Source organism: Mycolicibacterium hippocampi (assembly GCF_010723735.1).
Classification (GTDB): domain Bacteria; phylum Actinomycetota; class Actinomycetes; order Mycobacteriales; family Mycobacteriaceae; genus Mycobacterium; species Mycobacterium hippocampi.
This window is the reverse complement of record NZ_BLLB01000001.1, coordinates 57,672-171,042: the sequence shown is the minus strand read 5'-3', so window position 1 is coordinate 171,042 and position 113,371 is coordinate 57,672. Positions and strand designations below refer to the sequence as shown.

Annotated in this window: 103 protein-coding genes and 9 pseudogenes (2 of these 112 only partly in view); 62 read left to right on the top strand and 50 right to left on the bottom strand. The window is 65.1% G+C overall.

The features are described 5' to 3' along the window. The 3 genes from nrdH to G6N53_RS00755 all read right to left on the bottom strand — a co-directional run. Nucleotides 1-17: the 5' end (the start) of a glutaredoxin-like protein NrdH gene (gene nrdH / locus G6N53_RS00765; RefSeq protein WP_006247568.1), read on the bottom strand. The gene continues 229 nt to the left of window position 1, outside the view; the window shows 17 of its 246 coding nt (coding positions 1-17); the start codon lies at nt 15-17; the stop codon falls past the left edge of the window. Between the two features lie 597 nt (nt 18-614). Beyond that, nucleotides 615-2,069, bottom strand: a complete 1,455-nt coding sequence (locus G6N53_RS00760; protein WP_308206985.1) for a ParB/RepB/Spo0J family partition protein — start codon at nt 2,067-2,069, stop codon at nt 615-617. Between the two features lie 631 nt (nt 2,070-2,700). Next, nucleotides 2,701-3,735, bottom strand: a complete 1,035-nt coding sequence (locus G6N53_RS00755) for a DUF932 domain-containing protein (protein ID WP_163886455.1) — start codon at nt 3,733-3,735, stop codon at nt 2,701-2,703. A gap of 338 nt (nt 3,736-4,073) precedes the next feature. On the opposite strand from G6N53_RS00755, the gene G6N53_RS29755 reads away from it, so the two are divergent. Beyond that, nucleotides 4,074-4,241: a hypothetical protein gene (locus G6N53_RS29755; RefSeq protein ID WP_006247571.1), complete on the top strand. Its 168-nt coding sequence runs from the start codon at nt 4,074-4,076 to the stop codon at nt 4,239-4,241. 22 nt (nt 4,242-4,263) lie between these two features. On the opposite strand, the gene G6N53_RS00750 is transcribed toward G6N53_RS29755, so the two are convergent. Beyond that, nucleotides 4,264-5,475 (bottom strand): hypothetical protein, encoded by a 1,212-nt coding sequence (locus G6N53_RS00750; protein ID WP_163886454.1) that lies wholly within the window; start codon nt 5,473-5,475, stop codon nt 4,264-4,266. Nucleotides 5,476-5,833: 358 nt separating this feature from the next. Here G6N53_RS00750 and G6N53_RS00745 point away from each other — a divergent pair, with 358 nt between their 5' ends. The 6 genes from G6N53_RS00745 to G6N53_RS00720 all read left to right on the top strand — a co-directional run bounded on the left by G6N53_RS00745 (nt 5,834) and on the right by G6N53_RS00720 (nt 12,003). Then, entirely contained in the window at nt 5,834-6,289 is a 456-nt protein-coding gene (locus G6N53_RS00745) for a hypothetical protein (protein WP_163886453.1), read from the top strand. Between the two features lie 171 nt (nt 6,290-6,460). After that, the gene (locus tag G6N53_RS00740; protein WP_308206986.1) at nt 6,461-7,261 is read left to right on the top strand and encodes a hypothetical protein; all 801 of its coding nucleotides are present in this window, start codon (nt 6,461-6,463) and stop codon (nt 7,259-7,261) included. A 195-nt stretch (nt 7,262-7,456) separates the two neighbouring features. Next, entirely contained in the window at nt 7,457-9,406 is a 1,950-nt protein-coding gene (locus G6N53_RS00735) for a hypothetical protein (protein ID WP_163886451.1), read from the top strand. Nucleotides 9,407-9,577: 171 nt separating this feature from the next. Then, complete coding sequence (locus G6N53_RS00730) at nt 9,578-10,186, top strand: ATP-dependent DNA ligase (protein WP_237166296.1); 609 nt, start codon at nt 9,578-9,580, stop codon at nt 10,184-10,186. 95 nt (nt 10,187-10,281) lie between these two features. Next, nucleotides 10,282-11,517, top strand: a complete 1,236-nt coding sequence (locus G6N53_RS00725) for an IS256 family transposase (protein WP_163886450.1) — start codon at nt 10,282-10,284, stop codon at nt 11,515-11,517. 111 nt (nt 11,518-11,628) lie between these two features. Beyond that, nucleotides 11,629-12,003, top strand: a complete 375-nt coding sequence (locus G6N53_RS00720; RefSeq protein WP_237166294.1) for an ATP dependent DNA ligase — start codon at nt 11,629-11,631, stop codon at nt 12,001-12,003. On the opposite strand, the gene G6N53_RS00715 is transcribed toward G6N53_RS00720, so the two are convergent. From G6N53_RS00715 to vapB, 3 genes are read right to left on the bottom strand one after another with little or no spacing between them, the layout of a single operon-like run. Then, the gene (locus tag G6N53_RS00715; protein WP_011767767.1) at nt 12,004-13,560 is read right to left on the bottom strand and encodes a serine/threonine-protein kinase; all 1,557 of its coding nucleotides are present in this window, start codon (nt 13,558-13,560) and stop codon (nt 12,004-12,006) included. A 46-nt stretch (nt 13,561-13,606) separates the two neighbouring features. Further along, nucleotides 13,607-14,017: a PIN domain-containing protein gene (locus G6N53_RS00710; protein WP_011767768.1), complete on the bottom strand. Its 411-nt coding sequence runs from the start codon at nt 14,015-14,017 to the stop codon at nt 13,607-13,609. After that, entirely contained in the window at nt 14,008-14,235 is a 228-nt protein-coding gene (gene vapB, locus G6N53_RS00705; RefSeq protein WP_048471216.1) for a type II toxin-antitoxin system VapB family antitoxin, read from the bottom strand. The genes G6N53_RS00710 and vapB overlap by 10 nt, the downstream gene beginning before the upstream one ends. Before the next feature lie 144 nt (nt 14,236-14,379). Here vapB and G6N53_RS00700 point away from each other — a divergent pair, with 144 nt between their 5' ends. Continuing rightward, on the top strand, nt 14,380-15,336 hold the full coding sequence (locus G6N53_RS00700) for a DUF4226 domain-containing protein (RefSeq protein ID WP_041321962.1): 957 nt from the start codon (nt 14,380-14,382) through the stop codon (nt 15,334-15,336). A 31-nt stretch (nt 15,337-15,367) separates the two neighbouring features. On the opposite strand, the gene G6N53_RS00695 is transcribed toward G6N53_RS00700, so the two are convergent. After that, on the bottom strand, nt 15,368-15,793 hold the full coding sequence (locus G6N53_RS00695) for a hypothetical protein (protein WP_163886449.1): 426 nt from the start codon (nt 15,791-15,793) through the stop codon (nt 15,368-15,370). On the opposite strand from G6N53_RS00695, the gene G6N53_RS00690 reads away from it, so the two are divergent. Next, nucleotides 15,792-16,094, top strand: a complete 303-nt coding sequence (locus G6N53_RS00690) for a hypothetical protein (RefSeq protein ID WP_237166292.1) — start codon at nt 15,792-15,794, stop codon at nt 16,092-16,094. The two genes, G6N53_RS00695 and G6N53_RS00690, sit on opposite strands and share 2 nt — an antisense overlap. 78 nt (nt 16,095-16,172) lie before the next feature. Here G6N53_RS00690 and G6N53_RS00685 read toward each other — a convergent pair whose 3' ends face one another. After that, nucleotides 16,173-16,880 (bottom strand): hypothetical protein, encoded by a 708-nt coding sequence (locus G6N53_RS00685; protein WP_163886447.1) that lies wholly within the window; start codon nt 16,878-16,880, stop codon nt 16,173-16,175. Between the two features lie 455 nt (nt 16,881-17,335). Here G6N53_RS00685 and G6N53_RS00680 point away from each other — a divergent pair, with 455 nt between their 5' ends. From G6N53_RS00680 to G6N53_RS00670, 4 genes are all read left to right on the top strand, one after another. After that, complete coding sequence (locus G6N53_RS00680) at nt 17,336-18,535, top strand: helix-turn-helix domain-containing protein (protein ID WP_163681017.1); 1,200 nt, start codon at nt 17,336-17,338, stop codon at nt 18,533-18,535. Between the two features lie 5 nt (nt 18,536-18,540). Further along, nucleotides 18,541-19,191, top strand: coding sequence for a hypothetical protein (locus tag G6N53_RS00675; protein WP_235682711.1), 651 nt, complete (start codon nt 18,541-18,543; stop codon nt 19,189-19,191). Next, on the top strand, nt 19,179-19,457 hold the full coding sequence (locus G6N53_RS30015) for an Imm63 family immunity protein (RefSeq protein WP_235682712.1): 279 nt from the start codon (nt 19,179-19,181) through the stop codon (nt 19,455-19,457). The genes G6N53_RS00675 and G6N53_RS30015 overlap by 13 nt, the downstream gene beginning before the upstream one ends. Before the next feature lie 111 nt (nt 19,458-19,568). Further along, nucleotides 19,569-19,871 (top strand): hypothetical protein, encoded by a 303-nt coding sequence (locus G6N53_RS00670; protein WP_235682720.1) that lies wholly within the window; start codon nt 19,569-19,571, stop codon nt 19,869-19,871. A gap of 625 nt (nt 19,872-20,496) precedes the next feature. Here G6N53_RS00670 and G6N53_RS00665 read toward each other — a convergent pair. From G6N53_RS00665 to G6N53_RS00655, 3 genes are all read right to left on the bottom strand, one after another. Continuing rightward, complete coding sequence (locus G6N53_RS00665) at nt 20,497-21,702, bottom strand: MFS transporter (RefSeq protein WP_163681022.1); 1,206 nt, start codon at nt 21,700-21,702, stop codon at nt 20,497-20,499. 37 nt (nt 21,703-21,739) lie between these two features. Further along, nucleotides 21,740-22,285 (bottom strand): Chromate resistance protein ChrB, encoded by a 546-nt coding sequence (locus tag G6N53_RS00660; RefSeq protein WP_237166290.1) that lies wholly within the window; start codon nt 22,283-22,285, stop codon nt 21,740-21,742. Between the two features lie 163 nt (nt 22,286-22,448). Then, entirely contained in the window at nt 22,449-22,859 is a 411-nt protein-coding gene (locus G6N53_RS00655; RefSeq protein WP_163681025.1) for a heavy metal-responsive transcriptional regulator, read from the bottom strand. A gap of 114 nt (nt 22,860-22,973) precedes the next feature. Between G6N53_RS00655 and G6N53_RS00650 the strand changes: the two genes are divergently transcribed. From G6N53_RS00650 to G6N53_RS30010, 3 genes and pseudogenes are all read left to right on the top strand, one after another. Next, nucleotides 22,974-24,326, top strand: coding sequence for a dihydrolipoyl dehydrogenase family protein (locus G6N53_RS00650; RefSeq protein ID WP_163681028.1), 1,353 nt, complete (start codon nt 22,974-22,976; stop codon nt 24,324-24,326). Nucleotides 24,327-24,546: 220 nt separating this feature from the next. Continuing rightward, nucleotides 24,547-24,864, top strand: a pseudogene (locus G6N53_RS00645) (recombinase family protein); the annotation flags it as partial. A gap of 17 nt (nt 24,865-24,881) precedes the next feature. Then, nucleotides 24,882-25,103, top strand: coding sequence for an abortive infection family protein (locus tag G6N53_RS30010; RefSeq protein ID WP_237166288.1), 222 nt, complete (start codon nt 24,882-24,884; stop codon nt 25,101-25,103). Between the two features lie 518 nt (nt 25,104-25,621). Here G6N53_RS30010 and G6N53_RS30565 read toward each other — a convergent pair. Next, complete coding sequence (locus tag G6N53_RS30565) at nt 25,622-25,759, bottom strand: hypothetical protein (protein WP_371870779.1); 138 nt, start codon at nt 25,757-25,759, stop codon at nt 25,622-25,624. On the opposite strand from G6N53_RS30565, the pseudogene G6N53_RS00635 reads away from it, so the two are divergent. From G6N53_RS00635 to G6N53_RS00625, 3 genes and pseudogenes are all read left to right on the top strand, one after another. Continuing rightward, nucleotides 25,695-26,533, top strand: a pseudogene (locus G6N53_RS00635) (tyrosine-type recombinase/integrase). The gene G6N53_RS30565 and the pseudogene G6N53_RS00635 sit on opposite strands and share 65 nt — an antisense overlap. Before the next feature lie 308 nt (nt 26,534-26,841). Continuing rightward, a complete protein-coding gene (locus G6N53_RS00630) occupies nt 26,842-28,662 on the top strand; it encodes a hypothetical protein (protein ID WP_237166287.1) in 1,821 nt (606 codons plus the stop codon). Between the two features lie 290 nt (nt 28,663-28,952). Then, nucleotides 28,953-30,005: a DUF2637 domain-containing protein gene (locus tag G6N53_RS00625; protein ID WP_011767785.1), complete on the top strand. Its 1,053-nt coding sequence runs from the start codon at nt 28,953-28,955 to the stop codon at nt 30,003-30,005. Nucleotides 30,006-30,359: 354 nt separating this feature from the next. Here the strand turns inward: G6N53_RS00625 and G6N53_RS00620 are convergent, their stop codons facing one another. Beyond that, nucleotides 30,360-30,548, bottom strand: a complete 189-nt coding sequence (locus tag G6N53_RS00620) for a hypothetical protein (RefSeq protein ID WP_153266298.1) — start codon at nt 30,546-30,548, stop codon at nt 30,360-30,362. A gap of 194 nt (nt 30,549-30,742) precedes the next feature. Here G6N53_RS00620 and G6N53_RS00615 point away from each other — a divergent pair, with 194 nt between their 5' ends. After that, complete coding sequence (locus G6N53_RS00615; protein WP_041321969.1) at nt 30,743-31,186, top strand: hypothetical protein; 444 nt, start codon at nt 30,743-30,745, stop codon at nt 31,184-31,186. Between the two features lie 3 nt (nt 31,187-31,189). Here the strand turns inward: G6N53_RS00615 and G6N53_RS00610 are convergent, their stop codons facing one another. After that, on the bottom strand, nt 31,190-32,026 hold the full coding sequence (locus G6N53_RS00610) for a ParB/RepB/Spo0J family partition protein (RefSeq protein WP_163886444.1): 837 nt from the start codon (nt 32,024-32,026) through the stop codon (nt 31,190-31,192). Then, entirely contained in the window at nt 32,026-32,739 is a 714-nt protein-coding gene (locus G6N53_RS00605) for a nucleotide-binding protein (RefSeq protein WP_011767788.1), read from the bottom strand. Before G6N53_RS00605 ends, G6N53_RS00610 begins: the two co-directional genes overlap by 1 nt. Nucleotides 32,740-33,491: 752 nt before the next feature. Here G6N53_RS00605 and G6N53_RS00600 point away from each other — a divergent pair. The 3 genes from G6N53_RS00600 (at nt 33,492) to G6N53_RS00590 (ending at nt 36,890) form a co-directional block, all read left to right on the top strand. Further along, nucleotides 33,492-34,244: a hypothetical protein gene (locus tag G6N53_RS00600; RefSeq protein WP_163681035.1), complete on the top strand. Its 753-nt coding sequence runs from the start codon at nt 33,492-33,494 to the stop codon at nt 34,242-34,244. Nucleotides 34,245-35,271: 1,027 nt separating this feature from the next. Beyond that, nucleotides 35,272-36,201, top strand: a complete 930-nt coding sequence (locus G6N53_RS00595; RefSeq protein WP_115329205.1) for a ParA family protein — start codon at nt 35,272-35,274, stop codon at nt 36,199-36,201. Beyond that, on the top strand, nt 36,198-36,890 hold the full coding sequence (locus G6N53_RS00590; RefSeq protein WP_163681037.1) for a hypothetical protein: 693 nt from the start codon (nt 36,198-36,200) through the stop codon (nt 36,888-36,890). Before G6N53_RS00595 ends, G6N53_RS00590 begins: the two co-directional genes overlap by 4 nt. Nucleotides 36,891-36,923: 33 nt before the next feature. On the opposite strand, the gene G6N53_RS00585 is transcribed toward G6N53_RS00590, so the two are convergent. From G6N53_RS00585 to G6N53_RS00575, 3 genes are all read right to left on the bottom strand, one after another. Further along, nucleotides 36,924-37,628 carry a WhiB family transcriptional regulator gene (locus G6N53_RS00585; protein WP_163681042.1) on the bottom strand — a complete coding sequence of 235 codons (705 nt, stop codon included), beginning with the start codon at nt 37,626-37,628 and terminating at the stop codon, nt 36,924-36,926. Further along, on the bottom strand, nt 37,625-38,821 hold the full coding sequence (locus tag G6N53_RS00580; RefSeq protein ID WP_163681045.1) for a helix-turn-helix domain-containing protein: 1,197 nt from the start codon (nt 38,819-38,821) through the stop codon (nt 37,625-37,627). The genes G6N53_RS00585 and G6N53_RS00580 overlap by 4 nt, the downstream gene beginning before the upstream one ends. Before the next feature lie 702 nt (nt 38,822-39,523). Next, a complete protein-coding gene (locus tag G6N53_RS00575) occupies nt 39,524-39,814 on the bottom strand; it encodes a WhiB family transcriptional regulator (protein ID WP_083775475.1) in 291 nt (96 codons plus the stop codon). A 211-nt stretch (nt 39,815-40,025) separates the two neighbouring features. On the opposite strand from G6N53_RS00575, the gene G6N53_RS00570 reads away from it, so the two are divergent. Together G6N53_RS00570 and G6N53_RS00560 are read left to right on the top strand one after the other, a co-directional pair. After that, the gene (locus G6N53_RS00570) at nt 40,026-40,739 is read left to right on the top strand and encodes a transcriptional regulator (RefSeq protein ID WP_170311246.1); all 714 of its coding nucleotides are present in this window, start codon (nt 40,026-40,028) and stop codon (nt 40,737-40,739) included. A 619-nt stretch (nt 40,740-41,358) separates the two neighbouring features. Then, nucleotides 41,359-42,489 carry a lysozyme family protein gene (locus tag G6N53_RS00560; RefSeq protein WP_163681051.1) on the top strand — a complete coding sequence of 377 codons (1,131 nt, stop codon included), beginning with the start codon at nt 41,359-41,361 and terminating at the stop codon, nt 42,487-42,489. Between the two features lie 384 nt (nt 42,490-42,873). Here the strand turns inward: G6N53_RS00560 and G6N53_RS00555 are convergent, their stop codons facing one another. Further along, nucleotides 42,874-43,434: an RES domain-containing protein gene (locus G6N53_RS00555; protein ID WP_163681054.1), complete on the bottom strand. Its 561-nt coding sequence runs from the start codon at nt 43,432-43,434 to the stop codon at nt 42,874-42,876. After that, on the bottom strand, nt 43,431-43,772 hold the full coding sequence (locus tag G6N53_RS00550; RefSeq protein WP_163681057.1) for an antitoxin Xre/MbcA/ParS toxin-binding domain-containing protein: 342 nt from the start codon (nt 43,770-43,772) through the stop codon (nt 43,431-43,433). The genes G6N53_RS00555 and G6N53_RS00550 overlap by 4 nt, the downstream gene beginning before the upstream one ends. Before the next feature lie 86 nt (nt 43,773-43,858). On the opposite strand from G6N53_RS00550, the gene G6N53_RS00540 reads away from it, so the two are divergent. Both G6N53_RS00540 and G6N53_RS00535 read left to right on the top strand, forming a co-directional pair. After that, complete coding sequence (locus G6N53_RS00540) at nt 43,859-45,010, top strand: hypothetical protein (protein ID WP_237166283.1); 1,152 nt, start codon at nt 43,859-43,861, stop codon at nt 45,008-45,010. A 114-nt stretch (nt 45,011-45,124) separates the two neighbouring features. After that, nucleotides 45,125-45,358: a DUF2188 domain-containing protein gene (locus tag G6N53_RS00535; protein WP_163681064.1), complete on the top strand. Its 234-nt coding sequence runs from the start codon at nt 45,125-45,127 to the stop codon at nt 45,356-45,358. A gap of 86 nt (nt 45,359-45,444) precedes the next feature. On the opposite strand, the gene G6N53_RS00530 is transcribed toward G6N53_RS00535, so the two are convergent. Continuing rightward, on the bottom strand, nt 45,445-45,852 hold the full coding sequence (locus G6N53_RS00530; protein WP_163681067.1) for a hypothetical protein: 408 nt from the start codon (nt 45,850-45,852) through the stop codon (nt 45,445-45,447). Nucleotides 45,853-46,137: 285 nt separating this feature from the next. On the opposite strand from G6N53_RS00530, the gene G6N53_RS00525 reads away from it, so the two are divergent. From G6N53_RS00525 to G6N53_RS00515, 3 genes are all read left to right on the top strand, one after another. Beyond that, nucleotides 46,138-46,446 carry a hypothetical protein gene (locus G6N53_RS00525; protein WP_163681069.1) on the top strand — a complete coding sequence of 103 codons (309 nt, stop codon included), beginning with the start codon at nt 46,138-46,140 and terminating at the stop codon, nt 46,444-46,446. Between the two features lie 196 nt (nt 46,447-46,642). Next, on the top strand, nt 46,643-47,914 hold the full coding sequence (locus tag G6N53_RS00520; RefSeq protein WP_235682715.1) for a L,D-transpeptidase: 1,272 nt from the start codon (nt 46,643-46,645) through the stop codon (nt 47,912-47,914). A gap of 560 nt (nt 47,915-48,474) precedes the next feature. Then, nucleotides 48,475-49,140 (top strand): DsbA family protein, encoded by a 666-nt coding sequence (locus G6N53_RS00515; protein ID WP_163681073.1) that lies wholly within the window; start codon nt 48,475-48,477, stop codon nt 49,138-49,140. A gap of 164 nt (nt 49,141-49,304) precedes the next feature. On the opposite strand, the gene G6N53_RS00510 is transcribed toward G6N53_RS00515, so the two are convergent. Next, the gene (locus G6N53_RS00510; protein ID WP_235682716.1) at nt 49,305-49,901 is read right to left on the bottom strand and encodes a copper resistance CopC family protein; all 597 of its coding nucleotides are present in this window, start codon (nt 49,899-49,901) and stop codon (nt 49,305-49,307) included. Nucleotides 49,902-50,143: 242 nt separating this feature from the next. Further along, nucleotides 50,144-51,235, bottom strand: coding sequence for a peptidoglycan hydrolase RipC (ripC, locus tag G6N53_RS00505; RefSeq protein WP_220098470.1), 1,092 nt, complete (start codon nt 51,233-51,235; stop codon nt 50,144-50,146). Between the two features lie 295 nt (nt 51,236-51,530). Here ripC and ctaE point away from each other — a divergent pair, with 295 nt between their 5' ends. The 4 genes from ctaE to G6N53_RS00485 all read left to right on the top strand — a co-directional run bounded on the left by ctaE (nt 51,531) and on the right by G6N53_RS00485 (nt 54,579). Continuing rightward, nucleotides 51,531-52,124: an aa3-type cytochrome oxidase subunit III gene (ctaE, locus tag G6N53_RS00500; RefSeq protein ID WP_163681076.1), complete on the top strand. Its 594-nt coding sequence runs from the start codon at nt 51,531-51,533 to the stop codon at nt 52,122-52,124. Next, nucleotides 52,121-52,474 carry a hypothetical protein gene (locus tag G6N53_RS00495; RefSeq protein WP_163681080.1) on the top strand — a complete coding sequence of 118 codons (354 nt, stop codon included), beginning with the start codon at nt 52,121-52,123 and terminating at the stop codon, nt 52,472-52,474. The genes ctaE and G6N53_RS00495 overlap by 4 nt, the downstream gene beginning before the upstream one ends. Before the next feature lie 418 nt (nt 52,475-52,892). Next, the gene (locus G6N53_RS00490; protein ID WP_163681082.1) at nt 52,893-53,513 is read left to right on the top strand and encodes a TlpA disulfide reductase family protein; all 621 of its coding nucleotides are present in this window, start codon (nt 52,893-52,895) and stop codon (nt 53,511-53,513) included. 70 nt (nt 53,514-53,583) lie between these two features. Continuing rightward, entirely contained in the window at nt 53,584-54,579 is a 996-nt protein-coding gene (locus G6N53_RS00485; protein ID WP_163681085.1) for a cytochrome c oxidase assembly protein, read from the top strand. A gap of 774 nt (nt 54,580-55,353) precedes the next feature. Here the strand turns inward: G6N53_RS00485 and G6N53_RS00480 are convergent. The 3 genes from G6N53_RS00480 to G6N53_RS00470 form a co-directional block, all read right to left on the bottom strand. Beyond that, nucleotides 55,354-56,298 carry a M56 family metallopeptidase gene (locus tag G6N53_RS00480; protein WP_163681088.1) on the bottom strand — a complete coding sequence of 315 codons (945 nt, stop codon included), beginning with the start codon at nt 56,296-56,298 and terminating at the stop codon, nt 55,354-55,356. Then, nucleotides 56,295-56,681, bottom strand: a complete 387-nt coding sequence (locus G6N53_RS00475; RefSeq protein ID WP_163681092.1) for a BlaI/MecI/CopY family transcriptional regulator — start codon at nt 56,679-56,681, stop codon at nt 56,295-56,297. The genes G6N53_RS00480 and G6N53_RS00475 overlap by 4 nt, the downstream gene beginning before the upstream one ends. A gap of 288 nt (nt 56,682-56,969) precedes the next feature. Then, nucleotides 56,970-57,995 carry a M23 family metallopeptidase gene (locus G6N53_RS00470; protein WP_163681272.1) on the bottom strand — a complete coding sequence of 342 codons (1,026 nt, stop codon included), beginning with the start codon at nt 57,993-57,995 and terminating at the stop codon, nt 56,970-56,972. A gap of 510 nt (nt 57,996-58,505) precedes the next feature. Here G6N53_RS00470 and ctaD point away from each other — a divergent pair. The 6 genes and pseudogenes from ctaD (at nt 58,506) to G6N53_RS30560 (ending at nt 67,227) form a co-directional block, all read left to right on the top strand. Further along, the gene (ctaD, locus tag G6N53_RS00465) at nt 58,506-60,251 is read left to right on the top strand and encodes an aa3-type cytochrome oxidase subunit I (RefSeq protein ID WP_163886442.1); all 1,746 of its coding nucleotides are present in this window, start codon (nt 58,506-58,508) and stop codon (nt 60,249-60,251) included. A gap of 162 nt (nt 60,252-60,413) precedes the next feature. Further along, complete coding sequence (locus G6N53_RS00460) at nt 60,414-60,896, top strand: hypothetical protein (protein ID WP_163681098.1); 483 nt, start codon at nt 60,414-60,416, stop codon at nt 60,894-60,896. A gap of 177 nt (nt 60,897-61,073) precedes the next feature. Then, nucleotides 61,074-62,055: pseudogene (gene ccsB, locus G6N53_RS00455) on the top strand (c-type cytochrome biogenesis protein CcsB). Between the two features lie 573 nt (nt 62,056-62,628). After that, nucleotides 62,629-63,459 (top strand): L,D-transpeptidase, encoded by an 831-nt coding sequence (locus G6N53_RS00450; RefSeq protein ID WP_163681274.1) that lies wholly within the window; start codon nt 62,629-62,631, stop codon nt 63,457-63,459. 409 nt (nt 63,460-63,868) lie between these two features. Next, on the top strand, nt 63,869-66,409 hold the full coding sequence (locus tag G6N53_RS00445; RefSeq protein ID WP_237166281.1) for a heavy metal translocating P-type ATPase: 2,541 nt from the start codon (nt 63,869-63,871) through the stop codon (nt 66,407-66,409). Continuing rightward, nucleotides 66,406-67,227, top strand: coding sequence for an adenylate/guanylate cyclase domain-containing protein (locus G6N53_RS30560; protein ID WP_163681104.1), 822 nt, complete (start codon nt 66,406-66,408; stop codon nt 67,225-67,227). Before G6N53_RS00445 ends, G6N53_RS30560 begins: the two co-directional genes overlap by 4 nt. Nucleotides 67,228-67,248: 21 nt before the next feature. Here the strand turns inward: G6N53_RS30560 and G6N53_RS00435 are convergent, their stop codons facing one another. From G6N53_RS00435 to G6N53_RS00425, 3 genes are all read right to left on the bottom strand, one after another. Then, nucleotides 67,249-67,818 carry a hypothetical protein gene (locus G6N53_RS00435; RefSeq protein WP_163681107.1) on the bottom strand — a complete coding sequence of 190 codons (570 nt, stop codon included), beginning with the start codon at nt 67,816-67,818 and terminating at the stop codon, nt 67,249-67,251. 162 nt (nt 67,819-67,980) lie between these two features. Then, nucleotides 67,981-68,334: a hypothetical protein gene (locus G6N53_RS30510; RefSeq protein ID WP_163681110.1), complete on the bottom strand. Its 354-nt coding sequence runs from the start codon at nt 68,332-68,334 to the stop codon at nt 67,981-67,983. Between the two features lie 773 nt (nt 68,335-69,107). Beyond that, complete coding sequence (locus tag G6N53_RS00425) at nt 69,108-70,064, bottom strand: L,D-transpeptidase (protein WP_163681112.1); 957 nt, start codon at nt 70,062-70,064, stop codon at nt 69,108-69,110. 139 nt (nt 70,065-70,203) lie between these two features. Between G6N53_RS00425 and G6N53_RS00420 the strand changes: the two genes are divergently transcribed. The 3 genes from G6N53_RS00420 (at nt 70,204) to G6N53_RS00410 (ending at nt 74,105) form a co-directional block, all read left to right on the top strand. After that, nucleotides 70,204-70,974, top strand: a complete 771-nt coding sequence (locus G6N53_RS00420) for a cytochrome c biogenesis CcdA family protein (RefSeq protein WP_163681115.1) — start codon at nt 70,204-70,206, stop codon at nt 70,972-70,974. A gap of 108 nt (nt 70,975-71,082) precedes the next feature. Continuing rightward, nucleotides 71,083-73,008 carry a bifunctional copper resistance protein CopD/cytochrome c oxidase assembly protein gene (locus G6N53_RS00415; protein ID WP_163681119.1) on the top strand — a complete coding sequence of 642 codons (1,926 nt, stop codon included), beginning with the start codon at nt 71,083-71,085 and terminating at the stop codon, nt 73,006-73,008. A 335-nt stretch (nt 73,009-73,343) separates the two neighbouring features. Next, nucleotides 73,344-74,105 carry a serine hydrolase gene (locus G6N53_RS00410; protein ID WP_163681276.1) on the top strand — a complete coding sequence of 254 codons (762 nt, stop codon included), beginning with the start codon at nt 73,344-73,346 and terminating at the stop codon, nt 74,103-74,105. A gap of 386 nt (nt 74,106-74,491) precedes the next feature. On the opposite strand, the gene G6N53_RS00405 is transcribed toward G6N53_RS00410, so the two are convergent. The 3 genes from G6N53_RS00405 to G6N53_RS00395 form a co-directional block, all read right to left on the bottom strand. Beyond that, a complete protein-coding gene (locus G6N53_RS00405; RefSeq protein ID WP_163681122.1) occupies nt 74,492-75,673 on the bottom strand; it encodes a flavin-containing monooxygenase in 1,182 nt (393 codons plus the stop codon). Between the two features lie 129 nt (nt 75,674-75,802). Continuing rightward, complete coding sequence (locus G6N53_RS00400) at nt 75,803-76,534, bottom strand: ZIP family metal transporter (RefSeq protein ID WP_163681125.1); 732 nt, start codon at nt 76,532-76,534, stop codon at nt 75,803-75,805. 44 nt (nt 76,535-76,578) lie between these two features. Next, the gene (locus G6N53_RS00395) at nt 76,579-77,010 is read right to left on the bottom strand and encodes a methyltransferase family protein (protein ID WP_255729376.1); all 432 of its coding nucleotides are present in this window, start codon (nt 77,008-77,010) and stop codon (nt 76,579-76,581) included. Between the two features lie 374 nt (nt 77,011-77,384). Between G6N53_RS00395 and G6N53_RS00390 the strand changes: the two genes are divergently transcribed. The 9 genes from G6N53_RS00390 (at nt 77,385) to G6N53_RS00350 (ending at nt 87,557) form a co-directional block, all read left to right on the top strand. Then, nucleotides 77,385-78,170, top strand: coding sequence for an adenylate/guanylate cyclase domain-containing protein (locus G6N53_RS00390; protein WP_163681132.1), 786 nt, complete (start codon nt 77,385-77,387; stop codon nt 78,168-78,170). Between the two features lie 44 nt (nt 78,171-78,214). Further along, on the top strand, nt 78,215-78,838 hold the full coding sequence (locus G6N53_RS00385; RefSeq protein WP_163681135.1) for a methyltransferase family protein: 624 nt from the start codon (nt 78,215-78,217) through the stop codon (nt 78,836-78,838). 163 nt (nt 78,839-79,001) lie between these two features. Beyond that, nucleotides 79,002-79,781, top strand: a complete 780-nt coding sequence (locus G6N53_RS00380; protein ID WP_163681138.1) for a helix-turn-helix domain-containing protein — start codon at nt 79,002-79,004, stop codon at nt 79,779-79,781. A gap of 47 nt (nt 79,782-79,828) precedes the next feature. After that, nucleotides 79,829-80,797, top strand: coding sequence for a sterol desaturase family protein (locus tag G6N53_RS00375; protein WP_163681141.1), 969 nt, complete (start codon nt 79,829-79,831; stop codon nt 80,795-80,797). A 126-nt stretch (nt 80,798-80,923) separates the two neighbouring features. Continuing rightward, a complete protein-coding gene (locus G6N53_RS00370) occupies nt 80,924-81,310 on the top strand; it encodes an ArsR/SmtB family transcription factor (protein ID WP_163681143.1) in 387 nt (128 codons plus the stop codon). After that, nucleotides 81,303-83,429 carry a heavy metal translocating P-type ATPase gene (locus G6N53_RS00365; protein WP_163681146.1) on the top strand — a complete coding sequence of 709 codons (2,127 nt, stop codon included), beginning with the start codon at nt 81,303-81,305 and terminating at the stop codon, nt 83,427-83,429. The genes G6N53_RS00370 and G6N53_RS00365 overlap by 8 nt, the downstream gene beginning before the upstream one ends. Nucleotides 83,430-83,464: 35 nt before the next feature. Then, nucleotides 83,465-83,806: a DUF3703 domain-containing protein gene (locus G6N53_RS00360; protein WP_163681149.1), complete on the top strand. Its 342-nt coding sequence runs from the start codon at nt 83,465-83,467 to the stop codon at nt 83,804-83,806. A 119-nt stretch (nt 83,807-83,925) separates the two neighbouring features. Beyond that, entirely contained in the window at nt 83,926-84,384 is a 459-nt protein-coding gene (locus G6N53_RS00355) for a hypothetical protein (RefSeq protein WP_163681152.1), read from the top strand. A gap of 782 nt (nt 84,385-85,166) precedes the next feature. Beyond that, on the top strand, nt 85,167-87,557 hold the full coding sequence (locus G6N53_RS00350) for a heavy metal translocating P-type ATPase (RefSeq protein WP_163886441.1): 2,391 nt from the start codon (nt 85,167-85,169) through the stop codon (nt 87,555-87,557). 36 nt (nt 87,558-87,593) lie between these two features. Here the strand turns inward: G6N53_RS00350 and G6N53_RS00345 are convergent, their stop codons facing one another. Continuing rightward, nucleotides 87,594-88,007 (bottom strand): DUF302 domain-containing protein, encoded by a 414-nt coding sequence (locus G6N53_RS00345; protein WP_011780861.1) that lies wholly within the window; start codon nt 88,005-88,007, stop codon nt 87,594-87,596. 220 nt (nt 88,008-88,227) lie between these two features. Between G6N53_RS00345 and G6N53_RS00340 the strand changes: the two genes are divergently transcribed. After that, complete coding sequence (locus G6N53_RS00340; RefSeq protein ID WP_163681158.1) at nt 88,228-88,941, top strand: DUF305 domain-containing protein; 714 nt, start codon at nt 88,228-88,230, stop codon at nt 88,939-88,941. Between the two features lie 61 nt (nt 88,942-89,002). Here the strand turns inward: G6N53_RS00340 and G6N53_RS00335 are convergent, their stop codons facing one another. Continuing rightward, a complete protein-coding gene (locus G6N53_RS00335; protein WP_163681161.1) occupies nt 89,003-90,148 on the bottom strand; it encodes a sensor histidine kinase in 1,146 nt (381 codons plus the stop codon). After that, a complete protein-coding gene (locus G6N53_RS00330) occupies nt 90,145-90,885 on the bottom strand; it encodes a response regulator (RefSeq protein WP_137149486.1) in 741 nt (246 codons plus the stop codon). Before G6N53_RS00330 ends, G6N53_RS00335 begins: the two co-directional genes overlap by 4 nt. A gap of 53 nt (nt 90,886-90,938) precedes the next feature. Here G6N53_RS00330 and G6N53_RS00325 point away from each other — a divergent pair, with 53 nt between their 5' ends. The 3 genes from G6N53_RS00325 (at nt 90,939) to G6N53_RS00315 (ending at nt 93,172) form a co-directional block, all read left to right on the top strand. Then, entirely contained in the window at nt 90,939-91,241 is a 303-nt protein-coding gene (locus G6N53_RS00325; RefSeq protein ID WP_235682689.1) for a hypothetical protein, read from the top strand. Further along, complete coding sequence (locus G6N53_RS00320; RefSeq protein ID WP_163681280.1) at nt 91,238-92,776, top strand: multicopper oxidase family protein; 1,539 nt, start codon at nt 91,238-91,240, stop codon at nt 92,774-92,776. The genes G6N53_RS00325 and G6N53_RS00320 overlap by 4 nt, the downstream gene beginning before the upstream one ends. Nucleotides 92,777-92,917: 141 nt before the next feature. Next, nucleotides 92,918-93,172, top strand: a complete 255-nt coding sequence (locus G6N53_RS00315) for an SHOCT domain-containing protein (RefSeq protein WP_011767898.1) — start codon at nt 92,918-92,920, stop codon at nt 93,170-93,172. An 81-nt stretch (nt 93,173-93,253) separates the two neighbouring features. Here G6N53_RS00315 and G6N53_RS00310 read toward each other — a convergent pair whose 3' ends face one another. The 4 genes and pseudogenes from G6N53_RS00310 to G6N53_RS30555 all read right to left on the bottom strand — a co-directional run. Then, nucleotides 93,254-95,602: a heavy metal translocating P-type ATPase gene (locus G6N53_RS00310; protein WP_163681164.1), complete on the bottom strand. Its 2,349-nt coding sequence runs from the start codon at nt 95,600-95,602 to the stop codon at nt 93,254-93,256. A 38-nt stretch (nt 95,603-95,640) separates the two neighbouring features. Beyond that, on the bottom strand, nt 95,641-95,883 hold the full coding sequence (locus G6N53_RS00305; protein WP_163681167.1) for a heavy-metal-associated domain-containing protein: 243 nt from the start codon (nt 95,881-95,883) through the stop codon (nt 95,641-95,643). A gap of 153 nt (nt 95,884-96,036) precedes the next feature. Next, nucleotides 96,037-96,330, bottom strand: coding sequence for a metal-sensitive transcriptional regulator (locus G6N53_RS00300; protein ID WP_163681171.1), 294 nt, complete (start codon nt 96,328-96,330; stop codon nt 96,037-96,039). 1,118 nt (nt 96,331-97,448) lie between these two features. Next, a pseudogene (locus tag G6N53_RS30555) lies at nt 97,449-97,590 on the bottom strand (DNA-binding response regulator); the annotation flags it as partial. Nucleotides 97,591-97,727: 137 nt separating this feature from the next. On the opposite strand from G6N53_RS30555, the gene G6N53_RS00295 reads away from it, so the two are divergent. Next, a complete protein-coding gene (locus G6N53_RS00295; protein WP_163681174.1) occupies nt 97,728-97,928 on the top strand; it encodes a hypothetical protein in 201 nt (66 codons plus the stop codon). A gap of 41 nt (nt 97,929-97,969) precedes the next feature. Here the strand turns inward: G6N53_RS00295 and ripA are convergent, their stop codons facing one another. Continuing rightward, nucleotides 97,970-99,379 (bottom strand): NlpC/P60 family peptidoglycan endopeptidase RipA, encoded by a 1,410-nt coding sequence (gene ripA / locus G6N53_RS00290; protein WP_163681177.1) that lies wholly within the window; start codon nt 99,377-99,379, stop codon nt 97,970-97,972. A 379-nt stretch (nt 99,380-99,758) separates the two neighbouring features. On the opposite strand from ripA, the gene G6N53_RS00285 reads away from it, so the two are divergent. The 4 genes from G6N53_RS00285 (at nt 99,759) to G6N53_RS00275 (ending at nt 102,160) form a co-directional block, all read left to right on the top strand. Beyond that, nucleotides 99,759-100,124, top strand: coding sequence for a BlaI/MecI/CopY family transcriptional regulator (locus G6N53_RS00285; RefSeq protein WP_163681180.1), 366 nt, complete (start codon nt 99,759-99,761; stop codon nt 100,122-100,124). Further along, nucleotides 100,121-100,423, top strand: coding sequence for a hypothetical protein (locus G6N53_RS29995; RefSeq protein WP_237166280.1), 303 nt, complete (start codon nt 100,121-100,123; stop codon nt 100,421-100,423). The genes G6N53_RS00285 and G6N53_RS29995 overlap by 4 nt, the downstream gene beginning before the upstream one ends. Before the next feature lie 11 nt (nt 100,424-100,434). Continuing rightward, nucleotides 100,435-101,040 carry a M56 family metallopeptidase gene (locus G6N53_RS00280; RefSeq protein ID WP_237166278.1) on the top strand — a complete coding sequence of 202 codons (606 nt, stop codon included), beginning with the start codon at nt 100,435-100,437 and terminating at the stop codon, nt 101,038-101,040. A gap of 523 nt (nt 101,041-101,563) precedes the next feature. Continuing rightward, a complete protein-coding gene (locus tag G6N53_RS00275; RefSeq protein ID WP_235682690.1) occupies nt 101,564-102,160 on the top strand; it encodes a winged helix-turn-helix transcriptional regulator in 597 nt (198 codons plus the stop codon). 63 nt (nt 102,161-102,223) lie between these two features. Here the strand turns inward: G6N53_RS00275 and ripB are convergent, their stop codons facing one another. Both ripB and G6N53_RS00265 read right to left on the bottom strand, forming a co-directional pair. Further along, complete coding sequence (gene ripB, locus G6N53_RS00270) at nt 102,224-102,994, bottom strand: NlpC/P60 family peptidoglycan endopeptidase RipB (protein ID WP_163681183.1); 771 nt, start codon at nt 102,992-102,994, stop codon at nt 102,224-102,226. Between the two features lie 518 nt (nt 102,995-103,512). After that, nucleotides 103,513-104,735, bottom strand: a pseudogene (locus G6N53_RS00265) (L,D-transpeptidase). Nucleotides 104,736-105,147: 412 nt separating this feature from the next. On the opposite strand from G6N53_RS00265, the pseudogene G6N53_RS00260 reads away from it, so the two are divergent. Then, a pseudogene (locus G6N53_RS00260) lies at nt 105,148-106,226 on the top strand (IS110 family RNA-guided transposase). A gap of 306 nt (nt 106,227-106,532) precedes the next feature. Here G6N53_RS00260 and G6N53_RS00255 read toward each other — a convergent pair. From G6N53_RS00255 to G6N53_RS00225, 7 genes and pseudogenes are all read right to left on the bottom strand, one after another. Beyond that, a complete protein-coding gene (locus G6N53_RS00255) occupies nt 106,533-107,516 on the bottom strand; it encodes an IS481 family transposase (RefSeq protein ID WP_163681185.1) in 984 nt (327 codons plus the stop codon). A gap of 418 nt (nt 107,517-107,934) precedes the next feature. Further along, nucleotides 107,935-109,015 (bottom strand): annotated as a pseudogene (locus G6N53_RS00250) (IS110 family RNA-guided transposase). 162 nt (nt 109,016-109,177) lie between these two features. Further along, nucleotides 109,178-110,139, bottom strand: a pseudogene (locus tag G6N53_RS00245) (sterol desaturase family protein). Between the two features lie 156 nt (nt 110,140-110,295). Then, on the bottom strand, nt 110,296-111,153 hold the full coding sequence (locus G6N53_RS00240; RefSeq protein WP_163681191.1) for an ICP22 family protein: 858 nt from the start codon (nt 111,151-111,153) through the stop codon (nt 110,296-110,298). Nucleotides 111,154-111,577: 424 nt separating this feature from the next. After that, nucleotides 111,578-112,813 (bottom strand): IS256 family transposase, encoded by a 1,236-nt coding sequence (locus tag G6N53_RS00235; RefSeq protein WP_159233604.1) that lies wholly within the window; start codon nt 112,811-112,813, stop codon nt 111,578-111,580. A 130-nt stretch (nt 112,814-112,943) separates the two neighbouring features. After that, nucleotides 112,944-113,084 (bottom strand): annotated as a pseudogene (locus tag G6N53_RS29990) (nitroreductase family deazaflavin-dependent oxidoreductase); the annotation flags it as partial. Nucleotides 113,085-113,333: 249 nt separating this feature from the next. Further along, on the bottom strand, nt 113,334-113,371 hold the 3' portion of the coding sequence (locus G6N53_RS00225; protein WP_235682691.1) for a hypothetical protein. It continues 208 nt past the right edge of the window; 38 of the gene's 246 nt are visible here — the last part of the coding sequence; its start codon lies off the right edge, out of view — the gene reads right to left on this strand; it ends in the stop codon at nt 113,334-113,336.

Genomic DNA, 113,371 nt, shown 5'->3' with positions numbered 1-113,371 from the left:
ACGGTGATGGCGGTCATTTCTCACTCCTTAAGGGTTGTCACGAATTGCTGTTATCTATTTCGATTATATCGGCATTTCGGCGTGTCAGGCAACATTTATCTGGCTATTTGTGGGTAAGCTGTGACCTTTTTTGACCGGGCGAAAACCAGCGCGTAATTACGCTGAAGGCAACCCGTTCCGCCGGTATGGCTCTGGCCGGTATCGGACCCTCGAATCGGTCGTAACATGCTTTCGCACACTCCTGTTCGGCTTTGGTGCTGCCTGTTCTTTGGCGTTTTCTCGCATCAATGTCATGGCCGGCGTAGGGCCCAGCGCAGTGCACAGGTCCGGACGGAAAGTTTTCCCCGTGAGCGTCTTTTGCGAGCGGATTCGTGGAAAAGTTTCCGGGCCGTTAGGCCGTATCCGTGGCCTTGCGCGGAGCGGGCCGCCGGCCACAATTGATAAAAGAGAAAGCGGTCAGAAAAATAATTCAGTAGCGCCGTCAGGCGCTTCCGCTGCACTGGTCGCGGCGATGTCGATTCCGTGGATGAAATGCGCGACCATGGTCCTGCTGATGGCGGTCCCGAGCGAGAGGTGGGACCGGCGCTGACCGGCCCCACCTCCCGACGCGGGGGCTAGTCGTCCTCGGCGGGCTCGGACTGCTCGGTCAGCGAGTCATAGAGTGCATCGACGGTTTGCTCGCCGAGGATGACGCGCTCAATGTCGGCCAGCGGGTAGCCGTTGTCGGCCAGGAAGCGCAGCAGCTCGGCGGCTCCGACGTAGTGGCCCCAGCCGCTGCCCCGCCAGGCGTCCTTGCCGGTACGGGCTTCCAGTGCACCGAGCACCAGCGCCAGGGTGATCACCTGGGCGCGTCCGTCGCCGGTGGCGGGCAGCTCGGCCACCATCTTCGTCACTGCTGTCGAGTCGCTGGCCCCGAGCATCTCGGCGCTGATCTGCCCGCCGTGGTGTTCCTCGATCAGGCGCACGTCGCGGGTGAGGCAGCTCGCCACGAACATCGCCGCACCCTTGGGGGCGGTCTTGCGGGCGAGGATCTTGTCGGTGATGAACTGGCGACGCACCTGCTGGGCGGCTTCGCCGAGCTTGTTGAGCGCGATGACCTTGCGCCGCTCGCGGCGCGCCGCTTCGGCTGCTGCGGCCTCCCGCGTTTCGGCGTCCTGGTCGCTGGAGTCATCGGCGTGGTGGTCGCTGTCCTCGCGGGCGAGGGCTTCCACGCGCTTAGCCAGCGTTTCGCACAAGACCAGTCCGGCGGCGGCGTAGTCGGTGCACAACCAATCTGCCTCCCACACAACCACTTCGGTGACCGAGCTGGGGTCGCGCTTGCCCTCGGCAACCGTGGCACTGAATCGAGCGTGCCAGTCGATGTCGTGGGCGTCGACGGGTTCGCCGGTCTCGGTGTCGACGTAGCCTTCGACTTCGGTCAGGCAGACCGCCCAGTGTGCAGGGTCGGTGACATGCTCGTCGGTGGCAGCCTCGCCCTCGGGGGTGCGCAGGTAGCGCAGTTCCACACACGTCGTGTCCCCGTAGGCGGGGAAGTCCTCGACCACGGTGTATCCCTGCTCGGTGTAGCTGGCGGCAGCTTCCTGGTAGGCCTGTTGGGCGGCGCGGTCCTGGCGGATTTCGGCGACCCGATGCTCGAATCGGTTGGTTCCGGCCACTTCGAGCAGACGCATGATGGCGTCGGGGTCGTCATCGAACTCGCTGAGCACTGCAGCCTCTGACAGCGACAGTTGCCCCGCGTCGAGTGCCTCCATCGCCGCCTGTGATCCGGCGGCGGTTGCCACGGATTTGACCGTGTCGCGCCCGATGGACAGCTTCTTGGCGACCTTGGTCACGGAGGCTCCGGCGTCGAGCATCTGCTGGATGCCGCGTGCCCGCTGGGCCTCGGTGAGTTCGCGGCGTCGGTCGTTCTCCACGATCTGCTCGGAGACCCGTTCGACCACCTGGGCCTTGTCGTCGGTCGCACCGGCTGGGCGCACGTAGACCGGGACGCTGGTCAGACCAGCCTCGCGTGCGGCCAGGGTGCGTCGCTGTCCGGCGCGCACCCGCACCACGCCGTCGTGTCCGCGCACCGCTGCGGATGGGGTTGAGCACGCCGTGCTCTTTGATGCTGGCGACGAAATCAGCGTCGAGTGCGGCGTCGTCGCGGACGTTGGCTTCCAGCTCCAACGTGTGCGGGTCGAGGTGTTCGAGGGTGCCTGCCGCCGCGACCTGTGCGTTGATGTCGTTGTCGGTGACGGTGGTGGTGTTCTCGCTCATGGTGATGGTGACCTTTCATCGATGGGGTGAGTGGGCGGTGGCCGCCCGTTCTTTTTGCCTTCTGGCACTGAAGATTTGGGCCGGCATCAGGGCCGTGGAGTGCAAAGGTCCGGGCGCAAAATTCTTCGCGCGAGCGCAGCGAGCCTCGAAAGAAATTTGCGAGCCCCTGGGCCCGGAGCGCAGCGGAGGCCGTGGCCTTGCACGCAGCGGGCCGCCGGCCATAATCGAAAGCCAGAAGGCAAATAAACTAGCGCCGGGGCCCGCAGGGACCCGGTGTTCAGCAGCGCCGCAGGCGCTTCCGCCTGGGCAGCTCCCCGACGGCATCGGTGCGGGTCGGTCAAGCCGTGGCCGTCGTGCCCGATATTCCTGCATGGCAGTGCCTTTCGGGATCGTGGGTGATGGGGTGGTCTGGCCCGCGCGGGGCGGGCCAGACCACCCGGGGAGTTAGAGGGTTTGCAGCATCCGGAAGGCGTTGGTCTTCAGGGTCTGAGCGGTGCTGCCGCCGGTGACTGCGCGCAGGGCCCGTACCGACTGCGGATCTCCTGCGGCGCGGACCTTGCTGTAGTGGTCGACGTACTCGGTGACCGCGTTGTAGGCCGCCCACCGGGTCCCGGCGATCGGGGCGACGGTGGGGCTGGACACCCACAGTTTGACGATCGCGTTGGCGGTGTCGCGGCGGTTGCGGGCCGTGGTCTTGGACTCGGCGCCGGCGACGTCGACGAGCTCGCCGGCGAAACGGCGCATCTGGTCGAGGTCCATGGGGGCGGCGTAGAGGGCGGCTGCCTCCTGCTCGAACGCTTCGACGTAGCGCCAGCTCAACTTGAGTGCTCGTCGGGCCTCCTGCAAGGCGACGGCGGCCCCGCCGGTGTGGCTGATGCCGAAGCTGGCCGCCGCGCGTGCGATGGCCGCGCTTTGGGTGTTGGCGCACACGATGCGCACCGGCGTCACCAGGAAGCGGAACTTGCTGGACCCGTCGTGAGAGTTCAGCGCGGCAAGGTAGAAGTCGGTGCGGTCCTTGGTGCCATCAATCCCGTCGAACACCATGGATTCGGGCAGCTTCATGGTGACGAACGTTTCGCGCCCGCCGCGTAGCGCCCCGGCGGTCTCGTAGACCGCGCCGCTTTCTCCGGTGAGCGCGTCGAGCAGGTCGCACGATGCTTCGTTTTGCATCGGCTCGTACTTGTTGCCGACCACGCCGAGCACGTCGAGGGCTCCGGTGATGGGGTTGGTGCGCACGGTGGCCCACTGGTCGGGCACTGCCAGCGGGGCGGGTGTGGTGACACCGGTTTCGCTGATCACCGGCTCCTGGGGGACAACCAGCGCCATTTTGCGGACGTTCCAGTTGGCCAGGTGGGCGGCGTGCAGAGCCTCGCGGGCGGTCATAGCGTGGCCGACCTGCTGGCCGAGTTGGTGCCAGGCGTCGGTACGCGAGTCGGCGAAGCTGACTTTGCCTGCGGTCTGATCGAGTTCGTGAGCCATGGTGGGTTCCTTTCGGGAGGTGAGTGGGCGGTGGCCGCCCGTTCTTTTTGCCCTCTGGCACTGGAGATTTGGGCCGGTAGAGGGCCGTGGAGTGCAAAGGTCCGGGCGGGGCAGGTCCCGGGTGAGCGCAGCGAACGTTTGTGGGGGGCTGCCCCGAGCCTGTGGGCCCGCAGCGCAGCGGAGGCCGTGGCCTTGCGCGGAGCGGATCGCCGGCCACAATCGGAGGGCCAGAAAGGCAAAATTCGGTGGGTCGGCGGGCCCGCAGGGGCCGGCGAATCAACTGCAGCGCCGCCAGGCGCTTCCATTCTGGATATGCACCGCGCCGGTAGCCTGGGTTGATGTCGTCGTGTGAGAGTGCGCTGGTCGATGCGTTGACGCGGCCGGTCCAGGGGCCGGTGTCGGCGCCGGTGCTGACCTGGGTGGTCACCGGCGTGTGGCCGCGCCCGGTGATGCCGTTCGACACCGCCTTTGCGCAGCCGGCCTGGTCGGACCCGCTGGGGCTGTAGCTGGCGTGCCCGACGGCGGGTGTCAGAACAGTGCGACATCGCCGGCCACCTCGGCGAACCAGCGCTCGAAGTGGGGTCTGGCCTTGTCCGCAACGACGGCCGGGCAGGCGACATAGAACCGCTCTGCCCATGGCGGCGTCTCACCGCGGCGCAGCGCGATGCTGCGCGCGATGCCGTCGTTGCCGGTGTGCAGCTGCCCGGGCATGCCCAGTAGTACGGCTGCCATCCCGGCGCGAGATCCACGATCGAGCAGACGCACTGACCGGGCGATGACCGGCCTGGTTCCGGTCCTGCGAACCTTGGCCACCCGGCGCACTTCGTAGATCGCGTGCTCGGTGTCGTCGAGGCGGCGGTGGAATAGGTCAAGGACACCGGTCAGACCAGCAGCGGCAACATCGTCGTAGAGGCGGCCAGTCGGGCGCAGGGTTTGCTTGTCGTTGATACAGACCGCGACGTGTTCGATGAACAGGGCCAGCGCTCCGGCTGCGGGATCAGCGGCGTAACGCTGCAGCGTCGACTGCACGCCTCGTGCCGAGCTCAGCGCGAAAGGGCAATAGCTGCAGGCACTTTTGAGCCATCTGCGTCCTGTGAGGTTGTAGACAAAGGTGTCGCAGTCAGCTCTCGTCCATCCCCATTGGATCAGGGGGTAGCGGCCGGTTCGTGCGGCTGTGTTGTAGGCGGCGTCGCGCTCGGCGCGGCCCATCTCGTCGACCTCGAAGCCGACGTAATGCTGATAGGGCTGCCCGCCGGTGAGTCGGGCGATCACCGGGTCGAGGACCGCGCCCTTGGCTCGGGCGCTGCATTTGCGGGCACCGCCGCGCTGCGGCAGGGTGCCGGCGGTGAGCATCTCCGTCGACAGCGCGTAGGCCCCCTCGACGAAGAGTCGGTCCGGTTCGGTGGTGTCGCTGAAGGTGGTGATGCCCTCGCCGGCGGCGGTGGTGAGCAGCTGGTGGCGGCCGACCTGGACGAACCGGACCCGGTGGCGACGTAGCTCGGGGAGCACGTAGCGCTCGACGTCGGCCCCGGTGGCACTGAATTCGTCTCCGGTCATGGCGGTGATGACCACCAGGTCGGATAGGTCGAAGTCACGGCTGGACGGGTCGGTGAGCCAGCGCAGTAGGACCGCCGTGCTGTCCAATCCGAGGCCATACGACAGCACATGCCGGGGGTGGCGGCGTGTGCTGGTGTCGTCGCTGAAGAGGCTGGCCTGCTCATGGTGTGCCTGGGTGCTCATCGTGGGGTCTCCCGCCCGTTCTTTTTGCCTTCTGGCACTGGAGATTTGGGCCGGTAGAGGGCCGTGGAGTGCAAAGGTCCGGGCGGGGCAGGTCCCGGGTGAGCGCAGCGAACGTTTGTGGGGGGCTGCCCCGAGCCTGTGGGCCCGCAGCGCAGCGGAGGCCGTGGCCTTGCGCGGAGCGGATCGCCGGCCACAATCGGAGGGCCAGAAAGGCAGAACCACAGGCAAGGCCAGGGGCGTGTGTCGGGTACGTGCCGCGTCGGGCACGGCAGTGCCATCTCCCCGACTGGAGTACAGCTGGTGTGAGTGGGGGAATCTTTGCAGATCAGCGGTGCGCCGCGCCCTTAGGATCGCTGGTATGCCCGACTTCGATGTGCAAGTTGATATCAATTACCTGGCCAAGGTGGTCACCGAGGTTCGCGACCTCGCCGAGACCGTCCGCACGTACGGCCGAGCCGGGGCATCCACCATCGCCGCCGCCACACCGACGGCACTGCACGTGATAGCCGCCTACCTCGAATCGGAGATGCGCAGCTGGGCTCACGCCGATGGCACTCATGCGCGGCTGTTCAACGAGCAGCTCGGCGGGGAGGCCATCCGGTTTCCCGAATTGCGGGCGGTGTTGACCTATGTGACGCCGTCTCCGGTGAGCCGCGAGGTGCAACAGGCCGAACTACGGGCCGCCGGCGCCCGCCTCAGGGCGGTGGCGCAGGAGTTGCCCTCACGCATGACGACGCAGTCGATCCCGAAGTTCGTCTCTCTCATTGAGGAGCAGGCGGCAACCGTCATGGAGTTCGCCGATGGTCTCGGCTAGAACGGCGGGCCGGCGATGAGCCGCCGCAAAGCGACTCCGTGGGCGGCACCGGGCCTGCCCGACATTCGCCGGCAGTGGTGCAACGCTTTGGACAGCCTTGTCGACCACCAATCCAGCGCCCTTGCAGAACCGTCCGAGGCCCTGGGAGCTGCGGGGGAGAGCCTTCGAAGGTTGAAGCGGCTGCAGGCGAAACTGGCCGAGACGTTGAGTCAGATGAGCGGCGAAGCCGACATCATCAAACATGCTGAGCTGTACTGGGTTTCACGCGACATGGTTGACGTCGCGCTCGATGCCGCCGACTCCCTTCCGGAGTGGACGCCCGCTGTCGCCGCACCGGCTCCGACTGGGCTGTTGTGTTGGGCAAAGCCGGCCGGAAGTGTGCCATGGAATGCTTTGAGCCCCAACGATCCTACCGAGGTTTCGTGGGATGGGGTGTGGTGGTGGTCTCGCCCCGACGGGGTGCTGCAAATTCAGCCGTTGTCACGCCTGGCTAAGAACCCCGAGCTGCTCGCCCCCTACGGGGTGTCCTCGCCACTGTGGGTGACCAACCCGACGCTGCTGCTACAGCCGTTAGTGCCGCGCACCGCTGAGGTGGCCCGATCGGCTGAGGCGTCGCCGTTGGTGAGTGTCGTCGGAGCGGCCTGGCTCCTAATGGGCCAACCCACCGTCGCCTCCACCCGCGTCCTCGGCAGTGCACCGTCGACGCAGACCGAGGAATCCTCTCGTGCGGCCGCGGACCCGGACCGGGTGAGCATCATCGAGTTGCGACGACCCATGAACCCGCCCCCGGAACGCGATGGTTCATCGGGTGACCGTCAGTACCGACACCGATGGTGGGTGGGCGGTCATTGGCGTCAGCAGGCGTGTGGGCCCAACCATGCCGATCGGCGCCCGAAGTGGATCGCCCCGTACGTCAAGGGCCCAGATGGCGCTCCGCTCAAGACCGACCGTGTTCACGTGTGGCGCCGCTGATGACCCCCAGAGGCGAATGAATGTTCGAAATCTGTCGGAAACGGCCTTAATATCGAACCAGTGTGCTCCCGCGACGAGTTTAGCGACGAGTTGCGGAGGCTGGCCGCGCTACGGCGGTCGATACGCGAACAGGGCAGGCGACCCGTCGAGCCGTTAGATGCGACGGGCTGCTCGATAAGAGAGGTCTGAATTCCGGTGGGTAAAGGGGCGCGAATCCGACGCGAGCGTGCCGCGAAAAGCGAGCAGAAGAGCCAGCAGAACGGCGCCGGCAACGCCGGACCCATGCCAAAGGCCGGCACCAACGGCTCGTTGCCGCCGTGGATGCCTCTACCTGCTGCGGGTTTCGGTAGTGGCGGGGGCGGCGGTGACCCCATTTCGCAGCTGATGGGTTTCCTTGGCACACAGGGGCAGTTGATGGTCTGCGGGCATTTCGGCCTCACGCCACTTTCTGGCGAGCAACGGCGCGACCTGCTCGCCGACGTCAACCTCTACGACGCGCTCGAAACTGTCGCACGCCTACAGGGACAGTGGGACGTGGCCTACACCACCACGCAGGACGTCCAACTCGTCGAAGGCGATTTCCTCGCCGCCGGGGGCAGCGGCGGCGTGTGCGAGAAAGCCGTGAACCGCATGATCACTTACAACGATCACCTTGTGTCTCCACGGGCCACCGCTCAGCTGCAGCGCGAGATTATTGAGTACGCATCGCCGGATGAGGCGGCACCACCGATTGAGCGAAATACGCTGGTGTACCTACTGTTGTCGATTACATCCGAACAGAATTCGGACGAAGAATTCGCGGGCGACGTGCCCACCGACGCCGAAAAGGCCAAGCTCTGGGAAAAACTGCCGAAGATGAACCTTGAGGAAACCCACGAGTACGCCAAGCCTCATATCCAAAATGAAATTGCGTCGTCACTATTCAATCAGCCGCTGAAATACGAGATCGCGCTTTCGAACACCTACGACCTGTGGTTCACACAGTGGGCACCGAAATCGAACACCAAAGGGTTGGGCGCCACGCCCGCCGAGTCGTTCAAGATTGCGTCAGGTGTCGAACTGCTCGACGTGATGCGCCTCGGCGCCCGAATCATCAAGCGCAGCAGAAATACCCATCAGATCCGATTCACCCGCCAGGAGCTGCTCGCCGACGGCGCCGCCGAGAGCGCCATCGACTTGTTGTTCGCCAACATGGCAAGGCCGTTGGACCAGTACAGGATCGAGCTGGAAGGCGATCGCAAAAAGGGAGCAATCGGCAATCAGCGCTACACGCTGACGCGATTTCCCTTCCTGACGGTCGACGACAACACCGTGGTGATGCTGCGTCATCAATGGGCGATCGATCGGCTGTGCGGCTCGCAACTCTATTTCGAGGCGTGGGCTAGCTTGAGCACCAGAAGCCTCCAAAATCGGTTCAAGACCGCCATGTGCGACGCGTTCGAGATCTTCGTCGGCGGGATTTTGCACCGCATCGTCGGCAAGTGCCCGCACCTAACCACAATCGTCGGTGAAAGCGATATGCAGTCCGCGTGGACGAGAAAGGAGACGCCTTCGCTGTGCGACTGGATGATTTTCGGTAAAGAACACTGCATCGTGATCGACGCGACCAACCACGCGCTGAAAGACAAAGCGGCACAGGGGCTGGCGACATGGGACGAGTACAGCGCCGAGGTCGAGCAGATCTTCGCCGACGCCAGTAAGGGCAAGTTCAGGCAGCTGCTTTCGACAATCGACCTCGTCAAAGAACACGGAGGCTGGAAGAACGAGAAGGTCGACACGAAGACGATGTACACCCCGCTCGTCATCGTGCCCGACGCCGGCGTGGTCAACGGGCTGCTCACCCAGTTCGACATCACTCTGCGTGGCTATAAGGCCTTCAAGCATCTTTCGCCCCAGGTGTACGCCCCCGGCATCGTCCCGATATCCGACCTCCAGCTGCTTGAAGGGATGGCCGATATGGGGGCGACGTGGGGCAGCAATCCCAACATGATCGAGCTGATCGCGAACTGGCGCGCGAAGGCATCGAAGTACGGGATGGCGTCATTGCAGCTGTACTTGCTTAGCTCAGGGTTTCCCTTCCTGCCGCCTAGCCATCACATCGTGAAGACCAGTAGCAAGGTGATCAAGCTGCTCGACGGGAGCTAAATCGCGGCTGGGGCTGATACCCACGATTCGCCACGTAAATGAGACCAGACTGTTCGCCGCAACATTTGAGACACCTGCAAATCCTCTGGCCAGACGATCGAGATTTGCGACATGGTTTTACATCTGACGCGGTGACAATGACCCGCTGCCACCGGTGGGTACCTTCGAAGCGTGACCCGCGCATCGTTGTCCCCCGACCGCCTCGTGGCCCCTGCGCCCATGTTGGCGACGCTGGGACCGGCCCCGCGCGGCGGTCAGTTTGCTGTAGAGGTGAAGTTTGATGGCCAGCGGGGAATATTGACTGTTGATCGCCGCGTGCGGGTGACGTCTCGCAATGGGGCGGACATCACTGAAACCTTCCCCGAGTTGTCCGCCGTCGCGGCTGCGGTCGGTGGCCGTCGGATGGTCCTTGACGGTGAGATCGTCGCCGTCGACGAGCACGGCCGCCCGTCGTTTAGACGGCTTCAGCGGCGGTGGCCTCAGCAGCGGCGGCCCGGCGCGCAGCTCGTGCGTGAGGTTCCCACGCGTTTTCTAGCCTTCGATGTGATGAACATCGAGGGCGAAGACATCACGCACTGGCCTTACCGGGAGCGCCGCGAGCTGTTGGACACGCTGATGGTGATGGAGAGTTCGCCAGCACTGACGGTGCCTAGGCATTGGACCGATGTCGCGCCTGCCGACATGCTCGCTATATGCGCTGATCAGCACCACGAGGGCATCGTGTGTAAACGGCTGGATGGTTGCGTCCAGCAGAGTGGTGTACGAGTCGGACCTGATTAGTAGCGCCGGCGTGTCGTAGCCGAATGATTGAAGGTCATCGCGTGATTCTTCGAGAGACCCGTCAAAGTCACTCGAGCAAAGAAAGAACACACGCGATGACCGCTGCCCACAATATCGACCTGCCCGCCGTGCTGGCCGAACGACTCACCACCACCCATCCCGACGTGCTGCGCGAACTGCTCGCCACGTTCATCCACACCCTGATGGGAGCTGAGGCCGACGCCCTGTGCGGAGCGGGCTACGGCGAGCGCAGCACCGAGCGCACCAACTCCCGCAACGGCTACCGTCACCGCCAGTTCGACACCCGCGCAGGGTCTTTGGATCTCGCGATTCCCAAGTTGCGGCAGGGCTCCTACTTCCCGGACTGGCTGCTGGAACGCCGCAAACGCGCCGAGCGGGCCCTGACCACGGTGGTCGCCACCTGCTACCTACTCGGAGTCTCGACGCGGCGGATGGACAAGCTCGTCGAGACGTTGGGCATCACGTCGCTGTCGAAGTCTCAAGTCAGCGTGATGGCCAAGGAGCTCGACATCGCCGTGGAGGCGTTCCGGACCCGACCGCTGGACGCCGGCCCGTACACGTTCGTGGCCGCCGACGCCCTGGTGCTCAAGGTGCGTGAGGGCGGGCGGGTGGTCAATGTGCACGCCCTGATCGCCACGGGTGTCAACGCCGAGGGCTACCGGGAGATCCTCGGCATCGACGTCACCACGGCTGAGGACGGGGCCGGCTGGTTGACGTTCTGGCGGTCGTTGACCGCCCGCGGCCTGTCCGGGGTCAAACTGGTCACCAGCGACGCCCATGCCGGACTCGTCGCCGCGATCGGCGCGACACTACCCGGCGCGGCCTGGCAGCGTTGCCGCACGCACTACACGACGAATCTGATAGCCGTCACTCCGAAGGCGTCGTGGCCGTGGGTGCGGACCCTGTTGCACTCGGTGTTCGACCAACCCGACACTGAATCGGTTGCTGCCCAATACGATCGGATCATCGATGCGCTCGCCGACAAGCTCCCCAAGACCGCCGAGCACTTGGAAGCTGCCCGGCCGGATCTGCTCGCGTTCACCGCGTTTCCCAAGCAGATCTGGCGCCAAATCTGGTCGAACAACCCCCAAGAGCGACTGAACAAGGAGATCCGGCGGCGCACCGACGTCGTCGGCATCTTCCCCGACCGGGGCGCTCTGATCCGCCTCGTCGGTGCCGTGCTGGCCGAACAGCACGACGAATGGGCCGAGTCCCGGCGCTACCTCGGACTCGACGTGCTGAGCAAATCCCGCGCCGTCAACGACACCCCGTCAGAACAGGAGGACACCCCCGCGGCACTGACCGCCTGAACCATCACCACGAAGAATCACACGACGACGTCGTACACCACGTCCATGGACTTGACCCGGCTGGATTCGCCATACCGGTCGGGCCGGTCCCGGGACTGGATTAAGTGCCCAGTGCGCGCGACAACCGAGGCGGTGATCGTGGGGGCGTTCGCCGGCCATCGCGGCGAGGTTGGGACCCTGGTCTTGGCCGCCCACGACGAGGCGGGACAACTCGTGCTGTTGGGTCAGGTGGGCACGGGTTTTAGTGGTGCCGAGCGTCGCCGTCTGGCCACACTGTTGGCCGGGACTGAGGTCTCCGCGCCGCCGGTTGCGGTGGGGGCGTCGATGTCGGGGGTCCAGTGGTTCAAGCCGCGGTATGTCGGTGAGGTTGCCTACCGCGAGTATCACGCGGGCAAAGGTTTGCGCCATGCGTCGTGGAAGGGGCTGCGTTCCGAGCCCGCGTCGGGGGTGTGTTTGCCGCGCGATGCCGGCGCGGCGCCCGGCTAATTACGAGTGCGTGCCCCACCAGGCGTAGAGCTGGTCCAGCCGAGGGTCGTTGGGGCCATCGGATTGCACGTCGGCGATGAGCCGTTGCGCGTCGTTGGTCCACACCACGCGCGGCCGGCCATTGCTCAGCCCGCACAGCACGGTTCCGCGGGTGACGGCGGGGGTGTCGTTGCGGCGCCACGGGCCGGGGGACTGGATGTTTCCGGGGCAGACCACCACTGTCGTGGTTTCGACGAGCTGGTCGAATGTGGTGCGCAGCGCCTCGGGTCCGGCGGCCAGGGTGTAGGTGGCGCTGCGGGGTCCACCAGGGTCGGTGTTTGGTCCGCAGGTGATCACCGTCGCGCTATCGGGGGATGGTGCTGGGGTGCATGCGTCGGCGGGATAGCCGGACGGGAGCAGCCGCCGGAGGTCCTCAAGCGCTGCGGGCGGGGCCGTGCTGGTCGTCTGTGGCGCCGCCGTGGGTGCGGTGTCGGGCGGGTCGGAGCCGCGGCCGATAAGCCACACCGAGAGGGCGACGATGAGCACGCCGGCGACTGCGATCGCTGCGAGCAGCTGGCGCCGCTGCGAGACGGCACGGGTGTGGGGGAGCAGGCTGATGAAATCCGCTGCTGCGCCGTGGGACTCGGCCCCGCCTAGCTCGGTGCGGGGTGGCGGCTCGTCGCGATCGTCGCGCGGCGCTACTGGCGCCAAGGGCAGGGGGAGGGTGGGTGCTGCGTTAGCCGCGGCCGCGAAGTCGCCGGCGGTGGGGTAGCGGTCAGCGGGATTCTTGGCCAGCGCCTTGGCGATCACGCTGTCCAGTTGTGGTGAGGCCCAGCTGAGCCGGTCGGACACCCGGGGCGGGGTGGTGTCCAGATGAGCTTTCACTGTGGCGCCGACCCCGGCGTCTGTCGGGTAAGGGTGTTCTCCAGTCAGCAGTCGAAAGAGCGTGCACGCGAGCGAGTACACGTCTGCGCGTCCGTCCAAAGCTGCTGTCCCGGTGATGACTTCGGGCGCGCTGTAGGCGAGGGTGGCGCTCATTGGCCCGTCGCCAGCTCCGCGGCTGTGGGGGGACAGGGCGGCACCGAAGTCGGTGAGCACGACGCGGTCGAGACCGCCCGGCAGTTTCTGGGCGGCGATCAGGAAGTTCGAGGGTTTGATGTCTTGGTGCACGACCCCGTGGGAGTGCGCGTAGTCCAGGGCGCGGGCGACCTCGGTGATGATGTGGACTGCCCGCTCGGGTGTCATCTGTCCGTCGCGCAGCGCAGTCTCGGCGTTGGTTCCCTCGACGTACTCCATGGCGATCCACAGTTGGCCGGTGTCGGTCTCGCCGCGGCTGAACACGCGCACGATGTTGGGATGTTCGAGCCCGGCGGTGATGTCGGCTTCGTGGAGGAACTGGGCGCGAACGTGGTCGCCGTTGGCGTGCTCGGGTTGAAGCACCTTGAGCACTTCCCGGCGCGGCAGGGTGGGACTGTGCACCAGGTAGACGGTCGCCATCGCCGTGACGGCCAGGACCCGCTCGACGCGGTATCCGGCGATGTGGGTGGGCGGCGGGGGCTGGCCCTCCGGTGCGGTCATGTCGAAGCCTTCCCTGCCGCACGGTGACGGCTGCGCACGTGTGTGCTCATAGGCGGAGCCGTTCGACGGCTTGTCCGGTGACTTGCGCGATCAGGTCAAAGTCCGTGTCGAGGGCAAGCACGGTGAGGCCGGCCATCTCAGCGACCGCGGCAACCAGCAGATCCGGGATCGCCGGGGCACGGTGCAGCCCACGGTCGGCCAGCTGGAGCTGCACGCCCACGGCGCGGTCCTCGGCGGCTGGGGTCAGGTACTCGAGCGGCATCAATGCCAGCGGCGGTGCGCCTGATTCGCTGCGGGCCTGCGGCCCGTTGCGGAACGAGTAGCCGATCTGTAGGCGGGTGACGGTGCTCATGCGCACGAGACCGCGTTCGATGCGCTCGACCCAGGCCTGGGCGTCTGGGGAGGCCACCAGTTGCGTGTAGGCCGATTTGTCGATGAGCCAGTTGGTCACCGCCACGCGGCGTCCATGATGTCGGGATCGTCGAGGTCGGTGGCCGCCGCGGCGGCGCGGCGTAGATCGTCGACGGTCATGGTCCGCGTGGGGGCGCTCACCGACCCTTCGGTCTCGAATCTGGTTCGCAGATACTCTTGGCGCGAGAGACCGCGAGCGGCGGCGTCGGCGTCGATACGCGCGATCGCCGCGTCGGAGAGACCGCGGATCAGCACATCACCCATCTGGCGTGACCTCCTGATATCATCGTTATCAGCCTACAGGGTGTCGAGCTGGGCCCCTGCCGCGACACTCATATCGACTGAGACCCGCCCGGCCGCGCTGACTCCTGCTGTCACCAGGGCTCTGCATGCCCGATAATTGGTGGCGTGACCATTCAGCTTGAGGCTGCCCAGGCGCTGGCGGTGGTCGAACGCGCCCGCTCGCTGTTCGGTACGCCCGGGCCTGTGGCGACGTCGGGAGCTCCTCTTCAGACGGCAGCGGAATCTGTCAGCGGCGCGGGTCAGCAGATGTCGGGTCTTTCCGGTCAGCTGGTGGATCGGCATGCGTCGGTGGTACAGCAGCAGAACCGGGAGCTGGTCACCGCCGGCCGTACCGACTCCACCTTGGAAGCGCGATTGGCCAACGCGGCGCAGATCACTGAGGGCGGCGCGCGCCAAATGGACACGATTGTCGCCCAAACCCGCTCGATCGCCGAGGTGGCTGGATCGGCTCGCACACCGGCGGCGGAGATGATGGTGCTCAAGGCCCTGCGGACGCAGGTCGCCCGCGCCCAGTCGGTAGTGGCCTCGACTCAGCAGCAGTCCAGCCAGGCCGCCGGAGAGGTGAGAGCGCTCAGCTACGGCTCCGGTGAGTTGCCCCAAGCTCCGGCCGACCTTCCTACCGACAAGCCGGGTGAAGACCCACCACACGGTGAAGATCCGCGGTACTGGCTCGATGTCACCAAGTTGACCTACGTGGGTGACGGCGAGCTCGCGCCACCGAACTACAAGCAGGTGGGCCCCAACCTCTGGTATCCAGACCCTGAGGGCGGCCTGGGGTATGTGCCGCCCCCGCCGCCGGCAAAGTACCCCCTCGATCTGAGCGACGTTCGGGTGATCGACCCCGACTCCGGTGCGCTCTTCCCGCCGGGCTATCAGCAGGTCGCTCCGGGAATTGGTGTCCCACACCCTGATTCCTATTACGGTGCGCAGCCGCCGTGGCCCAAGCCGCAGCAGCCCATTGATATCCGCGACGTGGTGGAGATAGCGCCAGATCAGCTTGCCCCGTGGGGTTACGTGGAGTACATGCCCGGGTGGTGGGTTCCCGATCCGTCCAGGCCCTAGCGAGGAAGCCACGGGGTTCGGGTTCGTAGCGTCAGATCAATCGCGGTTGGCCCTGGTGGTCCTCGACGATGCAACGTTCGCGGCGCAGTAGCGCGTCCAGAAGGGCGTTGATATGCGCGACGGCGCGGTCATCGAGGCGGACGGGCCCGTAGATGAAAACATGACCGGCGCCGGCGGTCAGTCCGACAGACTCCGGATCACCACCGGCACGTACATGCATCTCCCAGTGAATACGCGATCCGACATCATCGGCGCGCGCATCGAGCAAGGCAAGACTGCTCGCTGAAACCCCCACCGGAAATTCGTAAGGGCACCTCAATAGGTTGCTGAGCAACAATTTTCGCCGCGCACCTGCTACCGCGCTACGCAAGACGGTGGGTCGGGTGGTGACGCGCTCGGGCATGCTGACCAAGCGATTGACCACGGTGTCGCAAACGCGCCCTAGCATCAGCGCCATGCTTGGTTTCTGGGTTATCGCGTGGGCCGGATCGCTTCTCTTCTCGGCGTTGGCTGTTGAGACGTACGTGAAGCGCCGATGGCCATCCCGCAGCACACTGGGACTGGGCGCGGTCGTTGGGCTCAGCGCCATCCTGTTCTCGTTCGCTGGTATCGGCGCCCTCGTCGAAGGCGCCCTTCATAGTGCGGCGTGGCTGCGCGACGACGAGATGGCGCTATGGGTCGGAATCCTGTGCCTCTGGTCCATCTTCGTGTTTGGTGCCCTCCGAGCGATCCCCTGGGTGGTCGCGCAGCGTGAGTGAAGATGACACCGCACTTCTAGTTAGCGTGCTGGCCGGAAGACTCAAATGTCCAGCAGCACAGCAGAACTGAGACCTGGGTTAACCGCCAGCTCGAACAGTGAACACCTCGTCGGCGACGCCTGCTAGGGCGGCGCGCGCATCGTCGAGGTAGGTGAACATCGTCGCCCGGCCGACCAGGGCCGGATGACCGGGGATTCCCGTGAGGCCGACATCGAGCCAGTCACGGTCGAGCCGGTCGGCCGACACCAACTGACGACCAGGCCGGCCAGCGCCGTCGAGGGCAGAAGCGACCGCCATGCCTGAATTGGTCGGCAGCATTGTATGGATGACCTCGGCCACCGACCAGGCGCGTAGCCGGGAGACTGGCATGAGGTCGTCGACGATTGCGGCCACCACCGGCAGAACGGTGAATATTGGCATGCCGTCGAAGAATTCGATGTGTTCGTCGAGCGCCGCCTCAAGGTCTCCGCCGTTGAACAGCTCTCCGAAACGGGCCTCCCGAGTGCCCAATTGGGCGAGACGGTCAGCGACAGGCTGGCGGCTCTGTCCGAGGTGCACCAGCACGAAGTCCACCGCTCCAACCGTCACCGCGGGGGAGGCGGCCACCTCGGCTGCCAGATCGGTCATTCGTATCTCTGCGCGCCAATCGCGACACCAACTGACCGTGGCGGCGTCGAGGCTTTCGAAGTGCAGCACCGGCAGGCCCAGCTCCGCGGCGCCTCGGCGCGCCACGTGCAGCCCGCGTAAGTACTCGGCGAGGTCAACAACAGCAGCTGGTGCGCTCATCAGGTTGCACACTCCGTGGCAGCGGTCGGCATCCTCAATTCGTCACAGTGACGAAATAACGCGGCCGACCCGCAGCATATGTAGTGCGGTCGACGGGGGACGTGACGCGCACCCCAGTAGAGAACACCTGAAATTTCACTCGATCGCTGCCGGGCACCATTCGTGCCGGGCGGATGCACCGTCGGTGGCCGCAGGCCCATTCCGCGGCCGGCGCGCTCTTGACGCACGCCATCGACCGAGGTGATCACCGCCGTGACGCTACCGGGCCGACACCGGACACTGCTTGTCCGGCTCACACACCCCGCCGGCAACTCTGGCAGCTGCGTAAGAACGCAACATTAATACTGCTGCGCCACAACACATTTCGCCGATAATAGCGATTATGTCAACTAACAGTTGGCAGGTGTGCGAACTGACACTTGACGTATGCGGATTGTCCCAGAATACTTGGCGCTATGGCAATCCCCCGCCTCGTCGATCTGATCGACAGGTACCGGGCCGCTCACGGGGTCAGCGAATCCGAGGTGGCCCGCCGGATCGGCATGTCCCGGGAGAATCTGCGTAAATGGCGGGTCAACGGTGTGAGCCGCCTACCGGACCGCGAGAATCTTGCGGCCGTCGCGCGCGTGATCGGCAAGCCCTATCGCGAAGTCATCTCCGCGGCCCTGTTTGATACCGGATACCTCACCGACGACCAGGCTTCCACTCCCAGGCCTCACGATGAAGTACTCCACGACGCGATCAACGTGCTTACCGAAGCAACCCGACTAACCAATCAGCCTATGCGCCAGACGAGCTCAGGCCAGTGGGAAGTGGACCCCGATCCACGCGCTGCGCTGCGAATCGACTGGGCTGCCTTCGTGACCCTGGCCCTGGCGGGCGCTGCCGCCAACCTTGGAAGCATCGAGGAGGCGCTAGATGGCCGGCCGGGCTCGTGGGAGGCCGAAATGGTGAGGCGCACAATAGAAGCCACGGTTTTCGACGACAAGGACTTGTTGCGCCATCGCACCGAGCCGGTAGTGGTTGACCTCTGGGTGGAAAGCATCCTCGCCCAGGTCGACGACCGCAGCGACGACGCCTATGCCGACGCACAGGTCGAACTCGACGGCCGCGCCGACGCCGTTCCTGAGCCCACCGACGTGCCGCCAGGCCCCTTCTCCCCCGACGACCCCCGCATCGCGGCCGTGAACTGGGTGAATGTGGACGACAACGGCTACCTGGTCATCACCCACGACGACTGGACCGGCGACGCTGACGACGTCGCCCTGCTGACCGAACTCTCAGCGGAGGCCGAAGCCTATCGCGATCCGACCCCCGGGGAGATCGCCTATGAGCAGGCCATGCAGTCGATCGCGGCACTGGTCGACGCGCTCGATGACCAGCGGAGGCGCGAATACGCCGACTACGCGGCCCGACTCACCGAGGCTGTCGAAGCGAAGCTCGCGGCCCTGGAGCTGGCGGTGCCGCTCACGATCTCTATCACCCCCGCCCCTGAGACCCGGGATTCCGAGGACTTAGACAAACACGCACCTCCGGCGTACTCAAGCAGCGCCATCGAGGGCGCCATCGAAAGCGCCGTCATGGAAACCCCCACCCCTGCAGCCCTCCCCGGCAGTCCCCTCGAACGGCTCGAAGCAAGTCGAAAAGGTCAGTAGCAACAATGAGCGAGGTACTTCTTCACCACGTCGAGTGCGGCCCCGTGCAACTGCTCAACAGCGCGCCGACACCGGCCACAGTGCTGGCCAGCCTGCCCGGACCTGACGGCGCCGACCAGCTATGCATTCAGCTGGCGACACCCGTTAAGCACCGCCTCCCTGCGGGCGCGTCGGACGCCGACTACCCGCCGGGCCAACGCGGCCGAGACGCACACGGGCCATTCCTGTGGATCTACCACGCGGCTTTGCATCCCCGCGTCCCCGGGACCGACCTTGCAAAGCCTGCCCTCGATCTCCCCGTCGACGTCTCCTACATCCTCGACCCCAGCATCGGCCAGGCTGACGTCCTCGATGCCACGAAGATGGTGTGGGTCGCCACCGCGTTCCTGGACCACTCCCCCACACCGCTGCCATCATGGCCAGACCTGGAGGACCTCGAACCAGGCATCCGCACTCCCGGCGGCCCGCCGCCTTACGAGGCCCTAGAGCACCGCATTGAGCACGCCTTGGCGCAACTGACTGTGGTCGCCAGGATTTCGGCAAGGCGGACCCTCCCCGCCCGCAGTTCCAAGCATTTCCCGCAGTCGATGCCTCCGGCGCCGCCTATACCGTCGATGCGGACGGCTCTCTCCACTATCGGTGCATGGATGTCCTGACCGGCCAGCCAAGCACGCGTCAAACTGTCGACGCCGACGAGTTGCTGTACTGGATCGTCGACGACGCGGCCCGCGCGATCGCCTGGAATTTTGCCTACCGCTCCCCCGCCGCGCGCGGCGCCGACGCCGACACGCTCAAGGCGACCGTGGCCCTGCCACTGTGGGCCGCCTTCGTCAGTGCACTCGACCCGCGGTGGGGCTCGAAGACACAGGCCACGATTGACGCTCTCCTGCACAACTCTAAACCCACCCGACGCGCGAGCTAACGACCAAATGCGGAGGTGAGGGACGCGACGGCCCAAACGCTACACGGTCATTTTCTAGGGTTGATCCCCAGCACGAAAGTCGTGCATAAGGGAAGGAAACCCGACGTGACCATGAAGACTCGTACTCCGAAGATTCTCGTTTTTGATGTCGCTCCCAGCCGCTTGATGGAGATGAGCGTCGACTACTACCGCGAGTGCCAGATCGCGGGAGCCGGCAGCGTTGAGGTCGACGTCGCCGATGATGACACCACCATCGTCTCCGCGACCCGCTACCTGCCCGCCGACGCCGACGTTGCCGCGGTCGTCCACGACGGCGTTCTCCAGGTGCTCTGCACGCGCGCACACCGCGCCCCGATCGTCATGTGCGAGTTCCCTGAGTGGACGAACTACACCGTGCACCGCTCGCGCCGGTGAGCCGTGCATGCGCCCTCTCATGTGAACATCAAACGGAGACATCGACTGGCGTTAGCAATGCGCCGAACGGTGTCTCAAGAACCGCGATAAGGTGTTGACCGACCCCGACGACTTGTGGGCTGAGTATGAGTTCGGGCCTGTTCACTGTCACCGGTTCTGATGAAAGCTCTTCGAGTCCCCCTGGCCCGTACACATGCATTCGGAAGGTGGGCGCGCCGGGGCTGAGTTGGGGTAGGCCGATCGCTTGGATTCGCAGGCCTCCTGCGCCGTCGGATTGCGACGCGATGTGGGGTTCGTGGCCCTCGACCTGTACCCAAGCGGGCACTGAAATGGGGCCCGCTGTCGACTATCGAGGCTCTCCTCGCTTCCCGGTCCCACTAACGACGACACCCGCTGATCCACCGGTGGCTCGCCGACCACCCAACATCTGCCCAACTCCGGCATGCCGGCGCCGGGTGAACTCCAATCTCACGCCATGGGGCCGCCCTTCGGGGGCGGCCCCATTTTGGTGTCTCAGATCTAGAGAAACGAGGTCGATCAGTTCTTGTCTCAGGTGGAGGTGTGTAGCGGCGATCTAGGGCCGGTGGCAAGTTCGGCGGCGGGTGATGCGGATCGGTGGAGATGACTAGGTGTCATTGCTGGTTTGGGCGTGACGACCGGCGGTGGGCGCGGTGCTGAGCGCGGCGGTGGCGGCTAGGACAGTAGCAAATACCAGTAGCGCAGGGGTCAAGGTGGCCGCGGCGGCGAGGGCGCCGACGAGTAGTGGCCCACCGGCATCTCCGAGTTCGCGGCCCACTTCGGCAGAGCCCATGGTTTGGCCGAGCCGTTCAGCGGGAGTGGACGCGGCCAGAGAGGCGAACCCGATCGGGGTGACGACGCCTACGCCAATGCCGATCAGTACGGCAGCGCTGGCCAGGCCCATGATTCCTGGTATCACCACCGCCGCGCACCCCGCGGCAGCGAGCAGTAGGCCGGTTGACAACCCGGTGCGGTCCCCGATGCGCCCGTCATCGCGAGCGCGCCCAACCCCGGGCTGAACTACGGCGGTCGCCGCTGCCAACACCGAGACGACCGCTCCGGTGAGAAGTGGGCTGAGGCCGCGGCTGGCGCCGATGACAGGAAGGAAGCCAACACCGACCGATAACGCGGCGGTGGCCGCGGCTAGTGCGAGGGTCGGGCGCAGAAAGCCCGGACTGGAGAGTCGGCGGCCCAGGTCGAGTACCGTCTGGCGGACCCGCGGCAACGGTGCCACCCCCGGCACCATCAGCAGCGCCCACGCTGCGACCGCCGTTCCTAGTGTGGCGAGCGTGGCGAAGAGCAGGGTGTAGCCGCCCCAGGTGATGAGCACCCCTCCCAATACCGGTCCCAGGGTGTAACCAAGTCCTTTCCAGGCACCGTAGCGACCGAAGCCGCGGCCTTGCTGCCCCGGCGCGGTTAGCCGCGACACCAATACCCCGGCGGCAGGTGAGAATGCTGCTGCGGCGGCGCCCTGAGCGAATCGGGTCACGCCCAACCAGGCAGGATCTCCAGCGATGACGAAGGCAGCGGATGCCGCGGCGAAGGCGAGCAGTCCGCCGAGCAGAACGGGGCGGGCGCCAATGCGATCGGCCAACGATCCGAACACCGGTTTGAGGATGACTTCGGCTCCGTCGTAGATGGCCAGCAGCAGGCCCAGGGTGAGCAGCGATGTGTGTGGCCCGTCGGTATAGCCGCCCAAGGTGGCGGCGATGCTGTGAGCGCCGAATGCGGTGACGAATCCCGCCGCGTACAAAGGCAACAACTGAGTTCGGGTCCCCCCGAGGCCTGTATCGGCAGAGTTGGGCGTACTCATGCCAGTGACAGTGGGTTTGTGCTGGCGGTGGCGAGTGTCATAGCTGGTGCAACGCGGTGAAAACCCGCTCGGTGTAGCCGGCGAGGCGTTCGATGCAATGCTTGAGCTGCTGGTTGGCCTCGGTCACCTCGGGGGCGCCGAATACATCACGCGCGGTCAGCTCGCGGTGCCATCGACGCAGTCGCTCCAGGCTGTGTTCCTCTTCTTCGAGCTCAGCGATCGTGAACTTGGCGATTCGAATCTCTTTGTCGATTTCGGCGTCGAAATTGGCGCAGTCGGAGATGAACTCAGCCCACTCCTCGCTCCGTTCAGCGGTGAACAAGGCTTCCAGACGCGCGGCGTCGGATTCATTGCGTCCGGACGCGGCCAGCACCGTCACCTCGCCGTCACCGCGTTCAGCTAGCTCTTCGGTTCGGGCGATTCCATCGGCGAATACCGGGGCATCGGGCACCGCCCATACCCCCTGCCCCAACAGGGTGGCCCCAGCGCGCCGCAGCTCGCGCCACACCGCGACTCGGTGCCGCGAAGGCTCCGCAGGCATTCGTACCACCAGAACCAACCATCGGACCGATGCCTCTGCCACATCCAAAAATGTATCAGCGGTTACATTTGTGCGGCGACCACACCCCCGGGTCGCATTAACGCCAGTCTCAGTTCTAAAAGAAACGAGGCCGATCACATCCTGTCTCATCTGGAGTCCCCGTCCCTTTGACGCCGGAGCGGCCAGGCCCTGCCACCAGACTCGATCACGCCCATCGCGGAGCCTCGCTGAGGATGTGACAGATGCGGGCGTCGGTGCAGTTCAAAGGATTCAGCGTCCGGCTGCGGTGAAGGAGTCGACGCAGTTCTGTTGCTAGCGATGCCAGCTCTTGTTGGCGCTGTGTTATGTCGTCGAGCTTGCCGCTGAGTAGCGCGTGTACGTGCTCGCAGGGTGCCGTTCCGTGGTCACGAAGGTCCACGATGCTGGCGATATCGTCCAGGGTCAGTCCGGCGGCTTGTCCGGCGCGGATGAAGTGCAGTCGGGTGATCGCAGTGCGGTCGTAGCGCCGGTAGCCATTGGTGCCGCGGCGAGGTGCTGGCAGTAGTCCGCGTCGTTCGTAGAAACGGATGGTCTGCGGCGATAGATCCACGGATCGTGCCAGCTCTCCGATCAGCATCCTCGCCACACTAATCCTTGACCTTGTACTGCACTGCAATGTTTAGCGTGACCTCATGACTTGCAAACGTGTGCACCGAGGGGCCGGTTGCGGTGCGATCACCCAGGTGGGGCGATGACTGCCCGCTTCGATTTGATCGTGATCGGTGCCGGCATGGCCGGTATCGCCGCCGCCAATAAGTGCGCCGCCCAGGGCTGGCGCGTGGCGATCGTCGACGCGTTGCCCTACGGCGGTACCTGCGCGCTGCGCGGATGCGACCCGAAAAAGATCCTGCGCCGTGGCGCCGAAATCATCGACGCTTCCCAACTGATGCGCGGAAAAGGTATCGACGATGGCCAGATCCGCATCAACTGGACCGATCTGATGCGCCACAAACGGGGCTTCACCGATCCGGCACCAGCGAACATGGAAAACGACCTACGTCGCCACGGCGTCCAAACACTGCATGGTCAGGCCCAGTTCGTAGACGCCCATCAGATCAGCATCGGAAACGACTCCCACCACACAGACCGGGTCTTGATTGCTACTGGAGCGCGGCCCCGGCCGCTGCAGTTCCACGGAAACGAACACCTCATCGACAGCACCGAGTTCCTCGAATTGGAGGTTTTGCCACCGCGAATCGTGTTCGTTGGGGGCGGTTACATTTCTTTCGAGTTCGCCCACATCGCCGCCCGGGCGGGCAGCCACCCGATCATCCTCGATCACGGTCCGCGCCCACTGAAGGGGTTCGACCCCGATCTAGTCGACCTGTTGATCGCCGGCGGCGACGTTGCCGGAGTTCACGTGCGGCCGTCCACCACGGTCACCGCTGTACGTGCGACGGCGTCCGGATACCAAGTCCAGGTCGATCAGGATGGAACTCTTACCACCATCGATACAGACTTGGTGGTTCACGGCGCCGGACGCGTCCCCGAGCTGGCCGAACTCGACCTCGACCGTGCTGGCATCGCGTGGTGTGAGCGAGGAATCAGTGTGGAGCCGTACCTGCAAAGCACGACACACCCCGGCGTCTACGCCGCCGGGGATGCCGCAGACACCGCCGGGCCCCCGTTGACGCCCGTGGCCGTCATCGAAGGCAAAGTAGCCGCCTCCAACATGCTCAAAGACGCCAGCACCGTGCCCGACTACACGGGTATCCCGTCGGCTGTATTCACGATCCCCGAACTGGCGCGCGTTGGGTTGCTCGAAACAGAAGCCCGCGACCTGGGATTGAAGATCGACGTGCGCTACACCGACGCCAGCACCTGGTATTCGAGCTACCGCCTCGGCGAAGATACCGCCGCAGCCAAGATCCTCGTCAATAAGGACGACGACCGAATCGTGGGCGCACACCTGCTCGGACCGGACTACACCGAACACGCCAACATCGTGGCCCTGGCCATCAAACTAGGCCTCACCACACGCCAGCTCAAGACAACCACCGCGGCGTACCCCACCCTGGGCTCCGACCTCGGCTCGATGCTCTAAGCGGCCGCTATTGAGCCCACGCCGGACGGAAGACGAAGAGCGACGTCCCATGCTGTCTCGTCTCTAGAGAAAAGAGACACCATCGGTGCTGCATCGCTATCACCGCGTAGTCGCAGGTCGCGCTGTCTCATTTCTTGTCTCACCACGCGTATCTCAGATCCTCAATGTCGGAGCTCGATGAGACTGTGGTGGCGCGACAACGATCCTTGGGTATGCGCGGGTGAGCACCGCGGGCCAAGACCTCGATGGACAGCCGATCGCACTTGCAGTCCAGGGCGTCGAATCCGGCCAGGTTTTCACCGACAAGCTCTCAGTTGCTGTGAACACCGACAGACCGGGCCGGGCCGCCCAGCTGCACTACGCCCGCGAGGGCGACACCGTGGTCGTCACCGCCATTGATCGTCCCGGGCGTTCCGTCGCCGAAGTCACTCGCACCATCGCCGAACTCGGTGAACGTCGAACCCTGTTGCGCGCCTTACACGAAGGCATAGATACCGACACACCTACAGGCCGCGCGGTGGCCGCCATCATGGCCACCCGGCGGAGCTGCCGAAGTTGGATCCCGACCCGCACCGTGCAGTGCAGTGCAGTGCAGTGCAGTGCATATTCCTGCTGGCCACCGCGGTTAATCGACTCCGAAACGACGCCGGCACCGGCCACGGACGACCTGGACCACCACGCAAGACCAGCGAACTGAGCGCAGCAGAGGCCCGCCTCGTCGCTCACGCGACCGCACTCGTCGCAGGAGCGTTGCTCGACAAACTCGACGGCGGCTGAGGCGCTACCTGGGGTTGTGTCTAAACTGTGGTGTCCCGGGCATCGAAGTGCCGAATACCGCCAACGAGGTCGATCAGAACAACCCGGATCACGCCCCCGACGTTAGCGCGAGAGGCCCTGTGCTCTAGGCATGCACGTATTCCAGCCACAAGGCGCTTAGTGGACCTACAGACGTTCGCGACGTTCGACGGACTACGTGAGGGCTGCCGGACCGGGCCTGGTGGTGGATTCGCCGCCGTGAGGGCCACGGGGCGTAGCTGGCGTCTCGAGCCGCCCCACTACTTCCAAGTCGCACCCGAGGAGCGACTGAGCCTAGTTCCGCTCCCCTCCCCCATAGTGTCGCCACGGCTGTCCCGGCAATTCTTCGCTCTGGTAATTATCCATGAAATACTGGCGGGCATGGCCGACGCTTCCGAGCGGTGCGACGACGCTCGAGGGTTGCGTCCGGAATGGTTCGCCGCTTTCTTGGCCGACCGAGGTACGCGTAAGCCGTCGGTGCACACGATGAAGGCTTATCGTCAGGATTTCGACGCGATCGCGACTCTGATCACAGGTCGCGCCGATGAAGTGGCGCGGATGGCGTTGGGCGACATCACCACCGAGTCGATGCGTACCGCGTTCGCCCAGTACGCCCAGACCCATGAGGCCGCGTCCATTCAGCGCTGCTGGTCGAGCTGGAATGTGTTGTGCACCTTCCTGTACACAGCGGAGTTGATCGGGGCCAACCCGATGTTGCTGGTGGGGCGGCCCAAGCTCGCGAAGACTCTGCCCAAGGCGTTGCCGACGGACTCGGTGGTCGCGCTGTTGGCGGCACTGGAGGCAGATCCGCAGCCGCGGCGGCGCAGCGACTGGGTCGAACGCGACCGGGCCCTCATTGTGACCGCCCTGCTGGCGGGGTTGCGTGCCGATGAACTGTTGCGCGCCAATGTGGGGACCTTCGCCGCACTGACGCCGGCGCGGTGGTGCATGTCCGCGGAAAGGGCGGGAAGGATCGCCGGGTCCCGGTCGAATCGGTGTTGGTCGACATCCTCGAGCGTTATCTCACCAGCCGCACGCTGCGGTTCCCTGCCACGACCAAGCGCCGCTCCCCCGGCACGGGACTGGCCGCCTGGCCGGCCAACGCACCACTGTTCGTCGGTGCGTACGGTGAGCGGATCTCCCGCGGCACCTTGCAGTACCGGGTGCTGCGGGCGTTTCGCCGCGCCGGAATCGACGCCGGCCGTGCCCGCGGCGCTGCGCTGGTGCACGGGTTGCGCCATACCTTCGCCACCGAGCTCGCCAATTCAGAGGTCAGCGTCTATACGCTGATGACGCTGCTCGGCCACGAATCGATGGTGACCTCGCAGCGCTACGTCACCGCGGCAGGCGTCGAAACGCGCGCTGCCGCAGCTCAAAACAAGCTCTACGCCCTCGTGCAAGACGGACACTGACACGACTGATGGGTCACGACACCAGTGCGCCAACTCCTCGGCGTCGGACCGAGACGATCATGTGTCCCACCGACTTCGCGCCAACTAGGCCGGCAATGCGCCTGGCACACCACGGTTGGTCCGGTTCGCCCGGCCGTGGAGCCGCTGAGGAAGCCTGTGGGGACAGCCGGTGAGCAGGCGCTCTTGATGGCCGCGTCGTCGGTCACTGCGATCCTTCAGGGCGGGTGGGCGCCCGTGGAGAGTTGTGCTGTTGGCATCACCGGCGCGATTGTCGCTGGCATCGGCGACCGCCTGCTCAGGCGTGCGAGGTGAGCGCCACCGCAGCCGAATCTGCCACCTGGTGGGACGGTGTCCACGCCATGCCGCAGACCCCGATCCGCGATCTGGTGCCAGCTTTGACCGAGGTCGCTGACCAACCCGTCCCGTACGGCTGGCTGCCGGCCCGTGCCCGCACGGTGTTCGGCGAACAGCTCACGACCTGGTCGGACTTGGCCGATGAGACGATCTCGTCATTGCTCGATCGACCCAAGGCCGGGATCGGCACGGTGCGTGCTATCATACTGGCTGCCCGCGACGCTGCGATGTCTCGGTCGGCCCCGGCTGAGACCACGGCGGACGCGCCGAGCGCTATCGGCAGGCTGCTGGACCGCTTGAACCGCTACGACTACACGGTGTTGGCGGCGCGCGGCTGGGCGCTACGCCCCCTCTCGGTGAGCGCGACCGCCGAACAACTCGGGGTGGCCCCGGTCAACGTTCACCGTAACCAGCCCCGCGCGGATCGCCGGTTGCGCGATCTGCTCGCCGACCCCGCCCACGTCGCGGTTCTCGACCACGCCCAACGGCTGCGCCGCCGGCTTGGACCCCTGACCCGCGAGCACACCGCCGAGGGTGCCCTCAACGATCTCGGCCTCGATCTGGGCACCGCCGCCGGGCAGCTGCTGCTGCACGTCGCTGGCCCGTACACCTGTGTCCAGGGGTGGCTGGAAGGCGCACAGGCTGACGGGTTGGCCACGGTCACCGCGACGCTGGACGCGGCGTTCGAGCGCTGGGGCGCACCGACGGTCGACATTGTGCTTCGACAGTTCGAGCACATCGGCGTCCCGCGCGACACCGCCATCGACTTCATCGAAAGCCAGCCCGGGCTGCGCCGGGTCGACGGTCGATGGGTGCGCTGGGGTTGCAGCGTCGCCGCCCGGGCCGAAGCCGCTCTGCATCTGGCCGGCACCCCGCTCTCGGCGCCGGCCATCACCGCCGTCATCGGCGGCGACTACCTGCAACGCTATGTCCGCGACGTGTTGAACTCCGATCCGCGCTTCACCCGCGCCACGCGGCTGACGTGGGCGCTGTCCCGCTGGGGCGTCGAGCGCTACACCGGGGTGTTTTCTGAGATCGCCGCCCGCATCGACGACGCCGGCGGCGCCGTTGACATCAACGCCCTGGTCGAGGACATGGCGGCGGCGTTTCCTGATGTCGCTGAAACCTCGATACGCACCTACTTGACGACCCCTGGTTTCGTCACCAGCCGCAACATGGTCCGTCGTCGAACCCCCGCCGACGGGTGGCCGCCTGTTCCGCCACCGACGACGATCCGCGGCACGTTCCACAACGGCCGCAACGAGATCCGTGTCGCAGTGCCAGTGACCTTCGATCTGCTGCGTGGATCCGGACAGAACGTCGCGCCCGCGGTCGCCACCGCACTGGGCGTCCATCCTGGCCACCGGCGGGTCTTCACCGGCAAGCGCGCGACGGTCAGCCTGTTCTGGCCGTTGTCATCCACCAACGGCGCCAAACTCGCATCGCTGCGTGCGCTGGCCACAACCTTCAACGCCGCAGTCGGCGACACCATCGTGTTGGCCTTCAATGTGCGCGACAGCACGATCGCCGCGACCCTGCTAGCAGCTCAGGCCGCCCCCGCGCAACGACTGCGCGCGCTGCTCGGCAAGCCCGCGCGCACCCCGCTAGCCGACGTCGCGCGGGCGCTGCGCTGCCGGCCCGACGAGGTCGCCGGGCTCCTGGAATGCCGGGGGGACAACAGCCTTCGCGCCCTGCTCGAACGCAGTGCCGAGGCCATCCCTGCCGCCGCGCCCGGTGACCGACATAATCAGCCCCGCGAGGCCAGCGGGCAGTAGGGATCGTGATCGGCGGGCGCTGCACCTGAACACAGGTATGGCCCACACCGGTGTGCGCGGTGATCGGGTTTCTGTGGGAACTGTTCGCCCTACGCTGGCTTCGAGGTCCACCCGCGGTGAGGAATTCTGGCGAGGATGCGTGGCGCTGTCGTGCGCCGGGGCGGTGGGTGAAATTTGTGCACGAGCGTCGCTTGGGGCGGTCATAGGCTCGGTGTCGTGGCTTGTCTGTGGTGCGCTGTGACCGGTGGTGGTTCCGAAGCGTGTTCGTCTGGTTCGGGGGCGGGTTGAGGATGTCGGTGGGGACCACTGACGCCGCCGTTGTGCATCGCAGGGCGACCGCGTTCTTTCTGGGTTGGCTGATTCTGGCCGCGTCGATGTCTCTGGCAGGCAACGTCGGTCACGCGCTGCTGATCGCTCCTGTCGAGATGGGGTGGTTGGCTGCGGGGGCGGCGCTGGTACCTCCGATCGTGCTTCTCGCCGCGACTCATTCGGCGACGTGGCTGGTACGTGCCCGCTCGGCCGGGTGGGTGTACTGGACGTGTTTGGCACTCACGGCCGCGCTGGCTGTCGGGTCGTTCGCCTTGTCGTTCGATGCGTTGCGCTCATTTGCCGTGGTGCTGGGGATTCGTGAGTCGCTGTCGTGGATATGGCCGGCAGTCATTGATGTGGCGATCGCTCATGCCACGTTGTGCCTGCTGTCGATGGCGAGACCCGCTCGGGTGGAGAGCTTTTCGACGTCCCGAGCTGCTGCCGCTGTGGGGGCGCCGGAACTGTCGGTGCCGGTGGCGGTTTCAGCGGAGGCCTCCGGTGTTGTCCGGGACGGTGTCGATGACGCGCAATCCGCCAACCCTGTGTCGGCGCCAGGGCCGGGACCGGCGGTGAACGCGAGCTCATCTGCTGGGTCGTCTTACGCGGGTGGCTCCGCCGCAGCGACCCGGCGCGAGGCGCCCGCCGACTCAGGTGCTGTGAGAGAAGGGGTTGCACCGGCGGGTGGGTCGCATCCTGTGCACGAGAACCCTGAGCAGTGCCCGCAAAGGCTTGCCCAGCGCTCGCTCAGTGCGGTAGCGACCGTGGTGGGTTCCGGCGCGTCACCCGCGGGGTCGGTTGCCGATTCGCTGCCTGGTCAGGGCTTGTCCTCAGGAGGGGTGCAGCGGTGGCGGCCGGTCGCGGAATCGTTGGTGCATGAGGGTGTGACCGCCAAGGATGTGGAGTTGGTGGCCCGGATTCTTGCCGACGGTGCGGCGGGGACGGCGCCGAGCACGATCGGGCGCAGGCATGAAGTGCACCACACGACGGTGAGCCGAATCTTGGGCGCCGCTGCGCGACTCGGCGCGACGGGGTGAGGTCACCGCAGCGGGCGGGTCGGTCAGCTCGCCGGTTACCGGGTAGCGGGCCATCGTGGTCGAGCTGGTGCCTAGCAACCCGCCTGCTGACTGACGTCGGCGTGAGCACCGCTGCGGCGCTGGCCAGTTCGTCGCCCTCTCGCGGGCGGCGATCAAATGCCCGGTCGAACGGCGACATCGGCGCGGGCAGGCCTTCTCGGCGTCCTCGTGCCGGGTGCTGGGGTGTGGCGTCAGTGGAGGGCGGTCACTCCGGGGCCGCCCGGTCAACAGGAATTTCGGAGCTGGTGGGCGGTCACCGCCCAAGTTGCTGCGCTGGCCGTGCTGCCCGGCGGGGCGCTCCCCCGGGGGGTCGGGTCAGGAGGCGGTGCGATTGGCACCTAGGGAGCGATCGCGGAGCAGTTGCTGGACGCTGCAGTCGCGCAGGTTGGCTTCCGAGCGCAGCCGGTCGAGTTGGTCGGGGGTGAAACGGACGTACACACCGGCAGTGAGTTGGCGGGTCTCACTTTTCGGTCTGGTGTCGGTCTCACTTTTGGATCTGGCCACAGCCGTTCCTTTCCCGGACGCTAGCGGTCACACGCGTGGAGCGCTGCATTGCGTTGGCCCAAGTTTACGACATTGATGACCTTAATTAGCGACATGGCTTGCGGGTGTCGGCGCAGATGTTGCTGCAATGGGCCTATTTAGGAGCATAATGCTGTTGTCGGTGTCCGTGATCAAGGGGATTTACTGAAAGCGGGATGAACCAGCCCAAGCTGCCGCCACCGGGAGTGGAAACGGAACCACAAGGTGATGTGGTGCCGTTGAAGGAGGCTGCCTCCAGGCTGGGCAAGGATCCGCGGACGCTGATCAAAGCCATCACTGCAGGGCAGCTGCGTGGTGGGGCGATGCCACGTCCGGAGAGGCTGCGGTGGTATGTCTATGCCGACGAATTGCCCTCTCCCCCAGGTCCTCCTACCGCGAGCCGGCCGGTGTCGGATGGCGTCCTGCAGGATCTGCGGGCCCAGATCGTGTCGTTGACGGAGGCCAATAGGCTGTTGATCGCCGCGCAGCAGGACCTACTCGACGCCGGCCAGTCCGGCCAGGACGCCGCCGACAAGTACCGGGCTGTGGCGCAGCGCTATCTCGACGCGTTGGGCCAGTTCGTGACCCCGGGCCATCTCGGCGACCTCACCGATGTATAGACCCTAGTTTCCGAGGCCGCGCAGCAGCACCATCAGCCTGTCGACGCCGTCGGCGCCGAGATAGGTACGCAGCGCGTGGGCGAGTTGGTCGGGCTCGGTGTCGAAGTCGGCGAGCGCGGAGGCGATGACGCGGGACCGGCTGGGCGGACGCTGACGGTTTTCCGTCCCGCCGTCGTTGTTGCGGTCGAGGGTGGCTTGCCACCGCGCCACTTGTTCGGCCAGCGGTACCCGCGCGAGTTGTCGTGCGTCGCGGATGGCCAGTTCACCGCGCCGCAAGGCGGTTTGCAGTTCGGGTGCCAGCTTCAACAGTGCCCGCCGCTGCGAGACCCATGCTTCGGTTTTGTGCAGCCGGTTGGCGGCATCGACGGCACGGCCGCACTCGGCGATGAGCGCTTCGACTGCTCGGGCTTCCTCGATGACGTCGAAGTCTTGGCGGTCGACGTTCTCGGCGATGCACGCGGAGATCAGGGTGATGCGATCGCGTGCGACGCCGTCGTTGACGACGATGGCAAGATCACTGCGCCCGTATTTGTGGGCCGCGGCCAAGCGACGGCATCCGTTGATGACGACGTAGCGGGTGGTGATCGGATCGTCTGGATAGAGCTTGAGATAGGCGGCCTTGCTGACCACCAGGGCCGGCTGGAGCTGGATGTCGGTGATCGAGGCGAGGTCGGCGAGGTCGCCGACGTCGTCGCGGGGGTTGCGCGGGTTGGCGGTGAGGTCGGTCAGTGGCACGCTGCGGCCTGCCTCGTCGGGTTTTGGGTGGCTGGTGTCGACCGGCGACTTGTCCCCGACGGCGCCGGCGAGATCGGCGAGATTGGTGCGTTGCCCCCGGGCCATTAGCGCGCTCCCCCGACGTTGAGTTCCAGGGCGAATTTGTAGAAGTCTTCGCGGGCTTGTAGGGCCACTCGGTTGAGTGGGTATTCGGTGACGACCTGGCCTTCGGCGCTGGCTCGGGCGTGGAGCTTGTAGTGTCGAATCACGGTGTTGGCCAGCGGCCAGCCGTTGGCTTTGACGAAGTTCCTGGTCTGGTTGAGGTCGTAGGTGCCGTCGCGGGGGTCCCAGTTGTTGATGACCACGAGGTAGCGCAGCCCGCGTGGTTCGAGGACCTTGGTGATGGTTCGCGCGGTCGGGTCGAAGCTCAGAGGTTCTGTCTCGATCGGCACAATGACTTGGTCGGCCATGTCCAGCACTGCGCGCAGCACATCGGCGGCGGGCCCGCTGCCCAGCGGGTCGGCGCCGTCGCCGTTGGTGTTCAGGTCGATCCAGCCGGGAGTGTCGACGTAGACATGCTCGATTCCCGGCAGGTTCTTCAGTGCGGCCAGCCCCGCGAGGTCGTCGTGGGCTTGGGCGATGTGAAACGGCAGAGCGTTGATGCGCGACGCCCACCACACTGCCGATCCCTGGGGGTCGACCGACAGCGCGAGGACGGGTGAACTGGCCTCGGGGTCGTCGCCGCGGTTGAGGACATCGGCGGTGACGGCGGCGAGGTTGACCGCGATGGTGCTTTTACCGACGCCGCCCTTTTGATTGAGCACGACATGAATCGCCATGGAATGGCCTTCCGTATGCTTCCCCCGGCTGTGCGGAGTACTTCGGATCGGACCCGCCCACCTTACGGCCGCTGGGGTGGCGCCGCCGTCCCGACACGCGGCACCGTGGCGGCACTGACACCGAATCGGCTGGGCGACGGACTCGCAGATGCCCACTCCGGGTGGCTGGCGGTCGAGCCCGGCGTGGGGCCCCGGTCCGCGATGCGGCCGGATACGTGGAGTTAACCGCGGTTAAGCTCCCGGCTGTGCGCCCGGCGGCGTCTATCCGGGCGGATGGGTGGCGTGTCCCCGTCGGCATGTCACATCACGCGAACAGACTTAACCGCGGTTAAGTCGGCCGCGGGTGTGGCTCCGAGGGCGCCCCTCCCCCAACGCCGGGTTGCCGTTCTCGCGGTGCAGTGGCGGCGCGCTCAGCGTGTCAACGGTGGTGCTCGTTCGTCAGTGCTGATCAATCTGGGTGGCGCAGCATGGCCGCGTCGGACTTGATCGGTCGGGCGGCTCGGCCGATCCGAAGGGCGGTTCAGCCCCATCGGGCGGCACCGACCGATTTTCGTCACGTGATGGTTCACGACGCTGACGGCGAGCGTCGTTCGGCACTGCCTCGGGGATGATCGCCCACCATTCAAGCGTGCACCGCCGACCGGTACCGGGTGGCTACGGTGTCTCTGCTCGGCGGTGTCGCGCAGCGTCTGTCGGCGTGTCCCCTGGGTATGAAAGGCGCCGCGGGTATCTGTCAGTGAAATACTGACACCATGGCCGCCCGCCCCATGGTCCACCGCGTCGAGGTGGTGCGGGCGATCACCACGATCGCGAAGCGGCGAACGAAAGTCGACGATCGCCATCGTGATCGGTTGCCGGATTCCGAGGACTCCGATCCGCGTGAGGTGCTCGATTACCTGCGCAAATACAGCGCTCCGCCCATTCCGCTGTGGGTGCTACAGGCCGATGTATGTGACGCTCTGACGCTGAACAACTGGCTGTGGTGGGAAGACCGCCGCCGCGAACTGCACTTCCTCAAAGCTGGGCGTGAGCGCGGTCTGTTCCTGTCTCAGCTCGGAGCTCAGGTCGGCGTCGGCAAGCAGGGCGTGATCGACCGCATCGACCGGCTGGAAGCCCTGTTGCGTTATGACCGCCCTGACGAGAAGCTCTCCCGCGCGGCGCGCCAGGCAGCCCGGATGGCCCAGGAGCGTCGGCCGGCTCAGATCCGGTGGATCGAGGAGCATCGCTGCACGCTGATGGGGCTGGCCGCGGCGATCGTGGCGCAGGCCGAGCACTACCAGCTGCCCGACGAGGACCGGGAATGGATCGATGAGCTGGCTGTCGACGCTGGCGACGCGGCGTGGACGCCGGCGACGATGGCGGTGCTGAGCCTGGCCGCGGCTGAATGGCGCACCGCACCCGCCATCGTTGGTCTCGACAGCCGTCGACCGCACGATGTGCACGTGCTACTCCAGAGGATCGACGAGCTTCGGAGCCGCTTCGCCGCGCTGGGCAACGGCAGCTAGCCCGGACGTTTCCCCGATTTGGCGGTCCCAGCTCCTGGATTCGGCACGTCGCTGCCAGCGTGCCGGGATCCTCCGGTCTGCTCGGGTAGCGCGCGCCGGTTCCGACGTCGCTCCCCCACCTTCGCTGACCGAACCCATCGTCAGCGAGCCCGCGACCGGCCACCCCGCGCCGGCGGCCGCGGGCTCGCCGCGTCTTCGGCGGTCAAGCTGCAGAGCGGTGCGCTGACGCTCGACGCCTCCTCTCGCTGAACCCCGCCGGCTCATGCCTGAACTTGGGTCCAGGTCCGTGCGTCACAGCCGCCGTAGTGTCGGGGTCCTTAAGGTTGCCGCCGCGGTATCCACCACGGCGGCTTGTCGGTCTTTGACCACGTGAACGAACCCCCACCCGTGGCCGTGCACCCCGGTGGCCCCACAGCGGACCCGGACAACGGTGACCGGATTCGCGTCGATGGCTGCGGCGACGGCTCGCCATTCGTCACTCCCCCGTCGGAAAAAAATACGCAGTGACCTGCGATCTCCGGACAACTGACGGATGACCGCACGGCTGGCGGCACGTGCATCTGCCGGCAGTTACTCGGTCGACCTACGGATGACGGACGGGCAGTTACCGCCTGATCGAACGGGCCTGCACCCTGGTGATCGCCGTCCAGACCACGGGTCTTCCCCTGGGACAACAACCGGCTCTCGAACGCACCATCACACGTGGAACGATCCGTCAGTGGGCACCTCCGTGTGCCCGGATGATCTCCCGGGCTCGCATTCGGCTGATTCCTCGCCGGACCGAACGCAGCGCTGCTCGCACGTGAAGTCGATCCGTGCCACGTCCCGGTGTGTGCACCGGCATTGGGGCAGACGAGCGGCGGGACTGCCGGAGGTGGCCACGGCCGTGCTGCCGGGCGGTCACCGACACAGGCGCACGTACGTACGCACAGCGTCACATTCGTCCCAACAGTCACGCAGGTAACAGTTCGGACTCTTTGGCGTGTGGCGCGTCGGGGGACTGCGCGCACACCCTTACGTTGCACGTATGACGATGAGTGGGGTGGCCCGGGCGATCCTGGTGGCCAATCAAAAGGGTGGGGTGGGAAAGTCGACGACTGTCGCCGCGGTCGCCGAGATGATCGCTGCCGCAGGCAAGCGGGGCCGCCGGGTGCTGGTGGTCGACGGCGACCCGCAAGCCAATGTCACGGTCGAAGACCTCGGCATCGAGGGCGACCGCGGCCAGTCGCTGGCTCAGACGCTGCAGTTCGGTTCTGCGTTGGTGCCGGTGCGCAACGTTCGTCCGAATCTGGACGTGATCGCCGGCGGCCCCCAGTTGGCAGTGGTGGGCGCGGGCGCGCATCTGATGGCCGAGAACGGCATCGACATGGCCGTCAATCTCGAATCGGCGTTGACCGCCCTGTGTGAGGCGCAGGGATACGACCTGGTGCTGATTGATTCGGGACCGGGCGACGTTCCGCTTCTCGACACCTATCTTGCGGTGGCCAACTATCTGCTCATTCCCACCCGTGACGATCAGGCCAGCCTTGGCGGTGTCGAACGGCTGGCGCGGCGATTCGGGCGGGCGCGCAAACTAGGGGCATCCATCCAGCTGCTGGGCGTGTTGCTCTTCGACGTGAACACTCGCGCTGTCAAACGTAACGAGGAAGTGTTCGCCCAGGTCAGCGAGATGCTTGAGGGGAGCGGCACGACACCGTTTGACATCACGATCCGCTCGGCGCCGGCCGCGGCGGTCGACATGCGCACGCTGCACAGAACGGCCGGCGAGCTGGTGGCGCTGGCCAACGACGACCGCAGGGTGCGGCTGGCGAGTTTGCGGGACAAGCAGAGTCCGACGCGGGCGATGTGGACCAGTGACCCTAGCGGTCTGGCTGCCGATTACCAGGAGCTGGTCCGCCAGATCGTGGCCCGGCTTCGCCGCTACGAGTCCTCGCCGGTAGGGGAGCGAGTCGGATGAGTTCGTCGCGGCAGAAGGCCAAGCCGGTGTTTGACCCCCACGCTCTCGATCAGGATCTCGAGGAACTGTGGCCGCTGCCGCAGTCGCGCACGCCACCACCGGTCGCGGGAACCGACGCGGTGACCGAACCAGCGGCGCCCCCGCCAGCGCATTCGGCGCCGCCGATTGAGCATGCCCCCGCGCGGTCGGCGACCGCGCCGACCGCGTCGCCGATGCCGTCTACCAGCGGTGGACAGGTTGATCGTCGGCGACGCCTGGCGTCGGTGAGCGCCTCGTCGAGCCCGGCCCGGAAACGGTTCCGTCCACCTGAGGTACTGTTGTCGGCCGAGGTCTATGACGAGCTGTACCGGGTGCAGATCGCCGAGAAGAAGGTGCGTCGCGGATTGGCCAGGACCATGGGTGCCATCGTGCTTGACGCGATCGAGGCGCACGCGACCCGGTTGGCGACCACCTGGGCCGACCAGCGGTTCGCCGTGGGGGAGGGGCAGCTCTTTGAGCGCCCGTCGTCCAATGCGGTGCCGCGCCGCCGGCGGCATGCGACGGCCCCGCGCACCGTGGTGCTCTCCGGTGTCAGTGCCGCCAACGGCAAGCGGCTCGACGATTTGGTGCAGGCGTGGAATGCGGGAACGCGAAGCGCGCTTGTCGAGCAGGCGCTGCGCTACGAGTTCGCCGTGCTGCCAGAACATTGACGTGGGCACCCTGTCGTGGCCACTTAACCGCGGTTAAGTGGCCACCGCATGCGGTTCCCGATCCGGGCGCGCGGTGTCGTGGAGTGCGCCGTCAGCGCTGAGCACCATCCGATATCTCTGGCGCCAGAAAAAGGGCGTCGCCTCGGTGTCCGCGGGGTTGTCGACCCGATAGCCGAGCCGCCGGGCGATGTGGGGGTCCAGGTCCTGCAGCGTGTCGGCGCAGCGGGCGCACACCGCGAACAACGCGCAGGTCTTCTGTTCTTCGTCGCGATCCGGAATTCGCGAAGAAACAGTGCTGGCAGCCAATCGGCACCCTGTGGACATGATCTCGCAATGCCCGCTGGCACGCGCCCATACCAGCGCAGCGGGCGCTATCGGATCACTCGGCGCGCCGGGCACTCCGCGCGGAATCCCCACATTCCGTTGCCGGGCAGGCGCTGCCGGCGCAGGTCGGGCGGCGGCGTTAGGCGGGTGGGGGAGTGCGGTGTCAGCGGCGACCGCATCGAAAAAATGCTTGACTGCATCGAATCTGCCCGGGATCCAGATCCCGGCCCACATCCCCCAGCGGGGTTGATATTTCAGTGCACGCTGTGCGCACCACCGCCGGTGCGGGCAGGCGAGGCACTCGGCAAGTGCTGCGGTGCGGGCACCGGAGTCGAACCACCGGTCGGGATCGGTGTGGCAGGCCAGTGGCACCTCGACGCCGGGCGCCGCTAGCGTGCGTGCCGCTGCGCTCACGGCCGACCACCTCCGCGCTGGCGGCGCCGACGGGCGATCTCGTCGAGCACCTCTCGCGCGGCGCGCCGCCCAGGACCCTCGAGCGCCGCACGCCCGGCATCGCGTGCGCGCCGATTGACGTCACGTTCGGCAAGCTGCTCGGCGACGCGTTGGCGGGCGGCGGCCAGCTCGGCCTGTTCACGTGCTTCGTCAAGGGCCGCAGGCCGTTCGGCGGGATTGCCGTGGGCGGCCAGAATGGCCCCTAGCAGACCGACGGGTCTGTGTGGGCTCTCCGGCACCCAGTGACCGGTACCGACCCAGTCGGTGATCAGTTGATTGATGTCACGAGGTGTCCATCCGTGCTGAGCAACCTGCCCCAACACCCTGGCCCAGGGCGTGGCGGTGCGGTAGCGACGTGCCCAGGGCGGGCTTTGCTGGTCGTGCATCCAACGGTTTGCCAGGACGAGGGCTCTTTGGTCCGGGTCTGCGCGGCGCGGAGCGCCGCTGCGACCGGCGTATCGCCGGGTTGGGGTAGTAACAACTGACTTAGGTGAGGTTTTAAGTACTAAGTGAGACCCTTCGGGATGGGGTGACAGTGACTGAATCCGACTGTCGTGCAGTGCCCATACCGATGCCCAGCCGCGGCCGCGGTCTCCGACACGCCAACTCGCGAAGCGCTCGTCGCGGGTGCGTTGGCGTCCGCGCATCACCTCGGTGGCGACGCCTAACAGTCGCAGGGCCGTCGAGGCCCGCTGCACCGTGCGCACCGACAGCTTCGTCATTGTGGCCAGCGTTTCGTTGGTGGGCCGGCAGTCGCGGCCGGTCCGGTGATCGGCGAACGAGGCACGCGCCGCGGCCACCGCGACCACAGATTTGAGGCTGACCGGGTTGCCCGGCATTGCCGGGCGCACATGGGTGTCGTATCGCTGGTGGTAGGCGGTAGGGACGGTGGTCTCTATCCAGCGGGCCGCTCGCCCGCTCCAGCAGGGGATCGCGCCCCAGCTGACCTCGACGTCCAGGGCGATGCGGGGCAGGCGATCAAAGCAGTGCCCGCCCGCGCGGCGTATCCACACCGGGGCGGTGTGGGCGGTGCCGCGTCGACGGGCCCGCGGGCTGGACCCGTGGTAGGGGCGGGTCAGGACGGTGGCGGTATCACGGTGCGCCGCCTGTAGACCGTGAGGCAGGCGTGCGCTACCGTGGAATGCGTCTTTCATGACGATTCCCTTCAGCAAGGGGGAGAAGCGAGAAAGCAAGCGGGTTCGAGGTGCAACTCGACCCCGACGACCCTCGGCCCTACGGGCCGGGGGTTTCGCCGTTGGTGCTGCTTCTGAGATGGCTATGTAGTTGTGTCGCTTGCGTTTACGGCAAGCGGTGGTCGGGAGCGCTATCTCCTCTCGGTCCTCGTCACCTACCCGGTTCGCGGCCTATGGCGTCCTCCGCGGCTATCGGCCCGGCGTGTGTGAAGCGACGGATATCCGTCACCTCGGTCGTCGTCGCATAGCCTGGGCCTGCGCGACCTAGGGCGTCCGCGATGGCTACCGGATACTGCTACGCGAGGCGACGGATATCCGTCGCCGGGTTTGAGCATGCCCCATGACGCAGTTCTGCCGGGGATGACACGCCGCACCATCTTTCACAGGAGCCACCGCGGTTCGCGACCAGCATCTGTGGCCCTGTCGAGAAAGTGGGGTGGCACGTCGGGAGCCTATGGCGTCGATGGACGCGGTATCACACTTGTGATCCCGTGTTGACGAGGTCACCGCACATCTCGCGTGCGAGATGGACGTGCCACCCGGCTCACGTCGATGCAGGCACGCAGCGGTCGGTCCACTCCCTGCACGCGTGACTTCAGGTCGTTCAGCTTGCTCTTGTTCCTGCGGAGGCCGACAGTGACAGTCCGTTGTCGGCCTACTCTGTCAATCATCGGCCTCGGCGCCGACGTGGAGGCCACCATGGGCCGCTAGTGATCGCAGTTGGCGAAGAGCGAACTTTCGGCCGCGGCCTTCTTTGGGGATGTGCACCCCTGACCACATGCCTTCGGCGCCGGGGGTGTCGAGGGCATCCTTGGCGCACTGCCAGCGCCGCGGGCAACCACGGCACAGTGCCTTCAGCTCCGGATCTTGACCGCCGGCGGCCCACCGATCCGGATCGGAAATGCATGGCTGGGTGCTGTTGCGCACCACTGGTCGTTCGAGTGTCACTGTCACCGTCGCTCCTCCCAATGCGTCATCGAATGACCGCAACTTTAGCACCAAACTTTTGCGCTGCAATACTTAGCGATAAATTCCAGCGCTGAAGTTTTGCGCCGTGGTCTGTCAATCGCAGCCGGTCAGCGTTAGCGCGTTCTTCACTGGCATCGGGCCAGGATGTGCCTCGTGTTGTTCCGAAACCGTGATAACCGCTGGATACACTGGCGCGGTGGAGGACGGCGGTGTAGACGACGGGATTGCCCGTGCGGGCGCCGCTGTCGCAGCTCGCCGACGTGAATTAGGGATTTCCCAGCGTGAGCTGGCACGCCAGAAAGTCATCACAGCCCCGGCGCTGATCCACTTTGAGAAAGGCCGGTCCTGGCCCAGGGAGCGCACCAGACACACCCTGGAGGAACTTTTGCAGTGGCCGGCGGGAACCATAGCGCGCATCCGAGCCGGAGGCACGGCTGATGAAGTGGCCGCCCCGCCGCCGGATGGGTCCGAGAACGCTGCGCTGGTGGTGGATGCGCTCAAGTTGGCCTTGGCCCGCTTCGCCACTGCGATCGACGATCTGCCCCCGGCTTCGTCACCGGACTTCGCCAACCGCGCGTCGACGATCCTGGCCGACCTGCGCAAGTTAGAGGCACTTGCCGCGCGGGCGATGCGCCACAGCCAGGGCTCGCCGGCTGAGGTGGTCAAGTCGCTGGGGCTGATTCGCGGCCGCTATGACGACCTCATGCTCAAGACCGCAGCCCATCCGGACGCCTCGTCGGGCCAGCGGCTCTACGCGGCACGACGCCGAGCGAACTTGAGCGCCGGTGAGGCGGCCGCGGTGGGCGGGCTCTCAGCAGAACTGGTGGAAACTGCCGAAGCGGGCAAGCCGCTGGATCCCCCAAGCGCGGCACGGGTGGAAGCGTTGATCGCCGAACTCGTCGGCCCGTGACGCCACCCAGTCAAAATTCGTGCAGGCGGGTTTCGGCGCGGCCATGAAAATGGCTGCATGAGAACACCTTCGGTGACTGTGTCGACGATGGTCGCAGCTGTGGCGCTGCCGCCTGCCTCGGCGTGCGCTGCTCCGGTTGACGCCGCACCAGCTACGGCGACGGTGCCGCGGGTCATCGACGGTGACACCGTGGACGTCATCAACGATGTGCGAGGCCGACTGCGAATGCGTGTTTTGGCATCGACACCCCGGAGACGAAGCGCCCGGGTTACACCGAGGCGTGCCGGGGTGGCCAGGCCACCGCGTTCGCCACGACGACCCTGCTTAACCAACGGGTCGCAGTGATCGTTGATGCCAGCCAGAATGCGCACGATCGCTACGGCCGCACACAGGTACATCCAGACTGCAATGGGAAATCTCTCGGTGTTGGCCGCGGCCGCGGGTGCCGGGCGCAGCCACATCTTCGACTCATCCCACCCGCCGCAGCGAGCACGCGAGGTCGCCGCCGCGGAGGACTCAGCCCGCGGGGCCGGTCGCGGCTTGTGGGGTCCACCCTGCTTCGGGAACACCGACGCCCAGCCGCGCTAGCGAGAGCGCAGGCCACCCGCTTCCGGATTTTGTGTCTGGGGGGTGGGTCTGGGTCGCTGATACTGGTTTCGTGTCGGTTGGCGCGGTGGTGGCTCAGGTCGGTGAGGTGCTGGGCCGCGCGTATTCGCTGTTCGGTGATCCACCGGCCTCCGGGCAAGGACCCGCCGCGGGCTCGGTGATGAAGCTTTCCGGCGCCAGGGAACTGGTGCGCTCGGGGCAGGCGCAGATGGCGCCGTTGTCAGGGCAGCTGGCCACCAACTATTCCACCTTCGCCGGCGGCGCGGGCCCGGCGCTGGACACCCTGGCCGGCAACGACCGGGCACTGAGCACCCAGCTCGACGAAGCCGCCCGCACCGACCGCACCGGCCGCACCAGCTCCGGCACCGTCGTCAACGGCGCCGCCGCCGACACCAACGGACTGGCCCCGTTCACCAACACCCCCGCCGGCCAGAAAGCACTCCTGGTCGCCCTGCGCCAGCGCGTCGCCCAACAACAACAAGTCGTGCAGGCCTACAAAACCCGCGACGCGCAGATGGCGGCGATGCTGCGGTCTATAGCCTACGGCGGTGGCGGCGCTGTAGGCGGGGGCTCACCATTTGGCGCCAGCGGAGCCGGGATCGGTAGGCCGATGGGCTCCTCGCGAGGCGGTGGCTTTCCGAGCTTCAACCTCCCGCAGCTGGCCAGGGCCGCCAATCTGACCGGGCAGATTCACTCGGGGCGGCGCCCGCTCGCCGACCGCCAAGCCGGGACGCGGCTGCGCCGCAGCGACATTGCCTCGTCGCCAGTTGCGGGCGGGATTGACGCCGCGATTAGCAGAGCGCTCGACATAAAAGGCATTACCGACCCGCGGGCTCGCCGCAATTGGGCCACCGGCATGAAAGTCGTGACAACCCGGGAATCCGGAAACGACATCAACGCCGTAAACAACTGGGATTCCAACGCTGCCAAGGGAACTCCGTCCCAGGGCGCCTTCCAGTTTATCGAGCCAACCTTTCGCGCCTACCACGAGCCGGGTACCTCACCGTTTCTGCGTGACCCAGTGGCTCAGGGCGCAGCGTTCGTCAACTACGCAATGGGTCGGTACAACGTCTCGGCCGACGGGTCGGATCTCGCGCAGAAGATTCAGCAGGCCGACCCAACAAGGCCGCCGAGAGGATACTGAACCATCCCGCGGTTGACGCGCGCTGTAGATTGCCAAACTCCGTGTCGGATTGCCATATGAAATGTCGAACGATGTCGAATCCGACATCATGGATGGCAAAAAGTCTGATCATTGCTCGGTAGAGCCGAGGCCAGTCCGGCGCGGACGACCTCGTACGCATGGTTAGAGACGCCGCCAAAGCGATCCCGGGGCGGTGTCGGCGGGTGTGGCGTTTGTCAACAGTCTGTGTTGCTTGGTGGTCGTTCTTCCGCGGGTGCGTAGCGGTGGCCGCGCCGTAGCGCCGTCTCTCGACTGGGTATCGGCAGCTGGTGGTGCGTTTTGACTTCGCGTCGCCGCCGGCAGCGGGCGGCCGTAGGGCGGTGGTGGTCAGAGACCGTTTTCTGATCACGGGTGCCGTAGTTTCCGGTAGCGGGTGGGTGTCAAATCTTCGCTGTGACTGATGCGGAGCTGGCCGGGGCGGGTGCGTTGTTCGTAGGCGGTGATGACCAGGCCGACCCCGCCGGCCGCGGGCACGAGGACGCCTTGTACGTGCAGAAACCATGCGGCATGGCCCACTGCTTGGCAGGCCGACCAGTCGTCGCCGTAGATGTCGTCGTCTTCGAGCCCCACCGCTTCGCGGGCTTCGGAGGTGGTGAGATCAAGGACCGCCATATGGGTTGCGTCGATGGTGTGCAGCCGGTAGTGGGCTTCGAGCATTCCCTCGGGGGTCGTTGATGCCGCCTGGGCGGCGCGCTCCACTTCAACCATGCATGCTTGCGCGGAATCGGCCAGATAGATCGCCGAGAACAACAGGGGCGGGTTCCACCTGCCGCCGAATCTACGCGCCCCCTCCCCTGATAGAGGATCACGTTGGGCGCCGGTGTACCGGAAGCACGTTCCCGACCACTGGATGGTGCCACGCGAGTCGATGCGCTGCACCAGATCCTCGTCGAGCGCATCGCTCACACGAAGATCCCCTCGGCCATGGCGTCGATGAGGGCTAAGACGCGCTGATATTCGCCGTCGCGTACCAGGTCGGCGGGCTTGCCGTGCGCCAGTAGTCGATTCGGCGAGAACATCCAGACGTTGGCCTGGTCGCGGGGGAGCACTTCGGCCAGCGCGTCGGCGACGTAGGCCAGTTCGATGAGTCGTTGTTTGTTGAGGCGTTGCGGGACGACCTGACCTGAGGTCCAGCGCGCTACTGAGCGCGCCGAGGCATCGACGATGCCGCCGACCTCCTCGTAAGTCAATCCCAAGCGCTCGATCGCACTCGACACGGTCGAGGCGAGCGCATTAGCTCCCATATCGTCTGCCTGTCTTCCTTTTGTCAGTCCCTATGTCATGTAGTCTGTCACGAAACGACGCCTGGGGCGAGAGGACGTTCACCACGATGGGCATTCAGTTTCGGCTGGGACCTAACGACCACAAACCGGTCGAAGACTTCCTGTCCCGCGAGCACGCAGGCACCGAGGCCATCACCCTCGACACCAAGGCTGCGCGTCACCAAGGGGCTGCTGCGGCGGCGGCCGCCGACGCGGGCCTGCAGGTGTACTGGGAGCCCGCAGCGGAGCGGCTGGCCGACGAGAGTTTCGGCCTCGACAAACTCCCGCTGTGGACCGGGCAGCCCTACGATATTGACAACCTCTCCGCTGACCAGGCGGCCCGCGCCGCGCTGGTCGATCTGACCGTTGAGAAGCACCCCGTGCTGGTCACCCACGTCACCGCCCCGCACTTCTATGTGACCGACGAGCGCACCGCTCGCCTCAACGTCGACCTCGCCGAACGCACCCGGCTGGCCGTCGGCAAGGACAAGCCCACCCGGGCCGTGATCACGGTGTCGACCACCGCTCTGGGCCGCCTCGGCATCGATCTCGCCGCCGAATACGCCGGGGCAGGGATCAGCGACGTCGAAATCCGCTTCTCCCCTTTCGGTGGCGACGACGAAGGTATCCGCAAAATTCGCACCGCCTTTGGGGTCCTTGACCGGTTTCGTGAACATGACCTCACTGTCACGCTGGGGCTGTCGGGCAACATCGGCCGCGCTGCGCTGGCCATGGGTCACGCCGATGCCTACTCAGTCGGCCTGGGGATGCTCGAAAAGGTTAACCACCCCCAAACGATGGCCCGCTACCGCAAGGCCCCCGATCCGGACAAGGATCAAGGCGGCGGCGCCGCCGGCGGCATTTACCTGCCTCTACTCGGAGCCACCGTATCGGCCAAAGCGGCACGGCAGCTGCTGAGCCACACCGATATTCGCACTCGCGTCGGGTGTCGTATCGGATCGTGTCGCAACAGCGTGACAGGACCCCTCGACGACCGCCGCGCGCACTACCTGCACTCCCGGTCCAGCGAGGTGGCCGAGATGCTTCGTCGCCCCGCACCCTGGCGCGGGGCGATGGAAATCGACCGTCTCAACGTGGCGATCGGACTGCGCGAACGCGTCAACGAGCACTACCTCAGCGACGACGTACACAAACTCGGCACGCGAACCATGCGTAGCCTCATCGACGAGATCCAACACGAACAGCAGCAGGCTTCTTGAAAGGTCGAAGGCCGCCGGTTTGATGGGCTGTCGCCCTTGGCTGTGGTTCAGTGTCCGTGTCGTACGGCGGGAGTAAATTGTGAACAAGCGATCCAGTCGATAAGGAGCAGCACCGTGGCTGACTACGACGTGCAGTACGACAAAGACTCAGGTGACTGGAGCGCCAAACGCTCCGGTGCAGAAAAAGCTGCGGGACGTTACGACACCCAGGGTGAGGCGCATGACGCCGCCCGGGGCTTTGCGGAACGAAGCGGCGGCGGCGAGGTTCGAGACCACCGCAAGGACAACAACCAGATTCGGAACACCGACACAATCGGCAAGAAGGACCCCTACCCACCGAAGGGCTGACGCGGCAGCGCGGAAGAAACAATAGGGCAACTCGCGCACAGGCCGTCCCGTTCCTCGAGAACGAGCCGGTCAATCCGGCGGGGTCTTCAGGTGCCGAGTGCCTCCCTTTCAAATCGCTCGTCTTCGGCAGCGCTGAAGTCGGCTTGGGCGCCGCGGTAGTCGGCATCGCGGGCGATGCGGTGTTCGGCGGCTGCAGCACGGTGCTTTTCGGGGTCGCCGATGTTGTCGGCGGCGGCGCGCTCATGGGTTGCGGCGGCCTTTTCGTGCGCATCACCAGATCGTTCGTGGCGTTCGGCAGCGGAATGGTGCGCTTGACGAGCCCGTTCGTGGGCCTCGTGAGCGCGTTGGGCAGAAAGCTCGGCGTCGCGGCGCCGCGATCCTGCACCAGCCTTCAAGGCGGCTTGGCGAACCCTTAGCTCGGCTGCACGTGCACCAGCGCGTTCGCCTCGCTGAGCGGAATTGTGGAGGGATTTATCGGGTTGGCTTTCCGGCATGCGGCGCACCCATCACGTCTTCTCAGCGTCACATTGCTCGGCAAGCGGCACAATCGCCTTGCCCTCAGCATGCACCTCATCCGTCGAGACACTCCGGTTATGTCATTAGTCGAGCGAACGACTGTGCTCACAGCCCTGTGCCGAGCGGGGTAGTGTCACCCTCAGGAACGGCATCGCGCCGTTGCGTCGCGTCCTGTGGTTAGGACAGTCGAGAAATTAGCTCTTCGCGACTTGTTTACCGCCCCCCTTTTCGCTTCACCTAACGAGCGAAAACAGGGTCCGCGCATGGACGACCACGAATGCGCTGCGGGGCTTCGCGCCACCATGGCCGAACTCACCTCACAGTTCTTCAACCCCACCGATATTGCGACCACGCTCCACGGAGTGACCAGCGCCGCCGTCGAATTGATCGACGGCGTGGACTACGCCGACGTCCTGCTGATCTCTGGGGCCGACACGTTCCGATCGGTAGCGGCCACCGGCCAGGTCGCCATCGACCTCGATGATGTTCAGCACCGCTTCCGAGAAGGCCCGTGCCTGGATGCGGCCATCGCGGACGTGGTAACCCGGTGTAACGGTCCCACCGGCGTCTAAGCTAGAGGTTGAGCGTAATTTGCGGTAGGTCGCCGCCTACGACGTAATACACATATCGCCAACACCGGTAGTCAGTCGCTTTGAATCTGGGCGCCCGCCCTTCTGCTATGTCGCCATGCCGGAACGGCAGTTGGTCGTTCCACCAACTACTATGTGGGTACGTAATAGCAGGAGCGCGACCCGACGGATTGTTGTGATGAAAGTGTTGACTGGACGCCGACAAGTAGTAGCGCTGAGCGTGTTTTCGGCTGTCGCGGTGCTCGTGACGGCATCGCAGACGAGTGCGGTCAAGTCTCGGCTGTCGAATACGGTGACTGCGCCCGGTGCTGTGGAGGTTGAGCAGACGCCGCAGGCTGCGCCCGAGCCTCCCGCAATCGAGATTCTCCCCAGAACAGGCGCGAGCGATGTGGTCCCTGTCGGAGCAGTGAAGGTGACCGCGACTGTTGGGACCCTGACCGATGTGCGTATGCAGAACGAACAGGGCAGGGTTGTTGCCGGTCGAATGGTGGGGGGCGGACGCGCCTGGGAGCCCGCCGAGCCACTCGGATACGGACGGTCCTACAGGCTCAGCGCGACGGGCCGGGGCTCTGACGCCCGCACCGTCACGTCCATTTCGGAGTTTTCTACCGTCGCGCCGCAATCCCAGGTCGGGGTCAGGCTGGGCATGACTAACGGAGCGTCGCTGGCAGACGGCGGCGTCTACGGTGTCGGAACCGTGATCGTGGCAACCTTCGACGCCGACATCCCGGACCGAGCTGCGGCCGAATCGCGCCTCCAGGTCAAAACGTCGCCCCAAGTAGCCGGTTCCTGGATGTGGGTCAACGATCGCAAGGCGCACTGGCGGCCCCGTGAATATTTTCCTTCCGGGACCGAGGTCACGGTCAAAGCCGATCTCTACGGCACTGATCTGGGTGGTGGGTTATTCGGAGAACAGGACAAGCAAGTCGGTTTCCGGATCGGGCCATCTCGGGTGGCGATCGCCGATGACACGACCAAACAGGTCAGTGTCTACGAGAACGGCCGTTTGGTCCGCACGATGCCGACATCGATGGGCAGGGGCGGGACGCAGACTGTTGGGGGCAAGACGATTGCTTTCTGGACACAGCCTGGGGTTTACACGGTGATGGAGAAACAGAATCCGGTCTTGATGGACTCGTCGACCTACGGATTGCCCGTCGATTCTGCATCGGGATACAAGATCAGCGTCCCGCACGCAGTGCGGATCAGTCCCGACGGCATCTACCTCCATGACCGCGAAGCGACGGTGTGGGCGCAGGGAAACACCAACGTTTCGGCGGGCTGTTTAAATCTGAGCGCGGAAAACGCCGAGTGGTACTACGACTTCGCAAATCCGGGCGATGTTGTCGAGGTCCGCAATACCGGCGGCGCCCCGCTGGAACAGTGGCAGAACGGAGATTGGTCTGTGCCGTGGGACGAATGGGTGAGTGGCAGCGCGTTGCGTCCTTGACCAGTGTGTGATAAGCCGCACTACGTGCGCCAGTCCGCGCGGTTCAAGCCTGAGGATCGGTGAACGGCTTCAAGCACGGGGCGGATGACAGTTTGACGGCCTGCTGACCCGGGGAGCGGAGTGTATCTGTGCCAACGGTAGCGGCAGGCTGCGGTGAGGTAGACGGAGCGCAGCAGGTATCGGCGGGCGAAGGCATCGGACTGATGTCGACATAATTACCGCAAAGGTTTTCGAAACGCCCCCGACATCGAGCCCGGCAGTGATTGGTTCCGGGTGTGCTCCGAATCGTGGTGATGAACAACCAGAATCGGCAAGCACGGGGACGCAACACGGTGGTTAGATCGACCTCTCCAACGCTCCCTCGCCAAAAGGCGATAAGCATGTGTGCATGTCGCCATGAACCCTGATCCGCGGTGCACTCCGAACGCTTGAGCGGAGTAGGAAGCCAAGCGAGGGACGCTTGAACGTTGAGAAGAGCTATCGTGGTAGAACTATTTACGTAGATACACCGTAGATTGCTCAGGCTCAGAGAGCGCTGCGGAGCGAAAGGAACTCCCGACGTGAATCCAATGACTCGAATTCTGCTGACTGTGTTTGTAGTCATCACTGCGGTGATCGGCGCCGGTGTGTACTTTTCAAGTCAAGATGGCGGTACAGCAGGAGCGGGTGGAACACAGGGTGACGGCGAAGCCCAGGTGGTGCGCGAGAACAGTCATCGCCTCAGTTCCCCGCCCGACAGCGATGTGACCTTTGTCGAATTTCTCGATTTCGAATGTGAAGGCTGCGGCGCGGCGTTCCCCGCCGTTGAGCAGTTGCGCGCACAGTACGGTCAGCAAGTCACCTTCGTCGCCCGCTACTTCCCGATGCCCGGACACTTCAACGGAGAACGAGCGGCACGTGCGGTAGAAGCAGCAGCGCAGCAAGGCCAGTTCGAACCCATGTACAAGAAGATGTTCGAGACGCAGAGTCAATGGGGCGAACAGCAGGTCCCGGCAGACGAGGTGTTCCGCGGATACGCAACCGAACTGGGTCTCGACGTAGCTGCGTGGGATGAGGCGTACAACGCTCCGGCCACACTTGAGCGAATCAAGGACGACATCGCCGACGGCACCGCCCTCGGCGTGCAGGGCACGCCTACCTTCTTCGTCAACGGGAAGCAGTTAGATATCAAAACTTACGCCGACCTGGGCGCTGCGATACGAAACGCTCTCGGCCAGCAAAAGTAGACAGCGCCTGGCAGGATCCCACCCCGGTTCGGCATATTCGACCGTGACTGTGGAGTGCTACGCCAACACGCCCGGCCTAACCCCGGGCGCAGTTCTGTAAACGACGGCTCTCACGGCGCCGGCACCAAACCTATTGGCCTTCTCATGGAGCGGTCCCGGGCCGATTAGCTGCCAAGTGAAGGCCCGGGTTCAGAGCCGGGGTGATTGGCAGCGTTCTTCCGACGGCGCCTGTGTTGCCAGAACGCGATCACACCTCCAAGGGCCAGGCCGACGCCGGCCGCTGTGAGTACGGATGCTTTGGTGTCCGAACCGGGCGCCGGTACTGACGGCTCATCGGTGCTGGGTGCTGCAGGGGATGGCGCAACTGTGGGTGAAGGCTGTTCGCCAACGCCGGCAATGGTGAACGAGTACGAGCCGGAGACGGGGTGGCCATCTGCTGAGACCACGCGGTAGCCGACGGTGTACAGGCCGTCGGTGAGCCGGTCGGGTCCGAGGGCGACAGTGAGGCGCGTACCTTCGACGCTTGCCGAGCCGGACACCCAGTTTCGACCATCAGCGCTGGTAACGGCGACGTCAGCGAACGCTGGATTGATTTCTTCGGAGAAGTTCAGCACGACGGCGGTCAATGGGGAGGCGACGGTCGCGCCGTTCACCGGATCAGAACCAACCAGTGAGGTGTGCGCGGCAGCAACCCCGACTCCGGACAGCAAGAACGCCAGCGCCACCAGTGTGGTCATGACGGCGCGCGTGGCCAGGTACACGGTCCTCCTTGAGCCTCGTGTCCTTCGGACCCACCCGGGGTCCGCGCGAATGAGTTTATGTTCCGGTCTGGCAACGCCAAGGTCAGTCACGCCTCTGGTCACTCCTTGAGATGGCAGGTGCTCCTGCGACAACGATTGCCGCGATGTCGTCGACACGGTGGGCCCCCTTGCGGATGGCCGACGCACTCGGCCACTGAAACATTGCCTGGGCAGGTGAAGGCGGGCAACGCTACGGTAGCCGGCTAGTAGCGGCGCACGTTGTAGATCGGCGCCGACGAGATCGGCGCCACTTTCACCGGAGTGCCGTACGTCGAGGCATGCACCATGTTCCCATCGCCAATGTAGATGCCCGCGTGCGAGGCGTCCGAGTAGAAAGTGACGATGTCGCCGGGCTGCACTTCGGCCGTCGCCACGGGTTCTCCGCCCGCCGCCAGCGCCTGACTAGATCGCGGCAGCGACTTGCCGTTCTGCAGGAACGCCCACTTGATGAGCCCCGAGCAGTCGAACGCATCTGGTCCTGTCGCACCCCACGAATAGGGCGCACCCACACGGGTCAACGCCGCCTGCACGACCGCTGCCCCACCGGGCGCATTGGACGGACCCGGCCCCGCCGGCGCTATCGCCTCGGGCAATGCCATGATGGCGGGGTTTGCCGCTGGTGGGGCCGGCGGCGCGGGCGGCACCGGCCCGGGATCGGCGAGCGCCGCACGCTGGTCGGGAGTCAGTGCGCGGTAGAGCGCCTCTACTTCTGCTATCTGTGTTCGCAGCCGACTCTGCTTGGATTGCAGGCCTGCGCGGACGGCTGATGCCTGCTCCGCGGCGGTACGGGCTGCCAGCGCCGATGACTGCGCCGCGCGCGCTGCGTCGTCGGCCCGGGCCGATGCAGCGCGAAAGGCCTTGATGCGGTCCGACATCTGAGCCGCCATCACCTTGCTGGCCGAAAGGTCGTCCAGTAGGCGTTGCGGAGACTCCGCGTTCAGCGCCGCGCTGATTGTGCTGGTGGAACCGCCCATGTACGACGCGGCCGCCACCTGGTTCACGGCGGTCTGATACTCGGCGAGATTGGCCCGCGCCACGGTCATCGCCTCCAGTTCGGAGCGTTGACGATCCTCAGCCGTGCGCTGCGCCGCTAGTTTCGCCTCGAGGTCTAGTTCGGCCGAATACACGGCCTCTGTGGTCTGCTCGGCCTCGCGAGAGAGCTCCGTCAAGCGGGCCAGGGCATCGGAAGCCGGATCGGCCCGCCCGATACCCGCCGAATCGCCGAGTGTCAGTGCCAACACTACCGCCACGACGAGAGCACCCGCCGATCGGCATACTGCGGCAGGGCGGTTCATCCTCAAAACATCAATCCTCACACGCAGGGACATCTATGGTCTAGCTACGTAGGTCACGGAAAGATTACGAGCAACCGCGTCCAATGTCCACGCGCATGGCAAGGATCATCGTCTGCACGGTTGCATCTCGCGTGCTCCACCGCAAGGAACGCGGTCCAAAAAGCATTCTCCCGCTTCGCCTTCCGGACGACTCAAATCGGGGTCCCCCAACGCGCAACTATCGCACAACTACTATGTGCAATAGTAGGTAGTGACTCAGTAGACAGTCTGCGGACTTGGCTCGACGAGGAACGACATGACAAGTGGCACCGCCATCACGGCACGGGTTCATTCGCTGAACCGGCCCAACATGGTCGCCGTGGGGACGATCGTGTGGTTGTCCAGTGAGTTGATGTTCTTCGCCGGTCTGTTCGCGATGTACTTCACCGCTCGTGCCCAGGCCGACGAGTGGCCGCCACCACCCACCGAGCTGAATCTCGCGCTCGCGGTGCCGGTGACCCTGGTCCTCATCGCGTCTTCGTTCACTTGCCAGATGGGAGTGTTCGCCGCCGAACGCGGCGACGTATTCGGCCTGCGCCGGTGGTACTTCGTCACCTTCCTCATGGGATTGTTCTTCATGCTCGGCCAGGGATACGAATACCTCAGCCTGGTGCGGGAGGGAACCACCATCGCCGGCAGCGCCTATGGCTCGGTCTTCTACCTCACGACGGGTTTCCACGGTTTGCACGTCATTGGCGGCCTCGTCGCCTTCATCCTGCTGCTCGTGCGCACGCGCATGAGCAAGTTCACCCCCGCCCAAGCGACGGCCGCCATCGTGGTGTCCTACTACTGGCACTTCGTCGATATCGTGTGGATCGCGCTCTTTGCCACCATCTACTTCGTGAGATGACGAGGAACACGGCGCGCACGTGGTGTCGACGACGACCCCGGAGGCGGCCCGCGCAGACGGCCGTTGTCGCCGCAGTCGTGGCCACCCTCCTCGGACTCGCCTCGTCCGTCGCACCGACCGTCGTTGCGGAGCCGACGTCGACACAGGACTCCTCGACAGTCCCTCCCACACCCGCTGAAACCACGCCCACCACACATTCCTACGACGACACCCATACCGGCCCACAACCCGAAGTCGCGAACCCGGCCCTGTGGATCCTGGCGGGCGCCGTCGCGGGATTGATCGCGATCGCCGTCATCATGTTGCGAGCGGGCAAACCGCCACGCCACCACCTCAGCCGCGGCCCGTGACATGAAGGCGCGTGGATGTTCAGCCGAGCAACAAAATCGTGATGACCGCCAACGATGTACGGGCGGCCCTTGTTCGCTCGCGATTTTTCGGCGGAGGGGTGCCCCTATCCTCTGCCTCGGATTGCCGCATGGTCGGTCCGGCTCATCACTGTCGTCGTCGTCCCGGCATTCGTCGTGAGTGGTTGCGCTAGGCTTCTACGTAGTCTCTACGTAGAAGGCGCCGTGCTGACCGGGCCCCGCCGGCGCCGCACGCCCAGTCACGGAGGTCGTCGGGTCGATGCGCAGCATGCTCCGCGCGAGTGGCACTTGGACTGACCCATCGACTCAACGGGGCGCCCGGAGGGTTCCCCCGAAGCGGCACATGGACATGGGCGCTGAGCGTTGGCGACGGCGGCGATCTCCGATACTTTGGCCACCGATGATACGGCGTTGCACCGCGGCGGGCCTGAGCGCGTTGCTGCTGGGTGTCGCAGTGTCAGGATGCTCCAGCGGAGACGACGCCGTCGCGCAGGGTGGCACGTTCGAGTTCGTGTCGCCAGGGGGGCAGGTCGACATCTTCTACGATCCACCTTTGAGTCGTGGTCGACCGGGGCCGATACGCGGACCCGACCTTATGGACCCCAACCGCACGTTGTCACTCGATGACTTCGCCGAGCAGGTGGTGGTGATCAACGTGTGGGGTCAGTGGTGTGGTCCCTGTCGGACCGAGATGCCCGAATTGCAAAGGGTGTACGACGCGACCCGAAACGAGGGGGTCGCCTTCCTTGGTATCGACGTCCGCGACAACAACCGCCAAGCTGCGGTCGACTTCATCGTCGATCGCAAGGTCACCTTCCCATCGATATACGACCCACCGATGCGCACGATGATCGCCTTGGGCGCGAAGTATCCCACTACCGTGATCCCGTCCACCATCGTCTTGGACCGGTCGCATCGCGTTGCCGCGGTGTTCCTGCGGGCGCTGCTCGCCGAGGACCTCGAACCGGTGGTCCGTCGCCTCGCCGCCGAGACCGCATCCGGCTCAGGACCCCCGCGGTGAACGGCGACCCCGCCTCGGCTCCACGTCGCCCCTGGGCCCGGCGTACACCCGGGCGCGCCAATGTGACTCGATGGTGGGCGGAACCGTGATCGGTCAGGTAGTGCTCCCCACCTCACCGCCTACGATTTGGGCGATGCTCGGTTGGTTACCGCCACCGGTTCCGTTACTGCCCGTATTGGCAATGGTATTGGCGGTGTGGTACGTGCTCGCCGTTCGAGTCGTCAGATCGCGAGGCCGCCAGTGGGCGTGGACGCGGACGGCGAGCTTCCTGGGAGGGTGTATCGCCTTGGCGGCGGTGACGGGCCTGGCCATCGACGGCTATGGCTACCGTTTGTTCAGTGCCTTCATGTTTCAGCACCTGACGCTGTCGATCCTCGTTCCGCCTCTGCTGGTTCTGGGTGCGCCTGGCCGGTTGCTACTCAGGTCCACACCCCACAGTGGCCTCGGACGTTACGTCGTGATGTCCGCGCTGGCTGGACTTCGGTGCCGGGCGAGCAGGATCGTGTTGCACCCCGGCTTCACTATTCCGGTTTTCCTCTTGAGCTACTACGGCCTGTACCTCTCCGACCTATTCGATGCGGCGGCGGCCAGCGTGGCCGGACACGTAGCCCTGCAGGTGTTCTTCCTCGTCAGCGGCCTGTTGTTCATCCTGCCGATACTGTCGACCGGTCCCTTGCCGGTCCGGCAAAGCAACCTGGGCCGCTTCTTCGACATCTTCGTCGAAATGCCACTGCACGTGTTCATCGGTGTCATTCTGATGATGGCACCGCGGACGCTCACTGAGACCTTTGCCAATCCTCCACCGGACTGGAACGTCGACCCCGTCGCCGACCAGGCGGTGGCCGGCGCGTTGGCGTGGTCTTATGGCGAGCCCGTCGCTTTGCTGACCACAGTGATCTTCGCCATCCGCTGGCGCCGTGACGAGGAGTCGGAGACGGCGAAAAGGGAGGCCGACGTCGAACGCGAGGATGCGGAACTTGCTGCCTACAACGCGTTTCTGCGCGGATTGCACCAACAGCCGCGACGGCCTACCGACCTGCCGAGCACCGCCGACAAGGATGACTGACACCGTGGCGACGACGCGGCGGCACCCAGTTCGACGCCAAACCCAGCTCGCTGCAGCGACATTCGTCACTGCCGCGGTGACTTCATTGTGGAGATGTCGACTTGATGGCATTCGATGAGCGATCCTGCGGTCATGGTGAATTCCCATTTGTGAGGAGCGGCGACAGCTCGTTGACGTAGGTGCTGCTGCTCGCGCTGATCTGTCTGGCGACGTCACGGATACCGTGCGCGGTGCTTTGCCTGATGTAGCCAGGTTGCTCAGTGTGACAGCTTGAGCGCCACCTTCGATGGTGTCGCGGGTCCCGTTCGTCGCCGCGATTCTGTGGGGACGGCGGCGATCGTTGCCGTAGAAGTGGAGCAGAAGGCCGCCAACACAGTGTTGGTGAACCGACGCCGTGCCCCACATCGGGTGAAAGCGAAGCGATGGTCACATACGTAGTGACATAGTAGATTGGTCGTGTGAAGAGTTCGCTCGCTGTGTCCTGCCGCGGACCGCGGTCGCGGTGGCCTCAGCAGCATCAAACGCAGTCGAATGGTCGACTGGGTCGTCGACGGATCGTGACGTCGCTACTGTTAGCCCTGGGCTTGGCGGTGTTGGCCTTGCTGGTGGCTGAACCGGTCGCCGCCCATGTTGCGTGCATGGCCACCTTCCCTCACGCGTAGCCGGCTGCGGAAGCACCACGACATTGCCGCAGTCGTAGTGACGCAATCATGGCGTGCCGCAACACATTGGGCCGCGTCGAATGTCCGGGGGTCGGTGATCACGGGGACCCGCTTACGCGAAGCAGATCAGTACGCCCGTCAGGGACAGAGTGACGATCGCGAACGGTGTGGCGGCCATCGCCGCTACGGCTCCGCTGAGCGCGACTTGGGTCTGGATGCGGGCGAACCGTCGCGGTGGCTTCGATAACCGTTCGGCACGGGTGAGTACGGCGATACCGGCGGCGGCCAGACCGTGAGCCGGGGTGGTGGCGCCTGACAGGGTCAACAGGCCCGCGAGCAGGGGCTGACGGCCGTGGCGACGAGCGGCCGCATCGTCGGCGCACATCTCCAACAGAGAATTGATGTGCGTGGCTGCGCCCGAGAACAGCCTGCAGGTGGGCAGCACAGCAGTCAGGCAGCGCGCCGCGGCGATGGCGTAGGCGTGACGGCCGTCGAGGTGAGCACGTTCGTGGGCGACGACAGCTGCAAGTTGGTTCCCATCGAGTGCGGCCAGAGCTGCGGTGGTCACCACAATCGCCGGTGGGCGGCCCGCCACACAATACGCCGCAGGCTCCGATGCCTCGATGACCACGACGTCGCTGCCGTACGACCTGCCAACCAGGCGCACGGCGTCGGCATGGGCGAAAGTGTGGGAGCGCATGCGGCCCAGAGCGCGGCCTATTCGTATGACTATGGCGATCAAACTTCCGACGGCGAAAGCCACCGCGATGGTCGCCACGATTCGTGCCGGCAACCCGCCGTGGCCGAGGAGAATGGCGCGGAGACGTTCCAGGCAAGAGACGATCAGCGCGTCGGGGCTGTCCCAGTGTCCAGCGGCCTCGATGAGGAGCAGCGCGACGGCGGCAACCGAGCAGCCGAGCACCGCTACCACAGCGGTGGCCCACGCGGCTATCGCCAGGCGCGGAGCCTCGCCGTCGGCGGTGATGTGGACCAGAAGTTTCGGTGCGATCGTCAGTACCGCCGCGACGTACAGCAGCAAAGCCGCTGCGACGGTCATCGGCGGCCTGACTTGCGGGCCAGGCGCCGCAGCGCAGCGCGCAAGTCAGCGGATTCCTCCGGATCGATTTGCGCCACGAAATGACTCAGGACCGCCTCGGATCGACCGCCGCCGCTCAGAGCCTCCAGCATGAGTCGTGCACTGTGCTCCTCGCGCGTCAGGGTGGGGCGGTAGCGGTATGCCTTGCCGTCGCGTTCACGCGACAGCCAACCCTTGCCGTGCAAGTTGTCCATCGTCGACATGACCGTGGTGTAGGCGATATGCCGTTCGGTGCTCAACTCATCAAAGATCTCCCTGACTGTGGTGTCGCTGTCGGGATCACGATTCCAGAGGCGATCCATGATCGATGCCTCGAGTTCTCCGAAGCCACGCACCCGAGCCATGATCGAACCTCCTGAATTGGACAGTAAGTAGCTTACGGCGTTCGTCGGCGTGGCGGCGCTGAAGTGAGCGCATGGCGCCGCTGATCGAGCGGCGGCCAGCCGGCTCGGCATGATCTTACTGAGAAAGTCAGTAGCTGAGCTGGGAAGCCTTCGCCGCGGATATGCACTCGCGAGCTGACGCTGACGGCCCCCGAGGCGGGCTTTCGACCCCTCGGAATGCCCGGCCTCTCCGGAGAAGGCGCCTTCAGAGGACGACTGTGCTCGCCTGGTGGAACCGGTCGGCTGCCGCTAGTAAAGGTTTGACACTCCCCGTTCCCCTAACCACGCCATCGGGTCGGCCTTGTCCGACCCGTTGCGATGCACCTCGAAGTGCAGGTGCGGTCCGGTCGAGTTGCCTCGGTTGCCCATGGTGGCGATCTGGTCGCCGGCCATCACCAGCTGGCCGGTTTGCACCAGTGTGGTTTCGACGTGACCGTAGAGCGTGACCGTGCCGTCCGCGGCGCGGATCTTGACCCACATGCCGAAGCCCGGTGTCGGACCGGAGGCAATCACCTCTCCATCGGATGCAGCGTAGATCGGAGTACCCACGGCGTTGGCGACGTCGAGTCCGGCGTGCAGGGTGCCCCACCGGGCTCCAAAGCCCGATGTCAGCATGCCTTGGGCGGGAAAAGTGAACTGTGGGCGCAGAAGTCGCGCCTCCCGCTGCGCCCGCTCCTCAGCGAAAGCCGCGCCTCTGGCCGATTCCTGTCGATGGATCCCGGCATCAAAGCTGTTTGCCACAGGGATGATCTGCATCCCCGACGCTTCGGGGCGGGCAGCCAGTGACGCAGCAGTGTCGGCGACCAGAACTGGCTGCTGCGTCTCGGCTGCGTTGACCGCGGTGTTCGCTGCGGCGGCGACCGCGCCGGCGGCGACAGCCGTGATGACCAGCCTGCTGTGCGCCGCGCCGGTGGCCTCAGAGGTCCTTCGATGCGCCCCCCGAGAAGAACGGACGGAAACACCCTTCAACGCCGCCCGGCCAGACAACCGCTGACCTTCCCTAGCGCTTGCCCCGTCGATGGGGATCGGCACCGCCGGCGTCGCCGCGTTCGATTCACCTTTCGGTAAGAGCAGCAGTCGTGGCGACTCGTCGGCAACATCGTTGAGGTCGTCGAGTTCAGGTGCGCTCAACACCTCGTAGTCGATGGCGAACGGATCGCCGTGAGAACCGGCCACATCCACCATCGCGCCGAACTCATCGAAGGCGATGATCTCGGTGACGTCGGTGCCACGATCGAGCGACGCATCCGGTCGCGCGATCCGGTGATGAACCACTTCGAGACGATCCTTTGCCGTTACCAATTCGTTATCTGGTTGGCGAGACGCTAACCCAACACTCGCGATCGGGCAAGTCATCGACTTCCGACGAATGTCGCCACGCGACAGAGCGCGTCACTAAAAGCGTTGAGGTCCAATCGGTTCGGTCACGACATGCGCAAGGTCGCAAACGGTCTCCCCGACTCGGTACCTACGTAGTAGATGCGGAGTCGGGACGATTGCCCAGGATGGAGGCGTCGTTCGACGATCCACCTCGAACCAGCTCCCGCTGTCGCTAGGCCTTGCAACGCCGCCGCGCCGAAGGTCGGCCCGATGCGCCAGGGCCGCAGCGGGTGCGAGTGCTCTGCACCCGCCCCGGCGGGGCACCCGTCACCGGGCGATGCGGCGCACTTCTGGGCCCGGAACTTCGCAGCTACGCGAGTAGTCCTAAACACCACCGTAGAGTAACCTACGTAACTAGTCAGTAGATAATGGGAACGCGGTGCCACACGTCGCGGAAGGAGCTTCATGGTCGCCGATGCGCCACCGATCGGGGAACTCGAGGCCCGCCGTCCATTCCCCGCCCGGATGGGCCCGAAGGGCAACCTGATTTACCGGTTGATCACGACCACTGATCACAAGTTGATCGGCATGATGTACTGCGTCGCCTGCTTTGCGTTCTTCCTCATCGGCGGGTTGATGGCGCTGTTCATCCGCACCGAACTGGCGGTGCCGGGTCTGCAGTTCCTGTCCAACGAGCAGTACAACCAGCTGTTCACCATGCACGGCACGGTGATGCTGCTGTTCTATGCGACACCGATCGTGTTCGGGTTCGCCAACCTGGTGCTGCCCCTGCAGATCGGCGCGCCCGACGTGGCGTTCCCGCGGTTGAACGCGTTCTCGTTCTGGCTGTTCCTGTTCGGTGCGTTGATCGCCACCGCGGGCTTCGTCACCCCGGGCGGTGCGGCCGACTTCGGCTGGACGGCGTACTCGCCGCTGTCCAGTGCCATTTACTCACCCGGTGCCGGCGCCGACCTCTGGATCGTCGGCCTGATTGTCGGTGGTCTGGGCACCATCCTCGGCGGCGTGAACATGATCACCACCGTGGTGTGCATGCGTGCGCCCGGCATGACGATGTTCCGGATGCCGATCTTCACCTGGAACATCCTGGTGACGTCGATCCTGGTGCTGCTGGCGTTCCCGCTGCTGACCGCGGCGCTGTTCGGGCTGGCCGCCGACCGGCACCTCGGCGCACACGTCTACGACCCGGCCAACGGCGGTGTGCTGCTCTGGCAGCACCTGTTCTGGTTCTTCGGCCACCCCGAGGTCTACATCATCGCGCTGCCGTTCTTCGGCATTGTCAGCGAGATCTTCCCGGTGTTCAGCCGCAAACCGATCTTCGGCTACACCACGCTGATCTACGCCACGCTGGGTATCGCGGCCCTCTCGGTGGCGGTGTGGGCACACCACATGTACGCCACGGGTGCGGTGCTGCTGCCGTTCTTCTCGTTCATGACGTTCCTGATCGCGGTCCCGACCGGCATCAAGTTCTTCAACTGGATAGGCACGATGTGGAAAGGCCAGTTGACGTTCGAGACACCGATGCTGTTCTCCGTCGGCTTCATCGTGACCTTCCTTCTCGGCGGACTGTCGGGCGTGCTGCTGGCCAGCCCGCCAATCGACTTCCAGGTCACCGACAGCTACTTCGTCATCGCGCACTTCCACTACGTGCTGTTCGGCACCATCGTGTTCGCCACCTACGCGGGCATCTACTTCTGGTTCCCGAAGATGACCGGCCGGCTGCTCGACGAACGGCTGGGCAAGCTGCACTTCTGGCTGACGTTCATCGGGTTCCACACCACGTTCCTGGTGCAGCACTGGCTCGGCAATGAGGGCATGCCGCGCCGCTACGCCGACTACCTGCCCAGCGACGGCTTCACCACGCTGAACATCGTGTCCACCATCGGCGCGTTCATCCTCGGTGCGTCGACGCTGCCGTTCCTGTGGAACATCTTCAAGAGCTGGCGCTACGGCGAGGTCGTCACGGTCGACGACCCGTGGGGCTACGGCAACTCCCTGGAGTGGGCCACCAGCTGCCCGCCGCCCCGGCACAACTTCACCGAGCTGCCCCGGATCCGCTCCGAGCGCCCCGCCTTCGAGCTGCACTATCCGCACATGGTCGAACGGATGCGCCGCGAGGCCCACGTCGGCCGTGCCCACGGGCCTGATGACGGCGATGTCACGCGCCGCGACGACGCTCAAGTGCGCACCTAAACGGCCCGCCATGATGTCGAAAGGCGCGAAAGGACGCTATTCCATTCTGATGCAACGCCATTCGCAGGACGTTCGAGTTCTATCGCAGATACGCCCGCGGTCGAAGCCAAGGTGGGTCGGCGAATCGCCTGGGCCGTCGAAGTGATTAGGGGAGACTTCGAGATGGCTGAGGTGATGTGGGAGGCCGCCGAACCCTGCCTATCAGAAGAGCAGCGTTTGGCGGCGCTCACGGCGCTGCATGTTGGTGAGCCGAGCCAGGCCCTACTGGTGGTGGTCACAGCCCTGTCCCGCAGCGGGCACCCCCTGCCGTCCGACTTGCACGTGGAGTTCCAGGAGTGGTTGCGCCATCGTCCAGGTTCAGGATCGCCCGTCGATTGGACGCTCCTCGAACTTCGCGTCGCGGCGGCCGAAGTTAGGGCAACTACCGACGTGGGCATGATCGACGGTCGATACGGCGAAGCAACCCTCTGTTACTTCGTTCTCGACGAGGCCGGCGTGGCGGACGCATCCCCCAAGCACCAAGCTGCCGCGCTCAGGAAATGGCTATCAGCTAATCGACCGAGCCCATCGCTTCGAACGGATAGGCGGCTCAATGGCTTTGGACATCTTCTTGACACTTCCAGACCTTCGTCACCGATGGGCTAGGCATGTCGTCAAGTCTGCGGGTCGCGGCGGCCGACCACACACCGACCGAATCGGCAATTCGACAATGCACTCGCCGAAACGGTCGCAGGAAGGCGAGACGCGCGGAGGCAGACCAGCGAGGTTGTGGTTCGGCTACGCTGCGTCGCGAATTCTCCACGGCAGGTTAGGAATTCAGACGTGAACGTGGTTGGCACACGGGAATCGCTTGCGCTCTATTCGGACTGGGCGTACACATCAGCGGTGGCCGGGCTGACTCTCGCATTGTTGCTACTTTCGGCGACTTTTGCGATCGCTCGGACTCGGACACTCGAAAAGTCGACGGCGCCTGGAGTGGTTGCACGTGACAGCGCGAGCCCGGGTGTCGTCGTCGAGATGCCACGGCGATCGCGCACAGAACGTCTGGAGCGCGCTGGAATAGCCGTCGTCTTCGTTAGTGCCGTCTTACTACTGATGTGTATCGTGCTGCGCGGCCTGGCCACCTCACGTGCCCCATGGGGCAACATGTACGAGTTCATCAACCTGACCAGCTTCTGCGGCCTCATTGCCGCGGCAGTCGTGTTGCGCCGCCCGCAGTTCCGCGCGCTGTGGGTGTTCGTCCTAATCCCCGTGCTGATCCTGCTCGCGGTATCGGGCAAGTGGCTGTATACCGATGCCGCGCCCGTGATGCCTGCGCTGCAGTCGTATTGGTTGCCCATTCATGTGTCGGTGGTGAGCCTCGGCTCCGGGGTGTTCCTCGTCGCCGGAGTCGCGAGCGCTCTGTTCCTGGTCAAGACCTCGACCCACGGAGAGCAGCGGGCCGACGGCAGAAATGGGTACGTCGCGGGCCTCATGTCCAGGTTGCCCGATGCGCAGATTCTGGACAGGATCGCCTACCGCACGACAATCTTCGCGTTCCCCCACCTTCGGATTCGGCGTCATCTTCGGTGCGATCTGGGCCGAGGAGACATGGGGACGCTTCTGGGGTTGGGACCCCAAGGAGACAGTGTCGTTTATCGCATGGGTTGCCTACGCGGCCTACTTGCATGCCAGATCCACCGCAGGGTGGCGTGACAGGAAGGCTGCATGGATCAACGTGGTCGGCTTCGTGGCGATGGTCTTCAACCTGTTCTTCATCAATCTGGTGATTGCGGGGCTGCACTCCTACGCCGGGGTGGGCTGACCTCGAGGCCAGAGCTTGCGCGCGTACCCGACGCACCAGTTCCGTCTCGCCACGTCACGACTCTGGCAAAACTCAAGACTTGCGCGGTGTCGTCCCGTCGACGCGCAGGTCGCAATTATGGGTTGACGAGTCATATCGCAACGGCGAGAGGGTGACCCGGCTCGGCGATGCTCCGGCGACCCCGGAGGTCGTCGCAACCTCGAGGTCTCGGGCTCAAGACTAAGACTAAGTGCTCACCCGGGAGCAAGGGGGCTCTCGGACCTGTGGACCGTGGCCGCAGCGTGACGAACCCTTAACCGAATCGAAGGCGCGTAAGTGCTTTCGCGACATAACCTCGCCGCCGTACCATTAGCTACGATGAACAATGCGATACCGCAGAGTGTGATAGGAGCCCTTCGTAGCGCTTCAGCCGTTGTGGGACTTTGTTGCCCGGTGTTCGGGCGGGAAGAATCAACAACGACATGGCGTCGAACAAGCTCCGGCGGCACACGCCGGATCAGACTATCCGCGAGCTCGCCGAGGGCAACAAGCTCCTCGCGTCAGCCAAGAACTCGACGAGGTATGCCGAAACCCATGCGCGTGACTATTCGTAGCGTTCTCGCCGCGGCCATGTTGGCTGCGAGCGTGGTTGCGGGCCCCGTGGACATCAGTAGGGCCGCGAGTTCGTCCAATCGACCCGATGTCGCGTCGCTGCTACCTGCGGAGGGCGCGGTCGTGGGCGTAGCCCATCCTGTGGTGATCACGTTCAACCGCCCTGTCGCCGATCGGCGCGCGGCCGAACGCGCCGTTGACATCAAGTCGGTGCCGGCGATGACGGGCAAGTTCGAATGGATTGAAAACGATCTCGCGCAGTGGATACCTGACCAGTTCTGGCCTGCACACAGCACGATCTCCCTTTCGGTGGGCAACTTGCCAACCAGAAACTTCCAGACTGGTGCCGCCGTCGTCGGCGTCGCCAACGTCTCGGACCGCACTTTCACTGTGACCATCGACGGCGTACCGCCCTCCGAGCTACCAGCGCCGCACCACCGACCCAATTGGGGACAACCGGGCGTGTTCCCAGCTTCAATGGGACGCCCTGAATACCCGACCCCGGTTGGTGTCTATTCAGTATTAGCGAAAGAACGTGACATCGTTATGGATTCGAGTAGTGTCGGCATCCCCATCGATGACCCCGACGGCTACCTGCTGGACGTGGAATACGCAGTCCGTTTCACGTGGCGTGGCCTATTTGTGCATTCAGCTCCATGGGCTGTTGATCGAATGGGCTACGAGAATACAAGCCATGGTTGCATCGGGCTCAGCACCCAGGATGCCGAATGGTACTTGAATACAGTCAACCTGGGTGACCCAATCATCGTGCGGGAGAATGGTACCGAGGTTCCGCAGACCGTTTCTGGCTAGCTCCGAAGCTTCATGTCTTCTTAAGGTCCACCAACTCGACCAGGCATCCGAATCCAAACTCGCGTTGCCGCCCACACGCTTAGAAGCATTCGGAATTACCTTTGCCCCTCGTCCGGACCCGCGCAGGGTGCGACTCTTGGCTTAGAGAACACGGAAACTGGGGAGGGAACCATGCACACGTTCCCTGCTGCCTGTTCGCCGGGTTCGCCTGCACCCACTTCGGTTTCGCGTTCTCCGACATGAGTTCTCGGCAATTCTTCGGCAGGACTTGGAGCGTCGCCCGCCGATTGGAATCTGCCTGGTCGAAGCATCCGTCTCGCCGACCCCAGCGTGATTGAGCCCATCGACGCGGTGGGACTTCGCGGCCGGGGTTGACGCATCATATGCAAACATGCGTATTATTGCATGCATGGCAGATCTTAACGGCGGGACGGCGAAGGGACACGGTGCCGACGGAACGCCCACGAGTAGGACCCTGGCGCTCGACCTGACAGACCTGCTTCCCGGTAGCGACGAGCGCTGCGCTGACCGCCTCACGCGCGGCCTGGTGGGTGACGGGATCATCGAGCAGGCCCACGTCATCGATGGCGACACGACCAAACCCCGCCTGTGCGTGCACTACGACGCCGCGGCTATGTCCCCAACAGAAGTGCAGCGTCGAGCTCTGCAGGCGGCTGACACCATCGCGTCGAAGTACGGCCATCTGCGGTGGTTGACCACAGACACCCAAGACGATGAGGCCACACGTGCAGCACTCGTCGACACGCTGTCGGCAATGCCTGGCGTGGTCTCAGCAGCAGCGACACCCGATTCGATCGAGCTGGAGTTCGAGCGGATGACGGTAACCGCCCAGGAACTCGTGGATGTCATAGCCGCGCAGGTGGCGCCGCACAGGAGAGCAGTCGACGACGAAGCCGCCGTCGCGCACGACGGAGACGATGCCGACCATCAACACGGTCACGGCGGGATCTTCGGCGAACGCACCGAATTGGTCTTCGCTGGACTGGCGGGCGCGCTGCTGCTCACGGGCTGGCTACTCGCCGCCTTCGCCGATACGCCGCGCGCGGCTGAGGTGGTGGTCTACGGCCTGGCGTTCTTCTTCGGCGCGTTCTTCACCGTGCAGGAAGCCTTCGCCAGTGTGCGGCAGGGCCGGTTCGAGATCGACTTCCTCATGCTGGTCTCCGCTGCGGGTGCGGCGGCGCTCGGCGAAGTCGCCGAAGGCGCACTCCTGCTGTTCCTGTTCAGCGTCGGGCACGCGCTCGAAGGCTATGCGATGGGCCGCGCTCGACGGGCGATCGAAGCGCTCGCCGAACTCGCCCCGAAAACGGCACTGGTCCGACGCGGCGGCACCGGCGACACCGTCGAGGTGTCTGTCGCGGACCTGCGCATCGGGGACATCGTGGTGGTGCGCCCGAACATGCGCCTGGCCGCAGACGGCTTCGTGGTGGCAGGAAGTAGCAGCATCGATCAAGCCCCGGTGACCGGGGAGAGCGTACCCGTTGACAAGAATCCGGTTCCGGATGTAGCGGTCGCCGCCGCCGCTCCTGAGCTCATCGACGCCGCATCACGCGTGTTCGCCGGCACCATCAACGGCGCCGGCGCCATCGAGGTCCAGGTGACCCGGCTGGCCGGGGACTCCACCCTGGCCCGGGTAGTGCGTCTGGTGGCCGAGGCGCAAACCAAAACCACCGCCGCACAGCGCTTCACCGACCGGTTCCAGCGCATTTTCGTCCCGGTGATCCTGATCGGGGTATTCGTGCTGCTCTTCGCCGGGTTCGTGGTTGACGAGCCGTTCAGCGACACGGTGTACCGGGCTCTCGCCGTTCTGGTGGCGGCGAGCCCGTGTGCGCTGGCGATCGCCACACCGAGTGCGGTGTTGTCGGCGGTGGCGCGGGCAGCGCGTGCCGGCATCCTCGTGAAAGGCGGCGGAGCCTTGGAGGAACTCGGTCGGGTCCAGGTGCTGGCCTTCGACAAAACCGGCACCCTCACCGAAGGGCGGCCCAGGATCGCCGATGTTTTTGCTACCGCAGACAGCGATGACGCCGAACTGCTGAGAATTGCCGTGGCCGTCGAGGAGCAGAGCGACCATCCGCTCGCCCGCGCCATCGTCCGTGACGGCCGCCAGCGGTTGGCCGGAGTGGCGACGCCCCGAGCGTCCGACGTCCGTGCGGTGATCGGCCGCGGCATCGTCGCATCCGTCGAAGGTGTCGAGGTCTGCATCGGCAAGACCGAATTGTTCACCGATCTTGCCCAGCCCCCGCCGGCTGAACTGGCGGCGGAGGTGGATCGTCTCGAACAGGCCGGCCGCACGACGATGCTCGTCCGCGCAGGAGACCGCTGGTTGGGCGCGATCGGATTGATGGATCTTCCCCGACCGGAGGCGTCGGCGGTGGTCGCACGTCTTGCCGAGCTCGGCTTGACGAACACCGTGATGCTGTCGGGGGACAATCAGCGGGTGGCCGACGCCGTCGCCGCCGAAGTCGGTGTCACCTACGCGCGCGGCGATCTGATGCCCGAAGACAAGGTGGCCCAGATAGCCGCACTCCGGGAACGCCACGGCCGCGTCGGGATGGTCGGCGACGGCGTCAACGACGCACCCGCAATGGCCGGTGCGAGCGTCGGTATCGCGATGGGGGCGGCAGGCTCCGACGTGGCGTTGGAGACCGCTGACGTTGCGCTGATGGCCGACGACCTGCGCGCGTTGCCGTTCGCGGTGAGCTTGAGCCGGCGCTCGTCGCGCGTGATCAAGCAAAACCTGTGGGCGAGCCTCGGAATCGTCGCGGTGCTCATCCCAGCCACGATCTTCGGCTTGGGCATCGGTCCCGCCGTGCTCATCCACGAAGGCTCCACACTCATCGTCGTCGCCAATGCGTTGCGCCTCCTCGGACTGCCGATGCAGTCGATAACCCCAGCAGCGCCACGCGTCGAGCGTGCAGTGGAGACGCAATGATGATCGAAACGTCCAATTCAGCAGGCGGATTCGAGCATGCCGACGTAGACACAGTGGTCGTCTTTGTGGACATCGCTGGGTTCACGGCTTTCACCGAAGCTCACGGTGATCATCGTGCTGCCGAGCTGGCAGATCGGTTCGCCACCATAGCGGCCAGCAACCTCGGACCCGGCGACGACATGATCAAGACCCTCGGCGACGCCGTGATGATCACCAGTTCGGACCCCACTGCGGCGCTGGCCTTCCTTCGGCGACTTCACCACGAGACCCGTCGCATCGACGGATTTCCGTTGCTGCGCGCGGGCATCTGTGCTGGGGCAGTGGTGAAGCACCGCGGAGACGTCTTCGGGGCGACGGTCAATACCGCAGCCAGACTGGCCGCTGTCGCCCGGCCAGGTCAGATCGTCGGTGACGCCTCGTCCGCGTCCGCGCTTCGAGGAACGGACCTTGTCGCGATGACGTCGTTGGGCCCGCTTCGACTGCGAAACGTCGGTGCCCTGGTGGAAGCGTTCGCCCTCGACGTCGGAACCCGTCACCAGGAGCACGTCGATCCGATATGTCGGATGCACGTCACGACGGATGTCCACCCGCTGACGATCACGCATGAGGAAGGGACCTACCGATTCTACTTCTGTTCGACGGCCTGTTTACGCCAATTCGCTGACCGTGTCGGCGATTTGACCATGTCGCCTGGTGACGTGGATTTGCAGTCCACTCAGTCGTTTTTCGGTGAGGTCGCGACCCACTTCGGCAGGCTAGAGGCCTCTCCGGGCGGGCGGGAGGCTGCACCGATGTCTACTCGTTCAACTTCCTCGTAAAATGTGTGTGCTTGCTTTGGTTCAGCGGGTTGGTCCCATCATTCCGTGACCCATGCCGGGTTTCATCATCCCGCCGCCCATCATTCCACTCATCATCGCCGGCATTCCTTCGACGACGAATCCGGTGACTTCGCGGGCGTGTTCGCGAATGGCGTTGGCCAGTTCGGGATCGCTGGAGGTTTCGACGACGACCACGCCGCCGGGTGTGAACGTTATCTGACGTTGATAATCAGCAGCGCGGCGGAACAGCGTGGGCAGGCTTGAGCTCATGCAGGTGACTTCGCTGCCTTGATCGAGGTGGGTATACATCGATGAGACGTGGGCCTGCAGTTCGGCGACGAGGTCGGCGGAGTCAGTCTCGGTGGTGGTGCGCACACCTCCGGGAATCTCTTCGACGTTGCGTCGAAGCTCGGTATGGCGCATGAACATGTTCAGGTAGGCGCGCATGTCCATTCCCGTCGCGCCACCCATCCCGGGTTGGGCACGGCTGACCGGTATGTCGATGATGGTGCGCAAGGCGTGCCCCAGGCCGAAGAGGGCCGCACCGGTGACGAGCATTCTCAGCGCCACTCGTCTGCTCATTCCGTCCATCCCTGAGGTTCCTCCTCGTGCTGAACATGTGTCGTGGGAATCGCGTTGTCGGCGGACGCTTGGTGCGAAGCTTCTTCGGGCATTGGCCGCTTCGTGCCGACGATGGCCCTGCCCAACGAACTCTGGAATCGCTTCTGCTGCATCATAATCAGCCATTGCACGCTACGGCCGAGGTGTGGTCGGTGTGATTGTCGGCGGCTGTGACTGGCCGGGACCCCAGGGACCTGAAGGCCCCATGTTTCCGTGGGGCCACGAGCCCTGCGGCCCCATCATGCCGGGCCCCATCATGCCGGGCGTTCCTTGACAATGTCCCCGATTGCCGCCGAAATCGTCGGTCGCCCTGCCGATTAAGAACCCGGAAAAGAACACCACCGCAACGATGAACACCGCAGCGGCGGCAATGCCACTCCACGCCAGTGCATGGTTGACCCCTTGGCGCTGTCCGGCGACAGCGATTCGATCGCTCATCGATTCAGGTGTATCGGTCATGCTTGCAATCTCCTTCGCTACACCCAACTCTTGAGGTGCTCGGTCGACCGGCGCCGCGCTATCCGCCGACCGTGAGCCCGCGGCACTTGAGTCATCGCGATTCCTGGTGTTCACCCAGCGGCGTCATTTGCCGCCGAAATCCATCCTTGCCGGTGTGGCTGCGCGCAAACCCGGGTGCTACAGCGGCTTGGGCCACGACCAAGCCGCTGAACTCGCGCGCTTGCGCTGTACATCGATACCAGCGAAATGCCGGACGGCTAGCGCGCCCGCGGTGATCAGGGCGGCAGACACAGCACAGTCATCGCGTCAATGAGCATCCACCCGCCCCGTACGTCGCCGTCTGTGCCATACATCGTGGTTGCGAGATCCTTTCACTTGACTGGCCGGGAAATTTTCCTGAAACCCACGATGTACTGGCAGGGCGTCCCGACAGTAGGGTCAAAGTGCCTCAACATGCCGGCAAAGAATGCGAAACCGTGAAGTGACTGTGTCCGTGGAACGGCATCGACCGACGAACATTTTCCCTGCAGATTTGCCTCGGCGCTAATCTGCAATACCCCGGCGGGTATATCGGCGATGCTCTCGGGGCCGGATCCAAGCAAGGATTGGCAATACATGGGCCGCGGCAACCGCACAGTCGGGGCGAGAAACGCCCTTGACCGCTTCCAAACGTGAAGCAGGGCCATCGGCGCCGCACCTGACCGCCGGGCGATCAGCGCCGCGAGCCGGGAGACGCGCGCTGCGGACGTTCGACTATTCACCGGGTGCCCCGTGCGACGCGACCGGCGCCATTGTGTACGTCAGATCTGCCAGTCCTGGGCTCCGTCGTTCTCGTCGTATATACCGACGGAATTCTTGACGACGACGGGGTCCCCACTGCCGAAGTTGTCGTAGAACCACTGCGCGTTCGCTGGGCTCAAATTGGGGCACCCGTGGCTGACGTTGCGCTTGCCCTGATCGGCGACTGACCAGGGCGCGCCGTGAACGAAAATGCCGGCGTTGTTGATGCGCACCGCGTCTTTGACCTCGAGCTTGTAACCTTCAGCGGCGTCGACCGGCACACCATAGGTGGAGGAGTCCATCACCATGTCGGCGAACTTCTCGAGCACGTAGTAGGTGCCGTTGGGCGTTTCGTATCCCGGCTTGCCCAAGGACACCGGCATGGTCTTCTCGAGTACGCCGTTGCGCATGACCTCCATTTGGAGGGTGGCGTTGTCGATCGTCGCCACCAACGAGTCGCCGGTGCGGAAACTCGATTTCGTGCCGCTGGCATCGATGCTGACCGTGGTGTTGGCGGGCCAGAAGTCGATGGGTCGCCATCGGAGTTGGGTCGTGCTCATCCAGTAGAACTTCCCGGGGACCGCGGGGGTGGAGGAGATGTGGACGGCTTGTTCGGCCAGCGCGCGGTCGGCGATAGGTCTTTGGAAATTGATGATGATTGGTTTGGCGACGCCGACCATCGAGCCGTTTGTCGGGTTGAACGTGGGGGGCGCGAAGACGGGCGGCCCGAGGTAGGGCGCCGGGTTCTGGCCGGCCGGCGGGTCCTCGGCAGCTGTCGGCGATGAGCCGGGGGGCGGCCCGGTTGGCGGAGGGAGGAAGGGAGTCGGTGCTGTCGAGCCGGGGGCGGTGAGGGGGTCGCCGGGTGCGGGCAGGGGTGTTTTGGGGTCGGCGGTCGCCGACGGGCCGGCCAGCACCGTCACGGCGGTTAGTGCGGCCGTCATCATTGCAACGGCCAGCTTGGGGGGCGGGCGCCCCATGCGGACCTCCTCCCTTCGACGATTTGTTGCTACGTAGTTTCATAGTAGATGATGGGCGTCGGATGCGGCATTACGGCCGCGGAACTGGGTCGTTGTCGAGCGTTATCAGACCGGTGGGTACGAAGGGGTGTCGGGCTTCGTGAACGGTGTCACCACAATCGCCACGTCTGGTCACTTCCTCCTCGCGGTGTTCGTAGCTGTTTTGGCCGGGTTCGTGTCGTTCGCCTCGCCCTGCGTCGTCCCTCTCGTACCCGGCTATCTGTCTTATCTGGCCGCGGTCGTCGGCGTGGATGACCGGGCTCGTGCCCAGCCGCACGCCAGTGCACGTCTGCGGGTGGCGGGGGCCGCGGGACTGTTCGTCGTCGGGTTCACCGCAGTGTTCCTGATGGGAACCGTCGCGATTCTGGGTCTGACGACGACAATCATCACCAATGGGGTGTTGTTGCAGCGCATCGGTGGAGTCATCACGATCGTGATGGGTCTGGTGTTCCTGGGTTTCTTCTCTCCGCTACAACGCGACGCACGGTTTACGCCCACGTCGTTGTCCACGCTGTGGGGTGCGCCGCTCCTTGGGGCGGTGTTCGGGCTGGGCTGGACCCCGTGTTTGGGACCGACGCTCACGGGTGTCATTGCCGTGGCATCTGCCACCGAGGGGCCCAACGTCGTGCGCGGCATCGTGCTCGTCATTGCCTACTGTGTGGGTCTGGGCGCTCCGTTCGTGCTATTCGCGGTGGCATCCGGACGGGCGGTGCGTGCCCTGGGCTGGCTGCGAAGAAACGCCCGGCAAATTCAGGTATTCGGCGGCGTGCTCCTTGTCGCGGTCGGCATCGCCCTGCTGACCGGGCTGTGGAACGAGGTGGTGTCGTGGGTGCGCGATGCGTTCGTCAGCAACACCACACTTCCGATATGACTCACACGCTTTCGAGCGCGGCGCATCTTCGCTGTTTCCGGGAACCCCCGTGTTGACTGTGATGCTCCGGAGTCTTGACGGCGAAGACACCGCCGGTTCGGAGTGGTGATGGCCACGTCCGCCTCTCCCCGGCGCGGGACGGTGCGAGCTGTGTTGCTCGGTGTTGCAACGATTGCGGGCGTTACCGCTGCGGCGATCGGCGCTTTAGCTTTGCCTGAGGTACTTGCGGTGACCGGGCTGAGCGATCCGGGGCCCTTCACTACCTACGGCCTGTCGTTCGTGCGCGCTGCCGGAGAGATCGCTGCGATGGTGGCGATCGGACACTTCCTGTTCGCGGCGTTCCTCGTGCCGCCGCAGTCCAGTGGAGTGCTCGACGCCGACGGTTACCGGGCGCTCAGGGTCGGGGGTGCCGCCTGTGCCGTATGGGCTGTGTGCGCGGCGCTGTTGGTGGCGCTGACGATCTCCGACGTGTCGGGGGTACCGTTGACCGAGCTCACACCGCTGGACGTATGGTCGGCGGCCGACCTCGTCGAAACCAGCGCGGCATGGCGCACCACCTCGATTCTGGCGGCGGTCGTCGCCGTAGCGAGCCTGACGGTGCTGCGGTGGTCGTGGACTCCCGCCCTGCTGGCGGGCGGCTTGATGACGTTGATGCCGCTGGCCGTGACGGGGCATTCCTCGTCGGGCGGCTCACACGACATCGCAACCAACAGTCTGATCATTCACCTGGTTGCCGGAACATTGTGGGCGGGCGGATTGCTGGCGCTGCTCGGGCACGCGCTGCGCGGCGGCAGCCACACCGACATTGCCGCCCGGCGGTTCTCGGGTCTGGCGCTGTGGTGCTTTGCGTCGATGGCCGTGAGCGGAATCGTCAATGCGGCGGTGCGGATCGATGTGTCGAACATCTACGACAGCAGCTACGGGCTCCTCGTCGTGGGGAAGGTGGCAGCGCTCGCCGGCCTCGGTGTGATCGGCTGGTGGCAGCGACGGACTTCGATCGTTGCGCTCCAGCGCGATCCGACGTCGCGCCGACCGCTGCTGCGCCTCGCACTCACAGAAGCCGCCCTGTTTGGCGTCGCAGTCGGCGTCGCGGTCGGGTTGGCTCGCACGCCTCCGCCGCCCGCGACGCGCGAACCGCTTCCGGCCGAGTCTGTGCTCGGCTTCGATCTCGCCGAGCCGCCGACGATCGCGCGGGTGTTCGTCGAATGGCGGTTCGACCTGATCTTCGGCACGGCTGCGATAGTCATGGCCGGCATCTACCTTGCTGCGGTGTATCGGCTGGCTCGCCGCGGCGCCCCGTGGTCAACGCGACGCACCGTATCATGGCTGATCGGTTGCCTGGCTTTGCTGTTCGCCACTTCATCGGGGCTTGGCATGTACATGGCGGCAATGTTCAGCATGCACGCTGTCGCTCAGTTGATACTCACGATAGTGGTGCCGGTGTTGCTCGTGCAGGGCGCACCGGTGACCCTGGCGCTGAAGGCATTGCAGGCAGTCGACCCCAACGGGGTGCCTGGCCCACGCGAATGGCTGGTCATCGCCTTGGATTCGTCACTGCTGCGTTTCATCACGCATCCGTGGACGGCGCTAACCCTTCTCGTAATGGGTGTCTACGGTCTTTGCCTCGAAGTGGTGTTCGATGCCGCCGTGAGCGAACACGCCTCGCACATGCTGATGATCGGGTACTTCCTGCTCAGCGGCGCATTGTTCTTCGCCTCCGTCAGCGGCGTCGAATCGGTGCCACGGATGATGCCCGGGCGGGGCCGGATCGCAATACTGTTGTGCGCGTTTTCGCAGTTCGCCATTGCCGGGGTCGTGGTGTTGAACATGCGCGAGGTTCTCGGCGACGTCTTCTACCGCTCCTTGAAACTGAGCTGGCATGCGGACTTGCTCGGCGACCAGCGGCTGGGAGGCCAAATGATCGCTGCCGGCGGGCTTCTGGCAGTGGGGGCGACGCTCGCGGTGCTGATCGTCCAGCGCCGCCGCTCGACTGCGACCGAACTGAGGACGGCCGCGCCAAGCCCTGGCTCATGATGCCGATGACGGTATTGTCAGCATGTCCGCCGCCTCAACGCTCGTCCCCGGGGTGGACCATGTGCCGTGGCACTGGCTCGGTGTCGAGTAGGGCGATCGCCCATCACGAGGACGCCCTTCTGTAGCAGATGATATGGCGCGGCACCCGCTTACGCCGAACGGGCAACGAGCCGATGTCGCACCACTAGCTGCGACAGCTAACAGGTCGTCATCAAGCGTCCACGTACGGAGGTGGATAGTAGGAATCGGGGCTTACCCGGCGTGCCGTCGGCCTTGATTGCCACTGGGGCTGACAAGCTACGACCGTGAAAGCCGTCGTCACCGGACTGGTCGCCATAACCGTTCTGCTCTTCGCGCCGACGCCCGTCGCGGTGGCTGAGACCGGACAGCGCATCGCACAGGCGGACGCTTACCTTGCCACTCGTCCGGGCACGGTCGGGTATGTGCTTCGCGACCGGACGACCGGACAGGCTCACCGAAACAACGCGGCCACCACGATGATGTGGACCGCATCCACCATCAAGCTGGCGATGGTGGTCGACCTGTTGACTCGGGCACATGCCGGGAAGATCACCTTGACCCCGGCCGACCGCCAACTCATGGCCGACATGATGCACTCTTCGGACAGCGACGCTGCAGATACGCTTTGGGAACGCTACAGCGGACCTGACAACATGGCGTTCAACCGCAATTTTGCCACGTACGGACTCACCAGCCTGCAACCGCAGCAGGGTTTCAGCGGCACGTACCCGTACTGGGGTTTTCAGAAGGCCACGAGCGACGACCTCGACCGGCTGATGAACTACACCCTCACCAGCTTGCCTGCGGCCCAGACCGCGGCCATCGTTGCGGAGATGCAGCACCTCGACGCCAACCAGCAATGGGGCGTGTGGGGAGCGGGCCCGGCCATGACTCCCGGAAACAAGAACGGGTGGTCCCGAGAACAGGGCGGCTGGGTCGTCAACAGCGTCGGTTTCGCCGGCCCTCGACAGCGCTACACATTGGCGATCATGAACTCGCTCGACGGGGAAGGCGGCTACGACGATGGCGTGGAAACGACCACGCGCCTCGCGCAGATTCTGCTGGCCTCCACCTAGCCAAATTCACCACCAGTGGGCCTAGGGCCCAGTCGCGAGACCCAACCGCAGTAAGCGTTCGGCCACCGTGGACCTCAAGTCTGACCGCGGCCGAGAACCGGTCCTGGAGTTTGTCGCCGACGCGTTGTCCGTTCGATTCGGCATAGCCGCGCAGCCGGGTCCTCTTCGAGTTAGCGCGTCGGCGGCGCGACGGAAATAGCTCGCACGGGCGCAAGCCAGTCATGGCATGCACCCTCTACAGCAACGTGAAAGTGATTACCTGACCGTGCATATGGGCCTGCGGCCCAGTGCAATACGGTGAAAGGCGATGACCGCCTCCGCGGCGCGGACGTCGAGACGGCGAACCCTGATAGCGCCACGACACCGTACTCGCCCAAGAAATCAGGTCAGGGCGCCAGAAGCGGAAGCTTGAGGATGCGCCGAAGTGTCCATAGGCGAGGAGCGTGGCCCGATACCGCCAGGGCGATCGCCCTGGCGTCGCCCTCCAGGTAAGGAAGTAACGCGAATAACCCGAAACGGAATCCGGCGAAGAACAGGCCGGCGGCAGCGGGGTGCTGTGCACCGGCGGTCACGGCGGGCTCGCCGTAGTCGTCGAGTACGCCGAGGTGGCCGACGAGGTGTTCGAGACCGGGCCGAAAGCCCGTGGCAGCGATGACGACGTCGAAGGCATCGGACCCGCCGGTCTCGAAAATGACGGCGGCGCCGTCGAACCCGGCGATAGCCGACCGTAGGTGAATCGCGCCGCGCTGCACGGCGGCGGCGAAGCCGCTATCCAAGGGTGGGGAGTAGTAGGTGTGGCGCATCGTTGAGAGTCGTTTGGCAGTATCGCCAAGCCCGTAGGGCGCCAGGTTCTGCCACATCCACCGGTGCGCGCTGAGGCCTACGAAGTCGAGGACAGCATCAGGCAGGAAGCGGCCAATCTCAGCGAGCACGGTGACCGGTATCCCGCCGATTTCTCGTTTCAATAGCAGTGGGGGGCTGCGCACGCTCAACGAAACCTGCGTGGAAGGCTCATCGGCGAGCAAGGTGGCGATCTCGACCCCGGAGTTACCGGTGCCCACCACGAGAATCTTCTGTCCGCGAAAGTCCTGGGCGCGACCATACTGCGACGAGTGAATCAGCGTCCCCGAATAGCTCTGAACTCCAGACCATTTCGGTATCTGCGGCACCCGGTCATGGCCGGTGGCGACAACGACGAAACGCGCCGACATCGCTCCGATGTCCGTCTGAACCAGCCACCCGGCGGACTTCTTGTTCAGGCGTTGAGCCGTCACACCGAAAGCGGTGTCACCTAGCGTTGCGGCGTAATCCTCGATATAAGCGGCCCAATCTTGGCGATGCGGCCACCGTCCGTATCTCGCCGGCATTCGTGTCAGCGGGAGATCGGAAAGCCAACGAGTCGTGTTGAGCCGCAAACCGTCGTAACGCATCCACCAGCTGGCTCCTGCACGTTCGGCCTTTTCAAGCAGGCGGACCGACAATCCGGAATTCTCAAGCACGCGGGCGACGGCAACACCGGCAGCACCGGCACCGATCACAATCACGTCGCAATCAAATGACGTCGCCATGGAGATTCTGCTCCTTCCTGGTGGCTTCTGGGGGATAGCCGTGGTGCAATCACGCCAAGCTCCTGGAGCGGCGGCCGAGCCGCTCGACGCCGATAGGCGGGCCGTGGTCGGAACGTGAGTCGAGCAGGATCATCCGGCGTACACCGAAATCAGCGCGAAGAGGGCAAAGCCGGCCGTCAAGAACACAGGATCCCAGCGAGAGGTCGCTCCAGAATGGGCCTCGGTCAGCATCTCCTCCACGACCACGCTCAACAGCGCACCCCCGGTGACAGCGAGGATGGTCAGCGTCACAATCTCCGGCGCGTCTCTCAAAGCGAAGTACCCTAAGGACGCCCCCACCAGGATCGGCACAGCGAACGTCAGCGCCATGAGGAGGCGTTTGACACGCTGCACATTCGCCCGGCGAAGTGTCGCGACTGCAGCGAATCCCTCCGGAATATCCGCTGGGGCCTGCCCCAGCGCGAGCAGAAGCCCCAGAGCAGGATTGAGTACCGTTCCGGTGCCGATCATCACGCCGTCGCTGAACAAGTCGAGTGAGACCCCGGAGAAGATGGCCAACGGCCCCGTCCTAGTTTCGCTGCCATCGCGGCGCGCCTGCAGATAACCTATGGTCCGCTCAAGTCCTATGAAGAAGGCCCCTCCTGCGACGAAGCCGACGATGGGTATCCAGGCAGGCGATGCTCTCAGTGCCTCGGGCATGAGCTCGAGGCCGACGACAGCGAGCACGATTCCGGCTGCCATATGAAGTGCAATGCTCAGCGCCTGCGCCGACACGTTGAACAGCTCAGCGACCACCGCGCCCAGGAAATTGCCGGCAGCGGGCAGACCGGCCAGCGCAAGAACTAGAGCGAAACCCTCCACGGGACCCCCTCAATGTCGAGCCGGTGCCTCATCTGCACAGCGAGCTAAAGTCGTCGGCCCCACCATCGGCGCACCTCGCGTACGTACCGTCTGTAGTCCTCGCCGTAGAGGACCTCGACCTGATGTTCCTCAACAGGTACCCATAACGCGTAGGCGCCAGCGATTGCAGCAGTGAGTCCGGCGGCGGTGAGGCTACGCCGACCCACCGCCGCGCCGCCCAGGGCGACGACGTATCCCAGATACTGCGGGTTGCGGGAGTAGCGATAGATACCCCTCGTGGCGAGGGCGTCGTTGCGGGTTCCCTCTACTTCAGCTGCGCTGGCGAAGCGGCTCATCGCTGCGACGCATAGTCCAGCCCCACCTGCGGCAGCAGCCCAGCCGACCGGAATTGCCCACCGCGGGGACTTCAATTGTTTGTCTGGTTTCGCGAGTGCCCATACTGTGACCGCGGCGTGAGCAGCATATGCACTCCACATGAGAATGGCGGTCGAGCGACGCAGCGAGCCACCGTTTTGCACGTCGTCTGCCATCCGAGACAGGACCGGTATCCGGAGGTTCATGCGATGCAGTTTCTGGGTCGGCATTACGCGGTAGACCGACTCTGACGGCCGCCATTTGCAATGGACTCGAAGCGAACGGCATGCGCCCCGTGGACCAACGTTGTTGTGTCAGGTTGGCGGATCTCTGGCATGAAGGCGCCATTGCCACTATTGCGAGGTGGCAAACCACTTCAGGCGGTGAGAACTGCGGTGCATAGCGGTCGGCGTTCCCGGCCTTCATGGTTCGCTCGGCACCACGGCGCGGCAACTATATATAGACACATGCGCATATGGCTATGTATCGTGATCTCATGAAGCGAGCGACGACACCCACGACGGTCACTGCGCCGAACCGCACGGGGCGGCCTGCGAGTCCGCGGACGGGGACACAGCTCCAGGCGGTGACGGCCAAGGCAAGTGCTGAACCGACTCTCGACCATGTCGACACCAATGCGGCCATCGTGTTCGTCGACATGTCTGGCTACACCGCACTCACCGAGATTCATGGCGATCACGTCGCTGCCCAGTTCGCCGAGGACTTCGCAGGCATGGCAGGCGAAGCGCTGGGGCCCGGCGACGAGCTGATCAAGACGATGGGTGATGCCGTCATGGTCGCCAGTGCGGACGCACCTGCGGCGCTGGCTTTCCTGCGCCGCTTGGGCGTTGCGGCCAGGCGTGCCGAGGGCTTCCCGATGCTTCGTGCGGGGGTCAGCGCGGGAACGGTGGTGAGACGGCGCGGCGATGTGTTCGGGACGATTGTGAACGCCGCGGCGCGGTTGGCAGCACTCGCTGCACCTGGGCGAATCGTATTCGGCCGCGACGTCGCCGCGGCCGCCGCCGATCTCGGACTTCCCGTCGAAGCGCTCGGGCTGGTCGGCATCAGAAACATGGCTAACCGGATGGAACTGTTCGCAGTGGACATCGGCGAGGAACACCAGCAGCACGTCGACCCGGTGTGCCGGCTACATGTGACCGCCGCGTCCGCCGCGATCACCCGAAGCCGTGGTGACCGAACCTACCGCTTCTGCTCGGCGGCTTGCGCCGACCGATTCGACACACTGGCCCGATCTGCAAGGGACTCTTCGGTCGCGGAGTAGTCGCTCGTGCGCACAACGGTTACGAATTGAATGGAGGGGCCACGATGGCAACGGCAGCACTGATGCTTTACGGGATATTTATCGTTTTGGGGTTCGGGTGGCGCAGCTATCGGCAGTGGCGCCGTACAGGGTCCACGGGTATGCGCGGCTTCCATGGACGGCCCGGGTCGTTAGAGTGGCTCGCCGGTGCCGGCTTCGTGGTCGCGATGGTGGTGGGTGCGCTCGCGCCGATCCTCCAGGTAGCCGGTTGGCTGTCGCCTATCGCCACGCTCGGCGCCCCCGTATTTGGGGCGCTGGGAACCGTGGCGGCGGTGGTCGGTATCGCCACGACGTTGTGGGCGCAAGAGTCGATGGGTGACTCGTGGCGCATCGGCGTCGACGCCGGCGAAACCACCCAACTCGTGGACCGTGGAATGTTTGGCTGGGTCCGCAACCCGATCTTCACCGCAATGCTGATTTTCGGTGCCGGCGTAGCGCTGATGGCGCCAAATCCGCTGGCAATCATAGGGTTTGTTCTGTTGTTGACGTCGATCGAGCTGCAGGTCCGCTTCGTGGAGGAACCGTATCTGCACCGCACGCACAGCGAGCGCTACCGCGATTACGTCGGCCGCGTCGGACGTTTCGTTCCCCGCATCGGTCGGTCACCTGTCAGGGGACCGTCGGCTTGATGGCGCTCACGCCCGTCCGAGCCCTATCGTTGCGCAGGTATCGCCGTGCGCGACGGCGCCCAACAGTGACCCGTGCATGCGGAGCGATACGTCTACGACGCCTGTTCCTCTGGACTCGCGTTCTGGCAATTACTACGGCACCGCCGCCTGAACACCTCGAACGATGATCGACCCGGAGACGAATAACTCCGCAGACGCCGTCCAGCCGCGCTGGCGCGGTGCGGCGCTGCTCCGGTCGGGAGTGCTGGCCTTCGCCGGGTCTATCGGTGCCACCGATACCCACGCCCACCACGCAGTGCAGATCATCATGGCGACAACGCCTTTGACGGTCCTCGATGAGCAGGGAGCGCCACACACGGGCACGAAGGTAGTGGTGCCTGCCGACACGGTCCATCGAATCTGGGGCGGTGCCGAGGACGGCACAGTGATCTTCCTGGAGCCGGAATCAGCGCCGGGACGAGCTGCGCATCTGCGGGCGATCGACGCTGGATGGGTCATCAGCTCGGCGTTCGCCTCCGCTGCGCGCCGACCGCTTGCCACCGTGGTCGCCGACGTAGCCGCGCACCTTGCACCCGCTACCTCCGATCGCGATGTCCCGGCGCAACACTCCTCGGTCGACCATGCATTGCGGTTGCTGCCAGCTCTTGTAGCAGCCGGTCCCGTTAGCGGTACCAAACTCGCGGCGCAGGTGGGCCTTTCGGCGAGCCGCTTCACTCACCTGTTCACCGAGCAGGTTGGAATCCCGCTTCGGCGTTATGTGTTGTGGTCACGGCTGCGGATTGCGATCACTCTGGTCCAGGGCGGGGACGACTTGACTGGCGCCGCGCACGGTGCAGGCTTCGCCGACAGCGCCCACCTCACTCGCACCACCCGCGAGATGTTCGGCCTGCCGCCCTCGGTGCTGAGTCGCCACGTGTCCTGGGACCTCGACCCCAGCAGCTAGCCGAATCATTCAAGCCCTGGCCCGGTGGCTACCGCGACGATCAAGGCATGCGTACAACTTCCCGTGCGGCTTCGCCGTCCACCACCGCGCTCCAGGCAGTGGCCCGCTACGGCTACGTGCCGTTCATGCTGGTCGGACTCAACGGCGCAGGCATCGCCGTAGCCGCCGCTGGCGCCCCAAAATATTGGCTGCTCGCGATTCTGGCAGTCGCAATCGCAACCGCGCTCCTGGTGGAGCGAATCATCCCGTACGACTCAGAGTGGAACCACGATCGCGCCGATGGCATGCGCGACCGCATCCACGTCGCAGTCAACGAAACCCTCATTCTGGCCAGCGTCGCCGCGATCCCGCTGCTCGCCGCCATCGTCCCCGCGCCCCAGTTGTGGCCACACAGTTGGCCATTCGTCACGCAAGTCCTCGCCGCGATCCTGGTCGCCGACTTCGGCATTACCGTGGTACATCTGGCCAGCCACAAGGTCGGCGTGCTGTGGCGCTTCCACGCGGTGCACCACAGCGTCACCCGCTTCTACGGCCTCAACGGCCTGATGAAACACCCGCTGCACCAAACCGTGGAGATGGCCGCCGGCGTCGCACCTCTGATCCTGATCGGGCTGCCCGTCGATGTCGCATCAGCCCTCGCCCTGGCCGTCGCTATTCAACTGCTGCTGCAACACTCCAACGCCGAGTACCGCATCGGCCCTGCCAAGTACGTCCTGGCCCTCAACGAGGGCCACCGATTCCACCACCTGAAGTGGGCCGGCATCGGCGACGTCAACTTCGGGCTGTTCACCTTGCTGTGGGATCACCTCATGCGGACCTTTTCCTATGATCCCGCAAGGCGATTCGACTCCAGTCAGCTGGGTATGGCCGCCAAGCCTGATTACCCCAACAGTTATCTGCGCCAGATGATCTACCCGTTCACTCGACGCGGCGGGTGTGCGTCGGAGGCCACCACAACGCCGACCGGCGCCACTCAGACGTCGATCTCCGACCCGCTCTCGAAGAATCGCTGCTGATGGCTGGCCCACGGGCGGCAACCGGACGTCGCGCGGTGGCGCCGCAGATCCTCCGACTAAACCCGGTGTCGGTCAGGATTGCCCCGACCCCGTCGAATTCATATAAACATACGTTAGTATGTGGGTATGACGGAGCCGGTAGATGCCTGCGATCTTCTCTGTTTGGACCTGCCGCACGCGGAGTCCATCCGGGCTACGGTGCCCGACAGTGCCACCATCCAAGCCGCCGCCGCTGCGGCGCGCGGCCTGAGCGATGCGACCCGGTTGTCCATCGCGGCCGCGCTTTCGGCCGGTGACGAGTTGTGCGTGTGCGATATGGCGTGGGTGGTGGGACTGCCTCAGGGCTTGGTGTCGCACCATCTGCGCCAACTCAAGAACGCTTCGCTGGTGTCCTCGCGGCGTCAGGGCAAGTTGGTGATGTACCAGCTGACCGAGCGCGGGCGCCAGTTGACCGACTTGGTGCTCGGCGGCGTTGACACGGTGGCTGCTGGAAAGGAACCCGATCGTGTCTGATGCATGCTGCGGGCCGCAGGGTGCCGCCGAACCCGAAGCGGGTCCCGAAAAACTGTGGCAGGTTCGCGAATTGCAGTTCGCGACGCTGGCTGCAGTCCTGCTCACCGCGGGCTGGTTCGTCGGGCGGGCCGGCTTCGAGGGTGCCGCGCACGCCGTCGAGCTGGCTGCGGTAGCCGCCGGTGCGATCACGTTCGTGCCAGATGCGATCCGCAATCTGCGGCACGGTCGCATCGGGGTGGGCACGTTGATGACGATCGCCGCGATCGGTGCGGTGGCCTTGGGCCAGTTCGCCGAGGCCGCCCTACTGGGCATCTTGTTCTCGATCGCTGAAGGCCTGGAGCACTACGCGGTGAGCCGCACCCGCCGCGGGCTGCGCGCCCTATTGTCCCTGGTGCCGCCCAAGGCCTCGGTACTGCGGGACGGCGGTGAAATCACCGTTGCTCCTGGTGATCTCGTCGTCGGTGACGTCATGGTGATCCGGCCCGGTGAACGCGCCGCCACCGATGGCACCATCCGATCCGGACAGACGAGCCTCGACCTGTCGGCGATCACCGGCGAGTCAGTACCCGTCGAAGCCGGCCCCGGCAGCGACGTGTTCGCCGGCGCCATCAACGGCGGCGGAGCGATCGAGGTCGAGGTCACCGCCCTGGCCGCCAACAGCTCACTGGCGCGGATCGTGCACATCGTCGAGCAAGCCCAGGAACGCAAGGGCGCCGGCCAACGACTGGCCGATCGGATCGCCCGACCATTGGTACCGGCGATCATGGCATTGGCCGTAGGTATCGCCGTAGTGGGCGCGGTTTTCGGTGACCCGATGCTGTGGCTGGAGCGGGCGTTGGTGGTGCTCGTGGCCGCCTCACCGTGCGCGCTGGCGATCGCTGTCCCGCTGACCGTGGTCGCGGCCATCGGGGCCGCCAGCCGCCACGGCGCCCTGATCAAGGGCGGCGCCGCAGTCGAGGAGCTCGGCCGTATCAAGGTCGTCGCCCTGGACAAGACCGGCACGCTCACCCGCAATAAGCCCCGTGTCATCGACGTCGTCACCACCGACGACTTCAGCGCCGATGAGGCGCTGAGGTGGGCAGCCGCCTTGGAGGCGCGCAGCGAACACCCACTCGCCCAAGCGATCATGACTGCCGCCGGGGACGCACCGACCGCCAGCGACGTGACCGCAATACCCGGGCACGGCCTGCACGGTGACCTCGACGGCCGCCGGCTGCGCCTCGGGAAACCCACCTGGGTACCCCCCGGGCCACTCGCCGCCGACGTGGAGCGGCTGCAGGCCGCCGGCGCCACCGTGGTGGTACTCGCCCGCGACGACGTGCCAGTCGCCGCCATCGCGGTACGCGATGAACTTCGCCCCGAAGCCGCCGAGGCCGTCAGTCTCTTGAAGCGATTGGGGATCACGGTGGCGATGCTCACCGGTGACAACACCCGCACCGCCGAAGCAGTGGCCGCCGAGGCCGGCATCACGAACGTGCACTCCGAGCTGCTTCCCGAGGACAAAGCAGCTCTACTGCGAACCATTGCGCAAGGTCGCCCGATCGCGATGGTCGGCGACGGCATCAACGACGCTCCTGCGCTAGCCACCGCCGACATCGGCATCGCCATGGGCGCCATGGGTACTGATGTCGCCATCGAAACCGCGGATGTCGCCCTGATGGGTGAAGACCTTCGCCACCTACCCCAGGTACTGGCCCACTCGCGGCGCGCCCGGCGAATCATGGTGCAGAACATCGCGTTCTCGCTGGCCATCATCGCCGTCCTGATACCACTGGCCGCATTCGGTGTCCTCGGCCTGGCCACCGTGGTCCTGATCCACGAAACCGCAGAAGTCTTCGTCATCCTCAACGCCATCCGCGCCGCCCGCATCACCGCCCTGCCTGGCGTGTCGGCTATTGCCGTGCGGTCAACAACTCACTCGATCGACATAGGCCCGGCACCCACGCTCGACGACCCCTGCTGCGGCCCACAGTCGACGCAGTCGCCAGCCGCCAAACTCAACCTCCCATTGGTCGCGGCAGAAGCTGCATCAAACGACCACGGATGTGACTGCTGCGCTCCCGCCGGACCTCCACCGGCCGGTGACCCGACCGCATCCACAGAGACCAACCGCCGATAACACCACCATTTCTCCGCGCGACAGGAGTCAGCTCAATGCCAAGGATTAGTGAGCGTGCTCGGCGGGTCTATCGAGGTGAGATGACGGCTGCGAAGTATGCGACCGACCCCGCGGCCAGGTGGCGACATCTGGAGCGCGCACACGTTGTCTCGCAACCGGATCCGTGGCTGCACACCTGCAACCACGCCGCGATGCTTGCGTTGGCGCTACGCCAGCACGACCGCCGCGAAGCCATCGGCCAAGTCGTGCGACTCATCGTCGCTGCCCCCGGCTCACTGACTGGCCGCTATCCCGTCGGCAACACCGGCCGCGTCACGGCCGGCCTCATGACACCCATGCCCATTCCCGACGACCTCGCCGCCCTCACCAACAGATGAAACCGACGGCGCCGCTTACCAAACGCCTGCCGGAACGACCCCGCTGGGCTGTCGCGGCCGCAACGGGGATCACCGCTGCGACGCTGGGCCTGGGATGGTGGGCCTTCGACCTACTGACAATGACGATCTTCACCGCCGGATTTGCCGGCGGCCTCCTGCTGTGGCTGTTCTTCCCCGCCGGCGGGCACTGGGCAGATGTCCGAATGCCATTCTGGATTGCGTTGAGCCTCTTCCTACGTCACCGCGTCGAAGAAAAGCAGATGGAGTTCTTCGCGTTTATGGCGACGGTTACCGGAACCTCCAAACCCTCCGCGACATCCCTGCCAGTCCTGCTGCTCGTCGCGGTGTCGGTTGGCGCTTGGCTGCTGACACCCATCCTGATGCGCCGCAACCACCCCCTAGGTCGTTACCTGGCCTGGACATTCTTCGCCTCCATGGGTCTGACTGAACTCGCTCACTTCGCCGTCTTTCCCTGGCTGAACCCCAGCGGAATCACTGCCTACGTCCCTGGAATGTGGACCGTCCTCGCTCTTGCTCCCGTCGCATGGTGGGGCATGTGGCGACTTGTTCCCGGCTGAGGGACGGGCGTCTTGACAACCCCGAAAGCCACATGCCGAGGCTGGCGTCATCCCAGATAAGGTCGGCCGCCAGAGCGGCAACATGGAGCGGATGCGCCCCGGTGGCCGCTATGCGTTGCGGCGCTTCGACAGTCGCGACGTGCGGCGCGAACCATCGGTGCCATAACGCGACGCGGTGCGGCACGGCTGGGATCCGCCGCAGTGCAGGCAGCGCTGCTTGGCGAACAGCCCACGCCGTGGTGAGTCTGGCCCTCACCTGGAGGGGCGTGGCTGGTGTGTCGGCTGGGGGCAGGCTGGGCGGCGGTACGTGGCCGTAACGGGCGGTGTCGCAACACGTTGTTTACGAACTTTCCCGACGCTGCGGCGGCTGGCAGGGTGCGTAGTCTCGATGGCGTGGGGGCTCATGACAGAGAGGCGACACCGCAGGCACCGGCGGCGATGCTGGCTACTTTGGGACATCCTCCGGCTGGGGGCGAGTTTCGCTGTAGTGGTGAAGCACGGCGGGCAGCACATCTGAACCTCGCCGAGCGCACCTGAGTCTCCTAGCCCGCGCGGCCATGTGGGCCGTCATGCTGGCTTTCGTCTCGGCCACAGGAAATTTTCGTTGCGTGTTGCGCGCAATCTTCATCGAATCTTTGTCGAACCAGCACTGCAGGCTTATCGATCACCGGAAGGGTGAGCGATTGAGATGACTAGCCTTAAGGATGCGGGATGGGGATGGCGAGGACAGCGCAGGTCGCAGGGCATCGGAGCCGCTCTGGTAACACTGAACGAGAGACGCCATGACGAAGTCGACGATTCTCGACGTACACGGATTGAACTGGGCAAGTTCGACGGCGGTGGTGGAGGCCACTCTGCTTAGACGTCCGGGCGTGACTTCGGTCGAAGCCAATGCGGTAAATCAAACGGCGACAGTTGTTTACGACCCGGCGACGACCTCGGTCGCTGACCTGGCCGGGTGGATACGTGACTGCGGCTTCCACTGCGCGGGGCGGTCGGTGCCAGATCACGTCTGCGATCCGATGTCCGAGCCCCATCACCACCCATCGGCCACCCTGCACGAGCAGCCAACGTCGGCTCCGTCGCCGACAGCCGGGGAGGTGCATGCGCATGAGGCCGCGCCGGCACGAACTCCGCAAGAAGCGATGGGTCACGGCGGCGGACACGCCGGCATGTCGATGGATCACATGGTCCGCGATATGCGCAACCGATTCCTAGTAGCGCTCGCGTTGTCGATCCCGATCATGCTGTGGTCGCCGATGGGCCGCGACATGTTCGGGTTCACCGTGCCTGCGCCGTTCGGGCTTCGCGATGACGTGTTCACCCTGTTGCTGAGCCTGCCGGTCGTCTTCTACTCGGCGTGGATCTTCTTCGACGGTGCCTGGCGAGCGCTACGGGCCCGCACCTTGGACATGATGGTGCTCGTTGCCGTGGCGGTCGGCGCAGGCTGGCTCTACAGCCTCGGGGTGACGCTGACCGGCGGCGGTGAGGTGTTCTATGAGGCCGCCTCGGTGCTGACGGCGTTTGTTCTGTTGGGGCACTGGTTCGAGATGCGAGCTCGCGGTGGCGCGAACGATGCAATTCGCACCCTGCTCGAGCTGGCGCCCCCGATGGCAGTTGTTCTGCGCGACGGTGAGCCGGTGGAAACTCCCACCGCCGAGGTGGCAGTGGGTGACCTCCTGCTCATCCGCCCAGGTGCCAAGATTCCCGTCGACGGCACGGTGGCCGAGGGAACGTCAGACGTCGACGAGTCGATGGTCACCGGGGAAAGCCTGCCGGTGTCAAAGGCGCCGGACTCGAAGGTGATTGGCGCCTCGATCAACACCACCGGCACGTTGCGGGTCGTGGCAACGAAGGTCGGCTCCGACACGGTGCTGGCACAGATCGTCGCGATGGTTCAGGAAGCGCAGAACTCCAAAGCCCCCGGGCAGCGGTTCGCCGACCGGGCAGCGTTCTGGCTGGTTCTGGTGGCGCTGATCGGCGGCACTGCCACCTTCCTGGTGTGGTGGGCGGTCGGCGCCGGTGTCCAGACCGCGTTGCTGTTCGCCATCACCGTCGTGGTGATCACCTGCCCCGATGCGTTGGGGCTCGCGACTCCGACCGCGATCATGGTGGGCACCGGGTTGGGCGCCAAGCGGGGAGTGTTGTTCAAGAATGCGACCGCGCTGGAGACGTCGGCGCGCATCGATACCGTCGTCATGGACAAGACCGGCACGTTGACCAAGGGCGAGCCTGAAGTGACCGACGTCGTCGTCGACGGCATTCCAGAGGATCAAGTACTCGCCATGGTGGCTGCGGTCGAAACTGAGTCCGAGCATCCGCTGGCGGGGGCGATCGTGCGTTACGCGGCCGCGCACGGGATCGCTTCGGCGTCACTGACTGGTTTCCGTAACGTGCCCGGTCACGGAGCTGTCGCGACGGTAGATGGGCGCCGCGTTGCCGTCGGCAATCGCAAGCTGATGGTCGAGGAGGACGTCGAGTTCGGCGTGTTGATGCAACGCCGCGACGAACTCGCCGCCAGCGGACGCACGGCGGTCTTGGTGGGCGTCGACGGCCGGGGAGTCGGTGTCATCGCCTTGGCGGACGCTGTGCGCGAGACGTCTGCCGAAGCGGTGTCCGCGCTGCACGACCTCGGTGTCGAGGTGGTCATGCTCAGTGGCGACAATCAGGCCACTGCCGATCGCATCGCCGCGCAACTGGGAATCGACACGGTCATCGCCGAGGTGCTGCCAGGTGATAAGGCAGCCAAGATCGCTGAATTGCAACGACAGCGCAAGAAGGTCGCCATGGTCGGCGACGGCGTCAACGACGCACCGGCGCTCGCCCAAGCTGATCTCGGCGTGGCGATCGGTGCAGGCACCGACGTCGCCATCGAAACCGCAGATCTGGTGTTGATGCGATCAGACCCGCTCGACGTCGCGATCGCGCTGCGGATTGGACGGGGCACGCTACGAAAGATGCGGCAGAACCTTGGATGGGCGGTCGGCTACAACGTGATCGCATTGCCCATCGCGGCTGGGGTTTTCGTACCTTCGCTCGGCTTGGTGCTGCGGCCCGAGATCGCTGCCCTCTCGATGTCAGGTTCCAGCTTCATCGTGGCCGTCAATGCGTTGATGCTGAAGAGATTGAAGCTTCCCGTACCGGCGTCAGCGGAGGCGGGCGCCAAGTCGTAACGCTCCGCGTGCCGTCGCTGTTCTGTGTTTGAGGGACTAGGCGGGTGCGGCCGCAGTCTGAAGTGAGTCGATGGCGGCCTGCATCTTTCGCGTCACTTCGTCGGCGACGTCACGCAAAGCCGGCTCTCCGGTCACCTCGACCAGTATCTGCGGGTTCATCGCCTCGACGATGACGGAGGTGTCGTCTGCACGGTCGGCTCGGACAACGACGTTGCAGGGCAGCAGCAGGCCGATTTGACGGTCCACATTCACTGCCCGGTGAGCCAATGGTGGGTTGCAGGCGCCCAGAATGAGGTACTCCTCCATGTCCTCGCCCAGCTTCGCCTTGAGCGTCGCCTTCATATCGATCTCGGTCAGGACGCCAAAACCCTGCTCTGTCAGGGCGGCTCGGGTGCGAGCGACAGCGTCGGCGAACGACGTCTGCAGCGCTGTCGACAGTGCGATGGTCATGCCGGTCCTCTCGATGGTCCTGTGGGGCGAACACAGCCAAGGCTGCGCCGCGGACCTCCCGACGCCAAGGGCGGTTGCCGTTCTTTATCGAATCTTCATAGAACGACTAGTCGGGCCATACCGGCGGCGCGAATGCTCGAAGACAGGTCGGGATACCCGCGCGTCAACTGGGCGCGCTGCAGCCGCATCGACCGTGAAACCCGGGAAGGGACTTGTTGTGATGAAGAGGAAGACGCTGGCCGTCGGTGCGGCCACCTTGGCGGCGCTGGTCACCGTTGGTGCCTGTAGTAATACCAGCACTATGCAGGGAGCTTCGTCGTCGTCGGTGTCGGCGCCTTCGTCGACATTGGCCACCGAAGCCCACAATCAGGCTGATGCCATGTTCACCCAGCACATGATCCCGCATCACCAACAGGCCATCGAGATGAGCGACATGCTATTGGGTAAGCAGGGAATCGACCCGCGAGTGGTGGACCTGGCCAAGCAGATCAAGGCTGCTCAGGCTCCCGAGATCGAACAGATGCAGGCCTGGCTCACGCAGTGGGGCATGTCCACGATGCCGATGATGCCCGGGATGGACGACATGCCCGGTCACAGTGGGATGCCCAGCGCCAGTGCCGCGCCCAGCGAATCCGGTACGCCGACTCAGTCGATGATGCCTGGAATGCCGGGCATGCCCGGTATGGGTGATATGCCGGGGATGGAGGGCATGATGTCCGAGGCGGACATGGCCGCCTTGCAAAACGCCCAGGGGGTGGAAGCCTCCAAGTTGTACCTGACGCAGATGGTCAAGCATCACGAGGGTGCAATTACCATGGCGCAGAAAGAGATCAAGGACGGCCAGTTCCCCGAAACGGTCGCGTTGGCACGCTCGATCGTCACCAGCCAGCAGCAGGAAATCGACACCATGAACAAGATCCTGGCCTCGTTGTAGAAGTCAGGTCATGGCAGCGTGTCGCGCGAGTCATATTGCATGACAACGCTGTCGAGTTCCATTAGTCGTCACGGCGGTCCGTGCGTGCGGGTAGCTCGATGGTGAAGGTACTGCCCAGGCCTGGTCCGCGGCTGGCCGCCGTGATGCGGCCGCTGTGGGCTTCGGTGAGTGCTTTGGCGATGGCCAACCCGATCCCCGCGCCGCCGTGGCTTCGATCGCGGGCCACATCGGCGCGGTAGAAGCGTTCGAACACGTGCGGGAGGTGCTCGGCAGCGATGCCATCACCATTGTCGCGCACCGTGATGATTACTGCGCCGGGCTTTGCCGCCGCGTCGACCTCGACGCGGCCTCGCGCGGGGGTGTGGCGCAGAGCGTTGTCGAGAAGGTTCCCGATCACCTGTGCCAGGCGCAGAGGGTCTACCCACACCTCGGGCAGCGGGTTCGCGGCATCGAAGGTCAGCGCGACGTCCTTCTCCGCGTATCGGTCGACTGCGGCAGACACGGTGGTGACGATCGCGGCCTGGGGGTCGATCCACTGCGGTGTGACCGCGCCGGGACCTTCCTCGGCTTGAGCGAGCGCGGCGAAGTCATCGGAGAAGCGCACCAGCCGGCTGGCTTGATCGTTGAGCACGGCAACCGTCTCGGGGTCAAGGGTTTTCACTCCGTCCTCGACGGCCTCGATGTAGGCCTTGAGTACCGAGACGGGTGTCCTAATCTCGTGGGCGAGGTCACCGAAGAGTTGGCGCCGGGTGGTCTCGACCGATTCGAGCCGTTCGGACATCCGATTGAACGCGCGGGACAGGTTCCCGAAATCCTCCCCCAAGCGCAGCGGCGACACACGGATGTCATAGCGGCCGTCGGCGACTGCAGTGGCGGCCGATGCGACCTCGGCGATAGAGCGCTGCAGGCGACGGCTGAAATACCAGGTCACAACCAGCGCGGTCAATGCGGCTACGCCGATCGCCACCGCGACGGAGATTGCGGTGGCGTACCGGTAGGCCTCCTCGGCATGGAACTGTTCATTGGATGAGTGAGGAAGTCCGGCGCGGTTCAGGTGTTCCCGAAACAGCGGCGGACCGACGATGACGGCGACGACCCCGGTGGTTGCGCCGCCGGCGAGGAGCACCAAGGCTTGCGCCAGCAGGAGTCGCGCCCCGACTCCAGGACTGCGCCGCGACCTGGGTTGAATGCTCGTGTCTGTCCTCATTGGCCGCTTCCCATTCGGTATCCGACTCCGCGGACCGTGATCACATAGCGCGGGTCGGCGGGGTCATCCGACAATTTGCGGCGCAGATGTCCAATGTGGACGTCGACGAGATGTTCGTTGCCGCCCCAGGAGTCTCCCCAGACGGCCTCGAGGAGTTGGCGGCGGCTGAAGACCACGGCCGGCCGCGACGACAACGCCGCTAAAATGTCGAACTCGGTGCGGGTGAGCAGAACTGGTTCGTCGTCGATGAATACCTGTCGGCCCGCTACGTCGATGGACAACGGCCCGAAGGCCCGCGGCGGGGGTTCGTCGGCCGCGGCCGCAGCACTGGTCGGCGCTGCGACGGTGCGAGGCCGGCGCAACATTGCGCGGATCCGCGCGACCAGTTCGCGGGGACTGAAAGGTTTGGTGACATAGTCGTCGGCACCGACCGACAGGCCCACGATGGTGTCCATTTCGGTATCGCGTGCGGTCAGCATCACCACGTAGGCATCGGAGAACGTGCGAAGTTGGCGGCATACCTCCACGCCGTCGATGCCCGGCAACGCGAGGTCCAAGATGACCACGTCCGGGTCGATCTCACGGGCCTGGGCCAAGGCGTCGGCTCCGCTGTGGGCGAGGCTGACGTCAAACTGCTCGCGTCTGAGGTAGCTCGCCACGACTTCGGCCAGCGGCACCTCGTCGTCGACCACCAATGCTCGATATCCCGCCGAAGGGGTGACCGCAGGCTTGTCCATGTCTTCATCGTGCCGCCCCGAAAAGATTCAGGAACCCGCGACCCAAGTCTTGAGTGAATCTTCATAAAACCATCGTCGATTCGCTACTCGGCGGCATGAGTGTGGAATGCGAAGAAGGAGACGACCCGATGACGTGGTGGAACGAAGCCGGCGCCCACTGGGCTTGGGGCGGCTGCCTGCTGGCCATCGTGATGCTCCTTGCGTTTTGGGGAGCTGTGATCGCCGCGCTGGCGGCGCTACTCGGGGCGAACAGACCGCAGCGTCGGGAGGACATCGAAATTCAGCGCGACGCACAGGTACCCGGCCTCACCATTGATGATTGCGTCGCAACGACGAAACCCCCGCATTGGCGATGAACGGTGGGAGCGTCGGCACGACGATATTGACACGACGCACGTTCCTGGCGGCCACCCTCGCCGCCAGTACCGCCGCCATGGCCGCGTGCGGAAAGCCTACAAATGTCAACCCGGCTACGGATCCGATCGCGGTCGCTGAAGCCGCGCGGCCCCACACCGGGCGCACCGTCACCGCGGCGTTGACACCTGGGCCGGCGGACATCGACCTGGGCGGACCCGTCGCCCGCACATTGGCGTACAACAACAGCGTTCCCGGACCGTTGATCCGCGCCAACGTCGGCGACGAACTGGCGATCAGCGTCACCAACGGTCTGGACCACCCGTCTTCGCTGCACTGGCATGGCATCGCGCTGCGCAACGACATGGATGGCGCAACGCCGGCGACCCCGAACATCGACCCGTCATCGAACTTCACCTACCGGTTTTCCGCGCCTCATCCCGGTACCTACTGGGCGCACCCGCACACCGGCCTCGACGCCGACTACGGGCTCTACGCGCCGGTCATCATCGACGATCCGGCCGAGCCGGGACGCTACGACGCCGAGTGGATCGTGGTGCTCGATGACTGGACCGACGGAATCGGTTCCAGCCCGCGGCAGCTCTACGAGGGGCTGCGTCCCGTCTCGGGAGCCGGCGGCCACTCGGGTGGCATGCCCGGTATGCCCGGCATGAGCGGAACACCAGGAATGCCAGGGGTTCCCGGTGTCGGAGGCGTTGGCGCGAGCGCACTTCTCGGGGGCGACGCGGGTGACGTCAGCTACCCCTTCTACCTGGCGAACGGTCGCATTGCGGCGGCACCGACCACTTTCACCGCTCGCCCTGGGCAGCGGATAAGGATGCGGATCGTCAACGCGGCATCCGATACCGCTTTTCGGGTCGCGCTGGCCGGGCACCGGATGACTGTCACCCATACCGACGGTTTCCCTGTGGTGACGACCGAGGTGGACGCGCTGCTGATTGGCATGGGTGAGCGCTATGACGTGCTCATCACCACCGGTGACGGCGTGTTCCCCTTCGTCGCCTCGGCCGAAGGGAAGAACGCGCTCGCGCGAGCCCTACTGTCCACCGGCGCCGGTGCCGCACCCGATCCGACGTTCATGCCACCCGAACTGCAGCGCCGGGTCGGCACCGTCGGCGTGTTCACCGCCGCGCCCGAGGCGGTCTTGGATGTCACCAGGGCCGATGTCGCTCTGTCGGCCCGGCTTTCCGGTTCCATGGCGTCCTACGACTGGACGATCAACGGCAGACCGTTCGAAGACACCGTCCCACTGACTGTAAGGCAAGGCCAGAAGGCGACGTTGACCTTCACCAATACCACCATGATGTGGCATCCCATGCACCTGCACGGCCACACCTTTCAAGTGATCAAGCCGGACGGGACTCCGGGCCCACGCAAGGACACCGTCATAGTTCTGCCGATGCAGGAGCTGACGGTGGCGCTCGCCGCCGACAACCCGGGCGTCTGGATGATGCACTGCCACAACACCTATCACCAGGAAGCCGGCATGATGACGAGCCTGAACTACTCGCCCTAGCCCGGTGCCGCGCCCTTCGACGGTCAGCGGCAATGAGGCCCAAAGACCTTGAAGCGCAGTGCTCTTGACTCTGTCGGGACGAGACGCAAACCGTAAGACTGTGGCCAATCGGCCACGGATACATCAAGAGGAGGAACGGTCATGATGTTTTGGTACGACCACGACATGGGTTGGTGGGGATACGCGGGGATGGGCGTCGGGATGGTGCTGTTCTGGGGCTTGATCATCGTCGGTATCGTCGCTCTGATCAGATACACCACGGGCAGCTCACAAGCGCCACGCGGTGACGCGCCCACAGCCGAACAACTGCTAGCGGCGAGATTCGCCAGTGGCGAGATCGACGAAACGCAGTACCGCGAACGATTGGCGATACTGCGCGAGGCTGTGCGCCGATAACTGACGCCAGCGCCAAGCCCGCGGCGGGGGAGTTCCGCGCCGCGGGCGTATTCGCTAAAGCGTGAGGTACCCAGCCTGGGGTTATGGTGCGGTGTGGGCACTGCGGTACTCGTCGCCCCCTGGCGGCACTGTCGCAAGGTGGACGTCTTCCGTCTGCCCAGGGGATGCGCTGCTGGTGAACCGGCGAAGCCGCAGGCTGTTGCTGACCACGAAGACCGAGCTGAAGGCCATTGCGGCGCCGGCGATCAGCGGATTGAGTAGGCCCAGTGCCGCTAAGGGAAGTGCGGCGACGTTGTAGGCGAAGGCCCAGAACAGGTTTCCCTTGATGGTCCTCAGGGTTGACCGGGCCAATCGAATGGCGTCGGCGGCTGCGCGCAGATCACCACGTACCAGTGTCAGGTCGGATGCCTCGATGGCGACGTCGGATCCGGTGCCCATCGCCAGGCCCAGATCGGCCTGTACCAGTGCGGCGGCATCGTTGACGCCGTCGCCGACCATGGCGACGGTTCGCCCCTGCGCTTGCAGGCTTTTGATGGTGTCGACTTTGTCGGCAGGGAGGACTTCGGCGATCACGTCGTCGGGGTCGATGCCGACCTCTGCGGCGACGGCGAGGGCGGCGCGCCGATTGTCGCCGGTCAGCAGAAACGGACGCAGACCGAGCTTGCGGAACTGGCCGATGGCGTCCGCGGAGGTGCCCTTCACCGTGTCGGCGACGACGATGACGCCGCGCACCGCCCCGTCCCAGGCCACCCATACCGGGGTGTGGCCCTGGGACTGAGCGTGTTCGGCGGCGGAGGTGAGGTCGTCGGGGGCTGTCAGCGACCAGTCGTCGGTAAGCCAGCTGAGTCGTCCAACCAGGACCGCATGGCCGGCGACGACGCCGCTGACGCCGTAGCCGTTGTGGTTGGAGAAGTCTTCGACCGCTGGCAGCGTGCCGCCGGCGGCTGCTGAGGCGGCGATCGCTTCCGCGATGGGGTGTTGAGACGCGCTCTCCAAGGCTCCGGCGAACTCGAGGAGCTCATCGGAGTTCTGGCCTGCGCCGGGATGCACCCCCACGAGACTCATGCGGCCGGTGGTGACGGTTCCGGTCTTGTCGAGCACGATGGTGTCGACTCGGCGGGTGGACTCGAGCACCTGCGGTCCCTTGATCAGGATGCCCAGTTGGGCGCCGCGGCCGGTGCCGACCATGAGGGCGGTGGGGGTGGCCAGGCCGAGCGCGCAGGGGCAGGCGATGATCAGGACAGCGACTGCCGCGGTGAATGCGACTGTCGCTGAATGGCCGGTGAGCAGCCAGGCCGCCAGCGTTGCGACCGACAGCGCCAGGACGATGGGTACGAAGACCGCCGAGACCCGGTCGGCCAGGCGCTGTACTGATGCCTTGCCGTTCTGGGCGTCTTCGACCAGGCGCGCCATCTGCGCGAGTTGGGTGTCGGCGCCGATTCGGCTGGCGCGGACGAGCAGTCGCCCACCGGCGTTGACGGTGGCACCGGTGACGTGGTCGCCGGGACGGACCTCGACGGGCACGGATTCCCCGGTGAGCATCGATGCGTCGACTGCCGACGAGCCGTCGGTCACGACCCCGTCGGTGGCGATCTTCTCACCCGGTCGCACCACGAATACGTCTCCGACGCTAAGTTCTGCTGTTGGAATGCGGATTTCGGTACCGTTGCGCACGACGGCGACGTCTTTGGCGCCCATGTCGAGCAGGGCCCGCAGCGCGGCACCGGATCGTGTCTTGGCGCGCGCCTCGAAGTAGCGGCCGGCCAGAATGAACACCGTCACCGCGGCGGCGACTTCGAGGTAGATGTGCTCGGTCTCGGAACCCGCGTCGGGTAGCAGACTGAAGGCCATCCTCATCCCCGGCATGCCGGCGTGTCCGATGAACAGCGCCCACAGTGACCACAGGTACGCCGCACCGACGCCCAGTGAGATCAGGGTGTCCATCGTGGCGGCGCGGTGGCGGGCGTTGGCCCAGGCTGCGCGGTGGAATGGCAATGCACCCCACACCACGACGGGAGACGCCAAGGTCAGCGCGAGCCATTGCCAGTTGGTGAATTGCAGTGCGGGGATCATCGACATCGCGATCACGGGCACCGTCAGAATCAGGGAGATCAGCAATCGGCTCCGCAAGGAGTCGGCTTCGCCTGCGTCCGGGCCGGAATCGGTCGGGGCCGCGTCGTTCGGCGCGGCGGGGGCGGTTGCGGTGTAGCCGGTCGCTTCCACCGCGGCGATCAACACTGCTGGATCGACGGAGTTGGGGTAGGCCACCTTGGCCTTTTCGGTCGCATAGTTGACGCTGGCCTCGACCCCATCGATCCTGTTCAGTTTCTTTTCGATCCGGGCTGCACACGATGCACAGGTCATCCCGCCGATCGACAGCTCGATGCTGTGGGGTTGATCGACACCGACGACGTGATTCGGCAGGCTCATGCTCTGTCCTTTGGTTCGGGTTCGCGCGAAGTCGAGCGCTAGCGAGGTTGATCGGTGGATAGGCGGTAGTCGCCGGCCTCATCGAGTGCGGAGGTGATCTGCTCCGTGGTCAGTGGTGTGTCGCTGGAAACCGTCACGGTGGAGATGCCTCCGGTAACCAGATCGACATGAACGTCGGTGACACCGGCGAGTGCGCCGAGTTCTGCGCTCACCGCGGCGACGCAATGGCTGCAGGTCATGCCGGTCACGGCGTAGGACTTGGTGGTTGTGGTCGTGCTCATGGCGTTCTCCTTGACCGATGCTGGTGGGTGTGACCTCGGTGCGCAGCAACTGCAGCCCGAGGAGGTGGACGGGACCAGGGGCAGGGTGGTGGTGAGCTGTCGGGTCATTTCTGGCCACTTTCGCTTGCGGGATGGGCGGTTTCGGATGTGTGCTCAGGAACGGACGAGACGCGCGATTGCTGCCGAGGCTTCATCGATCTTCTGCTCGGCGATGTCGCCGCCCTGGTGGACTGCGTCACGGACGCAATGGGACAGATGTTCGTCGAGAAGCGACAACGCCACCGACTCCAACGCTTTGGTTGCCGCCGATATCTGGGTGAGCACGTCAATGCAGTAGGCGTCCTCGTCGACCATGCGTGCAAGGCCGCGGACCTGCCCCTCAATTCTGCGCAGTCGCTTGAGATGTGCGTCCTTCGAGGCTGCATACCCGGGTGTCGCCGCTTCCATGACTCCTCCTCGGTGGTACCCCATAGGGGTATAAGAAGCAATATACCCCTATGGGGTATCAATCTGTCAAGGGGCCAACGTCACCAGAAGTGCGACGGATACCTCAGCTGCATAACCGGGCACCACTGACTGCGTCGAACGTCATTGCGCCGTCTGTGCTTCGGAGGAGCCCTTGGCGTGTGGTCGCGAGGATCTCGTCGGCGTCCGCGGGTGATACTGCTAGGTCAGAGGCGGGGATTTCTGCTCGCCGCTGCCAGGACTGCTCATCGAGGCTGACCACCACAGCGCCCGACTGGCTGTCGTGACCGTAGACCCGGCTGTGGCGGTACTCGAGTGCGTGAAAATCGGCGCTGCCGTGCAGCGACAGGGATTCCCAGGATTGGCCGGCGTCGCTGCTCTTGATCAGGCCCAGGTGTGGCAGTTGTTGACGGTGCCGGATCAGGGTGACCGCTGGCCAAGAATTCGTCAGGCCCGGCGATGGTGAAGCCCATGAAGTCCTGGGCGAGACCGCCGACTCGTTGTGGCGCCCGATGGGGCTCTACTGTGTAGAGGCCCGTAATGAGTAGCTACATAGAGGGTTTCGTCGGACGGGTTGATGCCGAGACCGTGGATGTGCACCATGCCCGGCACTATCGCGGGCGGCGCACTGTCGGGGGCGTTCGACGAACACGCCGCGACGAGGGCTCCGGTCAGAATTGCGGCAACGAATCTGCGGAGCTGAACGGTGAAACCTTCCGGTCGCGGACTATCTACGTAGTGCAATAGTAGATGGGCGGCACAGGGCAACGGCGCGACGCTGGTATGACGCCCTGGGCAGGGCTGCGCGTACCGACAGGACAGTGAGGATTCTTCATCAAGTCTTCATCGGGACACGAACCGACCCATACTCGGAATCTTGAGGCTGGACCGAGGCGGCGAGAGCGCCTCCCGCGTGGCCTGGTGTCACGAAGTTGTATGGACAAGGATGCGCGATGCAGCACAAGCGATGTGGAACTGGGTTTGCGGCGTTGGCGGCGTCGGCCCTGTTCATCACTGCCTGTTCGAATGCGACAACAGACTCTCAGTCATCGCCGAGCGCTGCGAGCAGCGACGCGGCCCACAACGACGCTGATGTGACCATCGACGCCGGCCACGACCGCCTCGAACTGCTCGCGTTCTAAATAGCTGGCCACCACTTCGGCCAGGGGAAGTTCGTCGTCAGACGACCAGGACGCGGTATCCCTTCGCCTGCTCAGGTGATGTACCCGGGTGGTGCCCCATGTCTCATACCGTGCCCGCTGACGCGGCCGCGGCGGCGCACGACTGCCGGAGCGGAGCGATCTTCAGCAGATCTTTACGAGACTCATACCGATTGCGTCCTGCGGCTGGGGGATGCTCACTGTGGAGGAGGGCCTGACATGCGCTTGCTGATGGACGTCTGCCCGAACAGTCTCGGATGGCAAACGTGGCTGATCCTGTGCGCCGTCATTGTCGTGCTGTGGGCCGCCGCCATCGCGGGCGCGACGGCCCTGTTTCACGCTTCTGGGCGGCCGTGCCGCAGCGGGCGGCGTGAGGTACTGGAGGAGCCTGTTCGCAGCGGCCACACCGGAGCGGACTGACTGGTCTGCGACGCGGCCGAGGTAGCGCTCGCCGCGAGGTGTCAGTATTCGATCAAGCGCGTGACGTAGGGCGTCATCCCGGAGCTGCGTACGGGTGAGATTTTGACTACTGACCCGGTGTAGGGGGCTTCGAGCATCATGCCGTCGCCGAGGTACATGGCTTCGTGCTGGCTGGCGTTGGGGCCGTAGAAGATGAGATCGCCGCGCTGCATCTGCGATGACGGCACTTTGCGGCCGGCGTTGTACTGAGACCCGGAGTAGTGGTCGAGTTTGATGCCCACGCCTGCGAAGGCGTAGAGCATGAGGCCAGAGCAGTCGAAGCCGACGGTGTTGGCTCCCTGATCGATTCCCCGAGAGGGCCCGTTGGCGTTGCCGCCGCCCCAGGAGTAGGGAACGCCGAGTTGCGACATGGCTCGTCGGATCACGAATTCAGAGGCTTGACGGCCGTACAGGCGGGGAATGCGTCCGTTGGTGATGCCGGGATCTGCGGCGGCGGTCGCGGGGGAGAGGATGCCGAGTTTGACGAGGAAGTTTCGGCCCATGTCGGCGGTGAGTTGCAGCGAGGTCGCCATGATTTTGAGGACGGCGTTGATGATGGCTATCGGGTCGCCGGCCACATTGGCGCTGGGCACCATCGGCAGCGTGGTGTCCCACTGGCCGGCGCGCGAGCTGTCGGCCGGTGCCGGACTGGAGCGGTCCCATTGGCCGCTCGGCGGCACTGCGGCGCCGGGTTGCGCGGCCGTGGGCTGGTGTGCGGTAGCTGCTACCGGTCGGGCAGTAGTCAGTCGGGTTTGTGCGGAGTCGCGTTCGGCGGCCAACCGGGTGAGGTCGGACTGTTGATCGGTGAATGCGCGTTGCGCGGCAACGAGTTCGGTGACTGCGGCGTCCTGTCGCCGTTGCGCTTCGGCCGCTGCGGCGTCGGCGTCCAGGCGGGCTTGCTTGGCGGCTGAGAGTCGGTTGGCGCGTTCGGTCTGGCTTCGGCGGAGATCGTCTTTGACCCTTCCGAAGGCAAGGAGATGGGTCTGCTGCGTCGAGGCTGCCGAGAGGATGTCTTCAGGGCTGCTTGCCAGCGGCAGTGAGCGGGAGGGACCGTTCATGTAGGTCGAGGCGGCGAACTCGTCGAAACGCTGCTGCGTGGCGTCGATGGCGGTTTGGCTGTCGGCGAGTGCTTTCTCGCTGTCGGCGAGTGTGCGGTGCGCCTCGGTGACCGCCTCGCGGGCGGTGGCAAGCTCAACCAGGGCCCGATTGACGCTCTCCTGCTGGTGTTGGATGTCCGCGCCGATATCGGCGACTTGCTGGTTGGCTTCGGCGACGGCGGCGACAAGTCCTGCGACCGTTTCGCTGTCACCATCAGGTTCGCTTCCGTGGCCGGCCATTGCGATGCCGGAGGTGTGAAGCACCAGCACCGCAAAAATCACCCCGGTGGTGAGAAGTGAAGTGAGGCGCCGCATCAATTCTCCTGAGTGGGGCGGCTGCCGGGTGGCCGCGAGTCGGACGGGGCAGTGCGCCGAGGTGTCATGTGCAACGGCCTATGAGCGCTGTAACTACGTAGTTTCTTAGTATGTATTTGGAACGTACATCACTGCAGCATCAGGAGAAACGCCTGTCACAGTCTCAACTCGGTAACACCTGACCGGCCGGCAAAATCTGCTGTTGGCCCGAGGTGCCGGTGCCTTGGATCCGATTCAATGGCGCGCGCCGGGGCGCGATCGGTTGCGCATCACGGCGAGGTCCCCGGCATATGGGCTGTCGGCGGCTAGATTAGGACGCTGCAGGGTGCCGCGCTGTGCGCATCGGCCACCTCGTCAGAGCGAGCAGGAGTTGCGGCGGATGGAACAGCGAGGATTCGGCGATCTCGAAGCGGTGGTCATGGACTGGGTGTGGGATCACCAGGAACCGGTCACCGTGCGCGACGTGTTCGAGGACCTGTCTGAGCAGCGGCCCATCGCGTACACCACCGTGTTGTCGACCATGGACAACCTGTATCGCAAGCGGTGGCTCAAACGGCAGCGAAACGGCAAGGCCTATATGTACCGGGCGGCGATGAGTCGTGAGGAGCGGTCAGCGCGGCTGATGAAAGCTGCCTTTGACTCCGGCGGCGACACCAACACCGTGCTGGCATTCTTTGTCGAGCAGATGAGTACAGAGCAATCAACGCAACTCAAGGCGGCGCTGCGTAAGGGGCGGCGATCATGACGACGGCTCTGTGGCTGGTGCTCTACGGCGCGGTGTTGGCGTGGCTTGCTCCACCGGTACTGCGGCGCCTTACTGGTGGCGGGGTCAGCCCGTCCATGGGTGTGGCCGCCTGGCTGGCCACGGTGGCCGCCGTGCTTGCGGCATGGCTGGCGGCAGTGGTACTCGCGGTCGACGCGACGTCAAACAGCATCCTCGACGGCTCGGTCGTGACCCTCTGCCTGGAACTGTTCGGGTTCTCCGATCACACCCCGCTGGCGGGACGCCTCGGCTCTATTGCGCTCATCGGCGGGGGCTATTGACCTCGGCGGTTGTGGCGCTGCGACTGGGACGCTGCCTGGCCAGGCTTCGCACTCGAAGTCACGAGCACGCACACGCCGCGCGGATCGTCGGTCGGCCCACCGACCATCCCCACGTCGTTGTCGTCGAGGCGGACCTTCCCGCCGCTTACTGTGTCATCGGCCGCCCCCATGCCATCGTCGTGACCTCGGCGGCCGTGAAATCGTTGAACCGAGCGCAACTGAAAGCGGTTCTGGCCCACGAGGATGCTCACCTAACAGGGCATCATCACCACATCCTCATGGTGCTGCGTGCCCTCGCAGCCACCCTTCCTCACCTGCCCTTGTTCGCCTGCGCGCATCAGGCTGTGGCGGAACTGCTGGAGATGTGCGCCGACGATACCGCCGCTCGTCGCGTCGGCACTCGTCCTCTACTGGCGGGGTTGCTCGCGCTGGCCGGTCACCGACCTCCGGTGGCCGAAGGTCTGGCCGCGGCGGCAACGGCGGTCATCACCCGCGCCGAGCGACTGGTCACCCCGACGCGTCGGCACGTGCAGTGGCGTCATCGCGCTGTCCTGGTTGCCGCCATCGCCACGATGCTCGCCACACCGGCATTCATCCAGGTGCTCTGTCACCACTAGGTGCCCCTAGCTCTGATCCGGGTTCGGGTCGGCCAATGCGCAGATCGACGGACGAGAACCCTTCGACGGTCGGGTATCGGCCCACCCAGCAAAGTCTTCGCTGACCGCCTGACGCCTGCGTCCACACCGTAGATCATCTACGGAGTCAAACCGTAGATGACCAGTGCAAAGGCTTGCTGTCGGCGGTTGCGCTGTACCGCCTGGATCAGCGAGGACGGCTGGGATCAACGCCGAAGGCCGTTGATGACGCGAGCCGGCGCTAAATGTCCCGATCGGCGCGTCATCTACGTAGTAACTACGTAGATTGAGGTAGACTATCTCGCGAGGGCGGCGCAGGATGCATGGGCGTGCTCGAGTTTTCGTGAACGGCTAGGAGGATGCCACGACGATCGAGTCGCACCGTGTTGTCGCCGGTTCCGTACCGCCAGCGGCGGCCGCCGGCCGCATCCGCGTGCTCCTCGTTGAGCCTCGACGCATCTATGCGGCCACCGTAGCGCGACACCTTCGTGCCGACGATTTCGCGGTGGAGGTGGCGTACTCGCCCCGTGCCGCGAGCATAGGTCTGCACGAGGGCGATCCCGATGTGGTCGTGGTGTGCGTCGGCACTCAGGGGCTGGGCACGGCCCTGCTTGACCGCATCCGTCAGGAGACGCAGGTCGGCGTGGTCGCTCTCAGCGACGGCGATATTACGCCGCTGCTCGTGAGTACCGCGGCCGTCTGCGGGGGCGACATCGAGGCGCTGAACGTGCGAATTCGGCTGGCGCTGAGGCGCTGCGGTGTCGGCGGCGAACCACGTGGCGGCGACTACGGCGACGAGATGCATCGCCGTGCATTCGGGGATCTCCGTATCGATGTGGCCGCACGCCGGGTGTCTCTGCGCGGCGAGGCACTGTCACTTACCCGCACGGAGTTCGAGATCTTGTGCACGCTGGCGGAGAGTCCGGGTGAACCGGTGACGTGTCGTCAACTGCAGCTGAGCCTGTGGGGGGATGCCTCCGACGGTGGCCGGTCCACGCTGGGGGTGCACGTGGGCAATCTTCGGCGCAAGCTGGGTGAGGACCCACGCTCGCCGCGCTATCTGCGTACGGTGCGCGGTACCGGTTACTGTCTGACCGGCTGAGTGGGTGCAGCGAGTGCCGGCTGCGGCGCAGTGATGAAGGCGGTGACAGATTGCGGCGAAGGCTTAGCTTTCGATGATGCGAACGACGTAGGGCGTCATCCCTGACAGCCGCACCGGGGAGATCTTGATGGGCACGCCGGTCTGCTGCGCCTCGAGCATCTGCCCGCCGCCGAGATAGATGGCTTCGTGCTGGCTCCCGCCCGGGCCCCAGAACAGCAGATCGCCCCGCTTTGCTTGCGAGGGTGGGACCTTGCGACCGGCGTTGTACTGGTCACCGGACCATCGCGGGAGCAGCACTCCCACGCCGGCGAAGGCGAACCGGGTCAGGCCTGAACAGTCAAAGCCCACAGTGCCGGCCCCCTGGTCGACGCCGCGGCTGGGACCGGTGAGGCTTCCGCCACCCCACGAGTAGGGAACGCCGATCTGCGTTCCCGCCCTGCGAATCACGTACTCGATCGCTTGCGCACCATTGATCCGGTTTCCGCGCACGCTGGTCGACGGATTAGCGGCCGGACTGACAATTCCCAGGCTGCTGAGAAAGTTGCGACCCATACTCATGGCCGTCTGCGTCGCCATGGCCGTGGCCTGAAGAGAGGCGTTCGCGATGGCAACCGGATCACCGGGAGCGCCTGCGCTCGCCACCTTCGGCAGCAGGGGATCCCACGGACCGGCAGCAGGTTGGGCCGACGCGACCGGTGCACACGCGACGAAGAGCAGCACGACGATGCTGATGACACCGGGGAGCCGCCGAACGCGTCTCGCACCGCGCATCGCCGGGTCAGACCGGTCGGAGACGGCAATTGCCGCACTCCTGCTCCGGACGTCTGATTCCATGTCTTCTCCTCGGTGCGCCGCGCGGTGTCCTACTTCGTTCACCAATAGCGGGGCTGAAAAAACGCATACGTACGGCGCAACACCAAAATACGTAGCTCCTACGTAGAAAAGCGTAACTCACAAAAGCCCCACCAGTAACAGTAGCCACATAATTACAATGGTGAAATTCGCTGCGACAGGGTGTCTTCAATGCGGCAAGCACTGGTCTAGATTCGTTTCCGGGCGGGAAGACGCGCGTGAATGGTGCGCGGATTAACTAACTGCAATGTGCGAGCTTCTCGGAAAGGAACTCTATAGGCCGTCCGGGGTGAGCAAAATTCTGCCCCGAGCGCTACATGAAGCCCCGTCGGCGGTAGCTGATCGCCATCGGTCATCGGGAGTCGATGGCCCCAGCGACGGCGGCAACCGCCCGTAAGGCAGGATCGTCCAAGGAGTGAACCGAATGTGCTGCGGGGAAACGGGTTTCAGCGATGCCGCGCGCCGCGCCATGTCGGCGCGGTGTCAAGAACTTCCGTCGCTTAGAGGTTGGCGTTTCCGGCTTTCCATTGCTCCCAGGGGATGTTCCAGTCTCCGAGGCCGTCGGTTCCTGAAAGGGTGGGGCCTGTCGTGTTGATGACTTCCACGATGTCGCCGCGTCGGGTGTTGCCGTAGAACCAGCGGGCATTGGCTGGGTTGACGTTAAGGCATCCGTGGCTGACGTTGGCGATGCCTTGGCTGCCCACCGACCATGGGGCAGAGTGCACGTAGATGCCGCTGTAGGACATTTGCGTGGCCCACTCGACTTCGGTGCGGTAGCCGTCGGGCGAGTTGACGGGAACTCCGTAGGTGGACGAATCCATCACCAGGAAGGAGTAGCGGTCTCCGATGATGTAGGCGCCGTTGTCGGTGGGCGTTTTGGCTTTGCCCATGGAGATGGGCATGGTTTTGATGACTTCGCCGTTGCGCCGCACGGTCATCGTCTTGGTGGCGTCATCGGCGGTGGCGATGATGTGGTCGCCGATCGTGAATCGTGTGGTGACGTCTTCCTGGCCGAAGAGTCCGTCGCCGAAGTCGACGCCGTAAGCCCTGACCGACACCTCAACGTGCGTTCCGGGCTCCCAGTATTCGGCGGGGCGCCAGCGAACCTCGCGATTACTCAGCCAGTAGAAGGCACCCTGGACCGGGGGTTCGTGGTCACCGTGATCGCCTGCTGCGCCGCTACCCGGTTCGTGATGTTCTCGTCAAAGCGAATTGCAAGGGGTTGACCCACGCCCACCGTTTCGCCGTCGTTGGGCAAGACGTAGGGCATCGTCAGGTTTTCGGGGGAATGGGTTTCGAATGTTGCGCTGGTGCTTGTTGTTCCGCCAAGCCCTTGTGCTTGGGCCTGCAGGGTGTACTGCTTGTTGTAGCCCAGCGGTTCCGCCGATGACCAGGTAACGCCGTCGGGGCGCAGCTGCCCGTCGACAAGTTCGCCCGCTTCGTTGGTCAGCGACACTTGGCCGAGGACACCGTCGCCGGCGGTAACGGTCACGGGGGCATCGACAGCGACGCCGATGGCACCATCAGTTACGGACGCTTCCAGTTTCGGTACGAGCAAGTCTGCGTAGGGCGTGCCCTTGTCGGTGATGACGTCGGGAGTGGGCGCCGGCGTCGGGGACGAGGTGCAGGCTGTCGCGATCAGCAGCACCGCCACCGCGAGGACGGTCGTGCGCAGCCAGTGCGTCGTCGCTCGAAACGGTAGGGGGCAGCCTATCTGCGGCATGAGTGAGGCTCTCCGTATCGGGTTGTCGTCATCGGCTAACGGGCGGTGGCACCGCCTGGTGCGTCGCGAGGGCCGGTCGCGGGCGACGGTGCACCGTTCACGGGTATGCCTTCAAGAGTGCTCTTGAGTCGTTTAGCTTTCTTAGTCCTTCGATGAATATTCGATAAAGCTGGCACTAAAAGCTGGCTCCTCGGGCTTGCACAACCGCCAAAATCGGGGGCGCGTCCGTCTGTTGGTCCCAGCCGAAAGTGGTGGAGCCGTCTGTCGTTGCCGTCGACCGCGGCGAGGCCGGCTAGACGGTATGAGGGCTGACTCGAGGCCGAAGGCCTCGGGCTGCAATCGGACGTGGGTTGCCGGTGACGAGTGAACACTCGCACTGGTAGAGCCACAGTTGCAGATCAGGAGGCCTCCGGTGAGTTTCAACGGTACGAGTGTCGGGTTGGACGTGCATGCGCTTTCGGTGGTTGCGCATGCATTTGATGAAGAGACGGGTCGGGTCGAGCGGGCGCGATTGTGTCCCGATCACGGCGAGATCCTGGACTGGTTGCACAGACTGCGAGGTCCCTTGCGGGTGGCCTACGAGGCCGGGCCGACGGGGTTCGGCTGGCCCGGGCATTGACTGATGCCCAGATCGACTGCGTGGTCGCGGCACCGTCGAAGTTGATCCGCCCGGCTGGGGATCGGATCAAGACCGATGCCCGCGATGCCGCGCACCTGACCCGGCTTCTGCGGTTGGGCGAAATAACCGCGGTCACGGTTCCCGAGGCTGAGGTGGAGGCGGTGCGCGATCTGGTGCGGGCCGCGAGGACGCCCGCGCCGATCTGATGCGGGTGCGGCACCGGCTGTCCAAGCTGCTGTTGCGCCAGGGCCGGGTGTACGGGCGGGAACGCCTGGACCGGGGTCCACGAAACCTGGCTGCGGCGGCAACGATTCGATGACCCCCATACCAGGGCGGCCTTCGACCATCACTTTGACGCGGTCCTGTCGGCGACTGCGGCGAGGGATCGTCTCGACGAGCAGATCGTTGCGGTCGCGGCCTCATCGCGATGGTCTGATCCGGTTGATCGGCTGGGGTGTTTGCGTGGGATCTCCGCATTAACCGGGCTGGCGTTGTCGGTGGAGATCGGTGATTGGACCCGGTTCACCGGTGCCTCGATCGGCGCCTACGTCGGATTGGTGCCCACCGAATACTCCTCGGGGGCCTCTCGGGTGCAGGGTTCGATCACCAAGGCCGGCAATGCCCATGTCCGGCGGTTGTTGATCGAATCGGCCTGGCACCACCGGGCGGCGTACCGCAATCCCGGTCCTGCGATGCGAGCCCGCTGGGCCAAGGTCGACCCCGCGCTCAAGGACCGCGGCCATGCCGGCAACCGACGCCTGCACCAACAATGGTGCCGATTCAACGAACGCAAGAAGCCTCACGTCGTGGCCAACGTCGCGGTCGCCCGTCAACTGGCCGGTTGGTGCTGGTCGCTGGCCACGCTGGCCTAAGCGTGGCCGTCCAAACTTGATTGGAGTCGGTCGGTCGACGGCGAGGTAGGCGAACTGGATCTGCGTTACAGCTATGAGCAACAACAGCATTCGATGAATGTTGATGTGACGCCCGTCCCTAGAGAGCAGCCACCGTTCGCGCCGAACCATCGTCTTGCGGTATCCAACCCGCGTATATCAGTCTGACACCCACCGTCGTTGATCAACGACCGCCGCGACACCGACTGACCCCGATCAAACGAAAGCCGCCCCGGCATCAAAACCGGGGCGGCTTTCACCTGCCTATTGACAAACGATGCCTACATATCAGCTGTACTGACCTGAGAGGTTAGGTACGCGGGTGGCTGGTGGTTGGCCGCCGAGTGCGGTGTGGCCGCGGTGGTGATTGTAGGTGTGTAGCCAGCGCGGGTATTCGGCGCAGCGTTCAGCATCGCTGGTGTAAAGCCGCGCGTAGGCCCATTCGTCGGCCAGGGTGCGGTGAAATCTCTCTACCTTGCCGTTGGTCTGCGGCCGATACGGTCGAGTTCGGCGGTGTTGAATCGGACCCAGGGCCTCCTTGAAGGTATGCGATCGGTAGCAGGAACCGTTGTCAGTCAATACTTTTCGAACAGTGATACCGCATTCGGTGAACCACGCGTGCGCACGCGACCAGAATGCCGCGGCGGTTTCCTTGCGTTCGTCAGCGAGCATCTCGCTGTAGGCCAGTCGCGAGTGGCCATCGATGGCGGTGTGTAGAAAGTGGTAGCCAATCGCAGGATGGCGCGAGGTGCTGCGTACCGAACGGTGGGCTTGGGAATGACGCCTACCTACCGAACGGCCCAGCATCCGCCAGCCTCCACCGTCGGGGATCTTGCCCAGTTTCTTCACATCGACATGGACCAGATCGCCGCACCGAGCAGGCTCTATCCGCCGGATCACCGCACCGGTGGGCCGGTCCAGCCAGCGCAGCCTGGCCAGTCCGTAGCGGGTCAGCACCCGGTGCACCGTGGAGGGATGCAGTCCGAGCAGGTAGCCGATCCGATGCGGACCCCACCGGCGGATGACCCGGACCTTGATGATCCGCCGTTCGGTGCGCGTGGGAGTGCGGCCAGGACTGCGATGCGGTCGTGAGCTGCGATCGACCATGCCCGCCTCACCGAGCTCGCGGTAGCGGCCGGCCCAGCGGGCCGCCGTGGTCACCGCGACCTGGAACCGTTCAGCGGCTCGGCGTAGCGACCAGCCGTCCTCAACGATGCATCGAGCCAGGCGCAGACGACCAGTTTCTGACAGAGGGGCATTACGGTGAGACACGAAGACCTCCGAAGTGAGTTGGTGCGTTCCTAGACAGCTCGCACTTCACTCGGAGGTCTTCGTTATGTCACCACGCCACGCCGTACCTAACGTCCGTGGTCAGTACAGCTGATATGTAGGCATCGTTTGTCAATAGGCAGGTGAAAGCCGCCCCGGTTTTGATGCCGGGGCGGCTTTCGTTTGATCGGGGTCAGTCGGTGTCGCGGCGGTCGTTGATCAACGACGGTGGGTGTCAGACTGATATACGCGGGTTGGATACCGCAAGACGATGGTTCGGCGCGAACGGTGGCTGCTCTCTAGGGACGGGCGTCACATCAACATTCATCGAATGCTGTTGTTGCTCATAGCTGTAACGCAGATCCAGTTCGCCTACCTCGCCGTCGACCGACCGACTCCAATCAAGTTTGGACGGCCACGCTTAGGCCAGCGTGGCCAGCGACCAGCACCAACCGGCCAGTTGACGGGCGACCGCGACGTTGGCCACGACGTGAGGCTTCTTGCGTTCGTTGAATCGGCACCATTGTTGGTGCAGGCGTCGGTTGCCGGCATGGCCGCGGTCCTTGAGCGCGGGGTCGACCTTGGCCCAGCGGGCTCGCATCGCAGGACCGGGATTGCGGTACGCCGCCCGGTGGTGCCAGGCCGATTCGATCAACAACCGCCGGACATGGGCATTGCCGGCCTTGGTGATCGAACCCTGCACCGAGAGGCCCCGAGGAGTATTCGGTGGGCACCAATCCGACGTAGGCGCCGATCGAGGCACCGGTGAACCGGGTCCAATCACCGATCTCCACCGACAACGCCAGCCCGGTTAATGCGGAGATCCCACGCAAACACCCCAGCCGATCAACCGGATCAGACCATCGCGATGAGGCCGCGACCGCAACGATCTGCTCGTCGAGACGATCCCTCGCCGCAGTCGCCGACAGGACCGCGTCAAAGTGATGGTCGAAGGCCGCCCTGGTATGGGGGTCATCGAATCGTTGCCGCCGCAGCCAGGTTTCGTGGACCCCGGTCCAGGCGTTCCCGCCCGAGTACACCCGGCCCTGGCGCAACAGCAGCTTGGACAGCCGGTGCCGCACCCGCATCAGATCGGCGCGGGCGTCCTCGCGGGCCCGCACCAGATCGCGCACCGCCTCCACCTCAGCCTCGGGAACCGTGACCGCGGTTATTTCGCCCAACCGCAGAAGCCGGGTCAGGTGCGCGGCATCGCGGGCATCGGTCTTGATCCGATCCCCAGCCGGGCGGATCAACTTCGACGGTGCCGCGACCACGCAGTCGATCTGGGCATCAGTCAATGCCCGGGCCAGCCCGAACCCCGTCGGCCCGGCCTCGTAGGCCACCCGCAAGGGACCTCGCAGTCTGTGCAACCAGTCCAGGATCTCGCCGTGATCGGGACACAATCGCGCCCGCTCGACCCGACCCGTCTCTTCATCAAATGCATGCGCAACCACCGAAAGCGCATGCACGTCCAACCCGACACTCGTACCGTTGAAACTCACCGGAGGCCTCCTGATCTGCAACTGTGGCTCTACCAGTGCGAGTGTTCACTCGTCACCGGCAACCCACGTCCGATTGCAGCCCGAGGCCTTCGGCCTCGAGTCAGCCCTCATACCGTCTAGCGGGTCGAGCCACGCTGCACCGGTGAATCGGGGGCCCGACGGCTACAGACGATACGTCGAGCCTTGGCCGGATGGCGGTATCGGCGCGTTTCCGTCGGCCGTCGTGGCCGTGGTCAAGGGTTTGAGGCTGCGGCCGCTGGCGTGGGTGAACGGGTAGATCATCTGCCGCAGATAGCTGGTGGGGTAGTCGGGTTTGGCGGCCATGCCGAGCTGGGTGGAGTCGAATTGCCGGGTGGAGTGCGCATCAGGTGGTCCCACACCAGGGTGAACAGGCCGAAGTTGACGTCGCCGACGCCGGCCCATTTGAGGTGGTGGAAGCGGTGGCCTTCGTTGAGGGCCAAGACGTACTTGGCGGGCCCGATGCGGTAGTCGGCGTTGGAGTGCTGCAGCAGCAGCTGGATTGCCACCGCCAGCGCCAGCACGGAGGCTACGTCGACGGGCAGTCCGATCAGGATCAGCGGTGCGACACCGGCTGCCATCTCAACGGTTTGGTGCAGGGGGTGCTTCATCTGGCCGTTGAGCCCGTAGAACCGGGTGATGCTGTGGTGCACCGCGTGAAAACGCCACAACACACCGATCTTGTGGCTGGCCAGATGTACGACGGTGATGCCGAGGTCCGCGACCAGGATCGCGGCGAGGACCTGTGCGATGAATGGCCAGCTGTGTGGCCACAACGGCGGTGCGGGGACGATCGCGGCCAGCAGCGGGATGGTGGCCACGCTTGCCAGGATGAGGGTTTCGTTGACCGCGACGTGGATGCGGTCGCGCGTGCTGTCGGCCCGGTCACGGTTCCACGCGGTGTCATACGGAATGACCAGCTCTACCAGGAACGTCGTCGTGATCGCGACGACCAGGACGGCCAGCAGCCAGTACTTCTGGGCGCCGCCGGCGGTGAAGACGATGCCGGCGCCGTTGAGGCCGATCAGCATGAACGGCACGTAGCCGTAGCGGGCCACCGCCTGGGCCGCGGTAGCCGCCGTCGATGTCGGAGAAGTCGTGCTCATGCCGTGAATCGTCGCGGTCACCGACACGGCGGCGCTTGAATGATCCGGCTAAAGGCCGGCTTCGAGGTCCAGGACACGTGCCGGCTCAGGACCGGTCTCAGAGATGCGTTAGCTTAGTTTGACGCCTGTGCTCACACGAGCGGAGAAGTCAGGTGTTTACTCGCGGTGATCATGATCGCCGTGGTCGTCCTGCGCAGGCACCGCGGGTGGGGCCGGAACTTCTGCCGTCGCCGGTGCAGCCGACTCGCCGGCAGGCTCGTTGACCGGCGGCGGGGCGGCCGGCTCGTGATTGCTGTCAGGGCTTTGAACATGCTCGCTGCTCGTCCCATGATCATTGCCCTCCGCGGGCTCGGCGCCAGCGCCTTGGTGATCGCTATGCGCATCGTCGGAGGTGGTCGCGTCGTGCTCGCCGTGCCCATCCTCGGGGGTCGTCCCGTGGTGGCCACCGTCTGCGCTCGCTGGCGCATGGCCGTGCTGCAGTCCTGAAGCAACCCCCACCGTGGACGCCAGCGTCACGACACCGACGGCGCCCATGAGCACTAATGCGCTGCCGAACCCCGGTACCGGCTGTCCTTGCAGGCCGCGGTACCACACACAGCTGGCGCCCATCACGACGTAGATCTGAAGCAGCAGAGCGCAAAGGTCCGCGGCTTGGACCAACTCTGCTTCCCAAGCGTGGGGGCCGAACGGGGCTCCCACGGTCCTGGACACGGCCCACAGAGCAATGGCTCCAAGGTTGACCATGATGCCGGCAGCAAGCACAGGAGTCGTGGTTCGTGTGAGAACCAGCCGCGCCCAGAGCAGTTGGAAGAGGGCGATCGATGTGAAGAACACGCCAGCGGGCATCCACTCCTGCCAGTGGGTGGGTACGACGGCGAAGTGGATGACCGCGGCGCCCAGCGAGGCGAGCGCCGCGAGCCGAGCGGCCAGCCTGCTGTCGGTCTTCCTCGCTGTCCTAGGCGCCACGGATCCAGGATGACAGCGCCATCCCCGACAGCGGTTGCATGACACCACATCTCAACTCGACCGTGATCCATTTGTCATCAACTACTGTCTTCCTACGTAGATAACGTCGATGCCACCCTCAGTCCGCCAGTCTCGACCACCGCTGTTCGGCTGTGGGACAACGCCCGCTCGTACTGAGGCCTCGGAGAATGTGGCGGTATCGCGCGTCGTTGCTGGCTGGTGGGAAAGGGCCGCAGTCTTTCGACCTCGACACGCGTGTCGGCGGGTCCTGGTGCGCAGTCGGACCTGCAATTGTTGACGTACTTCTTGGTGGATGTCGACTCTGATGGTCGGGGCAACCTCAAGCGTCGCCGCCAGTCCATAGCGGACCGGTGCCGCCAACCGGCCCACGTCCACGCGGCAGTCAACGTTGATCGGTCAAGTCCATGGACGTGGTGTACGACGTCGTCGTGTGATTCTTCGTGGTGATGGTTCAGGCGGTCAGTGCCGCGGGGGTGTCCTCCTGTTCTGACGGGGTGTCGTTGACGGCGCGGGATTTGCTCAGCACGTCGAGTCCGAGGTAGCGCCGGGACTCGGCCCATTCGTCGTGCTGTTCGGCCAGCACGGCACCGACGAGGCGGATCAGAGCGCCCCGGTCGGGGAAGATGCCGACGACGTCGGTGCGCCGCCGGATCTCCTTGTTCAGTCGCTCTTGGGGGTTGTTCGACCAGATTTGGCGCCAGATCTGCTTGGGAAACGCGGTGAACGCGAGCAGATCCGGCCGGGCAGCTTCCAAGTGCTCGGCGGTCTTGGGGAGCTTGTCGGCGAGCGCATCGATGATCCGATCGTATTGGGCAGCAACCGATTCAGTGTCGGGTTGGTCGAACACCGAGTGCAACAGGGTCCGCACCCACGGCCACGACGCCTTCGGAGTGACGGCCATCAGATTCGTCGTGTAGTGCGTGCGGCAACGCTGCCAGGCCGCGCCGGGTAGTGTCGCGCCGATCGCGGCGACGAGTCCGGCATGGGCGTCGCTGGTGACCAGTTTGACCCCGGACAGGCCGCGGGCGGTCAACGACCGCCAGAACGTCAACCAGCCGGCCCCGTCCTCAGCCGTGGTGACGTCGATGCCGAGGATCTCCCGGTAGCCCTCGGCGTTGACACCCGTGGCGATCAGGGCGTGCACATTGACCACCCGCCCGCCCTCACGCACCTTGAGCACCAGGGCGTCGGCGGCCACGAACGTGTACGGGCCGGCGTCCAGCGGTCGGGTCCGGAACGCCTCCACGGCGATGTCGAGCTCCTTGGCCATCACGCTGACTTGAGACTTCGACAGCGACGTGATGCCCAACGTCTCGACGAGCTTGTCCATCCGCCGCGTCGAGACTCCGAGTAGGTAGCAGGTGGCGACCACCGTGGTCAGGGCCCGCTCGGCGCGTTTGCGGCGTTCCAGCAGCCAGTCCGGGAAGTAGGAGCCCTGCCGCAACTTGGGAATCGCGAGATCCAAAGACCCTGCGCGGGTGTCGAACTGGCGGTGACGGTAGCCGTTGCGGGAGTTGGTGCGCTCGGTGCTGCGCTCGCCGTAGCCCGCTCCGCACAGGGCGTCGGCCTCAGCTCCCATCAGGGTGTGGATGAACGTGGCGAGCAGTTCGCGCAGCACGTCGGGATGGGTGGTGGTGAGTCGTTCGGCCAGCACGGCGGGCAGGTCGATATTGTGGGCAGCGGTCATCGCGTGTGTTCTTTCTTTGCTCGAGTGACTTTGACGGGTCTCTCGAAGAATCACGCGATGACCTTCAATCATTCGGCTACGACACGCCGGCGCTACTAATCAGGTCCGACTCGTACACCACTCTGCTGGACGCAACCGTTTTGCGCCCGATGTGTTCGAGCATCAGTGTCCGTGAGCCCACTAGTGCCCCGGCTCGGGCTTTGTATATCCAGATCGGAGCGCGCATGAGCCGGCGGGATCGCAGTAGGCGCGCGCCTCCGTTGGCGACCATGTCGTCGAGTTTTGTGAACACGGTGTGCCTCCATTTCATTGGGCGCGTGGACATGTCAGGGTTCCCCGGGTGGTCCGGCCGCGATCTTCCTGTCGTTGCCGCACAACCCAATTGCCACGGCATCGATTAGCGGTTCCCCGTCGGCACGGATGGGCTCTGCCGCTCGGACACGACGCGTCTCCCGGACGTCGGTTCGTCACCGGCAGCGATTGCGAGTGGTCAGCAGCCCGAATATCCAAGGAGATGAGATCAGCGGCGGTCACCTGGGGTGGCTGATACGGGCCACG

What these genes read in the sequence shown, in the direction of transcription:
- G6N53_RS00755 (WP_163886455.1), bottom strand. Translation starts at nt 3,735, where the DNA reads ATGGCTCACGAACTCGATCAGACCGCAGGCAAAGTCAGCTTCGCCGAC.
- G6N53_RS29755 (WP_006247571.1), top strand. Translation starts at nt 4,074, where the DNA reads ATGTCGTCGTGTGAGAGTGCGCTGGTCGATGCGTTGACGCGGCCGGTC.
- G6N53_RS00750 (WP_163886454.1), bottom strand. Translation starts at nt 5,475, where the DNA reads ATGAGCACCCAGGCACACCATGAGCAGGCCAGCCTCTTCAGCGACGAC.
- G6N53_RS00745 (WP_163886453.1), top strand. Translation starts at nt 5,834, where the DNA reads ATGCCCGACTTCGATGTGCAAGTTGATATCAATTACCTGGCCAAGGTG.
- G6N53_RS00725 (WP_163886450.1), top strand. Translation starts at nt 10,282, where the DNA reads ATGACCGCTGCCCACAATATCGACCTGCCCGCCGTGCTGGCCGAACGA.
- G6N53_RS00715 (WP_011767767.1), bottom strand. Translation starts at nt 13,560, where the DNA reads ATGACCGCACCGGAGGGCCAGCCCCCGCCGCCCACCCACATCGCCGGA.
- vapB (WP_048471216.1), bottom strand. Translation starts at nt 14,235, where the DNA reads ATGGGTGATGTGCTGATCCGCGGTCTCTCCGACGCGGCGATCGCGCGT.
- G6N53_RS00690 (WP_237166292.1), top strand. Translation starts at nt 15,792, where the DNA reads ATGCTTGGTTTCTGGGTTATCGCGTGGGCCGGATCGCTTCTCTTCTCG.
- G6N53_RS00695 (WP_163886449.1), bottom strand. Translation starts at nt 15,793, where the DNA reads ATGGCGCTGATGCTAGGGCGCGTTTGCGACACCGTGGTCAATCGCTTG.
- G6N53_RS00685 (WP_163886447.1), bottom strand. Translation starts at nt 16,880, where the DNA reads ATGAGCGCACCAGCTGCTGTTGTTGACCTCGCCGAGTACTTACGCGGG.
- G6N53_RS00680 (WP_163681017.1), top strand. Translation starts at nt 17,336, where the DNA reads ATGGCAATCCCCCGCCTCGTCGATCTGATCGACAGGTACCGGGCCGCT.
- G6N53_RS00675 (WP_235682711.1), top strand. Translation starts at nt 18,541, where the DNA reads ATGAGCGAGGTACTTCTTCACCACGTCGAGTGCGGCCCCGTGCAACTG.
- G6N53_RS30015 (WP_235682712.1), top strand. Translation starts at nt 19,179, where the DNA reads ATGGATGTCCTGACCGGCCAGCCAAGCACGCGTCAAACTGTCGACGCC.
- G6N53_RS00670 (WP_235682720.1), top strand. Translation starts at nt 19,569, where the DNA reads ATGAAGACTCGTACTCCGAAGATTCTCGTTTTTGATGTCGCTCCCAGC.
- G6N53_RS00665 (WP_163681022.1), bottom strand. Translation starts at nt 21,702, where the DNA reads ATGAGTACGCCCAACTCTGCCGATACAGGCCTCGGGGGGACCCGAACT.
- G6N53_RS00655 (WP_163681025.1), bottom strand. Translation starts at nt 22,859, where the DNA reads ATGCTGATCGGAGAGCTGGCACGATCCGTGGATCTATCGCCGCAGACC.
- G6N53_RS00650 (WP_163681028.1), top strand. Translation starts at nt 22,974, where the DNA reads ATGACTGCCCGCTTCGATTTGATCGTGATCGGTGCCGGCATGGCCGGT.
- G6N53_RS30565 (WP_371870779.1), bottom strand. Translation starts at nt 25,759, where the DNA reads ATGGACGCGGCCTCATGGGTCTGGGCGTACTGGGCGAACGCGGTACGC.
- G6N53_RS00625 (WP_011767785.1), top strand. Translation starts at nt 28,953, where the DNA reads ATGTCGGTGGGGACCACTGACGCCGCCGTTGTGCATCGCAGGGCGACC.
- G6N53_RS00615 (WP_041321969.1), top strand. Translation starts at nt 30,743, where the DNA reads ATGAACCAGCCCAAGCTGCCGCCACCGGGAGTGGAAACGGAACCACAA.
- G6N53_RS00610 (WP_163886444.1), bottom strand. Translation starts at nt 32,026, where the DNA reads ATGGCCCGGGGGCAACGCACCAATCTCGCCGATCTCGCCGGCGCCGTC.
- G6N53_RS00605 (WP_011767788.1), bottom strand. Translation starts at nt 32,739, where the DNA reads ATGGCGATTCATGTCGTGCTCAATCAAAAGGGCGGCGTCGGTAAAAGC.
- G6N53_RS00600 (WP_163681035.1), top strand. Translation starts at nt 33,492, where the DNA reads ATGGCCGCCCGCCCCATGGTCCACCGCGTCGAGGTGGTGCGGGCGATC.
- G6N53_RS00595 (WP_115329205.1), top strand. Translation starts at nt 35,272, where the DNA reads ATGACGATGAGTGGGGTGGCCCGGGCGATCCTGGTGGCCAATCAAAAG.
- G6N53_RS00590 (WP_163681037.1), top strand. Translation starts at nt 36,198, where the DNA reads ATGAGTTCGTCGCGGCAGAAGGCCAAGCCGGTGTTTGACCCCCACGCT.
- G6N53_RS00580 (WP_163681045.1), bottom strand. Translation starts at nt 38,821, where the DNA reads ATGAAAGACGCATTCCACGGTAGCGCACGCCTGCCTCACGGTCTACAG.
- G6N53_RS00550 (WP_163681057.1), bottom strand. Translation starts at nt 43,772, where the DNA reads ATGGGAGCTAATGCGCTCGCCTCGACCGTGTCGAGTGCGATCGAGCGC.
- G6N53_RS00540 (WP_237166283.1), top strand. Translation starts at nt 43,859, where the DNA reads ATGGGCATTCAGTTTCGGCTGGGACCTAACGACCACAAACCGGTCGAA.
- G6N53_RS00530 (WP_163681067.1), bottom strand. Translation starts at nt 45,852, where the DNA reads ATGCCGGAAAGCCAACCCGATAAATCCCTCCACAATTCCGCTCAGCGA.
- G6N53_RS00525 (WP_163681069.1), top strand. Translation starts at nt 46,138, where the DNA reads ATGGACGACCACGAATGCGCTGCGGGGCTTCGCGCCACCATGGCCGAA.
- G6N53_RS00520 (WP_235682715.1), top strand. Translation starts at nt 46,643, where the DNA reads ATGAAAGTGTTGACTGGACGCCGACAAGTAGTAGCGCTGAGCGTGTTT.
- ripC (WP_220098470.1), bottom strand. Translation starts at nt 51,235, where the DNA reads ATGAACCGCCCTGCCGCAGTATGCCGATCGGCGGGTGCTCTCGTCGTG.
- ctaE (WP_163681076.1), top strand. Translation starts at nt 51,531, where the DNA reads ATGACAAGTGGCACCGCCATCACGGCACGGGTTCATTCGCTGAACCGG.
- G6N53_RS00495 (WP_163681080.1), top strand. Translation starts at nt 52,121, where the DNA reads ATGACGAGGAACACGGCGCGCACGTGGTGTCGACGACGACCCCGGAGG.
- G6N53_RS00490 (WP_163681082.1), top strand. Translation starts at nt 52,893, where the DNA reads ATGATACGGCGTTGCACCGCGGCGGGCCTGAGCGCGTTGCTGCTGGGT.
- G6N53_RS00485 (WP_163681085.1), top strand. Translation starts at nt 53,584, where the DNA reads ATGGTGGGCGGAACCGTGATCGGTCAGGTAGTGCTCCCCACCTCACCG.
- G6N53_RS00480 (WP_163681088.1), bottom strand. Translation starts at nt 56,298, where the DNA reads ATGACCGTCGCAGCGGCTTTGCTGCTGTACGTCGCGGCGGTACTGACG.
- G6N53_RS00475 (WP_163681092.1), bottom strand. Translation starts at nt 56,681, where the DNA reads ATGGCTCGGGTGCGTGGCTTCGGAGAACTCGAGGCATCGATCATGGAT.
- ctaD (WP_163886442.1), top strand. Translation starts at nt 58,506, where the DNA reads ATGGTCGCCGATGCGCCACCGATCGGGGAACTCGAGGCCCGCCGTCCA.
- G6N53_RS00460 (WP_163681098.1), top strand. Translation starts at nt 60,414, where the DNA reads ATGGCTGAGGTGATGTGGGAGGCCGCCGAACCCTGCCTATCAGAAGAG.
- G6N53_RS00450 (WP_163681274.1), top strand. Translation starts at nt 62,629, where the DNA reads ATGCGCGTGACTATTCGTAGCGTTCTCGCCGCGGCCATGTTGGCTGCG.
- G6N53_RS00445 (WP_237166281.1), top strand. Translation starts at nt 63,869, where the DNA reads ATGGCAGATCTTAACGGCGGGACGGCGAAGGGACACGGTGCCGACGGA.
- G6N53_RS30560 (WP_163681104.1), top strand. Translation starts at nt 66,406, where the DNA reads ATGATGATCGAAACGTCCAATTCAGCAGGCGGATTCGAGCATGCCGAC.
- G6N53_RS00435 (WP_163681107.1), bottom strand. Translation starts at nt 67,818, where the DNA reads ATGGACGGAATGAGCAGACGAGTGGCGCTGAGAATGCTCGTCACCGGT.
- G6N53_RS00425 (WP_163681112.1), bottom strand. Translation starts at nt 70,064, where the DNA reads ATGGGGCGCCCGCCCCCCAAGCTGGCCGTTGCAATGATGACGGCCGCA.
- G6N53_RS00415 (WP_163681119.1), top strand. Translation starts at nt 71,083, where the DNA reads ATGGCCACGTCCGCCTCTCCCCGGCGCGGGACGGTGCGAGCTGTGTTG.
- G6N53_RS00405 (WP_163681122.1), bottom strand. Translation starts at nt 75,673, where the DNA reads ATGGCGACGTCATTTGATTGCGACGTGATTGTGATCGGTGCCGGTGCT.
- G6N53_RS00395 (WP_255729376.1), bottom strand. Translation starts at nt 77,010, where the DNA reads ATGTGGAGTGCATATGCTGCTCACGCCGCGGTCACAGTATGGGCACTC.
- G6N53_RS00390 (WP_163681132.1), top strand. Translation starts at nt 77,385, where the DNA reads ATGAAGCGAGCGACGACACCCACGACGGTCACTGCGCCGAACCGCACG.
- G6N53_RS00385 (WP_163681135.1), top strand. Translation starts at nt 78,215, where the DNA reads ATGGCAACGGCAGCACTGATGCTTTACGGGATATTTATCGTTTTGGGG.
- G6N53_RS00380 (WP_163681138.1), top strand. Translation starts at nt 79,002, where the DNA reads ATGATCGACCCGGAGACGAATAACTCCGCAGACGCCGTCCAGCCGCGC.
- G6N53_RS00375 (WP_163681141.1), top strand. Translation starts at nt 79,829, where the DNA reads ATGCGTACAACTTCCCGTGCGGCTTCGCCGTCCACCACCGCGCTCCAG.
- G6N53_RS00370 (WP_163681143.1), top strand. Translation starts at nt 80,924, where the DNA reads ATGACGGAGCCGGTAGATGCCTGCGATCTTCTCTGTTTGGACCTGCCG.
- G6N53_RS00360 (WP_163681149.1), top strand. Translation starts at nt 83,465, where the DNA reads ATGCCAAGGATTAGTGAGCGTGCTCGGCGGGTCTATCGAGGTGAGATG.
- G6N53_RS00355 (WP_163681152.1), top strand. Translation starts at nt 83,926, where the DNA reads ATGACGATCTTCACCGCCGGATTTGCCGGCGGCCTCCTGCTGTGGCTG.
- G6N53_RS00350 (WP_163886441.1), top strand. Translation starts at nt 85,167, where the DNA reads ATGACGAAGTCGACGATTCTCGACGTACACGGATTGAACTGGGCAAGT.
- G6N53_RS00345 (WP_011780861.1), bottom strand. Translation starts at nt 88,007, where the DNA reads ATGACCATCGCACTGTCGACAGCGCTGCAGACGTCGTTCGCCGACGCT.
- G6N53_RS00340 (WP_163681158.1), top strand. Translation starts at nt 88,228, where the DNA reads ATGAAGAGGAAGACGCTGGCCGTCGGTGCGGCCACCTTGGCGGCGCTG.
- G6N53_RS00335 (WP_163681161.1), bottom strand. Translation starts at nt 90,148, where the DNA reads ATGAGGACAGACACGAGCATTCAACCCAGGTCGCGGCGCAGTCCTGGA.
- G6N53_RS00330 (WP_137149486.1), bottom strand. Translation starts at nt 90,885, where the DNA reads ATGGACAAGCCTGCGGTCACCCCTTCGGCGGGATATCGAGCATTGGTG.
- G6N53_RS00320 (WP_163681280.1), top strand. Translation starts at nt 91,238, where the DNA reads ATGAACGGTGGGAGCGTCGGCACGACGATATTGACACGACGCACGTTC.
- G6N53_RS00315 (WP_011767898.1), top strand. Translation starts at nt 92,918, where the DNA reads ATGATGTTTTGGTACGACCACGACATGGGTTGGTGGGGATACGCGGGG.
- G6N53_RS00310 (WP_163681164.1), bottom strand. Translation starts at nt 95,602, where the DNA reads ATGAGCCTGCCGAATCACGTCGTCGGTGTCGATCAACCCCACAGCATC.
- G6N53_RS00305 (WP_163681167.1), bottom strand. Translation starts at nt 95,883, where the DNA reads ATGAGCACGACCACAACCACCAAGTCCTACGCCGTGACCGGCATGACC.
- G6N53_RS00300 (WP_163681171.1), bottom strand. Translation starts at nt 96,330, where the DNA reads ATGGAAGCGGCGACACCCGGGTATGCAGCCTCGAAGGACGCACATCTC.
- G6N53_RS00295 (WP_163681174.1), top strand. Translation starts at nt 97,728, where the DNA reads ATGCGCTTGCTGATGGACGTCTGCCCGAACAGTCTCGGATGGCAAACG.
- ripA (WP_163681177.1), bottom strand. Translation starts at nt 99,379, where the DNA reads ATGCGGCGCCTCACTTCACTTCTCACCACCGGGGTGATTTTTGCGGTG.
- G6N53_RS00285 (WP_163681180.1), top strand. Translation starts at nt 99,759, where the DNA reads ATGGAACAGCGAGGATTCGGCGATCTCGAAGCGGTGGTCATGGACTGG.
- G6N53_RS29995 (WP_237166280.1), top strand. Translation starts at nt 100,121, where the DNA reads ATGACGACGGCTCTGTGGCTGGTGCTCTACGGCGCGGTGTTGGCGTGG.
- ripB (WP_163681183.1), bottom strand. Translation starts at nt 102,994, where the DNA reads ATGGAATCAGACGTCCGGAGCAGGAGTGCGGCAATTGCCGTCTCCGAC.
- G6N53_RS00235 (WP_159233604.1), bottom strand. Translation starts at nt 112,813, where the DNA reads ATGACCGCTGCCCACAATATCGACCTGCCCGCCGTGCTGGCCGAACGA.